Below are 112,825 nucleotides of genomic sequence, written 5' to 3'. Positions count from 1 at the left end.
GGCCGGGGAACACGCACCTGATCCAGGGCCTGTACGACGCCCACCGCTCGCGGGTGCCGGTGCTGGGCCTCGCCTCGCACATCCCGTCCACGCAGATCGGCACGGACTTCTTCCAGGAGACCCACCCGGAGCGGGTCTTCGTGGACTGCTCGGGCTACTGCGAGATGGTCAGCACGCCAGGCCAGATGCCGCGCGTGCTGCGCACGGCGGTGCAGCACGCGCTCGGGGCCGGCGGGGTGTCGGTCGTGGCCTTCCCGGGCGACGTGGCCGCGCTGCCCGCGGCCCGACCGACGGGCGTGAGCGCGTTCCTGCAGCCGGACCAGCGGGCCACGCCCGTTCCGGCCCAGGCCCAGGTGGAGGCGTTGGCCGAGGCGGTCAACGCGGCGCGGAAGCCGGTGCTGTTCGCGGGCGCGGGCGTGCGCGGGGCGCACGCGGAGGTGATGCGCCTGGCGCAGACGATCCGGGCGCCGATCGGCCACTCCCTGCGCGGCAAGGAGTGGATCCAGTTCGACAACCCCTACGACGTGGGCATGAGCGGCCTGCTCGGCTACGGCGCCTGCCACGACGCGCTGCACGAGGCGGATCTGGTGCTGCTGCTCGGCACCGACTTCCCCTATGACTCGTTCCTGCCGGGCCGCCACACCGTCCAGATCGACCACGACCCGACCCGCTTCGGGCGGCGCACGCCGCTGGACCTGGCCGTCCACGGCGACGTGGCGGCCACGCTGCGCGCCGTGCAGCCGCTGTTGAAGCCGCGCCAGGACCGGTCGTTCCTGGACGACATGCTCCGCCGCCACGGCGCGGCGCTGGAGCGGGTGGTCGGCGCGTACACGAAGAACATCGAGCACCACACCCCGATCCACCCTGAGTACGTCGCCGCCGTCCTCGACGACGTGGCCTCGGACGACGCGATCTTCACCGTCGACACGGGCATGAACAACGTCTGGGCCGCGCGCTACCTCACCCCGAACGGCCGACGCCGCGTCATCGGGTCCTTCCTGCACGGCTCGATGGCGAACGCGCTGCCGCACGCGATCGGCGCACAGCTGGCCCACCCGGACCGCCAGGTGGTGGCGCTCGCGGGCGACGGCGGGCTCGGCATGCTGATGGGCGAGCTGCTGACGCTGAGGAAGTACGCGAAGCGGGCGCCGGTGAAGGTCGTGGTCTTCAACAACGGCGCTCTCGGGATGATCAAGCTGGAGATGATGGTCAGCGGGTACCCGGAGTACGAGATCGACAACGGCGACGTCGACTACGCCGCCATCGCCCGCGCCTGCGGCGTCCACGGCGTGCGTGTCACCAAGCCGACGGACGTCGGCGCGGGCCTGGCCGAGGCCCTGGCCGCCCCCGGCCCGGCCGTCGTCGACGTCGTCACCGACCCGAACGCCCTCTCCCTCCCGCCGACCATCACCGCCGCCCAGCTCAAGGGCTTCGCCCTCGCCGCCGGGCGCACCGTGCTGGACGGCGGCGTCGGCAAGATGATCGACCTGGCCCGCAGCAACCTGCGCAACATCCCGCGGCCGTGACGGGGTTCACGTGACGGTGTTCACGTGAGGGGGTTCAGCAGTAGGTGAGCGGGCAGTTGCGGCGGATCGAGTGCTGTGCGGCGCGCAGGTGGAGGGCGACATGGAAGGCCGTGTCGAGATCCGCCGCCCACCGGCCCGGCCGCCGGGCGGCCGCCTCCGGCGCCGGCCCGTCGCTCCGGAACCACAGCGTCAGCTCGAGATTGTCCGACGTCGCGGGTATCTCGTCGAGCGGCAGTTCCAGCAGCGCCGCGAGGCGTTCGGCCAGGGCCAGCGCCTGCGGCGCGCCGACCACGACGGTCTCGTCGAAGTAGGCGGACGGCACCGGAAGTCGCAGCTCACCGTCCAGGGAGAACGGCACCAGCACCGTCCATCCGCACAGCGTCTCCGCCTCGGCCTCGGCGAGGTGCTCCTCGCACAGCGCGGCGAAGCCCTCCATCGGCGCGGACAGCTTCTCCTCGAAGCTCAGCCCGGAGCCGCGCACGAACTCCGCCTCCCCGGGAAGCGAGTCGAACGGCGGCAGCCCGCGCTGGACCAGCGCGGCGTCGAGCGCGGCAGCGAGCTCCCCGAAGCCGTCCTCCTCGGCACCGAACCACTCGTCCGCGTCGACGCTCACCAGATAGACACCCATGACCGGAAGCTATCCCCCGGCACTGACAGCGCGAGGCCGTGCCCCGGCACGTCTCAGAACACCGACCACCCCGAGAGCGTCGTGAGGGCGTCGAGCGCGGCGACCGCCGCGACGGAGTTGCCGGCGGGGTCGAGGGCGGGGCCCCAGGCGCAGACGGCGGCGCGGCCGGGGAGGACGGCGAGGATGCCGCCGCCGACGCCGGACTTGCCGGGGAGGCCGACGCGGTAGGCGAAGTCGCCGGCCGCGTCGTAGGTGCCGCAGGTGAGGAGGATGGCGTTGATGCGCTTGGCCTCGCTGCGGGTGAGCAGCCGTGTGCCGTCGGCGCGCAGGCCGTGGCGGGCCAGCACGAGACCGGCGCGGGCGAGGTCGTCGCAGGAGGCGGCGATCGCGCAGTGCGCGTAGTACTCGGCCAGGACCGTGTCGACGTCGTTGACCAGGTTGCCGTGGCTGGCGATGAAGTGGGCGAGCGCCGCGTTGCGGTGACCGTGCTCGGCCTCGGACGCGGCGACCTCCGGGTCGGTCCGCAGCGAGTGGTTGCCGGACTCCGCACGCAGGAAGTCGAGGACCATGTCCGCCGCGTGGCCGTCCGTCAGGCTGTGCAGGCGGTCGGTGACGACGATCGCGCCCGCGTTGATGAACGGGTTGCGCGGGATGCCGTGTTCGGTCTCCAGCTGGATCAGCGAGTTGAACGGGTTGCCCGAGGGCTCGCGGCCGACGCGGGGCCACAGCTCCGCCTCGCCGCCCTCGGCGAGGGCGAGTATCAGCGTGAGCAGCTTGGAGATGCTCTGGATGGAGAACGGCCGCCCCCAGTCGCCGACGCCGAACACCTCGCCCTCGACGGTGGCCAGGGCCATGCCGAACGCGTGCCCGTCCTCGCGTGCGAGCGCGGGGATGTAGTCGGCGACCCGGCCGGTCCCGGCGGTGCGCAGGGCCGCGGTCATCGAGGCGGCGAGCAGTTCCTGGTAGTCCACGGCGTTGTCCACGCGGACATTCTCGCTGCCGCGGACGGCTGCCGGCCGACACCCTCCGATCGAACGGAAGTCCGGGACACGACCGCGGTCCGTCGGTACGATGGACGCAGAAGTTACTCGCCGGTAGCAAATGCTGGGCCACCACCGCGACGGACCCCGAGGAGCCCCCTGATGACCGCACCGCAGCACGCCCCCACCCTCGACCGTGACGGCGAGGTCTTCGTCCTCGACATCGGAGACGGCGAGAACCGCTTCCACCCGGACTGGCTGACTGCCGTCGCCGCGCTGCTCGACGAGGTCGAGCAGACGGAGGGGCCGAAGGCGCTGGTCACCGCCGCGACGGGGAAGTTCTTCTCGAACGGCCTCGACCTCGACTGGCTCTTCGCCCACGCCGACCAGGCCGGCTCCTATGTGGAGACGGTGCAGGCGCTGTTCGCCCGCGTGCTGACGCTCCCCTTCGTCACCGTCGCCGCGCTCCAGGGGCACACCTTCGCCGCCGGGGCGATGCTCTCCCTCACCCACGACCTGCGGATCATGCGCGCGGACCGCGGCTTCTGGTGCCTGCCGGAGGCCGAGATCAACATCCCCTTCACCCACGGCATGTCCGCGCTGATCCAGTCCCGGCTCGCCCCGCGGACCGCGCACACGGCCATGGTCACCGCCCACCGCTTCGGCGGCGTCGACGCGCTGAGCGCCGGGATCGTGGACGCGACCGCCGACGAGGCGGGCCTGCGCACCGCCGCGATCGAGCTGGCCCGCCCGCACGCGGCGAAGGCGGGCCCGACCGTCGGCACCATCAAGGAGCGCATGTACGGCCCGGTCCTGGAGGCGCTCCGCGAGAAGGACGTCCCGCTGGGTTGACCGGGCCGGCCGACCGCCCGGTCGGCCTCCGCGAGCGGCCCCCTGGACGTGGAGACATACCGCCCCGGCATCGCTCCACGCCGCCAGCCCCGGCACCGCGACGAGGTGCGGCGCTGGGCGAGGGCCTTCCCGATGGGTATGACGGCGGGGGCTACGCTCTCGGCCGGCACGGCCACGACGGTCCTCTGGCTGCGGACGCCGGGTCGGATCCTGCTGTGGATCGCCGTGGCCGCCTGGGTGCTGACCCTGACCGGCCTGCTCAGGAACGCCGCGCCGAGCCGTCGGGAGGGCCCCCCGCCCCGACGGACTCCGGCGGGGCGGGCACAGGGGTGACGTCGGCGCGGTCCACCCTCGGGGCGGCGGCCGTCGTGGCGAGGCGGCGGGCGCAGGCACGGTTCTGGACGACGGCGTTCGCGGCGACCGCGCCGCCCATGACCAGCCAGCCGACCGGGCCCGCGGCCATGACCGCGCCCGTGAGCAGCGGCGGGCCCGCCGACTTCTGGATCGCCTGCGACATGCCCGCGACGCCGAGGTAGGCGGCCCGCGAGCGCTCGGGCGCGAGCAGCACGGACAGCTCCCAGGAACTGACCGAGCGGAGCAGTTCCGCGATCGTCACCAGGACCGCCGCCGCGAGCAGCGCGAGCGACGCGCCGAGCGCCCCGCCGCCCGTCGTGGCGGCGAGGAGCACGCAGGTCAGCAGCAGGGCCGCGCCGTAGAGGAGCACCGAGCGCACCGCTCCGCGCGGGCCCTCCGCGGCGGCGGAGAAGCGCAGTTGCAGGAGCACCACGAGCACGGTGTTGATCGCGAGGAACGCGGGCACGAGCGCGTGCGGCGCGGTGGTGTGACCGACCAGCCAGAGCGGCAGCCCGACGTTGAGCAGCGAGTCGTCGAGGCAGAGCGGGATGTCGCGGAGCACGAAGAGCAGGTAGCCCCGGTCCCGCCAGGGGCTGCGCGGCGCGTCGGCCCCCGGGACCGGAACGGGCGCGGGCACGGCGGAGGGCACGGCTGAGGGCACGGCTGCGCTCGCGCCCTCGGTGGCCGAGCACGCGACCGGCGCCGTCGGCGTGCGCGCCGGGCCCGGCGCGGCGGTGCGCCAGACCAGCGCCGCAGCCAGCAGGTAGGAGAGGCCGTTGCCCAGGGCGAGAGCCCGGTACGCGGAGTCGGTGCCGACGGCGAGGCCGAGGGCGGCGATGCCCGCGCCGACGGCGCAGCCCGCGTTCGCCGTGGTCCTGGCGAGAGCCTGGTAGCCGGACCGGCGCTCGCCGGCGACCCGGGTGGCGAAGAGCATCTCCAGCATCTTCGCCCCGCGCTCGCCGAGGGCGGTGACGGCCACGACGGGGAGCAGCACGGCGATCCCGTGGCCCAGGACCAGGCCGACGACCGCCGCCAGACGCAGCAGGTGACTGCCGATCAGCAGCGCGCGGGCCGGGAAGCGCCCGGCCAGCCAGCCCGCGAGCGGCGAACCGGCGATGCCCGCGATCCCGGCGACGCCCAGGAGCAGGCCGATCTGACGGGCGTCCAGGCGGGAGACGAAGGTGAAGTAGAGGACCGCGGACGCCGCCCAGACGCCGGTGCCGGTCCGGTCCACGAACTGCGCCAGCAGCATGGTGCGCGCGTCGCGCCCGCCCGGCGGCCGGCGCAGCTGCGCCCAGAGCCCGTCCTGCCGCTTCTCCCGCATCACCCTCGATCCCCCGTTTATCTCGATATCAAGAAGCTTGATGTCGAGACTCTAGCCGCCGAACCGAAGGGTGGTCAACGTCACTCGAACGCCCGCAACTGACGGCCTTTCAGCCGACTGGAGTCGGGGACCCGCCAGAATGCGGGTATCTGACGACGTCACAGATACTCCCGAGGCATACCGCGAACCCGAAAGCCATCGGGACGCACCCGAACCAAAAATTCGAACGTATGGGAACCGATTAGCCTGGTTTGGCCGTCATAAGGGCCGTATCAGATCACCCTGTGATCGCTTCCTTTCCTGTGCCCTCACGCTCTGACCGACCAGGGCCGATCCAGCCGGAGCAGCGCCATGACCCAGCCCTCCCCCCACCCCGAGGAGACCGTCCCGGCCCGGCGGCCGCGACGGCGGCCGCGGCGGCGGCGCGCATTGATCTGGACGGCGGTCGTGGCCTGCCTGGCCGCGGTCGTGGGCGTGGCGATCCCGGTGATGAAGCACTACGAGATCCCGCCGTTCAGCCAGAAGGGCCAGCCGCTGTCCTTCGACACCCCGGCCCCGCACGGCGGAGGCGGCGGTCGCGACGGCGGCGGGGACGGAAAGGTCGTCGGGGCCGACGCGCTGACCGAGCTGCCGACGGGCCCGGAGGCCCCGTGGCGGGTCGAGCACACCCTCGACGACGGCACCCATATCGGCGTGATCACCTACCACGGCCCGAAGTCCGGCTACACCGGGAAGGTCTGGGTCTGGGCGCCGAAGCAGTACAGCGACCCGAAGTACGCGCACAGCGGCTTCCCGGTGATGATCGCCCTGCCCGGCGGGCCGGGATACAACGACAACTACTGGAAGGACCCCGGCCTCAAGCTGGAGCAGAGCATCACCGAGTGGTCCCAGCAGGGCAAGAGCCTGCCGTTCCTGGTCGTCATGCCCGTCCTCAACCCCGGCCCCGACGTCCACGACCACTACTGGGACGGCAGCGACATCCCCGGCCAGCCCAAGATGGGCACCTGGCTGACGGACGACATCCCGGACCTGATGCGGCAGAACTTCCGGACCTTCAAGTCCCGCGACGGCTGGGGCTTCATGGGCTCCTCCAGCGGCGGCTTCGTGGGCCTCAAGGCGGTGCTCCAGTACCCGGACCGGTTCAAGGCCGCGCTGGTGTCCGGCCCGGACATCGTGCCGGACTCCCCGTTCTGGAAGGGCCACCCCAAGGAGCAGGCGGCGAACAACCCGGTGCTGCTGTCCAAGCAGCTGATCGCGCACGGCGGCCCCGACGTCTACATCGCCTTCCAGTACGGCACCCGGGAGGGCTCGGGCGAGATCGGCGCGGTCACTGGCTACCTCAAGCAGTTCGGCAACAAGGGTCCGATCCACACCATCGTCAACGTCATCCAGGGCGGACGGCACAACGCCTACACGTACGTCCCCGCCATGGGCACCGGCCCGATCAGCTGGTTCAGCCAGCACCTGATGGGGCCGACGCCCTCGCCGTGACCGCGGCCAACAGGTCTGTGACGGCGCTCACACGAGCGCCCGTCACAACCGGGCCGCCTGCCTCGTCGGGAGGGTGAACGCGCCCGCCGGGCGCGTCACCCGCGAGGAGGACCCGACATGACCGCCACGACCGAGCACGCCGACCAGCCGCGCCTCTCCTGGGCACGCGTCTCCCCCGAGGCGTACCGGGCCATGCTGGCGCTGGAGGAGACCGGCGGCGGCGCGCTCGACCCGACGCTGCGCGAGCTGGTCCGGATGCGCGCCTCCGGACTCAACGGCTGCGCCTTCTGCCTCGACATGCACGCCCACGACGCCCTCGCGCACGGCGAGTCGGTGCAGCGGCTGGTCACCGTCTCCGCCTGGGAGGAGGCACGGCACCTGTTCACCGAGCGGGAGCAGGCCGCGCTCGCGCTGACCGACGCGGTCACCCAGCTCGGCGAGCACGGCGTCCCGGACGCCGTGTGGAACGAGGCGGCGGCGCGCTTCGACGAGAAGGAACTCGTCCAGCTGCTGGTCGCGATCGTTACGATCAACGCGTGGAACCGGCTCGGAGTCGCGACGCGGCCGCACGTGAAGGAGCGCGCCTGACCGGCGCCTGCGCGAACCCGGCGGCCGCCTCGGCCGAGGAGCTGTTCCTCGGCCACCGGCGCATGCTGCTCGCGCTCGCCTACCGCCTGCTCGGCCAGGTGACCGAGGCCGAGGACGTGGTACAGGACGCGTGGCTGCGCTGGAGCGCCGCCGACCGCGACGGGATCGCCAACCCGGCCGCCTTCCTCACCACGGTCACCACCCGGCTGGCCCTCGACCGGCTGCGGTCGGCGGCCGTCCGCCGCGAGGTCTACGTCGGCCCGTGGCTCCCGGAGCCGCTGCCCACGGAGGGCACGGCGGGGGCGGCCGAGTTCGCCGACCCCGCCGAGAGCCTGGCGCTGCGCGAGACCGCCTCCCTCGGCGTGCTGCTGCTCCTGGAGCGGCTCAGCCCGGCGGAGCGGGCGGTCTTCGTGCTGCGCGAGGCGTTCGGCCTGCCGTACGAGGAGATCGCCGGGGCTCTCGAACGGACCGAGGGATCCTGCCGTCAACTGCTCAGCCGCGCCCGCCGACGCGTGGCCGCGGACGGACGCGCGCCGTGGGCCGCGGCGCGGGCCGACGGCCGGACTGCCGGGCAGGCCGAGGGGCAGGCCGACGCCCGTCCCCTCGTCGACGCCTTCCTCGCCGCCGCCCGCGGCGGCGACATGGACCGGCTCCAGGCCCTGTTGCGCGAGGACGTCGTGGTCACCACCGACGGCGGCGGCGCGGCCCGCGCCGGACGCCACCCGATCCACGGCGCGGCGAAGGCGTCCCGGCTGTTCGCGGCGGTCTTCGAGCGCTTCTACGCCGGCACCGAGATCACCCACGCCCGCTACAACCACGCGCCGGCGATCGTCATCCGAACGCCGGCGCGCGAGGTGGTGTACGTCTTCGACTGGGACTCAGCCGGCCGGATCTCCCGGGTCTACGCCCTGATGAACCCCGACAAGCTGCGGCACCTGGGGCTCAGGCGCGGCGGACCGTCAGCCCGAGGAACGGGTCGGACGGGGTGACGACGCCGTCCCAGTTGATCAGCGTCAGCTGCGTGAAGACGACCGGCGTCTTCGCGGTGTAGGCGACCACGCGGACACGCAGCTTGAAGGTCGCGGAGGCCGAGGCGCGCAGACCGTTCACGACCAGGTCGCGGCCGCCCGTGCTCTGCCAGTGGCCCTGGGCGGCGGAGCCGACCCAGACGTCGAGGGCGAGCTCGGCGCCCTGCGGTCGCCCGAGGTCCGGGAGGATCGACCAGGTCTGCCGAAGGTCCGCGCCGGTGCGGTTGGTGAGCGTCACCGTCGCGTAGGCGGGACGGCTCGGGGACAGGCTCGCGTCGCCCCGCAGGCTCTCGACCATCGGGCCGTCGGCCCGCTGCGCGAGGATGAAGTCGACCTGCTTGTCCTGGACGGGGTAGCGGGAGCCCTCGTTGACGCCGACGATGAAGCGGAGCCCCCCGTCGTTCAGCGGCCAGGCCTTGGTCGCCGCGACGGACACCTTCCAGGTGAAGGTCGCGTGGGCCGGCACCGTGAAGACTCCCGTCTTCGACCCCTTGGGAACGAAGAGGCCGACGTAGCCGGGCGTCTGCGCCTTGAAGCTGCTGATCGTCGTGGGGGTCCGGCCGAGCGCGGTCACCGAGGCCGTGAGCTCGCCCGACCGCAGGTTGACCGCCCCCTGGGTGATCCCCGCCAGCTCGGTCGTGAACGGCTGGGACGTCCCCGTGGTGTTGGTGACGGTGACGATCTCGGTCCGGACGGCGCCGCCCGGGTTCAGGGCCGTGCCCGGCGCGGTCGGGGTGACCGAGAGCTGGAGCGGCGGCTTGGCGGGCGTCGCCGCGGCGGCCACCCCTGGGAAGGCCAGTGCGGCGGACCCGAGCAGCGCGGAGGCTGCGACGGCCGCGGCGGCGGAGCGGGCGGCGGAGCGGACCTTGCGAGCGGACATCAGGAGCCCCCCTGGGCTGATGCGCGGACGAATGCGTCCGACGATACGTCGGCGAACAGAGAGCCAGGGCTCGTTCGATCTTGGAGCGGTGTGCGACGCGTCACAGCCGCGCGGCGGGCGGCGCGTCGTGCCGCACGGATAAGGGGAAGGGTCCGGGCCCGGTGGCGGATAGGCTTGGCCCATGTCTGCAGCCACCCCGGTCCGTGTCCGCTTCGCCCCCTCGCCCACCGGCATGTTCCACGTCGGCGGTGCCCGCTCCGCGCTGTACAACTGGGCCGTGGCGCGACAGTCCGGCGGTGTCTTCGTGCTGCGCGTCGAGGACACCGACGCCGCGCGGAACAAGCCCGAGTGGACCGACGGCATCATCAACGCGCTCGCGGCGATCGGCATCCACCAGGACGACCCGACCTTCGAGGGCCCGTACTTCCAGTCGCACAACGCCGAGCGCCACCGCGAGGCCGCCGCGCAGCTGAAGGCCGCCGGCCACGCCTACTACTGCGACTGCACCCGCGAGCAGCTGACCGCCCGCACCGGCTCCGAGCACCTCGGCTACGACGGCTTCTGCCGCGACCGGGGCCTTGAGTACGCCGAGGGCCGCGCGCTGCGCTTCCGCACGCCCGACGAGGGCGAGACCCTCGTCAAGGACGTGGTCCGCGGCGACACCGTCTTCCCGAACAAGGCCATCGAGGACTTCGTCATCGCCCGCGGCGACGGCTCCGCCGTCTTCCTGCTGGCCAATGTCGTCGACGACCTCGACGAGAGCATCACCGAGGTGATCCGCGGCGAGGAGCACCTGTCGAACACCCCCAAGCAGCAGCTGCTCTGGGAGGCGCTGGGGGCGACCCCGCCGGTCTGGGCGCACCTCTCGGTGATCGTCAACGAGAAGCGCCAGAAGCTCTCCAAGCGCCGCGACAAGGTCGCGCTCGAGGACTACCTGACCGAGGGCTTCCTGCCGGAGGCGATGGTCAACTACCTGATGCTGCTGGGCTGGTCGCCGGGCGAGGACGAGGAGATCCTTCCCTTCGACGAGCTGGTCCGCCGCTTCCGGATCGAGGACGTCAACACCTCGCCGGCCTTCTTCGACATCAAGAAGCTGACGGCCTTCAACGGCGAGTACATCCGCGCGCTGTCGCCCGAGCGGTTCCTCGCGGCCTGCGCGCCGTACCTGACGGCCCCCTACGCCAACTGGGCCCCGGAGCAGTTCGACCAGGCACTGTTCGAGACGGTCGCGCCGTTGGCGCAGACCCGTCTCGCGGTCCTGTCGGAGATCACGGCCAACGTCGACTTCCTCTTCCTCGACCAGCCGGTGGAGGACGAGGCGTCCTGGTCCAAGGCGATGAAGCCGGGCGCGGACGCGATCCTGCGCGACGCGCGCGCCGCGTTCGAGACCGCTCCGTGGGCGGCCGAGCCGCTGAAGGAGACGCTGCTGGCGGTCGGCGAGCAGCACGGCCTCAAGCTGGGCAAGGCGCAGGCCCCGGTCCGCGTCGCGATCACCGGCCGCACGGTGGGCCTCCCGCTGTTCGAGTCCCTGGAGGCGCTGGGCCGCGAGCGCGTCCTGGCCCGTCTGGACGCCGCCATCGCCAAGCTGTAGTCGCGACAGGCTCTCAGGGGCGCGGGGCTCTGCTCCGCACCCCTCGCATGTCCAGGGCCCGTCAGAGCACCAGTGCCCTGGCGGGATTGGCCACCGTGACCGCCGTCTCGCCCTCCCGGCCGAACTCCCGCGCCAGGCGCGGCCAGAGGACCCGGGGGAGGTAGGGAAGCCCCGGGCCCTCGCCCGTCGTGGCGCGGGCCGAGGCGACGACCGTGTCGCCACCGAGGAGGAGCCGGTCCGCATGCCCCGCGTCGATCAGCGCCGCCAGCGCGTCGAACAGCCGCCAGTCCGTGGCGTGATGGGCGCGCGACGGCCCCTCGAAGCCCAGAAAGCAGCCCGTCGCCGCCAGTTCGCGCAGGGCACGGTCGTCGGGGAACCGGTTCAGGTGGCCGAGGATCACCGACTCCGGCGCGACGCCCAGCTCCCCGCAGAGCAACTGGGCCACCTCGAGCCCTGAGCTGCCGTGCTCCAGGTGGACGCCGACGGTCGCCCCGGTCGCGCGGTGGGCCTCCGCCGCCGCGGTCATGGTCCAGCGGGCGTGGGGGTCGAGGCCGTGGTAGCCGCCCGCCACCTTGACGAGCCCCGCACGGACGCCGGGGGCGCCGGTGATCCCCTGCGTCAGCTCGCGGACGAACACCTCCGCGAGGCGGGGTCCGGCGACCGCCGCGAGCACGTCGTCGGCGTAGTGGCGGGCCTGGTGCAGCCCCGTCGCGGCGATCAGGTGGACGCCCGTCTCCCGTGCCAGAAACGGCAGTTCAGCCGCCCGGCGCCCCAGGCCGTAGGGGGTCCACTGGACCACCGTCGCGCCGCCGAGGCGGGCGAACTCCGCCAGCTCCGTCCGCGCCGCCGAGGCGTCGTCCAACTCCTGGCCGGGCAGCTGCCGCGAGCGGAGGAACAGGTGGTCGTGCGCGTCGACCCGGCCCAGCACGTCCGGATCCACGTCCCCCAGCACGGTCCGGACGACGGACTTCACACGCCCTCCCCGTCCACCGACGCGAACGCGGCGCCCACCGCGCGCAGGCCCGCCAGAGCCTTCGGGACGCCGACGTACGGCGCCAGGTGCACCATGCTCTCGACGATCTCCTCCCGGCTGACGCCGATCCGCAGGCTGCTCCGCACGTGCCCGGTCAGCTGGGGTTCGACGCCGCCCAATGCGGTCAGCGCGGCGAGGTTGAGCAGCTGACGGTCCCGCAGCGAGAGCCCCTCGCGCTGGTAGGTGCCGCCGAAGAGGGCGGTGACCACCCAGTCGGCGAAGCCCGGCGCCAGCCCCTCCAGCGCCGGCAGCGCGGCCTGTTGTGTCGCGGCGTCCTGCACCTCGTCAAGCAGCGCGTATCCCGCGTCCCGGTCGAGCGTCGCACGGGTGAACCGGTCCTGCATCCGTCTGCCTCCCCGAGTTCTGCCGTAACGGCTGAGCCGTTACCGATGGCAGGACCGTAGCACGCGTAACGCCTCACCCGTTACGATTCGCGCATGTCCGACGACGACCTCGCCTTCCGCCTCGACTGCGGGGCGACGTGGCTCAACCTGCTGGCGACCCAGGGCCGCCTCCCGACCGCCACGCCGGTCGAGCGGATCGCGACAGCCGAGCGGCTGGCCCGCTGGCTCGCCCTGCACGAGCTCACCCCGGTGAAGCCCGTGACCGAGGACGACGTCCGGCTGGCCCAGGGGCTGCGCAAGCCGATCCGGGCCATCGCCTGGGCGCAGGTCACCCACCAGTACGTGCCGGGCGCGGCGATGCGGGAGCTGGCGCGGTTCCTGCGGGAGCACGACGACCCGATCCGGCTGCTCCACGGGGACGACGAGGAGAGCGGCGAGGACGGCGGGCGGATGCTGCGCGCCGCGCCGCCCACCACCGCCGCCGCGCTGGCGCGGGTCGCGCGGCAGGCCGTCGACCACCTGACCGGCCCCGAGCGGCTGACCCTGCGGACCTGCCCGGAACAGGACTGCCTCGGCCTCTTCAGCGACCCCACGGGGCGGCGTCGTTGGTGCCCGTCCCCGGCGTGTGCGAGTCGCGGACGGGTGCGGGCGCTGCGGGCGCGCCGCGCGGCGGACTCCGTGAAGTAGGACGATATGACTACTTCCGACCCTGGATGACCGTTTTTCCGGCGGGGTAGGCCCCACGGGTGACCTCAGCCACGCCTGCCGCGTCCACCGCGACGCCCCAACAGCCCTTCCGGCTGCCCGAGTTCTACGTCGTCCACCCGGCCAGAATGAATCCGCACCTGGAACGGGCCCGCGCGCACACCAAGGCGTGGGCGCGCTCCCTGGGCATGCTGGAGGGCTCGGGCGTCTGGGAGGAGCGCGACCTCGACGCCCACGACTACGCGCTGCTCTGCTCGTACACCCACCCCGACGCCACCGCCGAGGACCTGGACACCGTCACCGACTGGTACACCTGGGTCTTCTTCTTCGACGACCACTTCCTGGAGCTGTTCAAGCGCACCCAGGACCGCGAGGGCGCCAAGGCGTACCTCGACCGGCTGCCGGCGTTCATGCCGCTGGACCCGACCACGCCCATGCCCGATCCGACCAACCCCGTCGAGGCCGGGCTGGCGAACCTGTGGCTGCGGACCGTCCCGCACCTCTCCCCCGCCTGGCGGGCCCGCTTCGCCGAGAGCACCCGGAACCTGCTCAACGAGTCGCTCTGGGAGCTCTCCAACATCCACGCGGGACGCGTCGCCAACCCCGTCGAGTACATCGAGATGCGCCGCAAGGTCGGCGGCGCGCCGTGGTCCGCCGGGCTGATCGAGTTCGCCAACCGCGCCGAGGTGCCGGCGCGCGTCGCAGCGAGCCGACCGCTGCGGGTGCTGCGCGACACCTTCGCCGACGCGGTCCACCTGCGCAACGACCTCTTCTCCTACCAGCGCGAGGTCGAGGACGAGGGCGAACTCAGCAACGGCGTCCTGGTGCTGGAGCACTTCCTGGGCTGCTCCACCCAGGAGGCGGCCGACGCCGTGGGCGACCTGCTCACCTCCCGGATGCAGCAGTTCGAGCACACCGTGGTCACCGAACTCCCGGTCCTCTTCGCCGAGGAGACGCTGGACCCGGTCGGGTGCGCGGCCGTCCTCGCCTACGCCAAGGGCCTCCAGGACTGGCAGTCGGGCGGCCACGAGTGGCACCTGCGGTCCTCCCGTTATATGAACGAAGGCGCGCTGGAGGGTGGTTGGAGCGGCGGGTGGAACGGCGGATGGCGGCCCGGCCCGACCGGCCTCGGCCTTTCCGCCGCCGGCATCACGTCACTGACGAACCGTCTGGGGCTGAAGCGGGTACGCAACTTCACCCACGTCCCGCACCAGAAGGTGGGGCCCTCGCAGGTCCCGGTGGCCGCGTCGCCGTTCCCGCTGACCCTGAACCCGCGTCTGGACGGCGCCCGCAGGCACTCGAAGGCCTGGGCGGCCGCCATGGGCCTGCTTGACGAGGGCGTCTGGGACGAACGGCTGCTCACCGGTTTCGACTTCCCGCTCTGCGCTGCCGGGATCCTCCCCGAGGGCGACGAGGAGGCCCTCACCCTCGCCGCCGACTGGCTCGCCTGGGGCACCTACGCCGACGACTACTACCCGCTCGCCTACGGCCACGCCGGCCCCGCCGCCGCCCGGCTCGCCAACTCCCGCCTGCGCGGCCTGATGCCCGTCGAGGCGGGCGAAACCGCGGACGAGCCGGTCACGCCGGTCGAACGCGCCCTCGCGGACCTGTGGCAGCGCACCAGCGTCGCGCTGCCGCCCGAAGGGCTGCGCGGCCTGCGCGACGCGGTGGACGCCATGCTCGCCGGCTGGCTCTGGGAGCTGGACAACCACGCTCTCCACCGCATCCCCGACCCCGTCGACTACGTCGAGATGCGCCGCGACACGTTCGGCTCGCAGCTGACGATCTCGCTCGGGCGCTTCGCCCGCCACGGCGAGGTCCCGGGCGCGTTCTTCGAGACGGGCGCGGCCCGTGCGATCGAGACGGCGGCGAGCGACTACTGCTGCCTGCTGAACGACCTGTGGTCGTACCAGAAGGAGATCGAGTTCGAGGGCGAGCTGCACAACGCCGTCCTGGTGGTGCAGTCCTTCTTCGACTGCGACCGTCCGACGGCGGTCGGCATCGTCACGGACCTCATGGAATCCCGCCTGCGCGAGCTCCACCACGTCGTGACGGAGCAACTCCCCGTCGTCCTCGACGATCTGCACCTCGACGCCGAGGCGCGGGCGGGCGTCGCCGGCTGGCTGCGGGACCTGGAGCGGTGGATCGCGGGCGTCTTCCACTGGCACGAGCAGACCAGGCGCTACCCGGAGCGCGAGCTGCTCGCGCGCTACGGTCACGGGACGGGCGTCGCGTGGTTCCCGCCGGGACCGACGGGCCTGGGGACGTCCTCCTTGATCCCGTCGAGCTAGGCCCCGTCCGGCGGAACCTTCCGGGCCCGGCACGCCCGGCACGCACACCCCCGGCCTGGAGCCGGGGGTGGCCCCGGGCTGCGCCGGCGAACCACCCGCGTACGGCCCCGGCACGAGGGCGGTCGCCGCCTCGTGATCGCGCGCGCCGACCGCCCGGGCTGGTGCGGAAGGTCCGCCCGACGGGGCCTCGCGCCCCGCCTGACGGGGACCGTCAGATCCGTTCCAGCACGGTCGCGTTGGCGAGGCCGCCCGCCTCGCACATCGTCTGCAGGGCGTAGCGCGCTCCGCGCTCCCGCATCGCGTGGACGAGCGTCGTCATCAGGCGGGCGCCGCTCGCGCCGAGCGGGTGGCCGAGGGCGATCGCGCCGCCGTGGACGTTGAGGCGGGCCGGGTCCGCGCCCGTCTCGGCGAGCCAGGCGAGCGGGACGCTGGCGAACGCCTCGTTGACCTCGAAGAGGTCGATGTCGTCGAGGCCGAGCCCGGCCCGGCGCAGCACCCGCTCGGTGGCCGGGATGACGCCGGTCAGCATCATGATCGGGTCGGAGCCGGTGACGGCGAAGCTGTGGAGGCGGGCGAGCGGCCGCAGGCCCAGCCGTGCGGCGGTCTCGCTGCTGGTGATCAGGACGGCCGCCGCGCCGTCGTTGGTCGGACTGCTGTTGCCCGCGGTGACGGACCAGTCGATCTGCGGGAAACGGGCCGCGAAGCCCTCGTCCGCGAAGGCGGGCCGCAAGCCGGCCAGGATCTCGGGCGTGGTCGTCGGGCGCACGCTCTCGTCCCGGGTGACGAGCGCGCCCGACGGCGTCGTGACCGGCGCCGTCTCGGCGTCGAAGAGGCCTGCCTCCCAGGCGCGCGCGGCCTTGGCGTGCGAGTCGGCGGCGAACGCGTCCATCGCCTCGCGGTCCAGCTTCCAGTGGGCGGCGATCAGTTCGGCGCTGATGCCCTGCGGCACGAGGCCCTCGGGGTAACGCGCGGCGACGCCGGGCCCGAAGGGGTCCGCGCCCGGCGGCACGTTGGACCACATCGGGACGCGGCTCATCGACTCGACGCCGCAGGCGATCACGAGGTCGTAGGCGCCCGCGATGACTCCCTGCGCGGCGAAGTGCACGGCCTGCTGCGACGACCCGCACTGCCGGTCGACCGTCGTCGCCGGGACGGACTCGGGGAAGCCTGCGGAGAGCCAGGCGTAGCGCGTGGTGTTCATCGCCTGCTCGCCGACCTGGTCGACGGTGCCGCCGACGACGTCGTCCACCAGGGCCGGATCGATGCCGGTGCGCTCGACCAGCGTGCGCAGGGTGTGCGCGAGCAGTTCGACGGGGTGGACGGACGACAGGGCGCCGCCCTGCTTGCCCTTGCCGATCGGCGTGCGCACGGCCTCGACGATCACTGCATCCCTCATGGCGGCCTCCAGGCCCGTGGATTACCAGTCAGTAGGAAATCTGGATTCACTATAGGTCGGTGAGTAGGAAAATCAAACCCTGTCGGGCGTAGGCTTCCCCCATGACCGCGTCGAAGCCGCAGCCGCGCCCCTGCTCCATCGCCGACGCCCTCGGCGTCGTCGGCGACAAGTACGCGCTGCTGGTGCTCCGCGAGACGCTCTTCGGGGTGCGGCGCTTCGACGCCATCGCCCGCAACACCGGCGCCCCGCGCGACATCCTGACCGCCCGGCTGCGCAAGCTGGTCGAGGCGGGCGTGCTGGAGAAGGTCCCCTACCAGGACCGTCCCGTCCGCTACGAGTACCTCCCGACCAAGGCCGGACGGGAGTTGCAGCCCGTGCTGCTGCTGCTCAAGGAGTGGGGCGACCGGCACCTGGCGCAGACCCCGCCGCTGGTCTGGGAGCACGACTGCGGCGCGGACGTCTCGGCGCGGATCTGCTGCCGCGCCTGCGGCGAGGAACTCCGCCGGGGCTCGGTGACCCCCCACTACCAGGTGCCCGGCTGGTCCCTCGCCGGGCCCGTCGAGGAGTAGCGGCCACCCCGGAGCCGACTACCCCAGCGCGACGCGGATGATCGCCACCACGCCCACCGCGACGATCACGCCGCGCAGCACCGGTGCGGGCAGGCGCCGGCCGACCAGCGCGCCGACCTGACCGCCGACGACCGACCCCGCCGCGATCAGCAGCGCCGCACGCCAGTCGATCGGACCGTCGACGAGGAAGAGGACCGCCGCGATCCCGTTGACCGCGAGCGCCAGCACGTTCTTCACGGCGTTGATCCGCTGCAGTTCCAGATCGAGCAGCACGCCCATCAGCCCGAGCAGCAGGACGCCCTGGGCCGCGCCGAAGTAACCGCCGTAGATGCCGCACAGGTAGACGCCCACCAGCAGCGCCCGCCCGCCGTACTCCGGCCGCGGGCGGGTCTCGGCGCGCGCGGCGAGGCGCTTGGCCAGCAGCGGCTGCGCCAGGACCAGCGCCAGTGCGGCGGCGATCAGCACCGGCACCGCCGCCTCGAACGCCTTGGCGGGCAGCGCCAGCAGCAGCACCGCACCCGTCAGGCCGCCCGCGAGCGCGGCGACGCCGAGCCTGCGCAGCAGCGGCGCGAGGCCCGTCAGCTCCCGCCGGTAGCCGAGCACGCCGCTCACCGAGCCCGGCACCAGGCCCAGCGTGTTGGACACGTTGGCCGTCACCGGCGGCAGACCCGCCGCGAGCAGCACCGGGAACGTGATCAGCGTCCCCGAGCCGACCACGGTGTTGATCAGCCCGGCTCCGACGCCTGCCAGCGCGACCCCCGCCTGGGTCCAACCGGACGCTCCGGCCAGCCCGGCGGCGGCCGTCATGACAGCTCCGCTCATTCCACACCCCATTGTTTCGGCGATCCGGTCCGAACAGGTGTCGGTACCGGTCGCGGTTCGTGAACCGAGCTTCTCATCCAGCTCCCATAAAGCTCCCACCGCCGTCTCAGGCCGACGGGGAAGTCTCGATATGCGAAACGGGAGGAAGGGGATGGCGATGGACAGGGCCGCACGAAAGTTCGCCGCGCTGGCCGCCGCGGGCCTGATCGTCACCGGCACCGGCGCGGGCGTCGCCACGGCCTGGGCGTCCACCCCTCACGGCAAGAGCCGCGCGTCCGCGGGCTCCAGCGCGTCCCCGCCCGCCGCGGCCAAGGCCGCAGCCGCCTCCCCGAGCGCGACCGCCACGGTCAAGGCGTCCGCGTCCGCGTCGGCGAGCCCGAGCAGGACGGCGACGACCGCCGCCACCGCCTCACCCTCCCCCACGCCCTCGGCGGCCTCCGGCGGCAACGTGCCGCGGACGACGACCGGGCAGTCACAGGTCCTGACGGCGTCGCAGCAGAGCGCGAAGGTCGGGGCGATCTTCTCCTCGTCCTCGATCACGCCCGGCAACCACCACTGCACCGCGAGCGTCGTGGACAGCCCCGCCGGCGATCTCATCGTGACCGCCGGACACTGCCTGAGCGCGGGCGGGACCAGTGCGGTCTTCGTCCCCGGCTATCGCGACGGCAGCGCCCCGGACGGCGTCTGGCACATCACCCAGGTCATCGAGAACTCCGCGTGGACCGGCGACGGCGACCAGGACGACGACGTGGCCTTCGCCGTCGTCGCCCCCCAGAACGGGCGGAGCCTGGAGTCCTCGGTCGGCGGCGGCTACACCCTCTCGACCTCCGGCACGACCGACGCCACCGTCCAGTTGACCGGCTACCCCTCCGCGACGGACGAGCCCATCACCTGCACCGGCGACGCGGCGGCCTTCTCGCAGACGCAGCTCGTCATCGACTGCACGGCCTTCACCGGCGGCACCAGCGGCACCGCGTGGCTCGCGGGTTACGACTCCGACGCGGACGCCGGCAGCATCATCGGCGTCATCGGCGGCTACCAGCAGGGCGGCGACACCGCGGACGTCTCCTACAGCATCGTCTTCGGCGCGGACACCCAGGCGCTGTACGAAGAGGCGCTCTCCCAGTAGCGGCGCCGGGGTAGATTCCCCCCGTGCGATTCGACGCCGTGCCGAAGCCCCGGGCCGTGGCCGCCAGGCCGCGGGACCCGAGGGGCTATCCCGTGCCCGCCATCACGCCGTTCGAGGACGGGGAGCCGCGCTTCGCGCTGACCGACTACGAGAAGAGCGCGGCCTGCGCGCGGGAGCGCCTCTGCTCGGTGTGCGGGACCGCGATGCCGACCGACGCGCCCGTGTTCCGGGTCGTCGGGGCTGCCGAGGCGGAGGCCATCGGCGCCGCTCTCGCCACCGGGGCGCCGTACCGGAACCTCGCCCCGACCTGGGAGGGGCCGGGGCACCGGGCCTGCATGCTCTACGCGTCGATGGTCTGCCCGTACCTCGCGCGGCCGCAGGCGCGCCGCAGGGTGCTGGACCGGGGCGCCGCGCGCGGCGCGACCGGCGCCGTGGTCGGGTTCGCCGACTACGAGTACGCGGTGACGGACACCCAGGTCCTGTTCCGCTTCCTCGGCGTCGTCGAGTTCCTCCCCCACGACGACGCCGCGACGGCGCATCTGGCCACGCTGGAGCGGGAGATCGCTCAGCGGTAGGCGGGCAGGCCCGGAACCGAGGAGATCAGCCTCGGCGCGGCGGAGCCGTCGATCGGGACGACCGCGACACCGCTCGGCGTGCGCACCGCGACGGTGCGGCCGTCCGGGGAGACCGCGGGCTCGGTGTAGTCGGTGGTGGCGTGCGGGGTGAGGTCGGTGAAGGTCGAGTCCGCGGTGGACGAGCCGAAGCGCTCCACGAAGACGTGGTCGTGCCCGCCCACGGAGCGGACGAAGACGATGCCGGACTCGACCTGGCCGGGGATCAGGGCCGGCTCGGAGCCGTTGGTGACCTCGGAGCCCTGCTGGCGGATGTAGTCGTCGCGGATGTAGACGTCGCCGGTGCCGGGGTTGGCGTAGACGCTCGCGCCGTTGTAGCTGCCGCTGCCGTTGATCCAGGTGTTGCCGGTCTGCGGCAGCGTGGGCACGTTGTCGCCCGCCTCGTGCTCGAGCGGCAGCACGGCCGGCGTGCCGCCCGCCGTCGGAACCTCCATCAGTCGGCTGCCCGCGCCGCCGCCGGAAACGAAGAAGAGGTTGTTCCGGGGGATGTTGCCGTACTGCGGGTCCGCCTTGACGACCTGCCAGGCGGGGTGGGACCAGGTCTGACCGCCGGGGTTGCGGGCGACCACGACGCGGCCGCTGCCGTCGGCGTTGGCGGTGTCGAGGTTGCCGTTCCCGTCGATGAAGGCGGCCTTGCGGCCGTCCGGGGACCAGGCCAGGTCGCGCACGACGACGCCGAAGTCGACGACGGCGCCGTTCATGACGACCTTGCTGGTGCCGTTGCTGATGGTCAGCATGGTCCCGCCGGTGCCGTTGACGGAGACCGGCACGCCCGTCCCGCCGCCGGACGTGCCCCCGGTGGAACCGCCGGTGGAGCCCCCGGACGTGCCGCCCGAGGCCGAACCGCCGGACGTGCCGCCGGTGCCCCCGGCGCCGCCGGAGGCGGCGCCGCTCGGGCTAGCGGAGGCGGCGGGGCCGGTCTTCGGGTCGCAGGCCGTGAGCAGGCCGCTCGCCGTGACGGCGGAGACAAGAGCGATCGCGACGGCGATGCGACGGGTGCGCATGGTGGGTCCCCCTGGGTCGGGCAGTCCGGTGACTCTGAGCTGACGCTCTGAGAAGAGACTGCCCGGCGCGCATCGTAGAACCGTGCGCCCCCTGTCACAGCCGCGCTACAGCCGGTGCGCGGGCTCCGACAGGGGCCGGGATGGAGCCATAGACCGTCAGTCGACCTCGATCTGACCGCCGTTCAGCTGCTTGCGCACGGGCGGGCGCGACTCCTCGTCGCTGTTGCCCGCCGGGGCGCCGAGGTTGCGGCGCACCGAGTCGAGGATGGTCAGGCCCTGGCCGACCAGCCCGGCGGCGATCTCGCCGAGACCGTCCGCGCCGTTGAGCACGTTGACGTTGGCGCCGGCCAGACCGCCCGCCGCCTCCTTGACGATCAGCGGCAGCTGGTCGATCAGCATCCGGTCCAGGGCGACGCGGTCGTGCGAGGCGGCCGCCTCCGCCTGGATCTTCATCCGCTCGGCCTCGGCCAGCGCCAGCACCCGGATGCGCTCGGCCTCGGCCTCGGCGGGCTTGACGATCTCCGCGACCAGTTGCTGCTGCCGCAGCTCGGCCGCGCGCTGGGCCAGCTCCGTCTGCGCCGAGAGCACCTCCTGCTGGGCGTGCGCGGCGGCCAGCGGACCGGCCTGCGCGGCCTGCGCCTGGGCCCGGTCGACCTCGGCGCTGTACTGGGCCTTCACGACCGCGGTCTGCCGGGCGTACTCGGCCTGGTTCCGCGTGGCGGCCTGCTCCGCCTCGGCCGCCGCCTGGGTCGCCTGGGCCTGCGCGACCTGCGCCGCCCGCTGGATCGCGGCCTTGTGCGGCGCGGCCATGGCCTTGATGTAGCCCGCGTCGCCGTCGTCGATCGACTGGATCTGCAGCGAGTCGACGATCAGGCCGATCTTGGCCATCTCGGCCTTGGAGGTCTCCAGCACCTCGGTGGCCAGCTTCTGCCGCTCGGTGACGATCTCCTCGACCGTCATCGAGCCGATGATCGACCGCAGGTGGCCGGCGAAGATCCTCCCCGTCAGCACCGCCATCTGGTCCTGGTCGGAAAGGAACCGCTGACCGGCGTTGACGATGCTCTCGTGGTCGTTGCCGACCTTGAACGCGATCACGGCGCGGACCGTGAGCGCGATCCCCTGGCGGGTCACGCAGGTCTCGGCGACCTCCGCCTCGCACATCGCCAGCGTGAGGAAGCGGGTCTTCCGAAAGACCGGCAGCACGAACTTGCCGTGGCCGGTGACGACACGGAACGGAGCCCCCTCCAGCCCACGCCTGCCGCCGGAGATCAGCATCGCCTCATCCGGGGCGGGAACGCGGTAACCGAACATCCTTCTCGTCTCCTCGTCCAAGAGATCCTGGACCCTCGCGGTATCCCCCGTGAGGGAACATCTCGCGGGTATGTCTACACCCGGGGGGTGGACCCGGGTCTACACCCCGCCGTCGAGTGAATCTGTCCACTCGATCACATCGACCTGCCGCGCCCCGCGCGACTCGATCACCAGCACCGTGGTACCCACCGCGAGCGGCTCCTCGGACCAGGCCAGAAAGGCCTCGGAGCCGCCACGGACACGCACCAGCACCTCACCCGGGCCCTCGCTGCCGCGGGTGCTGATGAGCAAGCGTCCGGTGCAGCCGATCACCGCCTCGTCCGCCGGCATGCCCACCGTGCTCCTTCCGGTCCACCCGCGGGTCTCCCCGCGTACCCCCACTCGTCCGGGAATCACGACCCTAGCGCGAATCCGGGCAGCCCAGCAGATGCGGACGACGGTTGCTCTCCTATGCTGGATTTGTCATTTACATATTGCTTACGCGTTGCCGTCGCCAGGCTCCGATTGCGGGGAGCTGTGCGCCCACCGCGCTCAGGCTCGCCGAGATCGCCGACTGACCCCGTCGGATTGAGGTGATCCCTTTGGCAACCGCGACCGCGCCTCCCACCAAGGGAGGCCAGCACGCGCTGAAACGCGACATCGGGCTGATCGGTCTGACCTGGACATCGGTAGGGTCGATCATCGGCTCGGGCTGGCTTTTCGGCGCACTGTTCGCCGCTCAGGCCGCCGGAACGGCGGCGCTCGTCTCCTGGGGCATCGGCGCCGCGGCCATCATCATCCTGGCCTTCGTGCACGCCGAGCTCGGCGCGGCCTATCCGGTGTCGGGCGGCACCGGCCGGTTCCCGCACTACGCCTTCGGCACCGCGGCAGGCGCCTCCTTCGGCTGGTTCTCCTGGCTGCAGGCCGTCACCGTGGCCCCGATCGAGGTCCTTGCGGCTCTGAACTACCTCTCGGTCCACGCGAGCTGGATCCAGACCGGCAAGAACCACCTGACCGGCGGCGGCTACGCGCTCGCGGTCGCGTTCATGGCGTTCTTCGTGGTCGTCAACTGGCTCGGCATCAAGTTCCTGGCGCACACCAACAGCGCCGCGACGTGGTGGAAGATCGCGATCCCGTGCCTGACCATCCTGGTCTTCGCGGCCACCGCCTGGCACAGCAACAACTTCGGCTACCAGGGCTTCTCGCCCTTCGGCTCGGAGGGCATGCTCTCCGCGATCAGCACCAGCGGCATCATCTTCGCCCTGCTGGGCTTCGAACAGGCCGACCAGCTCGCCGGGGAGAGCCGCAACCCGAAACGCGACATCCCGGTCGCCGTCATCGGCTCGATCCTGCTCGGCGCGCTGATCTACATCATGCTGCAGGTGGTCTTCATCGCCGCCCTGCCGCACAGCGCGTTCGCCAACGGCTGGGCCAACCTGTCCTTCACCGGCAAGGCCGGCCCGTTCGCCGGTCTGGCCACGACCATCGGGGTGGGCTGGCTGGCCACCATCCTCTACATCGACGCGGTGGTCTCCCCCGCCGGCACCGGCCTGATCTACACGACGGCGACGTCCCGCGTCTCGTACGGCCTGTCCCGCAACGGCTACGTGCCGGAGGTCTTCGAGAAGACCACCAAGCGCGGCGTGCCGTGGTTCGGCCTGCTCTTCGCCTTCGTCATGGGCCTGGTCGTCTTCCTGCCGTTCCCGACCTGGCAGAAGCTGGTCGGCTTCATCACCTCCGCGTCGGTGCTGATGTACGCGGGCGCACCGCTCTCCTTCGGCGTGCTGCGCAGGTCCGATCCCGACCGCTACCGGCCCTACCGGCTGCCGGCCGGCAACTTCTGGTCACCGGTCGCCTTCATCGTGGCCAACCTGATCATGTACTGGTCCGGCTTCGACACGCTGTGGCGCCTCGGCATCGGCATCCTGCTCGGCTACCTGCTGCTCGGCACGTCGGTGACGTTCAAGCTCAACTCCAAGTCGCCGCACATGGACTGGCGGTCCGCACAGTGGCTGCCGGTCTACCTGCTGGGCATGGGCATCATCTCCTGGCGAGGCCGGTACTGCAGTTCCGGGCCGGCCACGACCACCTCCTGCGGGGCGTCGAACAGCCTGCCGCTCTGGTGGGACATGGTCATCATCGCCGGGTTCAGTCTGGCCATCTACTACTGGGCCCAGGCCGTGGCGCTGAGCCCGGAGGAGACCCAGGAGTACATCGGCGACGTGGAGGTCGAGGAGGAGCCCAAGGGCTACTCGACGCCTCCGCCCGAAGCCCCCACCACCACCTGACCGCCTTCGTCCCGGACCGCCTCGTCGCCCGCACCGCGGCGAGGCGGCCCGTCGTGCGTCAACACGGGTACGTTCGCGTACTCCAGGCGGGTGATGGGCGGTTCCGAAACGTAGTCGGCTGGCTACGATCGGCGGTGGGGAGCGGGCCCGCGTCGAGGCCCACGCGCCTGCCGACGAGGAGCCGTCCGATGTCCCAACTCCCGGCCGACACCGTGAGGAACGCGGGAGTGCCGCTGCCCGCAGCGCAGTTGCCGATGCAGGCGGCGCGCTGCCAGTACGAGGGGCTGCCGATCCACGCACGCCCGCCGTTCGGCGTGCTCCGCCCCACCCGCCGCATCCGCGAACACGCCCGGATGCGGCTCGCGGGCGTGCCCGCGCGCGGGCGGCCTTCGGCGTACGAGGTGGGCAGCTGGGTCACGGTCCGCAGCGTCGAGGAGGTCCGCGCCACGCTGGACGCGGGCGACCGGCTGGGCGGGCTCTGGTTCACCGGGTCCCAGTGGTCCTTCTGCGGCGGCACGTACCAGGTCGAGCACACCGTCCGCCGCATGCTGGACGACCACTACCGGATGCGCCGCATCTCCCGCACGGTCACGCTCCGCGGCGCGACCTGCGCCGGCGCGGGTCCGGAGGACGAGGGCTGCGGCCTCGGCTGCGCCCTGCTCTTCCGCGACGACTGGGTCCGCCCCGCGGACGCCCCGGTCGCCCCCGCCGCGCCCCAGCGGTACGCCACGGTCCGCAGCCTCCAGGAGATCCAGCAGACCCTCGGCCCCGACGGCACCCTCCTCGGCGTCCCCTTCCACGCCGCCATGGCCCGCCACGTCGGCCGCCGCCTGCCCGTCCTGCGCCAGGTCGTCCCCCGCGCCCTGCCGCGCTGGCAGTACCCCGTCGGCGAGTGGTACCAGCTGGACGGTCTCCGCTGCCTGGGCGAACCCCTCGGCGGGCTGGGCTGCGACCGGCAGTGCGCCCTGCTGTGGCACCGGAGCTGGCTCGACCTCGACTGACCGGACGGCCGTGCCCGGGCGTCAGACCGCGTCGTCGCCCCGGGACGAGCGGAGCAGCGCCTGCTCGGAGAGGTGGCCCAGGGCGGCGCGCACCGCGTCGCAGCTCCACCCCAGGCCGTCCGCGATCTGCTCGACCGACCAGTCCGGCTGAGCCAGCATCAGCCGGTAGACGACCTCACCCTCCCCGCTGAGTCCAAACGATCCGATCATGTTCCGGCGTCCTCCTCCGGGCGTAGGGCGGCTCAGGCCTGCCGTCCGCCCGCCCGCCCGCCATCGCGATCTCCTATGCGGACATTCAAGTTCGCGGGCGGAACGGTCACCAGGCAGATGACCGGCAGCTTGGGCGGCAGAAGGCGGCTCGCGCCCGCAGACCGGTCGGCCGGGGCCCGGGGAGTGCTACCGGTGGTACGCCGCCGACCTCGGCTCCGCGACGCTCCCGAGGTACTCCTCGAAGCCGATCCGCCCGTAGGGCTCCCCGGGGACCAGGTTCCCGCCCGCGCGGAAGGCGCCGAAGACCCGGCCCGGGACCGCGACCGGGAGCAGCGGCCGCCGGCCGCGCCCCGTCGCCAGCAGGTACACGCGGGCCAGCTCCCGCGCGTCGCGGACCCGGGGCCCGCCGATGTCGGGGGCGCGACCGTCCACGGGCGCGGCGAGCGCCAGCTCGCCGAGGCGGGCCGCCACGTCCCGCACGTCGATCGGCTGGAACCGCAGCGCGGGCACCGGCGCCAACGGGGCCTTCGCCGAGAACGCGAAGAGCGCCCGCAGCAGGTCGTGGAACTGCGTGGCCCGCTGCACGGTGTACGGGAGCCCGGACGCCGCGAAGACCTGCTCCGCGGCGAGCTTCGCCTGGTAGTAGCCGAACGGGATCCGGTCCACGCCCACGATCGAGACGTAGACCAGGTGCGGCGGCGTCTCCGCCTCCCGAGCCGCCGCGACGACCGTCCGCGCGAGCGCCTCCTCCTCGCCGCGACGGAAGCCGCTCGCGCAGTGGACGACGGCCCGCGCCCCGCGCAGCGCCTCCACCGCGCCGACGCCCGACCGCAGGTCGGCCGTGGCCCACTCGTACGCCTCCGCCCCACTCCCGGGACGGGGCCGGCGGCTGACCACCCGCACCGCCCGGCCCTCCGTCGACAGCCGCGCCACGACCGCCCGCCCGAGCACGCCCGTCCCCCCGGTCACCACGATCCGGTCCTGGTCCATCCCCGCGCCTCGCTTCCGCTGTGAGCTGCCTTTCCAGTGTGGACAGGACGGCCCGCCAAAACGTGACACCGCTCCCGCGCGGAACGGATCTTGAGGCTGGTAGTCTCCCCTGCCCTGCGGGCCGGTCGCCCGCGCGCAGGACAGAGGGGGACATACATGAACCGACCGACGCGTCGTCAGACCTGGGCGGTCGCCGCCCTGGCCGGACTGCTGCTCGCCGGAGCGTCCGTGACGGAGGCTTCGGCGCAGAGTCCGATCGATCCGACCATCCCGACGCCGACGCTTCCGGCCCAGGCCGTGCAGACCACGCCGACCGGCGCGGACGGCTGCGGCGGCGACCCGGTGGGGTGGCTCTCCGGCAACGGCTTCCAGATCGACGTACCGCACTCGACCCAGAACGGCATCAACTTCCAGGCTTCGGTGCATGTCTGGGACCTCGACGGCTCCCAGCAGGGCGACTCGGTCGCCCCCTTCTCTCCGTTGGCGACCGTCGAGGTCGGCACCCCCGCGACCGTCACCTACCAGTCCGGCCACACGTACGGCTGGTACGCCCAGACCTACGACGGCACCGGGTACTCACAGCCGACGGCGGCCTGCTACTTCAAGGTCGACTCGACCCCGCCCAGCTCACCGGTGATCACGAACCCGGACTTCCCGCCGGTCGGGGCGCCCGGCGAGCCGACCAAGGAGAGCGGCCAGCCGACCACCTTCACCATCACCGGCGGCCACGACAACCTGCCGCCCGGCTGCACCGACGCGTCGGCAACGGACTGCGCCGCCAGCGGACTCGGCTCCTACGAGTACGCCCTGAACGACCAGAGCAGTTGGACGAAGCTGCCGGTGGACGCGAACGGCGACGCCACCCTGACCCTTGCCCCGGACTGGGGCGTCCAGAACCTCTACGTGCGGTCCGTCGACGCGGCGGGCTTCCCCAGCCAGGCGCCCTCGTCCTACACGTTCTACGTGCCCTGGCAGCTCCCCGGCACGACCACGGCGAGCCTGACCGGCCCGGCCACCGCCCCCCGTGCCGTGCCGCTGCACCTGACCGGGCAACTGAGCGGCGGCTACCACAACCCCGGCCAGGTCCTCCACGTCACCCGCACCGACCTCCTGCACCCGCACGGCCTCGCCCTGCCGGACATCGCCCTGGGCACCGACGGCACGTACACGGTCACCGACACCCCACCGGCGGGCGGCGCGAACACGTACACGGTCAGCTACCCGGGCGACGCCGCCTACGCGCCGGCCTCCGCCTCCGCCACGGTCCAGGTGAGCCGCGCGGCGACCGCCCTGTCGGTGGGCACGAACGCGTCCACGTACCCCTACGGCGCCACCGCGACCGTCACGGCGCACCTCGGTACGACGTTCGACGGACGCACCGTCTCCGTCTACGCCCAGCCGCACGGCGCGGCCAAGGTCCTGCTGAGGACAGGTGCGGTCGATCAGCACGGCAACCTGGCCGTCCCCTACCGGCTGACCCGCGACACCGTGTTCACCGCCGCCTTCGCCGGGGACTCCCGCTACGCTCCCACCACCGCCTCGCACACTGTGTCGACCGGCGCCGCGCTCTCCGAGCGGGTGACCGGCTCCTACGGCACACAACTGCGCGGCACGACGCGGTATCTGCTGATGCACCACACCGCGACGGCGTCCCTGTCCGCGGCACTCACGCCGGCGGCGCCGGGCTCCTGCGTCCGGTTCGAGTTCCAGCGTTGGACCGCCGGCAGCTGGAAGACCACGTACACGACCGCCTGTCACACCATCAGCAGCGCGGGCGTCGCCACGCTCCCACTCGACCTGCGCGGACTGACCGGAGCCACGCTGCGCATCCGCGCGGAGTACGTCCCGGCTGCAGGCGCGGCCAACGCCGCTGCCTGGGGTGGATGGGAGTACCTGGCCGTCCGCCCGTGACACGGGGGCCGGTCGCGCGGTCGGATCGTAAGGTGGGGCTGGGACAACCGGTCCCGCCCCACGGATCCACCTCGCGGGTCCACCACCGCACCCAGAAGGAGCGCTCCCCATGTCGCAGACGCCCACGCCCCCGCCCGGACAGGCCGAGCTGGCCGCGGCCGTCGCCGGGCTGATGCCGCGGGCGAAGGCCGAGCTGGCCGAGCTGGTCTCGTTCCGGTCCGTCGCCGACCCGCGGCAGTTCCCCGTGGAGGAGTGCGAGAAGGCCGCACGCTGGGTCGCGGACGCGCTGAGCGCGGAGGGCTTCACCGACGTCGCCGTGCTGGACACCCCTGACGGGACCCAGTCCGTCTACGGCGTGCTGCCCGGCCCCGAGGGCGCGCCGACGGTGCTGCTGTACGCGCACTACGACGTGCAGCCGCCGCTGGACGAGGACGCCTGGGTCTCCCCGCCGTTCGAGCTGACCGAGCGCGACGGGCGCTGGTACGGACGCGGCGCGGCCGACTGCAAGGGCGGCCTGCTGATGCACCTGACCGCGCTGCGCGCGCTCAAGGCGGACGGCGGCGTGCCGGTCACCGTCAAGGTGATCGCCGAGGGCTCCGAGGAGCAGGGCACCGGCGGCCTGGAGCGCTACGCCGAGGCCCACCCGGAGCTGCTGACGGCCGACGCGATCGTCATCGGCGACACCGGCAACTTCCGTGTCGGCCTGCCGACCGTCACCGCGACGCTGCGCGGCATGACCATGGTCGAGGTCGCCGTCCGCACGCTCGGCGGCAACCTGCACTCGGGCCAGTTCGGCGGCGCCGCGCCGGACGCGCTGGCGGCCCTGATCCGCATGCTGGACTCGCTGCGTGACGAGACCGGGGCGACGGCGGTGCGCGGCCTGGAGGCGGAGGCGGCGCAGAGCTGGGAGGGCCTGCAGTACGGGGAGTCGGACTTCCGCTCCGACGCCAAGGTCCTCGACGGCGTCAGTCTGATCGGCACCGGCACCGTCGCCGACCGCGTCTGGGCGCGCCCGGCGGTCACCGTCCTCGGCATCGACTGCCCGCCCGTCGTCGGCGCCACCCCGTCGGTGCAGGCCGCCGCCACCGCGCTGGTCTCGCTGCGCGTCCCGCCGGGCCTCGACGCCGCCCGCGCGGAGGAGGCCCTCACCGCCCACCTCACCGCCGCCGCCCCCTGGGGCGCGCACGTGACGATCACCTCCCGCGGCCAGGGCCAGGCCTTCCGCGCCGACACCGCCAGCCCGGCCTACGCCGCCATGGCGGCCGCGATGTCCGCCGCCTACCCGGGCGAGCAGATGCAGATCGCCGGCCAGGGCGGCAGCATCCCGCTCTGCAACACCCTCGCCACGCTCTACCCGGAGGCAGAGATCCTCCTCATCGGCCTGAGCGAGCCGGAGGCGCAGATCCACGCGGTCAACGAGTCCGTCTCCCCGGAGGAGCTGGAGCGCCTCTCGCTCGCCGAGGCGCTCTTCCTGCGCTCGTACGCGAAGCGGTAGGCACCGGGCATTCCGGGCGTGGGGCTCCGTCGGCGGTCGACAGAGCCCCACGCGCTGTGGCGCGTCCGACAGGGCTCCGCCCGTCAATCCGCTGTGTCGCCTGCGAACTGACGCGCTACGCTCCCGCTGCCCTTGGGGCTTCGCCGGGGAGGCGAAGCGGGCGGGAGTGGAAGCGGGGGGCGCATGAGCCTGTCGAGAACATCCGTACGGTGGAGACCCGGGGCAGGGGGGCGGGCGAAGCCGTCCAGCCTGCTCGCCCTGCTGGCGACGGTGCTGGCGGTGGTCGCCGCGCTGGTCGGGCCGACCGGCACGGCCGCCGCCGCGGCGCGGCCCGCGCCCAAGGCGCACCCGGCGGCGCAGCCCGCCGCGAAGGCACCGGCGAAGGCCCGGTCAAAGGCTCCGGCGAAGACCGTCACCAAGCCGGTCGCACCGGTCAAGGCGCACGCCGTGGCCGCCGCGCACCCGGACCAGCAGCTGCGTCACCGCAGCGCGGCCGCCGCGCTCGCGCACGCGCAGGCCGGCACCGGCACGACGAGCACCTGCTCCGGTCCGGTCGACGCCGGCACGGTCTACGACTGCGCGAGCCCCTCGGCCACCGGCGCCGACAGCTACACGCTGACCCTGCCGAACGCCTCCGACCTGGTCCTGGTCCGGCTCACGGGCACGAACGGCTCGCCTTCCTTCACACTCACCGCACCGGGCGGCGCGACCGTCACCTGCTCGCAGCCGCAGTGGTTCCAGCTGCCGAGCTGCGCCACGACCGGGTCCGGCACCTACACCCTCCAGGTGCAGAGCGGCGGCGCGTCCGCGTACACGCTCTCCTACCTGCCGCTGCTGTCGGACAGCTCCTGCAAGGTCGCCGACCCGTCGTTCGCCACCCCCACCCTCCAGGGCGCGCTGGCCGCCGGCGCGGCCGGGGACTGCTACACGCTGGCGGCCCCCTCCGGGCACGTCCTGCACGGCGAATCGTCCGCGACGGGCCAGCAGTTGGTCACCGTCTACGACGCGACCGGCGCCCAGGTCTGCTTCGACGACCAGGGCGACTGCCCCCTCACCGGCACCGGCCCCTACCGGGTCCTGGTGGACGACCAGTACGGCAACGCCGACAGCTACGACCTCCAGCTGAACGACGTCACCCAGCCCTCCGGCTGTGTCGCGGCGCCGCAGGGCGTCTACGGAACCGCGCCGGACGTCTCCTCCGCCGACCGCTGCCGGACCCTTCAGGTCACCGCCGACGGCCAGTACCAGGTCTACGCGGCGAGCACCGACTACTCCGGCCTCTCCGGCACCCTGTACCTCCCGGACGGCACCGCGACCTGCACCAACGGCGGTCCCACCTGCCAGCTCACGGCGGGGTCCTACGACTTCGTCGCGAACCCGGCCCCTTCGTACACCGCCCACTTCGGCGTGGTCTTCCTCGCCGCGAACGAGAGCCGCGGCTGCGTCGCGACCGGTGACACGGACTTCGTCACCGGAGCGGCCAAGGGCACCTTCACGGGCACGGGCGACGTGCTCTGCCTCGCCCTGCCGACGGCCGCCGGGCACGGCGACTACCTGCTCAACCAGCCGACCGCGGACGGGTCCTCGCCCCAGCAGCTGCAGGTGCTCGACGCCACCGGGGCGCAGATGTGCTCCAACTACCAGTCCAATGTCGTCACCTGCGCGCTGACCGGGACCGCCCCGTTCCACGCGGTGCTCTCGGGCCAGCCCGACAAGGCCGGCTACCAGCTGGTCGTCCAGCGGACCGACTCCCAGGCCGGTTGCAAGGTCTGGCCGCAGTCCGGCTTCGGCGGCTCCTTCGGCGCGTCGGTCTCCCTGACCTCGTCGTCGAACGCGGGCTGCCTCAGCATCCCGGCGAACCAGCACTCCACCGGCGAGATGATCGACTACGCCAACAACGCCAACGCGGTGGACGGCAGCCTCTACGTCAACGACCCGACCGGCAAGAACATCTGCATCGGCGCCAGCACCGCGGGCTGCACCTACACGGCCGGCGTCGCCTACACCGCGCTGGTCTTCGAGACCAGCGGCGCCTCGGACACCTACCGGCTGGTCCGCCGCGACATCTCCAGCAGCGCCACCTGCCCGGCGGCGGCCTCCACGACGGTGGGCGGCCCGTCCACCACCTACGTGCTCGGCTCGGCCCTCGACACCCGCTGCGTCCGGGTCACCGGCGCGACGGCGGACAAGTTCTCCCTGGGCGTGCGCGCGAGCGGCGCGGACCAGTCGGGAGCGGTGCTCCAGGTCGCGAACGCGAGCGGCGCCGTCGTCTGCCGTCAGTGGGGCACCGCGTGCGACGTGACCGGCTCGGGCACCTACCAGGTCCTGATCACCGCCTCCGGCTACCAGGGCGTCGGGATCACCGCGCATGTCGACACCTGGCGGATCGGCACCGCCTCCGGCTGGGCGCCGGAGTGCCAGGCCCACGCGCTCTCCGGCGCGGCGGGCTGGGCCCCGATCACGACACGGCTCTCCGAGTCGCTGACGGGCTACTGCGCGGTCGTCTCGGTCCAGGACAACCAGATGTTCAAGATCTACAGCGTGCCCGGCGCCGGGCAGCAGGGCTCACCCTGGTTCAACCTGTACAACGACGCGAACTGGACCCAGTTCGGCCTGTGCGGTGAGGGCAGCGGGTCCCTGCTCTGCGGCGGGTCGCCGAACCAGGCGGACCAGTACCTCCTGCTGGTCCAGCCGTACCAGACCGCGCTGCCCGCGAACTTCACCATGCAGGCCGTGTGCACCACCGGCTGCACGACCCAGCCCGTGGCACCGGTCGTCACCTCGATCTCGCCGTCGAGCGGTCCGGCCGGCAGCGCCGACCAGGTCGTCGTGCACGGCACCCACCTCAACCTGGGCACCGGTATCGCGCTGGCGCAGAACGGCCTCGCTTCGAGCAGCCAGTCCTACCCCGAGTCCATCAGCGCCGACGGCACCGCGCTCACGATGCAGTTGGACACCTACGGCGTCGCGCCCGGCACCTACGACGTCGTGCAGAGCGGAATCGGCTACAGCGCCGGAACTCCCTCCCCGGGCTACCTGCCCGGGGCCTTCAAGGTGACCGCCGCGCCCGCCGCGCCGCCGACCGGCACGTTCGTGACGGACGGTCCGGTGCGTGTCCTCGACACCCGCAGCGGTCTGGGCGCCGCCAAGGCGCACGTCGCCGCGGGCGGGACCGTGCGACTCCAGGTCACCGGCAAGGCGAAGGTCCCCACCAGCGGCGTCACCGCCGTGGTGCTGAACGTGTCGGCGCTCGCGCCGACCCGCGCCGGCTCTCTCGTCGTCTACCCGGACGGCAAGACCCGGCCGGGCGTGACCGACCTGACCTTCGTGACCGGCCAGGCCCAGTCCGACCAGGTCACGGTCCCGGTCGTCGACGGGCGCGTGGACCTGTACAACGGCTCGAGCGGCACGGTCGACCTCACGGCCGATCTCGCCGGCTACTTCACCAGCAGCGGCAGCCACGCCCGGCTGACCACCGTCGGCCCCGCGCGGCTGCTGGACACCCGCACCGGTCTCGGCGCACCGAAGGCCCACGTCGCCGCGGGCGGGACCGTGCACCTGAAGGTCGCCGGACACGGCGGGGTGCCGAAGACGGGCGTGAGCGCCGTCGCGCTGAGCGTGACCACCTACGCGCCCGCCAAGGGCGGCTATCTGACGCTCTATCCGGACGGCACCGGGCGCCCGGGGGTCAGCCAGGTCAGCTTCGCTCCGGGTCAGTCGGTCGCGGACCTGGTGGTGGTGCCGGTCGTGAACGGCACCGTCGACCTGTACAACGCCTCGGGCGGGAACGTCGATCTGACGGCCGACGTCACCGGCTTCTACTCGGCCGAGGGCTCCTGGTTCCAGGCCGCCGGTCCGGCACGGGTGCTCGACACCCGGTCCGGGCTCGGCGGAGCCGGCGTGACGGTCCAGCCGCACAGCTCCGCGCAGCTCAACGTCACCAGCCTGCCGGGCTGGCCCACGGCCGGCGCTTCGGCGGTCGTGCTCGGCGTCAGCGCCACCGGCGCGCAGAGCGCGGGCTCGTTGACGGTGTTCGCGGACGGACAGCCGGTGCCGGCCTCGGCCGCGCTCCAGTTCCCCGCCCACGCCCAGATCACCGGGGAGGTCGTCGTACCGGTGGCGAACGGCGTCGTCGACTTCGTCAACAACTCGGGCGGGACGGTGCAGGTCTTCGCCGACCTCCAGGGCTGGTTCGGTCCCAGCTCCTGACGCCTTGCGGTGAACGACGGGGCCCGGCTGCTTCTCGGCGGCCGGGCCCCGTCGCGGTTCAGGCCGGTTTCGGGGCCGACCGCAGGTCGCGCATGCAGAGGACCTTGTCGTAGCGGCGGTCGCCGACCGCGACGAAGTCGGGCAGGCGGCCGTACTCGGTGAAACCGAGAGTGCGGTACAGGTGGAGGGCGTTCGCGTTGTCGCCGCGCGCGTCGAGGGTCAGCACCTCGATCCGCGCGGCCCGGGCGTCCTCCACCAGGGCCGAGACCAACGCGCGCCCGATCCCGCGTCCCTGGGCGGAGGGGTCGACGGCGATCTTCTGCAGGTCGGCGTGCGGCCGGTGGGTGGGGCGGGCGTACCGGGTCCAGTAGCCGAGGCCGACGAGGCGGTCACCGAGGAACGCGACCCGCAGGGAGGCGTCCCCCGCCCGGACGGCGGCGGCCACGTCCGTGAGGAGCCGTCGGACCTCCTCCTGCGACGGCGGCTCCACCCACCCCAGCGCCGCGCCGCCGCGCACCAGCTCAGCGAGGAGCTGGTGCGCGGCGGCGACAAGGGCTTCGGGCAGGTCGTCGAGCGTGCAGACAAGGAGGCCGGGGTCCACGTCAACGGAAACGTCCATGGCCCGCGAGCCTACCCACGGACGATCAGGCGCGGCCGGTCAGACCACCCGCCGGTCAGGCCACCGCCGGGGTGTAGTGCTCGGCCTCGTCGCCCTCGACGACGTAGCTGGTCCGACCGTCCACACCGACCGGGACGTCGCCCGCGACCGTGACGCGGTGCAGCAGGCGCGGCAGGTCGCCGTAGTCGTCCGGGGCGTAGTGCTGGGTGGCGCGGTTGTCGAAGAGGACGACGTCGCCCGGGTTCCAGGCGATGCGGACGATGTTCTCCGGGCGGGTGACGTAGGACTGCAGGACACGCAGCAGTTCCTGCGACTGCTCGCTGTCGAAGCCGAGCAGGGTGCGGGCGAAGCCGCCGACGAAGAGGCCGCGGGCCCCGGTCTCGGGGTGGACCCGGACGACGGGGTGCGCCGTGCGGTACTTGCGTGAGACGAACTGCGCGCGGCGCTCCGCGGACCGCTGGTCGCGCGGGACCGCGTAGTCGTAGTCGTTGGTGTGGATCGCCCAGGCCCGGTCGGCGAACTCCCGCAGCGGCTCGGGCAAATCCTCGTAGGCGGCCTGGGAGTTGGCGATGAGGGTGTTGCCGCCGTAGGGCGGGACGACGATGCTGCGCAGCGTCGACGCCTTGGGCGGGGTGCGCACGAAGGTCACGTCGGTGTGCCAGCGGTTGGCGCGCTGGCCCGCCTCGCCGTCGACGGACAGGACGTTGGGCTGCCCCTCGGCCGAGGGGACGGTCGGGTGCGCCGTGGTCAGCTCGCCGAAGAGCGAGGCGAAGCGCTGCTGCTGGTCGTCGTCGAGGTGCTGGTCCCGGAAGACCAGGGCCTTGTGTTCGAGCAGGGCCGCGTTGATCTCCGTGACGAGGGCGGGGTCGAGCTCCTGGGTGAGGTCGACGCCGAGGATCTCGGCGCCGATCCGGCCGCCGATGCGGCGGACGTCGAATCCGGTGCTGGACATGCTGGTTCCCTTCTGCGGACGGTGCTGTGGGCGGTTCGGTAGGCGGTTCGGTAGGCGGGTCTGAGGACGGTTCACGGGAGTCGCCAGGCGCCGAGGCGGCGCTCGACGGCGACGAGCAGCTGGTTGAAGAGCACGCCGAGCACGGCGATGGTGACGATGCCCGCGTACATGTCGGGGATGGCGAAGTTGAATTGCGCGGAGTTGATGAGATAGCCGAGCCCGGCCTTGGCGCCGACCATCTCCGCAGCGACCAGGACCAGGATCGAGACGGCCCCCGCCAGTCGGATGCCGGTGAAGATGGTCGGCACGGCCGCCGGGAGGATCACCTTCTGGAAGATCCGCGGCGCGGACAGGTCCATCGAGCGCGCCAGCCGCAGCAGCGTCGGGTCCACCTCGCGCACCGCGCTGATGGTGTTGAGCAGGATCGGCCAGGTGCAGGCGTAGAGGACGATGGCGATCTTCGAGGTCTCACCGATGCCCAGCAGCAGGATGAAGACCGGCAGCAGGGCGAGCGCGGCGGTGTTGCGGAACAGCTCCAGCAGCGGACCCAGCAGCGCGGCGACGGGCCGGTACCAGCCGATCAGCAGCCCGAGCGGCACCCCGACCAGCACGGCCAGGCCGAAGCCGCTCAGCGAACGGACCAGGCTGGCCTCGGTGTTGGCCCAGAGCTGGCCGTTCGTCGCGAGGGTCCACCAGTCCCCGGCGACGACGGAGAAGGGCGGCAGGAAGGTGGAGTCCACCAGACCCGCCCGTGGCGCGATCTCCCACAGCGCGAGCAGCGCGACGATCGCGACGGACTTGGTGACGCCGCGCAGCAGCAGCCCGGCGAGGCGACGCCCGAGCGGGCGCGCGGGCGCACGACGGGCGAGCGGGGGCGCATTCCGGTCCTCCGCCCCGGCCGCCCGCGCCGAGGACGGTGCCGACGGCGGTGCCGCGGGACGTGCCGAGGACGGTGCCGAGGGAGGCGCCTCGGTGTCCTCCGCCACCTGCGTGCCGGTGCTGCTCATACGACCGCCCTCTCCTTCTCCAGGCGCTGCGCGAGGGCGACCTCGTCCCGCAGCAGACTCCAGATCTCGTGCCGGTGCCGGGCGAACTCCGGGCTGGAGCGCGGGTCGTCCGCCTCGTGGCGGCGCGCGCCCAGCTCGATCGGCACGACGTGCTTGACCCGGCCCGGCCGGGAGGTGAGCACGGCGACGCGCTGCCCGAGGTGGACGGCCTCGTCGATGCTGTGGGTGATGAAGACGACGGTCTTGCCGGTCCGCTCCCAGATCCGCAGCAGCTCGTCCTGGAGCGTCTCGCGGGTCTGGGCGTCGAGCGCGGCGAACGGCTCGTCCATCAGCAGCACGTCGGGGTCGTAGGCGAGGCTCCGGGCGATCGCGACGCGTTGCCGCATGCCGCCGGAGAGCTCGTGCGGGTGCCGGTCCTCGAATCCGGCCAGGCCGACCAGTTCCAGATGCTCCCGGGCGCGCGCCGCGCGTTCGCGGCGCGGCACGCCCGTCGCCTCCAGGCCGAACTCGACGTTGCCCCGGGCGGTGCGCCAGGGCAACAGGGCGTACTGCTGGAAGACGATGCCCCGGTCCAGGCCGGGCCCGGTCACCGGCTCGCCGTCCAGCAGGACGCGTCCGCTGCTCGGGCGGGTCAGGCCGCCGAGGAGGTCCAGCAGGGTCGACTTGCCGCAGCCGCTGGGCCCGACCACGACCAGGAACTCCCCGGCCGCGATCTCCAGGTCGACCCCGTCGAGGGCGACCAGGTCGGCGGCCCCGCCCCGCCCGGGGAAGACCTTGCCGACGTTCTCGAATGCGATCCTCGTCGTCGTCACCGTCTCAACTCCCGGGCCGGTAGCCGTTGTAGGCGTTGGTGTAGAGCGAGGACGCGGTGACCGACCCCTTCGGGACGGTGCCGCGGTCCGCGAGCCAGTCGAGCCAGAGCTGGAACTCGGCGTCGGTGATCCGGCCGCCGGTCTCGGCGACGCCGTAGGACTCGAAGTACTTCAGCGGCGCCGTGTTCTCGTTGCGTCCGCGCTTGCGGACGATCTCGGTCATCCGCGCCACCACCTCGTCGCGCGGCGTCCGTCGGGCCCACTCGATGGCCTTGGCGGTGCCGGTGACGAAGGTCCGTGCGGTGTCCGGGTTCTGGCGCAGGAAACGCTTGGTCATGACGTACGTGCCGGCGCTGAACGCGCCGAGCAGCTGGTAGTCGGTGAACAGCGGCCGGATGCCGCCCTTGGCCAGCGCGGAGTCGCGCAGCACGCCGCCGAGCACGGCCACCTGGATCTGCTTCTGCCGCAGCGCCTGCTCGGTGCTGACGGGCGGCAGCACGACCGGCTCGACCTGTGCGATCTCGGCGGGGCTCAGGCCCTGGCGCTTGAGGTAGATGTCGAGCATCGCCTCGTCGTGCGCGCCCAGGGTGTTCACCCCGACCTTGGCCCCGATCAGGTCGCGCCCGGAGCGGATCGGGCTGCCGTCCAGCACGTAGAAGCCGTTGTAGGAGTAGCGGTCGACGCCGTAGTAGCTGATCACGGCCTGCACCGGCGCGTGCGAGGCGGCCAGCTTTACCACCGCCCCGTTGAACGCCCCGCCGAAGTCCACCTGCCCGGTGGCGGCGGACTGGATGTCCTGCGGACCGCTGATGGTGTCGCCCACCCAGTCGAGCTTCACGTCGCCGAAGTAGCCGAGATCCTCGGCCAGTTCGGGGAGCAGCACCTGCCCGGCCCAGCCCTGGTAGCGCAGTTTCCTGGTCTGCCCGCCCCCGCTCGGCTCCCCTGCGGCGGCGGCCCCGCACCCGGCCAGCGTGACAGCGGCGGCGGAGCCGCCGAGAAGGGCGAGAAACCGGCGTCTGGAGGCGGAGGAGTGCATGGCGAAGAACCCTCTCTCGGGGAACGGAATTCGGGCAGGAGGAATTCGAGGCAGGCGGAATTCACGGCAGGACGGACGGGGAGATCCGGCGCAACGGCGGGCAACGTTCTCGCAATGCCGGCGCCATGCGTGGGGAAATGAAAACGCCGCGCACGGGACACACGTGCGCGGCGAACAGGAAGGCCAGGTCAGCCGGGAGCGGCTACCGACCGGTCAGTTCACCGACCGGCGGCACAGAGGGCGCTCGCGTCACGTCGCAGATCGACGTGGCGGCGCAGTGCGAAATTCGCGGACTGGCTCATGGGCGAAAGCGTCGCAGCAATTCCCGCCTTTCGTCAATACGTTCCGGGGCGGCGTCTCGCTTTTCGAGAATTACTCGGACTCCGATGTTTCCTCGTCACCCTGGTGGGCCCGGCCCTGGGCGGTGAGGGCGGAGAGGGCGCAGAGGTGGCGTTCGAACGCGCCGCGGCCCTTGGCCGTCAGCGAGAGCCAGGTGCGGGGGCGTCGGCCGACGTGGCCCTTGCGCACGCGGACGTACCCCAGCTCCTCCAGGGCGACAGCGGCTTTGGAGAGGGTCGGCGCGGCGATCTGGCAGGTGTCGGCGACGGTGGCGAAGTCCGCCTCGCCGCAGCCGGCCAGGAAGGCGGCCAGCTTGAGCTTGGGCAGGGTGCCGAACGCCTCGTCGGGCAGCGGGGATCGGGAGGCGCCGGGCACTACGGTCGCGTCCATCCGGTGAGCCGGTACCAGGTCTCCAGGCCGATGACCAGGCCGAAGGAGATGTCGCCCCAGCCCGGGGCAACCGCCCAGTAGAGCCCGCCGCCGACGGCCACCCCGACCAGCAGGAACCAGCCGGACTTGCGGCTTCGCGCCCGGGTCGCACAGGTGTTGGTCAACGGGACCGTCCCGCCGCGGCGCCAACGACGCACCAGCTCCACGTACATGCCGAGGTGGGCGACGAACACGACGATCGCGGCGATGCCGAGGGACGAGGCGGCGGCCTGGTTCCGGCCGGCCAGGTCGGAGAGCCCGGCCAGGACCATGGCCAGCGCGAACGTGCCCCCGGCGTAGAAGGGGAACCACGCGGGGACGCGCGGCGGCGCGGCGGCGCGACGGGTGTCGACGGCGATCCTCAGAGCCTCTTCCGGGCTCAACTCAGCAGCCATGCTCGAAGGCTAGCACTTTGTTTCCAAATGGAAAGTAGTTTCCTGACGCCTCGACTGTCAGTGACCGCTGCTACGGTCCCCGTATGACCGCAGCCGCCTACGACGCCGTCGCCTCCCGCTACGCGGAACAGTTCAGGGACACGCTCAGCGACCGCCCCCTGGAGCGCGCACTCCTGCGCGCCTTCGCCGAGTTGGTCCGGACGAACGGGATCGGGGAGGTCGCCGACCTGGGCTGCGGGCCCGGTCAGATCACCGCCCACCTGGGCGGGTTGGGGCTCAAGGCGTTCGGCGTCGACGCCTCACCGGCGATGGTCCGGCTGGCCCGGGAGGCCCATCCGGGTCTGCGGTTCGAGCACGGCTCGATGGCCGCGCTGGACATCGCGGACGGCTCCCTGGGCGGCGTGCTCGCCCGCTGGTCCGTCATCCACACCCCGCCGGAGGGGCTTCCCGCCGTCCTCGCGGAGATCGGTCGCGTCCTCGCTCCCGGTGGACACCTGCTGATCAGCCTGTTCGCCACCGACGACCCCTCGATCCCGTGTCAGTCCTACGACCACTCGGTGGTCACGGCCTACCGGTGGTCGCCCGACCACCTCGCCGGGATGCTGCGCGAGGTCGGAATGGGCGAAGTGGCCCGCATCCTCTGCGAGCCACGACCCACCGACCGGCGCCAGTTCCAGGAGCTGCAACTCCTCGCCCGCAAGGGCTGACAGTGCTGTGTCAGCTCGGCTTCGGCTCCCGCTCGTACAGCCGCCGCGACCAGACGCAGGAGACCGCCGCGACGCCGACGCACCAGGCGAGGGTGACGACCAGGTTGTCGCCGATCTTCGTCCCGGTCAGCAGTCCACGCAGCGTCTCGGTGACCGGCGTGAACGGTTGGTACTCCGCGAACCAGCGCATGCCCGTCGGCAGCGAGGCGGTCGGGACGAACCCGCTGCCGAGGAAGGGCAGCAGGGTCAGGAACATCGGGGAGTTGCTCGCGGTCTCCACGCTCTTGGCCGACAGCCCCAACCCGACGCAGAGCCAGGTCACGGCGAAGGTCAGCAGCAGGATCACGCCGAAGGCGGCGAGCCAGTCGGCCGCGTTCGCGTGCGGCCGGAAGCCGACGGCGATCGCGACGCCGGTGACGACGGCGACGCCGATCACCGTCTGGACGGTCGCGCCGACGACGTGCCCGGTGAGGACCGACGACCGGGCCACCGCCATGGTGCGGAACCGGGCGATGATGCCCTCGGTCATGTCCTGGGCGACCGCGATCGCGGTGCCCTGCGCCGCTGCGGCCACGGCCATCAGGATGATGCCGGGGGTGACGTAGGCCACGTAGGCGGACCGGCCGCCGTGCATGCCGACCGGCGTCCCGCTGCCGAGCCCGGAACCGAGCGTCCCGCCGAAGACGTAGACGAACAGGAGCAGGAAGACCACCGGCATCATCGTGACCATGACGGTCAGCGACGGATAGCGCAGCAGGTGGCGCAGGTTGCGGCGCAGCATGATCCGGGCGTGCACCAGGGCGTGTGAGCGTCGGTCGTCGATCTCGGCCGTGGGGCGGGTGGCGGTGAGGGTGCTCATGGTCAGGCTCCTTTCCTTCCGGTGAGGGCGAAGAAGACGTCGTCGAGATCGGGGGTGTGCACGGTGAGCGCCTCGACCTCGATCGAGGCGTCGTTCAGCCGCCGGAGCAGCGGCCACAGCGTGCTGACGCGGGCGTCGCCGGGCAGTTGGAGCGTCAGCCCGTCGTCGTCACGGCCGGTCGGGTCGAGCAGACTGGCGGCAGCCTCCAGGCGGGCGCGGTCGGCGAAGGACAGCTCGATGTGCCCGCCGGGGATCCGCGCCTTGAGCTCGGCCGGCGTCCCCTCGGCGACGATCCGGCCGCCGTCCAGCACGGCGACGCGGTCCGCGAGCTGGTCGGCCTCCTCCAGGTACTGGGTGGTCAGCAGGAGCGTCGTCCCGGAGGCGACGAGTCCGCGGATGATGTCCCACATGGTGCGGCGGCTGCGCGGGTCCAGACCGGTGGTCGGCTCGTCGAGGAAGATCACCTTCGGGTCGCCGACCAGCGTCATGGCCAGGTCGAGCTTGCGCTTCATGCCACCCGAGTAGGTCGACGCGGGCTTGTCCCCGGCCTCGCCGAGCTCGAACCGTTCCAGCAGCTCCGCGGCCTTGGCCCGGCCGACCCGCTTCGGCAGCAGGTGCAGGTCGGCCATCAGCATGAGGTTCTCGCGGCCGGTGAGGTAACCGTCCACGGCGGAGAACTGACCGGTGACGCCGATCGCGCGCCGGACCGCCTGCGGGTGCTTCGCGGCGTCCCAGCCGGCGACGCGGACCTCGCCGGCGTCGGGACGCAGGTAGGTGGTCAACAGGTGGACCGCGGTGGTCTTTCCGGCCCCGTTGGGCCCCAGCAGGGCCAGGATCGTGCCCTGCTGGACCGTCAGGTCGATGCCGTCGAGCACGGTCTTCTCGCCGAAGGCCTTGTAGAGGCCGCGGGCCGAGATCGCGGCGGCGTCGTCGCGCGTCGAGGTGTTCACACCTGCTCCTTCAGGGCCGGGGTGCGGTGGATGGTGACGTCGCCGAGCTTGGTCTCGGCGTGGATGTCGAGCCGGTCGGCGGTGGCGGCAGCGGTACCGGCGGCTGCGGCGTCCGGGGCTGCGGCGGCGGCGAGGGCGTTGTGCACGCGGCCGACGGTGGTGTGGAGGTCGAGGAGGGCGGCGCTGCCGTGGCGGACGCCGACGTGGACGCTGCCGTTCTTGGTGGTGGCGGAGACCTTGCCGCGGACGACCTCGCCGATCCGGACCTCGCCGTTGGCGCTGGCGGCGGTGATGTCGGCGAACGCGCGCTCGACGTGGACCGAGCCGTTGGAGCCGCGGACGCCGGCGGGGCCGGCGAGCAGGCCGATCTGGATCCGACCGTTGCCGTTGGTGACGTCGGCGGTGCCGTCGACGGACCCGACGCTGATGTCGCTGGAGCCGGTGTGGATCTGGGCGTTGCCGTTGACCTGGTCGACGACGACCCGGCCGACGCCGTTGCGGAGGTTGACCGAGCCGGTGGCGGCGAGGTGGACGGCGCCGACGTCGTTCTTGAGCTGGACGGTGCCGAGCGCGCCCTCGGCGTCGAAGTCACCGAGGTCGGCCTCACCGCGGACGTCGGAGCCGGCCGGAAGCTGGATCAGCACGTCGACCGACTCGGGGCGCCGGCTGCTGAAGTTCACGAACCGGTTCAGCGGCTTCCGGGTGACGACGCCGAGGGTGCGGGTGGTCTCGTCGTACTCGACGCGGGTGTTCTCGGCGGCCCTGACGTCGGCGGGCTTGTCCGGATCGCTCGGGCGGACCTCGACGACCGTGTCGGTGCGATCCGAGGCGGCGAAGCGGACCTGGGCGACGTAGAGGTCCAGGACGACGGCGATCGGGGCGGGGGTCTCGAACGTGGAGCGGGACATCTCGGGTTCCTTCGCGGAGGGCGGTGGGATGCGGTACGTGCGATCCGGTACGTGCGGTGGGCGGTGCCCGTTGTTGATGACCCAAGAGTGGCACCACTTTGGCACCAGTGCAAGCCTTTCTGGCTCCGATTGGCGTCGTGGCAGCTCAGAACTGGTGCCATCTGGACGAGTGGATGGCATCACGTGGTGCCACTGGGCTCGTCCGCGCCGGACCGGGGCGCGCCGCGCGAAGCTACTCGCAAGTAAATGCCATGTGCAGAACAAGGCTTGGCCACTTCATGGCCGCCCCGCGTTCCCCCGCGACGAGGAGGGTCGACGGCGGGCGCTCAGCTCGCCCATCCCGTCGACCCCTTTCCGGCCAGGAGTTCGCATGCGAGGTATCCGCCGTCTCGTCGTCGCCGCCGCGACCGTCACCGCCACCGCCGCACTGGGCGCGGGCGTCGCCACCCCGGCGGGCGCCGCGACGCCGTCCCCGGCCGCCGCGACGGCCACGGCGACGGCCGCCGCGGTGAGCTACGCCCAGTGGCTGTCCGACGCGACCGCCGCCACCGCGCCCGCGCTGAGCTACCTTCAGCAGCGCATCGCCGCAGGCACGTTCAGCGGCACCCCGGCGATCGTGCTCGACATCGACAACACCTCGCTCGCGTCGTACTTCTACCCGACCGCCTACCCGACCCCGGCCACCCCGCCGGTGCTCCAGCTGGCGAAGTACGCGACCGCACACGGCGTGAAGGTCCTGTTCGTCACCGCCCGCCCCGACCTGATCGACCTGGCCACCGAGTTCGACCTCACCTCGGTCGGCTACACCGTCGACGGCCTCTACAGCCGCAACCCGCTCCAGCTGCTGGAGTCGATCCAGACCTTCAAGACCGACACCCGCAGGAAGCTGGTGGCCGAGGGCTACGACATCGTCGCGAACGTCGGCAACAACACCACCGACCTGGACGGCGGCTACGCCGACGCCGCGTTCAAGCTCCCGGACTACAACGGCCTGCTGTCCTGAGCCGTCGCCCGGAGTCGTCGCCCTGACCCGCTGTGCTGACCCGTTGCGCTGAGGCGCTGTCCTGAGCCGCTGCGCTGACCCGCCGCGTGACGCTCGCCACCCGCCGTCCCGGCGCCCGCGTACTAGGGTGCCGGGGTGCGCGGATCCGGGACCTGGGCCCGGGGTGAGGAGAGCGAGCCGGTGCCGGGTGGGCTGCTGAACGGACGGTACGAGCTGCACGAGACGCTCGGCGCGGGCGGAATGGCGACCGTCTGGCGCGGCGTCGACCGGGTGCTGGAACGCCCCGTCGCCGTGAAGGTGCTGAACGAGGGCCTCGCCGAGGACTCCCGCTTCGCCGAGCGCTTCGCCCGTGAGGCGCGTCACGCGGCGAGCCTGGTGCACCCGGCCATCGTGACCGTCTACGACTCGGGCGTGGACGAAGGCGGCACGCCGTACCTGGTGATGGAGCTCGTCGACGGCGGCACCCTGGCCGAGCTGCTGGAACGGACGCCACGGCTGCCCGTGGAGCAGGCGGTGGCGATCGCGTCCACGGTCTGCGAGGCGCTCCAGGTCGCGCACGCGGCCGGGCTGGTCCACCGGGACATCAAGCCGGGCAACATCATGGTCGCCGACGGCGGCCAGGTGAAGGTCGTCGACTTCGGCATCGCCAAGGCCGGCAACGACGAGGCCCAGCTCACCGGCACCGGATCGGTGCTGGGCACCGCCGCCTATCTCGCGCCCGAGCAGGCCACGGCCTCCGACGTGGACGGCCGGGCCGACCTCTACGCCCTCGGCTGCGTGCTGGTGGAGATGCTCACCGGTCGTCCGCCATTCGTCGGCGCGACCCCCGTCGAGGTCGCCTGGAAGAACGTGAGCGAGCGGCCCGCGCCGCCCTCGTCGCTGCGGCCGGACATCCCGCCCGCGCTGGACGCGGCGGTGCTGCGGCTGCTGGAGAAGGAGCCGGGCCGCCGCCCGGCCGACGCGGCCACCGCCCGCGCGGAGCTTCAGGCGGCCGTGACCGGCCGAGGCATGACCACCTCCTGGATGCCGTCCGTCGCCGATCCCGCGCCGCTGAACCGGACCATGGCGATGCCCCCGCTGGACCCGGCCACCGGTCCGGAGCCGTTCGGCTCGGCGTCCTTCGGCTCGGCGTCCCTCGGGTCAGCGTCCCTCGGGTCAGCGTCCATCGGGTCGGCGCCGATGCCGTCCGAACCCGGCTTCCAGGCCCGGCCGCCGCGGCGGCGCCGACGCACCGCGCTGATCGCGACCGCCGTCGTCGCGTTGCTGGCCTGCGTCGGAGCAGCGGTGGCGTCGCAGTCCTCCGGCTCCGGCACGCCGACGTCCGGTGCGGCCTCGGGCGCGCCGATCACCGCGCCGCCGCCGTCCACCCCCGTCCCCACCTCGGCGGCCCCCTCGCCCCGTGCCACCGGCCCCGCGAGCATGATCGCGTCGCTCCGCGACGCGGTGGCGGCTGCCGACCTGACCGAGGCGCAGCAGCACCCGCTGCTCGCCGCCCTCGACAAGGCGTCCCAGGACCTGACCGAGCACAAGCCCGGTGACGCCGGGCTGGCGATCCGCACGGCCCAGCGCGACCTGCGCCGGCTGACCAAGGAGCACACCGTCGACCAGTCCACCGGACACGCCTGGTCGACCAGGCTCGCCTCCATCAGCTCGGCCCTGCGGCGGCTCGCCTCCACCGACACGCAACAGGGCGCCGGCGGGGGCGGGGGCGACTGACCTTCAGCCGATGTACGGCTCGGTCAGTCCCTCGCTCAGGCCGTGGGCGATCCGCAGCCGCATGGACGGGTGGATGTCCAGCGCGTCGAGGTCGGCCGGGGCGACCCAGCGGACCTCCTTGGACTCGCTGCTGGTCCGCACCCGACCGCCGACCGGACGCGCCCGGAAGCAGATCGAGAACTGCTGCCGGACCTCCCCGTCGTCGTAGGCCATCACGTGCTCCGGATCGGTGTAGAGACCGACCACCGACTCGACCGCCACGAGGATGCCCGTCTCCTCCTCCACCTCACGCACCACCGTCTCGGCGATCCGCTCCCCGATGTCGTGCCCGCCGCCGGGCAGCGCCCAGCGGTCGTTGTCGGTGCGGTGGATCAGCAACAGCTGCCCCTCCGCATTGCGCACCACCGCGACCACGGACGGCACGACGGAGTTGGCACGCGGCGCGGCGGGGTCGCGGTAGTAGTCGGTCCTGGCCATACGAGACGCCTCTCCCTGACAGCTGATGCGACCGGTCCGGCCGCACGGGCCCGCTGCCATGGTCGGCCCCCGCAGCCCGCGCGCCAAGCCGCCCCTCCGACCACCCGACGGCTCCGACTGCCCGACGGCTCCGACTAGCGGACGGCGTAGGCCCGGTAGCGGACCGCGTCCGGCATGCGGCCGCCGGTGGCGACGGCGAGGGTGCGGTTGAGCCAGGAGTAGCGGGCGTCGCCGGTCTCGAAGCGGCAGAAGAGGCGGAAATAGTAGTCGTCGGGGTCCACCGGCTCGCCCGCGGCGAGCCGGCGCAGGACCTCGGGTGGACCGTGGCGCACGCCGCTGGTGGTGAGGTAGAGGTGCGCGCCGTCGTGGGTGCGCAGCGTCGAGCGGGTGTCGATGCTGGCCATCCCGTCAGGGTGCAGCACCTGCCAGTCCGCGCCGCCGGGGAGGATCTCGCCGGAGAGTCGCGGTCCCTCGAAGCTCCCGCCGATGATGTTGATCACCCGGCGGCGGCCCCACTGGGAGTCGCCCAGGTCGAGCAGCGGGTCCAGGCTGACCTCGAAGTCGGCCAGGTGGTCCAGGTTCACCGCACGCTCCACGACGCGCGCTCGTTGAGCAGGGCCGGGTCGAAACCCGCTGTGCGCTTGTAGGAGGCGGCGATCCCGGCGCGCTCCTCCAGCGGGACGACCCGCTCGATGTCCTCGAACCCGCCCGGGGCCCGCTCGTGGGCGAGACGCATGACGATCTCAGGCCCCTGGCGCCGGTTGGCGAGTTGGAGCGCCGCGGTCGCCGGGCGGCGCAGCTCCTCGTAGGCGGCGGTCCCGCCGGTGGTGGCGAGCGAGTGGGCGAGCACCCGGGCGTCGATGATCGCCTGGGACGCCCCGTTCGAGCCGACCGGGTACATGGCATGGGCGGCGTCGCCCAGCAGCACCACGTCGTCCCTGGTCCAGAACGGCAGCGGCTCGCGGTCCACCATCGGGTACTCGTAGGCGGCCTCGGCCGCGGTGATCAGCCCCGGGACGTCGAGCCAGTCGAAGGTCCAGTCGGCGAAGTGCGCCACCACGGCGGCGAGGTCGGCGGGCCGGTTCCAGTCGCCGCGCTCGGGCGGTTCGCCGTCGATTGGTCGCTCGGCGATCCAGTTGACCAGCCGTCCGTCCCCGATGGGGTAGGCGACGAACTTCTGCGTGCCGTCCCCGGCCATGATCATCGAACGGCCGGTCAGGAACGGCCGGTCCGCCCGGGTCGTCCCGCGCCACAGCACGAGCCCGTTCCACGGCGGCGCACCCTCCCCGGGGAAGAGGGCGGCCCTGACGGCGGAGTGGATCCCGTCGGCGCCGACGAGCAGGTCGGAGTCGTGCCGCAGCCCCTCGACGCGGGTGCCGGTCCGCACCGCGTGCGGGCCGAGTCGCTCGCGGACGGCGTCGAGCAGCATCATCTGCAGCTCACCCCGGTGCACCGAGTACTGCGGCCACCGGTATCCGGCGGCGAGCCCGCGGGGCTCGGACCAGATCGCCTGCCCGTACCGGTTGAAGTAGGCGAGCTCGGCGGTGGCGACCCCGATCGCGGCCAGCCGCCCGGCGAGCCCGAGCTCGGTCAACTCCCGTACCGCGTGAGGGAGGAGGTTGATTCCGACGCCGAGCGGACGGATCTCCCCGGCCGCCTCGCAGACGACGACGTCCTCGAACCCTGCCGCGTGCAGGCTGAGCGCGGCCGCGAGCCCGCCGATGCCGCCTCCCGCGATGGTGATCCGCACAGTGCCCTCCCGAGAGCCCCCGAGGTGATTGTTACGGCCGTAACAATCTCGTACGGAGTGGCCATGCGCAAGACTTCTGCCGTGGACCGCCCAGATCTCAAGTACGCCGCCTACGCCCGTGAGCGCCTGGCGGAGATGCCGCCTCCCGCCGACCCCGAGGGCTTCGCCCTCGCCTACCACCTGCTGCACCTTTCCTATCTGGTGGTCGCGGACCTGGAGAGCCAGATCCACCGCCCGCGCGGCTGGACGCTCCCGGGCTTCCGGCTGATGTTCAAGCTCTGGCTGCTCGGCCCCACCCAGCCGGCCCGGCTCGCCGAGATCTCGGCGATGTCCCGCGCCGCGGTCACCAACGCCGTCAACACCCTCGAACGCGACGGCCTCGTCGAGCGCCGCCCGGTCCCCGACGACCGCCGCGCCGTCGCCGCCGCGCTCACCCCCAAGGGGGAGCAGGCCGTCCAGGAGGCGTTCGCGGACCAGACGCGCCGCGAACAGCAGTGGTTCGCCGCCCTCAGCCCCGACGAGCGCTCCACCCTCACCGAGCTGCTCGTCCGCGTCCTCGCCAGCCGACCCGGCGACACGGAGGGCTGAGCCGCCGCCCCGCGGCCCCTGCCCCCTGCGCTCTCCCCTCTGCCCCTCGCACCGGGCTGCGGCCCCCACCCACCTCCTGCCGCCGGCCGCCTGCCGCCTGCCGTCCAAGACGTCAGGCCAGACGTCAGGGAACGACGTGGCGCCGGCCCCCGGCGCACGGGATGGTCGAGGGGTAACAGGTGCCTCGCACGGCGTCGCCGCCGTGCGGAGAACAGGGGAGCACTCGCATGACTGAAGCCGCTCAGGCCGCCAGCTCGCAGGTCCGGCAGGAGATGGTCGACAACTGCCTCTGGGGGGTCCAGAACCAGGCGCAGATCCACTACGCCGAGACCCGCCCGATGCCCATCAACATCCCGAAGGGCACGCTGCCCTTCACCACCGACTGCTCGGGCTTCGCCACCCTGATGGCGAAGTGGAGCGGGGCCGGCGACCCGAACGGATCCGGGTTCAACGGCCAGGGCTACACCGGCACGATGCTGCAGCACTGCCAGCACATCACCGCCGCCGACACCCTGCCCGGCGACCTGGTGGTCTTCGGCGCCGACACCGGCACGCACGTGGTCGTCCTGATCGAGAGCGCCGCCAACGGGCTGGGCGCCATGTGCGTGTCCCACGGCCAGGAGGCCGACCCGATCAAGGTCTCGCTGGAGGTGGAGTCGAAGTCGCACGCCGGCCAGCCGCTCACCTACCTGCGACTGCCGGACGCCGGCAGCACGCCTCCCCCGCCGCCGCCCGGCTCCCACGGCAACCCGTTCTGCCCGCTCGCGGTGGACGGCAGCTTCGGGCCGCAGAGCACCAAGGCGCTCCAGTGGGTGCTCGGGGTCGCGACCGACGGCGACTTCGGCCCGCAGAGCAAGAGGGCCCTTCAGGCCCACCTCCACGTCGCCGTCGACGGCGACGTCGGCCCGATCACCGTCCGGGCCCTCCAGGCGCACGTCGGCGTCCCGCAGGACGGGCAGTGGGGCCCGCAGACCACCAAGGGTCTGCAGACGGCCCTCAACGCGGGCCGCTTCTGACGCCTGGCACGCCTGCCAGGCCCGCCGAGCCCGCCGGTCCCGTCCCGGATCGCAGCCGCGGAGCGGCGACGCAGACGCGGCTCGTCACCGGCGGTGAGGAGGGGGACCTGACCGCCGGTCGGGCGGAGGGGTGGCCCGGGCTGTCGTCTACGACGGCCCGGCCACCCCGATCGCGTTCACCGCTCGGACGGTAGAGGGGCCACTCGGGTGCGAGCGCCCGCCTCGTCGCAGGCGCCCGCCTCTGCTCCCCGGAACGCCCGACTCCTCCCTCGCCCTCGCCCCCGCCCTCCCCGTGGAGAGCGGCCAACTCCGTGGCGTACTCGCGCAGCAGGTCGTTCAGGAGCAGAGACCCCCGATCGTCCTGCTCCACCAGATGCGCCTGCGACAGCCGGGCCACCACGGCCTCGAGCCCGTGGGGCGTGAGACCGGTCAGCGCCACGGCCGTCGGTCGGTCGACAGACGGCCCCGGGGCGATGCCGAGCAGTCGGAACACCCGTGCCGCCGCCGGGTCCAACCGCCGGTAGGACCAGGAGAACACCGCCCGGACGTCGGCGGCCGCGTCCCCGACACTCAACGCCGCCAACCGACGTCCGTCCGCCCGCAGTTCCTCCGCCGCCCGGGCCAGGCTGCGCGCCGGACAGGTCTGGACGACGGCCGCGACCACGGCCAGCGCCAGGGGCAGACGGGCGCACTGCTCGACCAACTCGCCCACCGCGTCCGGCTCGGCGGCCGCCCGCTCGCGGCCGATCCGGTCGGTCAGCAGGGCACGGGCGTCGCCGATGTCCAGCACATCGAGGCCGATCGGCCGCGCGCCCTCGACGGCGAGCAGACTGGCCAGCCGGTCCCGGCTGGTCACGACGACCATGGTGCGCGACCCTCCGGGAAGCAGCGGTCGGACCTGCTGCGCGTCCGACGCGTTGTCCAGCACGATCAGCATCCGCCGGTTCGCCACCGCGCTGCGGTAGACGGCCGCCCGGGCCGCGACGTCCTCCGGCAGCCGGTCCGCGCTGACACCGAGCGCCGCCAACAACCCGTCGATCGCCTCACCCGGCGCCATCGGCGCGGAGTCGTGACTGAAGCCGCGCAGGTCGAGGTAGAGCTGCCCGTCCGGGAACCGCCCGGCCACGCGGTGCGCCCAGTGGAGAACCAACGCCGTCTTCCCCACACCCGGCATGCCGCTGATGACGCCGATGGCCGCCGTTCCCACGGACCGTGCAGCGTCCGCGACATCGTCGACGCCGACCGCGGGACCACCGTCCCCGAGGTCTGAGGCCAGCCGATCCAGCACCGCGAGTTCGCGGGCGCGCCCGGCGAATCCCCTTACCGCTGTCGTCAGTTGGCGCGGCACCACACGGTCGTCCCACCCGGCCGCCGGCCTGGCCGCTCTCGCCGTCGCCGACCGCCGCCGCTCGTCGCCGACCGGCCGACCCCGTGCCGCATCGACCAGCTCTGTCCGCCGCCGCCCGACCAGGCCCAGGCCGTCGGCCAGGAGGCACGCCGTACGCGGATACGGGCGTCGCCGACCGTGCTCCAGGTGGTTGATGCTGCGAACGCTCACCCCCGACACCTCGGCCAACTGCTGCTGCGTCAGCCCGGCGTCCGCTCGTAAGCGCCACAGTGCGTCCCCGAACCCGTCCGGTCTTCCCGCCGCCGGACGTGCGTCACCGCTCGTCTCATACCGTCCTCCGCCCCCGTAGCAGCATGACTCGTCAGTAGTATCACTCCGGACGAGCCGCGGAGCGGACGCCCGTCCGTAAAGGTTCTCTGGGAATCGTGTGTGGGCGGAGCCTCGGAGTGCCGACCCCGGCCACCCCATGGATGAATTGTTCGAGAAACAGACCCGGTCCCACCCGGAGGCCCGGGTGACTCACATCGCCTCGTCCCCTTCCCGACCGGCCGCCTCGGCGTCCAAGGTCGTCAACTGCGCGTAGTACTCCGGCACGATGACAGCCTCGCAGCGGCCGAGCCGCAGGCCTTCGAACGCGGATGAGCCGGTCAGGAGACGGCGGCATGCCCGCTGAGCGGCGGCTTCCGCAGTGGCGAGGGAGTCCGAGCTCACGAATATCCCCAGGACGTGGCGACCGTCCACGAAGGGGTGCAAATGGACATGTTCAATGGACGCAGATGCGCCACTCGCCCCCACGAGATCACGTGCCATTCGCTCGGCCGAAGCCAGGTCGGCTGATGCAGAATGAAGTTCAGCATGGATAAGGAACACGACTCATCAACCATCCGGATGCATTCTTGCACCAAGGGCGCAAAGCGGGCAATTGCCATGCTCGCCCAGCCTCTGCCAGGTGCGCTAGAGTATATTGCGGTCTAGTTGCCCAGTTGCCAGGACGACCGACACCGGGGGATCGGCTTGCTCGAACTATTGGGACTCGACGCGACGTCGGAACGCGTCTATCGGGAAATGCTGGTGCACCCGAAAGAGACGCTGCCCGAGCTCGCGGCCAGAATCGGCCTCGGGGAGCCCGGTCTTAAGGACGTTCTGGGCCATCTCAGCACTCTCGCACTGGTGCGGAACTCGGCTACTCCGTCGGGCTTCCGAGCCGTACGCGCCAGCGTCGGCCTCGATGCTCTCATAGCCAAGCAGCAGGCCGAGTTGGCAGCCCAGCAACAGCGTCTTGAAGCATCCCGTGCCGCAGCGGCGCTTCTCGCGGCCCAGTGCGCCGAACTCGACCTCGAGGACGGCGCCCTTGCCGCCGAGGAGGTCGTCGGAATCTCCGAGATTCGTGCACGCCTGGCCGAAATCGGCACGGAGGCACGCGAGCAGGTCATGACCTTCGCTCCCGGTGGCGCACACACCCCCGAGGATCTGCACGCGAGTCGGCAGCCCAACGCCGACCTCTTCGAGCGAGGCGTCACCGTCCGCACGGTGTATCTGGACAGCATCCGCAACGACCCGCCGACCGTGGACCACGTCCACTGGCTCTGCGAGCAGGGTGCGGAGGTGCGCACCGTGCCCGTGCTCCCGCTGCGGATGATCATCGTGGACGGTCGGCTCGCCGTCCTTCCCGCGAACCCCGCCGCTGCCGCGGACGGGGCGCTCATCGTCCGCGGCAGGGGAACCATAGCGGCGCTCACCGCCCTGTTCGAGCTCGTCTGGGACACCGGTTCCACCCTGCTCGACCAGGGCAAGCGTGATGAACATGGCCTGTCGACACAGGAGTTGGGGACCCTACGGCTCATGCGCGCCGGCCTGACCGACGAAGCCATCGCCAACAGGCTCGGGGTGTCACCGCGCACGACCCGCAGGACCGTGGCCAAGCTGATGGAAGCTCTCGATGCGAAGAGCCGGTTCGAGGCCGGTTGCAACGCGACGGAAAGAGGCTGGTTCACGCGCGCGTCCGTCTCCTAGGCGACCGGAATCGGGCTGCGGTCGAATCCCGCCGTGACCGAAACCTCGTACAGGAGGCGACCCGTCCTGGCTCGCAGCACCACGGAGTCAGCGCTCACGTCGGGTCCGGGCAGGACGATGGTGCGTTCCTGCGTCCATCCCGCGAATCGGAATTCCCGGTCGGCGACGTGAATCAGGCCGAACTTTCGTTGGTCGGGCAGGACCAGCTGCACCGATTCACGCCGCTCGACCACGCTCACGAGCGTCTGGGGCCGGGCTGTGTCGATTGACATCTCGGCCGGCTCACGCCAGTCCAGGAACCGGGTCGGCACGTGAAAGCGGTGCCGTACCTGTTCGCCGCCGCCCGGCCGGAGCCTCGGCTGTTCGGGCCGGCTGTTCAGTACGTCCTCGGAACCGAGGTAGGCCTGCCATGCGGGCGGGAAGTAGCGGGTCAGTTCGGGCGCCACGACGCAGTCCACCACCATGTGAACCCTGGTCTCCGGTCCACTGTTCCGGATGTGGTGCGGCCGACTGAAATCCCCGAACCAGATTTCACCAGGTTGCCAACAGTACTCGTTTCCCTGGATGTCCAGAAGGGCGCCAGGATTGGTGACGACGGGAATATGGATGCGGGCCAGCCCCCATCGGGGACCGTACTTGAGGTCGCTGTGCGTCGGACTGGCCGCGGCCGGGCCCAACGCCATCAGTCGCACCGCCCGGACGGGCACAGGAATCGCCCGGACCAGAGAGCGCATATACGGGACCCGGGCCATCCAGGTGGTGTCGGCGAAGTCATCGGTCCCGGGCCCGCCGGGATCCGTCCGCTCCAGACTGCCATCGGGGCTGCGGAGAGGGAGGATCCGCCAGTCCGCGTCCGTCGGACTGCTGCTGAGAGACGCTCCGAACACGCGCTGCTGGCGCCAGCGTTCGGCAGTGAGCAGCTGAAGCTCTTCGACGAGCCGGGCCGCGTCCGTCGTGGCCGGCAACCTCACGGCGGCGGCCGGACACCCCGGGGTCCCGCTATCGGTCAACACGTACGTTCTCCTTCCGGCTCAGGCCGACATCTCCGTGCGGGCACGGGCCCAGTCCAGGTGGTCCCAGGAGTAGGTGAGGTTGATCCGGCTGTCGCTGACGGCTTCGCCCGGGAACGAGACCGGTTCGCTGCGGTGCATCACGCGGGCGTCGAAGAGCACCGCCCGGTTGCACCGGTAGGGGATGCGATGCGCGACGATCCCGTTCTGTTCACGGACGAATTCCTCGCACGCGTCGTGGGAGGAGAACCTCGAATAGGGCATCCGCTCGGGCCGGAGCACGTCGTAGAAGAGCATCCCGTCGGTGGCTGCAGTCGGGCGCGGGGGGCCTGGGCTCAGCCAGATGTTCATGCTGTAGGTGGAGTTGTCGGCATGCATCCGAATTCCTGTGCCTCGGCCGGCGGCGATCACCCAGTGGCTGATGATCTTCATCGCGCCGAGCATGGGGTGGAGAGCCTCGCTCAGCTCGGCACCGGCCCTGATCAGGCCAGGGCTCTGCGGCCTGTTCCGCCGACGAGAGGTGGCGAACTCCTCCCACGGTGTGTCGTCGGACAACTCGTCGTGCAGAAGCTTCAGGCCGGCCACCGAGAACAGGTCGTCGATGACCAGCACGGGCCGTGGTCCGGCGGCCTCGAAGTCGGCCATGACGCGAGCCCAGTCCCTGGGCCTGAGCATGGTGGGCGTTTCACTCATGCGTGCGATCCTTTCCGGGCTTGTGGAAGTCAGAGATCCTGGAGCCCTGGGGCGTGGAGAAGCACCCCAGGACGAACGCCGACAGTGCGGCGACCTCGGCGATCTGATCCGACTTGGTGACCGCGCCGAAGTGTCCACCGGGTGACTCGATGAGTTGATGGCGACCGTAGGCCGGCGGTGCCGCCCGGTCGTGCAGGGCCTCGACGAAGCGTCGGGACTGGTCGGGCGACACCCGCATGTCACGCGAGTTCACCGCTGCCAGGACAGGCGGATACGCGAGACCCGGCCTGATCCGGTGGATGGGCGAGTGGGATTCGAGCCATGGGAGTTCACCCGGGTTGTCCGGCTGCCCGTAGAGGGCCGAGCGGGCCTTGCCGACCGGGCCTGGATCCGTGACGGTGAGATCCAACAGCGCGTTGCGCAGAACCACCCCCGCGAAGAGCTCGGGGCTGCGGCTCATGGCCATGGCGACGTAGAGACCCCCCTCGCTCCAGCCGTCGGCGACCATGCCTTCCGGGCCGACCCAGCCCCTGTCCACCAGCTCCCGGCAGGCCAGCTCCAAATCCTCGATCGGTCTGCGGGCGGACCTCGTCCGGGGCGACAGCGGGCCGGCGATCACGGGGAGCACGACGCGCACTCCACGGGCGCAGAGCACCGGAATCAGCCACCGGTACAGCGGGCTCGTCGCAAGTGTGGGCAGACCGGGAAAGGCGGTGACGAAGACCGGTCCAGCACGGTCCGGATCCCTTCCCTGCTCCTCCACGACGAACAAGCGCCGTGCGCCGCCGTCCGCGCTGACGTAGCTGTCCGTCCTGAGCCGGACCGTGTGCGGCAGGCGGTTGTGCACCAGGACGCGCCTGGCGCCGCTGGGCTGTGACGAGGCGACGGCGTAGCTGCCTCCGTCGGCGAAGTCGGCGGTGAACTCGGAGTACGCCAGGAGATTCGCGTCGGGGACGGCCACCAGGTCCGCGACCACTCCGTCGGGGGAGTCCAACGGTGAAACGCGTCCGTTGTCCAGGTCCACCTCGGCCAGCAGATCTCCCTGCCGTGTATCGCGGTAGTGAACGAAGAGGGACCTCGGTCCGGCAGCCATGGCCACCAGACGGGCACTCGCGCTGTCCGGCCGGAAGACCGTCTCCCAAGCGGGTGCGCGCGAGTCGTCGAGCCGCAGGCGCAGAAGCTCCCCGGCGGGATGCGCGCGATTGCTGGTGGCCCAGACGTACCCGCCGGCGAGATGCGCACGAAGTTGCCCACGTCCGCCGACCAGTGAGCTGACGACCGCGTGGGTCGCGGTGTCGACGACGTAGAGATCGGTCCCCCGTGGCATGACCGTGACGTGGATCGCGAGATGGCGCTGGTCGTCCGAGAGGCTCACCTGCGAGACGACGCCTTCCCCGGCCTGGATGCGGAAGACCTCCTCGACGGCTCCGGCCTCTCCTCCTCCCTCGCCGCCGGCGAGCCGGTACCGCACCACCTGATCAGGCACCCCGTGAGGAGACGCGCTCCGCGTGCACCAGAGGCTTCGCTCGTCGCCCGCCCAGACCACCGCGGGATGGCGGACTTCGGGCAGCGCGCCGTCCAGCAGCCTCTCGGTGGAAAGGTCCAGCACACGCAGTTCCCCGGTCTCGTTGCCGTCGAGGGTCACCGGGAAAGCGACATAGCGACCCTGAGGTGACAGAGTCGGCTTACCGAGTCTGGCACCGGCAGGCAGGTGCGCACCCGGCGGCCAGCGTCGGCTCTCGCCGTCGGAAAGGCTCTGCAGCATCAGATCGGGAAGCTGCGCCCCGGCCGCCCGCTCCAGATAGGCCAGTCGGTCGCACGAGACCGAGATGCCGTCACCGGGCAGCTCCCGGTTCGCCGCCAGCGCTTCCAGCAGCTCCTGAACCCCCGCGGGCGCAGCTGAGAGTGCGGACATCAGGACACCCTTTCCGGGAGCGGCGCGGCTGCGGCGATCAACCCCCCGACGAGGCCCTCCAGGACCGGTCGGGCCGAGCGCCGCTGAACCGACCAGAAGGCGTATCCGGCGTCCACCAGCTCCGAGCAGAGCTGCTGCGCCGCACTCGTGGAGCAGGAGACCAGCGCGGTGATCTCCTCGACGGTCAGAGCACCGTTGGCCATCGTGCGAATGACAGCGCTCGCGTGCTCGTTCAGCAGGTCGATCTGCTCGTGTCCCGGGCGACGGCGGTCCGAGATCTCGACCAGGCCGCTCTCCGTCAGCCTCCCGAGCAAGCGTGATCCGGCGTCGTAGTCCGCCTGCCAGGCGTCGATCTCGCGCTGGATCAGCTTCAGCCTCGATACGCGTTCCGGATCCGCCGGCTGGTCGGAGGACTCCACCGGCACGAAGTCGGCGCACTCCGGCCGAAGCGGAAGCAACAGCGCGTAGGCCGGGCAGGGATACACGGGAGCCGAGAGGATCTCGTCACGCTGCTGGTCCAGGGCGCTTCCGACGCGCAGCTCGCAGAAGCTCGCGTACTTCGGTGGGGGAAGATGGCGCCAGGCGCGCATCCGCTCAAGGGTCGCGTCGAGCTCCTCGACGGTCTCGTTCGGATGGTTGATCAGCAGTCCCCAGGTCGGCGCGATGTCCAACTGCTGGCAGATGAGCAGCGCGCGGACGTTGTCGCCGACCGTGGAGTTCTTGTTCATCCTGTCCAGGTGGCTCTCGACGATGGACTCGATGCCGATCTGGACGCGGATCGTCCCCAGTCGTTGCAGCGCCTCGTACTCGTAGTAGTCGAAGTCCGGGCGGATCTCGAGGAAGACGTCCCAATCCCGACGGAGGTCCTGCTGGATGAGATGCCGGGTGAGGGTACGTGGGATCGCGGTGTCGGTGAACTGGAACTTGCGTTGCCCGAACTCCCGCTCCAGACGGTCCATCTCCGCGAGGGTGCGCTCGGCGGCATGCGCCTTGAAGACCGCGTCGTAGGCCGCGTTGAAGTTGCAGAAGTCGCACTTGTCCCAGTAGCAGCCGCGGCTGATCTCCAGGGTCGCGGCGAAGCGCCCCTTCAGCCACGGCACGCGAGCCACCTGACGCAGGAGGTCGTCGTGCTTGGGGAAGAAGTTCCTGAACGACGCTGCGGAACCCCGCACCACCTTCCGTCGGCCCTGCTCCAGCGCCCGCATGACCCGCGGCCAGACGTCCTCGCCCTCCCCGTAGACGATGACGTCGACGTCCTGGTGTTGTTCCAGAAGAAGTCGCGCGTTCTCGATCGACGCCAGGTACCCGCCCAGCACGACCTTCGGGCCGGTCGATCCGTAGCGTGACTTGAGCCGCTCGGCCAGCAGAAGGGACGGGACGAGCTGAAAGTGGGTCGCCGTCAACGCGATGACGTCGTATCCGTGCAGTCGCTCCACGAGCGCGTCCAGATACGAGTCGAAGGCCGCGCCGAGACGGTCCCTGAACTCCCGGTCCGGCGCGGAGATCCGGTCGGCGTAGGCGTCCAGACCGGCACGCATGTCCGTCTCGTCCCACCCGCGGAGCAGGGGCAGCAGACAGAGGTCGGCGAAGGACGCCTCGTGCGTCAGGTCCTTGTAGACGTCGTGATCACGCTGGCTGCGGATGAACTCGAGCGCGAACTCGATGTGGCCCGCGAACAGGTCGGCCTCGGCGCCGTGAGCCTTGGTGATCTCCCGCAGCAGCATGGCCGGCAGACAGGCCGTGTACTGCGTGTAGAACGGCAAGGAGACGACCGCGACCCGGTGGAAGGCGAGCTGTAGAGGGCTTGTCCGGCCTTTTCCGGAGCGCCGGACCGGAGTCAGTTCGAATATCTGCTTGGACATGGTTGAGGCTCCTGGGGCTGGCTCTGCGGTGTCTTCAGTCGATCGCCGGCGCCGGCACGGGCAGGTCGGACACCCCGTGCGTCTTCGGCGTCGTCGTCGAGGATTCGCGGACGAGCGGCAGACACCACAGACCCGAGAGCATCGCCACGCCCGCCCCGGTGATCAGGGTGGTGGTGAGTCCCGCGCCCTGCGCGAGCAACCCACCGAGGAGGAATCCGACCGGCACGGTGCACAGGCTGATGAAGCCGACCCCCGCGGCTGCCGCTCCCTGCCGCTCCGCCGGCGTGACCGCCTGTCGCAGGGTGGCCTGCACGACGCCGAAGAGCGGCATGCAGAAGCTGATCAGAGTCGCTGCCAGGCCGACCACCACGACGTGAGGGACGCCCGGAACGAACAGCAGCAACCACGATCCGCCGCCCGACACCGTCGCGAGCATGAGCGCCCAACCGTTGCCCAGTCGCCGGGCGAGCGGACCAGCTGAGCGCGCTCCGAAGATCCCGGCCACCCCGCCGACGCCGAACCCCAGACCCACCAGCTCCGGGGACAGTCCGTAGGACCGGTAGAGGAACAGCAGGTAGACGCCCTGCACCATCTGGTGGCCGAGGTTGCCCGTGGCCGACGCCAGGGCGACGCTCCGCAGCGCCTTCGTCCCCCACACCATGCGGGCGGCCGAAGCCCGGGACGAGCCCGCGGGCGCGGAGTTGCTCCGTCCCTCGCCCCCGGTCACCGCACGGCTGAGTCGGCTGGCGAAGAAGGCGGAAACGACGTAGCTGCCCGCGTCGATGGCGACCGCACGGCCTCCCCCGAACAGACCGACCAACAGGCCGGCGAGGGGCGGCCCCAGGGAGAAGGCCACGTACTGGCTCTGGGCATAGAGCGTGTTGCCGTAGATGCGCAGGTCCGCGACGAGTGCCCGAGGGACCACAACAGCCACCGCGGTGTCGTTGAACGCACTGGCGGCGCCGATGACCGCAGCCACCAGCAGGACCGCCCAGCCCTGGGGCCGGGCGAGCGTGCTCATCACGAGGATGGCCACCAGGGCAGTGGCTCGGACCGAGTCACAGCCGACCATGATGGTCCTCGGGTCCAACCGGTCCGCCACACGGCCCGCCCAGCCGAGCCCCAGCAGCATGGCGGCGTACTGGATCGCATTGACCAGCGAGACCTCCAACGGTCCGCCATGGATGGACAACACGAACACGGTGGGCAGGGCGAGCACAGTCACCTGCGTGCCCAGCAGACTGACCGAAGCACCGGCCCACAGTCGTCGGAAGTCCCTTACCCTCAGCGCCCGGCGCTGACCTGCCTCGAGAATCTGCACTGTCGTCTCTCTCATCTGTCCTACATCGGGCCGGCTCTCGGGCGATCGCACGGAGCCGGGGCATCGTCAGAGCAGCTGCGTGATCCTGTCCGCCGAGTCCCGGACCTTCATCTGGTCGACCCCGCCCAGACGGTGGCGACGCGCCAGATTGACCGTCTCCATCACGCGAGGTCCCGCAGCTTCCGGATAGACACGCAACACCTGCGAGGGCGCCTCGTCCGCGTCCTCCGCGGTCAGGGACACCATCAGATCGAGCGGAACCCGGTCTGCGGTCTTCAGGTCCGGCAGGACGTCGTGCGCGTGCGCGAGGACGACCTCGCCGGTCACTTCCGAGATCTGGCTTCGCCGCTCCACCCCTGCCAGTTGCTGCTTCCACCGCCGCAAGGTGTTGCGTCGGAATCCGAAGGGCGTCTCGTAACGACGTAGTCGCGGCCCCACCGGGCTCCCGTAGTCGATGACGACGCAGCTGTCGCTGACGAGGTGGAAGCCGCGCTTGAGCAACTCCAACGTCAGTGCGGTCTTGCCGATGTAGTTGCGCCCCACCAGCACCAGGCCACGGCCCTCAGGCGTTGCCAGAGCGGCACCGTGCATGATCGCGTAGCGGTCCAGGAACTCGTGGCTGGCGAAGGGCGGCATGAAGCTCGGAGCGTGCGACCACGAGGTGAACGTGAGTTCGCGGGTGCCCTGACTGTCTGTCAGCCTCATCGACTTCTCGTCGGTGGAGTGCGCGAGCAGCGACTCGAAGAACCCGCGGCCGCACGCCACCCGCACCTTCGGCATCTTGTGGGCGGGGAGGGGTTGCGCCAGCAGGTGTCGGCGAAAGAACCAGGAGGCTGTGGCGACGTCCTCCTCATCGAGCTCCAGCACGGTGGAGATGCCAAAGAAATCGAAGTCCAGGCGCTGTGTGCTCATGCGGCGACCGCTGCCTTCGCGCTGATCCCGTCAGGCGCGAATCGGAACGGCTTCGCCGATCGAACGTACTGTCCCACCGCGCTCATCGCCTCGGCCCGATGGCGCGGGGCGTCCCACCCGATCGCGAGACGACCGTCCGCCTGGACCTCCGCCGAGAACGCGTCGGCGGCCGTCAGATGGACCCGATGCACCTCCGTCACGACCTCCGCAGCGGCCGAGGGGTAACCGAGATCGGCGGGCTGGACCAGATAGGTCACCCCCGAAGGCGTCTCCATCGGTCGGCCGTGCTCTCGGATCCTCTCCTGAAGGCCGGCGGGCAGGCTGCGCAATGTAGCGGTGCGGATATTCATGGTCCGGAGATAGGGTCGGATCCCGGAGCGCGATACCGGCACCAGGTCGTCTCCTCCGTAAAGGTGTCCGGATTCGAGCAGGTAGAGCAGGATCGAGCTCTTTCCCGCTCCGCTCTCACCCGTCACCACGATCCCCGGACCACCGTCGGCGGGAAGAGCGCACGCGGCGTGCACCGCCCGGAATTCTCCGGCCAGCGGAGGAAAACCGAGCGGGGGGAGGGGAGAGGGTCGCGAGGAGCCCCTCAGCCATGAATCATAGAGCTGGGCCTCTCCGCCGCCCGTCTTGATCCAGATATCCTTTCGAATCCCCGGATCGAGCACCGCTCGACACCAAGGGACGTCCCCGTCCGATCGGAAGACGACGGTCAGATCCTGAGCGCTCTGCTGATCTGGCCCTTCAGCGGGTTCCTCGACGAGGTGGTTTCTGAACTGGAAGCTGAAATGCTCCTGATCCACCGCTGTGGGGAGATCGACCCGAACGCCGACGCCCCAGAAATCGAGTCGGACGATGTGCCTGGACATAGTTCTGCCCTTCGGATACGAACGGAGGCGACCCGCGGCCGACCGGGTACATCCCTGTGGCCGCGGGTCGCGCTCCGAAGGAACGGCGACGGGCGAAGCCCGTCAGTCGTTGGTTACCAGCCGCCCTGGATGTGCAGGCCGCTGGCGAGGATGCTCTCCTCGACGGTCGGCTCGAAGCTGTCGCCGACCGTGAACGGCTCGGAGACGGTCTCCTCGACGGCCTCGACGTCGCCGTTCACGTTGGTCAGGTTCTCGCCCATCATTTCCTCCTGTGGTTTTTCGTGAGTCCCCCGGTCGGTTCGCCGGGGGAAGACTTGATGCGGATTCCGGAGTCCCGTCAGATCCCGGCGATGTGGTGGCCGCTCGCGAGGATGCTCTCCTCGATCGTCGGCTCGAACACCTCCCACATCGCGAACGAGATTTCGGCGCCGCCGGCGTCTCCCACTGAGTTCTCGACAGCAGGGCCGATCTCGGGAAGGCTGTTCTTCTCCATTTAGCTGACCCCTTCGCGACTTATCGTCGCCTCAGTTTCCCCAGGTGAGGTCGGAAGGCGTGACCGGCTGGCTGGCCGACACGGCGAAGGCTCGGTTTCCGACGGCCCCTTGGCCGCCGGTCCAAGCTTGCGCAAGAATGACACCGAGGAAAGTCGCGCAGATCGCCAGCATCAAGACGACCGAAGTGCTCTTGCTCACGTACTGCCGATTCATGGCTCTCCTCGATGACCCTCGTTGGCATCGCCGCTTTCCGAGTTCTTTCGTTCCTCGCGGCTCCGACAACATGAATACTTCCGCAGGCCGCGGGGAGAGAAAAGATCTGCAGGCTGGACAAGACCGGCCATGACATAAAGCGTCCAGCTCGGCCCGGATCGCCAACCGTCGACCGGCGCGGCGGTCGACCGGCATCAGCCCAGGATCGTGATGCGGCCGGAGGACATCTCAACCCCCTGGACCAGGTGCGCCCGGCAACCAGAGCGGAGCCCCGGTCCGCTCCTGGGCGCGAAGGAACCCTCGAGCCGGCTCCGGCCGCGGGCAATCGCCTGGACGACCTCCAACTCCCGCAGCGAGAGCGGCTGCGCGGGCCCCGACAGGGTCGCGGCGCGCGTCGGGGCCAGGCCCGCCGTAGCCGCAGTGTGATGGTGAAGACGAAGCCGACAGCCCCTGCGCGCGGCCGTCGTAGACGTACTCGTCGAGGTCGAAGGTGGTGACGATGACCACGCGCAACGGGTCAAGAACGCCTGGCCCGGCCAGGGCGCGGGTCACCTCGATGCCGTCCGGGCGGGGCAACCGGATGTGGACGAGGCAGACGTCCGGCCGCAGCCGGCGGTCCAACTCCACGGCTTCGGCGCCTTCCGCGGCCTCCCCGGCAACCATGATGTCGTCCTGGTCCTCCAGGATGAGCCGCAGCCCGCTGCGGCTCATCGCCTGGTCGTCCGCCAGCCGGACCCTGATCGTCCCCCGGCCTCCCCGGCGGAGAAGGGAATGCGGGCCGACACGTGCCAGCCGCCGCGCGGCTCCGGTCCCCGCACCCAGTGAGCCGCCGAGTGCCTCCACCCGTTCGCACATACCGACGAGCCCAACCTCGATGCTCGCGGTACGCGCATGCGAGGCGTGCCGGGCGATGTTGGTCAACGACGCCACGACTCACCGGCCAGGTGGCCCCTGGCCGTCTCTACCGACGGCCGGGCGGCGCTTCAGACCTTCTTGACGACGATGTGACTCGGTACCAGCTTCTCCAAGTCATCAGTGTCAGAGGTGAACGCCGTCACTTGCCCCCTCTGCTGCAGCGCCACGACCGCCGGCATGGCGTCGATCGCGTACTCGTGCCCGTGCAGTCCCGCATGCGCGAGGATCCGACGTGCCTGCCGTGCCTGCTCCTTGCCCAACTCCGCCACGTTGACCCGGGACAGCCACAGACGAGACCAGTGAGCCGAAGGCCCGCACAGGTTCCCAGTCCGTTCGTCCGGGGGTCCAGGCGGATTCGCTACCTCCCTGACCTGCGGCGCGACACATGAGCCGGGGCTCGGCCGGCGCCGCCAGAGGTCTCGGCATCCTCTCTCGATCTTGCCGGTCGACGCGCCGTACCTCGCTCAGCGGTCCGCCGCGAGCCGCCGTGAGGCATCGGGCCAGGGCATGGGTTCCTGCGCGTCCTCGGCCATCATGACCTCCTCCTCCCACCAGCCGGTCCCTTCCAGCCAGGCGGTCAGCCACGCTGCCAGGGACGGCGAGTCAAGAAACCATGCGTCGGCCCAGTCGTCCGAGCCGGCGTTCGGCTCGAACAGCAAGACGGGCGCGGCAGGATCGAGGCAGTCCACAGCGGCATACATGCCGCAGCCCCAGTCCAGGATGGGCAGCACTCCCTGCGGCCAGTAGTCGGAGGCGGCCCCGCGGAGGGGTCCGTACTCCGACACGGCCGTCCGTCCCTGTCCGATGAGGGGCAGCAGGGTGTACTCCGGGCCGAAGCCCCCGTTGGCCACCTGCCGGTACAAAAGACCCAGAATCATCGGCAGAGCGAATCCGAGCTCACCCTCGGCGGCCGCGATGTCCAGGTCCGTGACGCAGTCCGGCAAGGACTCCGCCTGCTCGACTGCGCATTCGCGGACTCGCCGCACCAGGTCCGAAAAGTCGCTCATGCTTCCGCCGCCTGATCGGTGAGGTGTCGGGCGAGGATGTCCGCCGAGTCCGGAGCGAGCCGGTAGATGCCCTGCAGGCTCAGAGCCCGCAGGAGCCGTCCGTCCTCGACGTACTTGAGCTTCCGTTCGCCGCGCCGCGACCTGAAAGTGAGCTGCTCCAGGCAGTCGCCTGGCAACGGCGCGTCGAACCGGATCGGAGTGCCGGGCGCGCCGATCACGACTTCCGAGATGCACCCGCTCTTCAATGGCCGCCAGTGGGTCAGCCTGGGGTAGTCCTCGTCTGCCAGCTCGGCGCCGGCTCGGTCGTAGTCGACGATCTGCCGGACCTCCATCGCGCAGACCGGGTAGAGCGCGGCCCGCCACGCACGCACGGCGAACACCCGATCACCAGCTGCCACGCCAGCACGCCGAAAGCTCGGGCGGGACTGGTGGGGACCACCGAACAGCACGGTCGGACGTTGCCCGGCGAAGCCGCCGCGTATCAGCTCGCGGCACAGATCGTTGGTCCACAACACGGTGTAGGAGTTCGACACGGCACGAAACGTAGCGGCGGGCACCGACAGCTCCCGGCCTGAAGCCACGCAGCAGCATGGTCACCATCCCCGTGCGCCGCCTGGCTCAAGCCGAGGCGGCGACCGCCGGTTTACTGTCCTGCGGCGTGCAACCCTTCCGCCCCGTCGTGGATTAGGGAAGCGGAAAGGAGGCCGAGTGGCAGGACATGACCGGGACGAGGAGTTCACCGCGTACGTCGGCGCCAGGCTCGCATGGCTCCGGCAGGTCGCCTTCGCGCTGTGCGGCGACTGGCATCACGCGGACGACCTCACCCAGACGACGATCACGAGGCTCTACACCCATTGGCCTCGGGTGAGCAGAATGCACAATCCGGACGGCTATCTCCGGACCATGCTGGTCAACGCCTTCCTCAAGGAGCAACGCTCATCCAGGCGGTGGCGGTTGATGCACAAGGACGAGGACTGGGCGGTACCCCGGGTCGACGTCGAGGCCCGCCTGGACCTGCGGCAGGCGCTGGCCGCGGTGCCGCCGCGCCAGCGGGCGACCGTGGTGCTGCGGTTCTACGAGGACCTCACCGTGGAGCAGACCGCAGAGGCACTCAACTGTTCCGTCGGCACCGTCAAGAGCCAGACCGCGCGCGGCCTGGAGGCGCTGCGCCGCCTGCTCGGACCCCGCACGCCGGCCCTGAACACGGGAGGTGCCGACCAATGACCGCCGACCAGATCCACGACGACGAGCGGCTGGCCTGGGAACTCGCGCAACTGCCTGACGTCCCAGCCCCCTTGAGCGCAATCGACATCACCCGCGCCATCCGCGACGGCCGGAGGCGCCTTCGTCGTCGCCGCGTGACCGCGGGGGCCACGGTGAGCGGACTGGTGGCGGCGGCCGCAGCCGTCGCCCTACTGGCAGGCGGCCTGACGGGAACCACCGCAGCCCCGAACGTCGCTCCGCCCCACACGCCGCATGCTCCGCTCACCGCTCCGGCCGGATTCGGCTGGCTGCCCCCGGGCTTCAACGAGACCTCCTGGCAGCGCAACCAGTCCAACGGGCAGGTGACCGAGGAGTCCGGGGCCTACATCACCGACCCCCACAGCGGGCGGCGCACCACCTGGCTCACGGTCACCCCCGAACCCAGCCTGGCTCTCGGAAAGAACGCCTACGCGGTCACGACCGTGAACGGACGTCGGGCCTACTGGCTGGCGAGCGGTCCGCGGCTGAACGGATGGGACGTCATGCTGTGGTGGCAGTCTGCCGACGGGCACTGGATGTACCTGAACGGCAGCTCGCTGCCGGGAACCGACCTGAAGCAGAACATGCTGCACACGGCCGCCGCCTACGACGCCCGGCAGGAACCCCTCCCGCTGCCCTTCTACCTGTCGGACACCGGGCCCGGGTTCAGCGTGACCTCCATGACGACGAACACGACGGACGGCGGTGCCACGTGGTGGATGAACGCCGAGTTCAGGAAGGGGGACTACGCCGCCGACCTGGTCATCGGCACGGAGAAGTTCGTCGACACCGTCAACAGCGTCAAGCACCTGAACTGCAGGACCCAGGGAGGACTCAAGGCCTGCAGCTCCCTCGGCTTCCTCCGGTACGGGACCAAGCCGAACGCCGATGACGCGGCGTGGCTGAAGCAGTTCATGGCCCTCCACAGCATCACCCTGCTCGACGCCAACCGCCGGGACTGGACCACCGACGTGCTGCGCTGACCACACACGGCACGCCCGGTCCCTCCTCGGGCCGGGCGTGCCGCTTCGCGCACACACCCGCTCGGACGAGGTGGACGTCGTGGCGGTACCCGCTTTGATGCGACCGCCGGGCGGAGCACGGCTCTCCGGCCCGGCGGCTCGGCGGCTCGGCGCGGAGGGGGATCACACCCGCCATCTGTGGACCGACGAAGGTTGAGCGAAACGAAGAAGGGCTCCACCGGGCAGCGATGGAGCCCTTCTTCTGCCTGTTCAGGCGAGGCGGTTCAGTGCCGCGGTGGCGATGCCCTTGACGTAGGCCGGGTCGTCGGTGGGCCGGCCGGTGAGCTCGACGATGGCGACCCTGGTGCCGCTGCGCAGGACCGCGACGCCGCCGGTGGCGCTGCCGTCGCCGTTGTAGGACGGGTACCAGCGCCCGGTGCCGCCGGTGAGGGTCAGTGTGTGGGCCGCGCCGTAGTGCCAGTGGCCGACAGGCTCGTCCTGGCACTCCTGGACGAGCGCGACAAGCTGCTTCTCCCAGGTGGCCGCCGCGCTGCCGGCAGGAGCGCTCGCGGCCGACTCGATCAGAAGACCGTCCGTGTCGAAGGTCCAGGTCACTGATGCGTAAGCAGTGGCCTTGCCCTTGGTCAGGTCGTGCATCGTCTCCTCGCCCGAGCATGCGGACAACCCCTGACGTCCAGTCAGTGCGACGGTCGCACCGGACGGGGTCAGGCCCCGCTGGAAGTCCTCGCTCTGAACGAGGGCGGCGGAGCCGACACCTCACCACCCGGATGCCGACCGACGCCGCCACCAAGATCCGCGAATGCGCGGCCTCCGGGAGGCAATCGGTGCAGCCCAGGATCGGCGGAGCGGGATGGTCATCGGCGGCACTCCGTGTCGCGAAACCATCACTCCGTAGCGCAATGCATTACAGCGCTATACGCTGGTTCCATGAAGACCATCACCCAGCGGGAGCTCGCCGCACGCTCCAAGGCTGTGCTCGATGATGTCGAAGCCGGTGAGACCTACCACATCACCCGAAACGGCACTGAAATCGCCGAAGTTCGCCCACTTGGAAACAGGCGACGTTTCGTCCCGGTCGACGAACTGCAGCGGAAGTGGCGACACGCACCTCAGATCGACGCCGCTCAGATGCAAGCCGAGGGAGACGCGTTCTTCGGTTCCGAGGACCGCGTCGACGACGGCAACCCGTGGGATCGCGCATGACCGGGAGGCGGCCACGCGGACTGCTGGACACGTGCGTCGTCATCGATCTGCCGCTGATCGATTCGGGGCTTCTCCCCGTGGAAGCGGCCGTCTCCTCGATCGTCCTGGCGGAGCTGACTCAGGGCGTGGCGATGACCAGGGACCCGGCGGAGATGATGGCGCGCGCGCAACGCCTGGCCGACGTCGAGGCGGAATTCGCGGCCATCCCTTTCGACCGGGAAGCCGCCCGCCGGTTCGGAACGCTGGTCGCACTCACCGTCAAGGCGAATCGAAACCCCCGCCCCCGTCGCATGGATCTGTTGATCGCTGCCACCGCCTCCGCGCACGGGCTCCCGCTCTTCACCCGCAACGCCGGGGACTTCAAGGGCTTGGAGCAGGGCGTCGAGATCATCTCTGTCTGACCTGTGCACTCGCCGAAGACGCGCCCGTCGGCCCGCACCGGACCGGGGAACGCAGAAGGCCCGCACCGGTTTCCCAGTGCGGGCCTTCTACCTGCGGAGGATACGAGATTCGAACTCGTGAGGGGTTGCCCCCAACACGCTTTCCAACTGTCCGCCGGACCGTGCAAGGCCGTCCGTGGGGGTTCACGTTCATGTAGGACGCGGTGGGCGTACTCCGTTGAACGCCAGCGCTCGTCAGCGCACTGGACAAAGAGCAGGACAACGCATCACTCAGGCTTGGCCCTGCTGGCTGGGCACGACGGCCGCTGTACCTGGGTGAGGCCATCCGAGTACGGCAGCACGCACCCGAGGCGTCCAGCGAACCTGTCTGGATCGTGCAGCCGACCCGAGGATCCAGCAACTCCGTACGGCGCCCAGCGCCGCTGCCATCCCTGCACGGCCAGGCGGCAGCCGTCCTGGACGCCCGCCGGGACGGGATACCACCTCGGGGATCGTTCGACATGAGGTCTCGTTCGGGCTACTCCCAGTGGTGATCCCTTTACGAGTCCTAGCCATGCATCTACGCTGGGCCAGAAGCCAGTTCATGCAGTTCACTTGTTCACAAGGACGTGAAGCTGAGCGAGATGGGGAACAATGCTACTCAGTGTCACGATTTCGAATTTTCGATCCCTTCAGGGTGATCAGACCCTAGATCTGCGCCCGGTTTACCAGTCTGAGGCTGACGCCCAGTCTGTCGCCGCTCTTTATGGAGCCAATGCTTCGGGAAAGTCGAATGTGCTTCGCGGCATTCGCTTCATCCATGACGCGATTACCGGTCAGGCTGATCGTGACCAGGCCGGAAACATGTACTGGGCCCCCTTCCTGTTGGACCATGAATCGCGAACAAAGCCATCACGATTCTCGGTTGACCTGCTAATCGGTGGCACACCCTACTCATATGGCTTCTCCATTGACATGGACGGGATCGCCGAAGAGTGGCTATTCTCCTTCCCCAAGAAGAAGAAGCGAATCCTTTTCGAGCGCTCAAAGGATGGGTACTACTTCGGCCCAACCTTCGGCTCGGCCAAGGCTGGCCTGCTTTCGGAAATCACAGGCGCAAAAGAGCTTTTTATCACCAATGCATCCAGGGCTGATGCGCCAGACGCTAAAATCATCACTGAATGGTTCAGAGACTCAGTCTGGTTTGCCGATGACGACGATAAAAGCCGCCAGTCGCGTCGCGCAATGACCCGCGAACTCTTGGTTGATCCAGAGACTCGGAATTCAATCGAAACCCTCCTCAAGGCTGCCGACTTCGGAATCAACCGGGCCACGGTTAGCAACCTAAAATGGCAGTTTGAAGAGGTCTCGGACGACAGTCTTGCTCCTGGATCCTTTGCAGTCGAGGAGCGGGACGGGATTGCCAGGATTAAGTTCAATGGCAAGTTGGCATCAAATCTGGAGCAGGCGGTTCTCGAAAATCTGCACCAGCGAACCACGATTCGATTCCAGCACCTTGGAGATCGAGCCAGGGACTTTACGATAGACGATGAGTCACGCGGAACCCAAACCTGGTTCGATATTGCTGGAGTGGTGACCCAAGCCCTGAGCAAGGGATGGACGCTTGTCGTTGATGAGCTGGACACCAGCCTGCATCCTTTGCTCCTGGCACAGATGATCCGGCTATTCCAGCACAGCGAAACCAACGGGCACGGGGCACAGCTCATTTTCACGACCCATGATGCGTCCCTCATGGGTCGTCCGGGGGGTGAAGAGCTCCTGAAGCGTGATGAGATTTGGTTCACCGAGAAGAACAGCGAAACCGGAGCAACTGAGCTCTTTCCCCTCACCGACTTCCGACCGCGGGCCGGACTGAATTGGGAAAAGCGCTACCTGGGTGGGGCAGTAGGGGCCATTCCATTCATCGCCGATAACTTTGACGGAGTCGCCGATGATCCTGCGTCAGGGTCAGACGTCCGCACAGATGTTGGAGCGTAGAATTGACGCGTAGTGGGGATCGCGGCGGTAGTCATCGGCGTCGCCGCGAAGTGCGCGAAAGAAGCCTTAATAAGCGGCTGCTGATTGTCTGCGGGGGAGCGCGGACAGAAAAAGACTATCTCAACGCCCTCCGCACGGATCGCCGGCGCTCGAATATTTCGATCAAGATTTGCATCGACGAGCGCTCCCCACTCCACGTCGTAAAGAAGGCCGCGGATATACGCAGTGCCGATCCAGACGCCTTCGATGAATACTGGGCAGTATTTGACGTCGACGAGTTTGACGTGAAGTCGGCCATTGCACTCGCGAGGGAAAAAGGCATCCAACTCGCCATTTCAAACCCGTGCTTTGAGTATTGGCTGCTTCTCCATTTTTGCGAGATTAACTCCCACCTAGAAAACTACAAGGCCACCGTCGGCAAGCTGAAGAAGCATCTGCAGGGCTACGATAAGGACAGTCTCCGCTTTTCCGACTACTCGAGCAACGTGGAATTGGCGATCCAACGGGCCAAGAAGCGGGATGGACAGCAAGAGCCACCGGGGGTAAATCCGAACACCGGAGTTTGGCGAGTGGTTCAGTACTTCGTGACGTAATGCGTGATTCCAGCAGCCTCGGGCTCACGCACCAAGAGGAGCAGCCCGAAGATTCAGGCTGCAAGCAGGTCCGGAATCTAGGTGACGGCGTCCGCGATCGTCCGCATGGAGTACACGACGGCAGCCGCACCCGAGTCGGCCAGTCGAACGTCCTTCCCTGGCTTGTTGGCGTAGCCGATCGTTGCCACCCCGGCCGCCTCGCCTGCCTCCACGTCGCGCGCCGCATCACCGATGAAGATGCACTGCTCCGGTTTGGTGGCCTCGGCCTCCATCGCTTCAAGGAGTAGCCGCGGACTCGGCTTCATGGACGATGGGTCGCCGGGCACCCGCCCAAAGACACCAGCCACATAGCCGTTGAGGCCCTGAGCTGCAAGAAACGCCGTGATTGCCGCCCCGGAGTTGTTGCTAACCATAGAAACGGAACGCCCGGAATCGGCACAGGCGAGCAGCAGCTCACGACTGCCCGGGGTGGGCTGACTTAGGCCCACCGCTTCAATCTCAAGCGCAGTCAGGGCCGCATCTACACCCGGCACGAGGTCGGACCGCGTATCGGCGACGTACCGGAGCAGCGCAAGGGGATCTTTCTCGGTGGACCACTGCGTGGGCAGCTGCTCGCCCTGGGCGAGCAGCTGCCCACGCACACGTTCAGCGATCTCGGCGGCCGGCAGCCCGGCGAACACCGAGCACACCGGGCCGTCGAAGTCGAGCAGGATATGACGCGCACGCCGAAGCAGGTCCGAGAGAGACGGGGAAGCTCCTGTCACGGCTGGCGCTCATACGCGATGGTGGACCACACGCTGTTGAACCACGCCTGAGACTGCTGGACGTACTGCGACCCCAGCGAGGCGTCGTCCGGACCTGCGGAGTGGTGGAACAACGTCGTGTCCTTCCCCGTCACGTCGTAGAAGGTGTGGGCGTCGCCCCCGACGGACAAGGTGCGCTCTCGCAGCGGATAGAAGCCGAAGAACGCTTCGGAGCTGTTCAGGATGTAGAGCTTGAAGAGGCTTGCCCCCCGATGCACCTTGACCTGCACTGTTGCGGACTGAACCAAACCGAGTTCAGCCAGCACCTCGACCGAATGGGCAATCCCTCCGGCGTTAGTCGATGCGATCTGGCGGACCCGGTCGCGTAGCGCCGGTTCATCCTTGAGGCCGTCCACCAGCACCGGGACTGCCATGGGCTGCGAGGTGTCCGGCAGCAGAAGTCGGACAGCGATGGACTCAGGCGCGAGTCGACCGGACCGGATCTTGTCCAAGGGCTCCTGCATGGCACCGTGCAGGGTCTCGCTCGAGAAGCCTGCGAAGTCGATCGTCACCTGCGGCTGCGAAAAAGCGGCCTCCAGGTGCGGACGGAGCCCGACGGGCCGCTCAGTGCGTTCCCGCACGAACGAGCCGCTTCCCTGCCGCGTGACGATGAGGCCCTCGCTCCGGAGCAGCTCCAGGGCCCGGTCGATGGTGCCGCGCGCCACGCCATAGTGCTTGGCCAACTGCGGACCGGAAGGCAGCTTCTCGCCAGCCTCGAAACCGGGCTTCTTGGTGAGGATCGCTGCGCGAATCAGCGTGCTGACCTGCTGATACGGCGGACGCGGGTCATCCAGGTCGAGAGTCATGCCTACATGCTAGGGGACATGCCCAACAGGCGCGAGTAACCCAAGTCTCTTGACCTGCTTAGGCAGGTTGTCTATGTTGAGTGTGTCGCCGCCGAGAGAAGCGGGAGCGACACAGAGGGGCCTTCTTTGGGCTGCTCTGAGCTGCACCGATGCGCCCGGAAGTCCTGTTCGCAGGGCCAGGGATGCGCTCGCACCTTGACAACTACATGGGGGATCGCGCCGCCTCTCCTCGACCAAGTAGGCGGCAATGCGGATCTCCGCATGAGGAACAGCGCAACTCAACTTCCGTCGCGTTGGCGACGGCCGGTTGCCTCCTCCGCCCGTCTCGCACGGGCGGGGCTGAGGGGAGCCGGAAGATCCGACTTCAACAAGCGCGCCCCCGGAGCGGCTACTCCGGGGGCGCTGTTCGGGCCGTTCCACGTGAAAGGAACACGACCCAATGGACTACATCGTCACTGTTCAGGACGCTGTTACCGCGTTCGCCGACTTCATGGAGCCGACGAACGCCGAGCTCGACGCGATCGAGCGGGAGATGCCCGCGATCCTCGCGGACGTCGACCTGCTGGACGTGCAGATCATCACGCTCGACCGCACTCCCACGGAGTTGGACAACCGGCGCATCCGCCGGGCCCGCCGCCGCCTGTTCACCGCGCTGGTGAGCCAGGCGGCGAACGGTCAGCGGGGCGGTGTGGCGTGAGCGGGCAGAAGACCGCGCGGATCCGGGCCTGCTTCCTATCGGGGGTGGGCGCGTGAACGCCGTTCAGGTCCGTTCGGCCGAGCGTGCGTTGTCGGCCGGCACGTGGCTCATCGTGGCGGGCGCGATGTTGTATTCGATCCTCACCGTCACGCCGCTCGCTGCCGCTCACACCCCGGGCCGGTGGGCGTGGACGGCACCGATTCTTCCCCTCGTGGTCGATGCGGCCGTGGTCATCGTGGTCCGTTTGGACGCGGTGGTCGCCCGGCTCGGGGGGAACGGCGGACGGTGGCCCATCGCGCTTCGGTGGATGACCGGCTGCATGACGCTTGCCCTCAACGTCGCTGACTCCGCGCTGAGGAACGACCTGGTGGGCGTGGCTGTGCACGCGGTCGCGCCGCTGCTGCTGATCGTCACGGCGGAGACTGGGCTCGCCTACCGCCGGGCCATCACCGCCGCCGTGCTGGCGCTGGAGGTGAAGCAGCAAGCCGAGCGGGAAGCCCGCGAGCGGGCCGCGATCGAGCGGCGGGACGACGCTGCACGACGGGCCCGCGAGGAACGTGAGCACGCCGCTGCACTGGCGCGTGAACAGCGCGAGCACGAAGCCCGCATGGCCCGTGAACAGGCTGAGCGAGAGGCCGCCAGGCAGCGTGAGGAACGCGAGCGCGAGGAAGCCCGGGAGCAAAGCGAGAGGGCCGAGCGGGAGCGCCGCGAGCAGGAGCGTGAACGGCGCGAGAAGGAGCGTGAACGCCGTGATCGCGAGGCCGCAGAACGCGCCGAGCGGGAGCAGCGCGAGCGTGCCGAACGTGAGCGCCGGGCGGAGGCGGAGCGGGAGGAGCGGGCCGCTCGTGAACGCGCCGCGCTGCTGTCCGCCGGGCCTGCCACGGAGAAGCTGCCCGAGGACGACGCCCGCGCCATCGTGGCCGCTGCCCGTGCCGAGGGCCTGTCGGTCCGGACGGCAGCCGAGCTGTGTGGCTGGTCGGTGGGCTGGGTCTCGGCCCGGTATGCCGAACTCCGCGAGCCTGCCCGCACCGTGCCGGTTGACCTCGTCAGCTTGGGCCACTGATGAGCACCGCGCTGGCAGGCGGCACCTTGCCTGTCTACCGGTGGCGACTCGCTCCTGACGGACTGGCCACCCGCCGACAACTCCGTGCGATGGGACTGCGTCCGGGTGGTCAGGACGTGGCAGCCGAACTCCAGCGTCCCCGCCGTCGGCGAGGCCCGCTGGTTGCCTACCTCTACCGCATCGACGCAGCCATGCCCGTACGGCCGATGACGCCGGGGCGTCGGGCCGCGCTCGCCAGGGCCAATCGTGCCCGGCGGGTCTGCCCTTCCTGCCGACTCGATGCCGGTTATGTCATCCCGGCCGCGCTCGGTGCGTGCGTGCCCTGCGCCGACTCCGACTGATCTGGGAGGTCCCCGGTGGACTCCGACAATCTGCCCGTGCCCGGCGTCGTCCGCCTCCCGGACGGCCGGTACGTCTACGACGACAACCCTGCCCCTGTCCGGTCGGTGGCACCGCAGCCGACGGTGATTCAGCACATCCACCACGCCCCGCCGGACCGCACCGTGCAGCGCATCGCGCTCGGTTCCGGCGTCGGAGCTGGCGCGGTGGCCGCCGGGGTCTACTTCGGCCCGTTGCTGGTCGGCGTGCTGACTGCGATGGCCGCCGACCTCGCGGTGCTCGCCTTCCTGGCCGCCGTCATGGCCTGGGGCGTCGTCACGATCGTCCGCTCGGTGGGCGGTAGTGACGGCAAGGCCGCCGCCAAGAGGCTTGGACGCAAGGGCCGTTGACCCCTTCGGCCGCCTCCCCAGGAAGCCGAAGGCGTAGGCGGCCCGCTGAGCGTCCGACACCCCTTCCGTGTGGGTCGAGACCCCCAGGGTCGCGAACGGCCGCTCCTGCCCTCACAGAGACCCGGGTGAGGGCATTTTCCGGCGTCCTATGCGCGCGTGCGCGTAGGGCCCCTCTCCCTGGAACGGCGCAACTCTGCAACTCCGCAGGTCGCAGGCGGGTTGCGGGGCTCAACCGGCGTTGTCGACGCAACCGGCACCGCCAACCACGCAAAACGGGCGGGCCGGTGACGCCACGCAACGGCGCACCGGCCCCTATCCACGGTCTTGGAGGACCTTTCGTGGACTGGAAACAAGCATGGTCGACCACGGCCACGACGACCAACACGGCACTGGACGCAGTCGCGCCGATGTGCGCGCCGTTCGCCGCCCGCTGGGACAGGGAGGCTGAGCGCCGGACACAGTTGCGCACCCCGGACAACCTCAAGGCGCTGATGAGGGCGCAGCGGGAGCACAACTCCGCCCGCTCCACCGCAGCCATGGCACGCAATCAGCGCCGCGCGGCCCGCCAGGCGTCCAACAATCCACTGTCCGCAACCCGTCGAGCCGCCCGCACAGCGGACAAAGCCGCACGGCAGTACCACAGTCAGGCACGGTCCGTGCTGAAGGCGGCACGGAGGAGCTACCCCGCCACTCTCGCGGCGCGCGCGTTGCAGACGCACGCCGCGCATGCGGTGCCGAGCGGGCTCGCTTCATGGCTGACGTCAGAGGCCACACACACGCTCGTGCTGTGGCCGGCGTCCGTATCCGCCGGGCTGATCGGCCTGAACATCGCAGGGCTGTGGCTCGGGCGACGCCAGCCGTCGGTGCGGCTCGATGACGGACTGTCGGCGGAAGAGCGCCGCCTGGCCTCACGGCTGGACCCGTCGTTCTGGGTTCAGAACGCCGATGCCCGCGGCTTGTCCGGCACCGTGCCCACGCCCGCAAAGCTCACCCCTGCAGGCCTGGTCTCGCACGTGCGGCTGGACGGTCGCTGGACACCGAAGACGTTCCGAGCGAAGGAGGACGAGATCCGGGCGCTACTCGGTGCCCGGACCGACCTGCGCATAGAGATCAAGACCGGGAGCCATGGCGACCGCGCCGCGATCACGCTGCGGACCCGCAGCGCGGCGGACGGCATCGACCTGTCCGGCTGGACCCCGGGAGCCCCGTGGGGCGTGGACACGATCACGGGCGAGCCGGTCATGGTCCCGCTGGGCCGCCGCATGCTGATCGCCGGTACCTCCGGCGCGGGCAAATCCTGGTCCACGCGGGCCCTGCTCGCGGAGGCATCGGAGACCGAGGACCACCGCCTGGTCGTCATCGACCCGAAGCGGGTGGAGGCGATCAACTGGCAGCATCGCGCCCGCACCGCGATCGAGCTGGGCGACGTGCTCGATGTCTCGGACGAGCTGGTTGCCGAGATGCACGAGCGCCTGGCGCTGGTCCCGCGCGGCCGGGACACGATCGAGATCAGCGCGGAGCGGCCCCGGATCACGGTGTTCGTGGACGAGGGCGCGGAGGTCAAGGCCATGGCCAAGACACCTCGCCAGAAGGGCTCCAAAGACGATCCGGGCGACCCGGACTGGTCCCGCATCATGCGGAACTTCCGGACCCTGGCCCGGATGGGGCGCGCCGCCGAGATCATCCTGCTGTGGGCAACGCAGAAGCCGACGATGGACGAGGCCAACGGCGGTATCGACGCACAGATCAGCGCACAGATCACCTACCGGGCCGCGCTCGCGCTGGCGACGTCGGCCGAGGCCCGGAACGTGTTCGGCGAGGACGCCACGGAGAAGGGCTGGCACGCCCACGAGCTGCCTATGCCGGGCGTCGCGATGCTCCGCTGGGGCCCCAAGGCCAAGCCGCACCCGATCAACACCCGCGCGTTCTCGCCTGCCGACGTCATCGCCCTCCCCGACCGGCCCGTCTGGCACCGCGAGACCGCCAGCCCGACCGTGACCACGCTGCGCCTGGTCAAGGACTCGATCCCCCCGGCGGACGCCGTCCCGTCCGCGCCCGCAACGCCTGGTGCGGAGTCGAATCGTGACCGGGTGCTGCGGGCCGTGCATGACGGCGCTCGCACCCTGCGGGACATCACCGACCGGACCGGAATCAACAAGGGCACCGTTTCGCGCGAGATCAAGGCCTTGACGTCCGCCGGCGCTCTCCGCAGGGGCGACGACGGCCTGCTCCTGCCCGGCCGTGAGGCGGCGTGAGCTCTCCCGCCTAACCGACCCCACGAAACGACAACGGCGGCCCCCTTCCGCCAAGAACCGGGGCCGCCGCCAATCCAGCACGCCTACACCGAACTGGAGAGATCCAGCATGACGCAACCCACCGACATCAGGCGAGAGCGCGCCACGCGGCCCCGTGCACTGGACCTGTATTCCTGCGCCGGGGGCGCTGGTACCGGTCTCGCTCGGGCGGGATTCGCCGTGGACGGCTGCGACATCGCCGACCGTCCCCGCTACCCCTTCCCTTACCACCGGGGGGACGCTCTCGAATACCTCGCCAGCCTGATCACCACCGGGGAGATCTACGAGTACGCGTTTGTGCACGCCTCCCCGCCTTGCCAGGGCAAATGCACGCTGACCGTGGGCACGAACGCCTCGCAGGGCTGGGGCGGCACCCATGTGGACCTGGTCGCCCCCACCCGGGATCTCCTCGAACTCACGGGCCTGCCGTACGTGATCGAGCAGCCCAACGGCCGGGCGGACATCCGCAAAGACCTCACCCTGTGCGGCGAGATGTTCGGTCTTGGAGTCATCCGTCACCGCAACTTCGAGCTGGGCGGCTGGGCGATCGAACGGCCGGCGCACGTCCCGCACCGGGGCCGTGTCCGTGGCTACCGCCATGGACGCTTTTACGACGGGCCGTATGTGGCCGCCTACGGGAACGGCGGAGGGAAGCCCTCCGTCGCGGAGCTGCAAGCGGCGATGGGCATCACGTGGACGGCGATGCGCGAGGAACTGACCGAGGCCATCCCACCTGCGTATACCGAGTTCATCGGCCGTGCCTTCCTCGCACGGACGGCGCAGGAGGTGGCGGCGTGAGTGAGCACCTGCGCCTGGCCCTCCGACTCGCTTCGTCCGGTCTGCCCGTGTTGCCGCTGCGCGAAGGGAAGTTGCCTTTCGGGAACTGCCCGGCATGCACCGAAAACGCCTGCGGGGGCCGCCCGAACATGAAGACCCCCGGCGTCTGCACCTGCCTCCTGCCCTGTCACGGATGGGCCGCCGCCACTACCAGCCCCCAGACCATCAACGCAGCCACGTGGACGATGGCGTGGCGCCAGGCGGCAGCGGTGGCCTACCACCCGGGCGGCGGGGGGCTGACCGTGGTGGACCTCGACAACGCCGACGCGGTCGCGTGGGCCAGGGACACCCTGCCGGCCACCCGGACCGTGGCCACGACGCGTGGCGAGCACTGGCTGTACCGGGGCGTGATGCGCTCCCGCAACGGCGTGCGGGACGGCGTGGACATCAAGTCGCTGATGTCCTACGCACGGTGGCTCGGTCCGGGAACCGGTGCCATGACCCCACTGCCGGCGGCGGTGCTGAGTCTGGCCGTGAAGGAGCCCGCCACGGCCCCCCGGGGCTCGCAGGCCATCGCCGTGTCGGTGGGTGCTGGCGGCGGGGAGTGCCCCCACCGCACGCCCACCTACCTCGAGCGTGGCATTGCCATGGCCGAGCAGCGCATCACCGAGGCGTCCAGTGCGGTGCACGCCACCGTGTACCGGACGTTCCTCGCGGTGCTGTCCACGCACGGCCGGTGCGGCTGCCTCACCGAAGCGCACACCGCGCGGCTGTTCACCGCCGCGGCTGCCAAGGGCGAAACCGCCCGGCACTGCACCGACGCCTGGACCAACGCCCGCACCACGTTGGGACTGTAACCATGTCCGAAGACGACAAGACTCCCGCGCGCGAGGTCATCGCCGACTACGCCCAAGAGCACTTCCGGTACTTCCGCACCGCCGACGGCACGGTGTACGCCCAACGGAAGGGCCACCCCGTGGCCCGCCCGATCCGCTCCCAGGGCACCACCGGCAGCCACCGCCAGGAACTCATGGTCGGCCTGTTCAAGGACGGACGCGGCGTGTTCAACGGAACCGCCCTCAAAGAGGCGCTGGACCTGATCGAAGCACTCGCGCTGTCCGAGGCGGTGCAGCCCGTCCACATCCGCGTCGCCCCCGGATTCGACGGGGCCACCTGGCTCGACCTCGGGCGCACCGACGGCCAGTCCGTCCGCATCCACCCGACCGGCTGGGACATCCGCACCCCCGACCCCAAGGAGGTGTGCTGGCGGCGCACCCAGCTCACCGGCGAACTGCCCCTGCCCACCCGGGACACCGACGGGAAGGGCATCGACCTGCTGTTCCGGCTGTGCAACTTCGCGAACGCCGCGACCGAAAGCCTGGCCCTGGCCTGGCTCATCGGCTGCCTCGGACCGTCCGTGCCCGTCCCCGCCCCCTTCCTCACCGGCCCCCAGGGCGCGGGCAAATCCACCGCCGGCCGGATGCTCCTGCGGATCATCGAGGGCATGAGCGGTGACCTGCGCCGCGCACCGAAGGACGAGGAAAACCTGCTGGCCGCCGTGGCGGCCGGATGGATCACAGCCCTGGACAACCTCTCCCACATGACCCCCGACCTGTCCGACGCCATGTGCTGCATCGTCACCGGAGCCGAAAACGTCAAACGCGCCCTGTTCACCGACGGGGACGTCTTCCGCGTCGGCTACCGCCGCCCCATGCTCCTGACGGGCATCGACGTCGGTGTGATCCGGCCCGACCTCGCCGAACGCCTCCTGCCGCTACGCCTGGAGCGGCCCGCCGTCCGGCGCACCGAGGCCGAGCTGTGGGCGGAGTACGCGGAGGCGCTGCCCGTCGTTCTCGGGTCGCTGCTCGACCTCACGGTGCAGGTCCGGGCGATGGAGGCGGAGACCCCGACCGATCTGCGGATGGCGGACTTCGCGCACCTGTGCGCGCAGCTCGACGCGGCGACCGGCCTCGGTTCGCTCGCCGCGTATCGGGCCAGCCTGGACGACCTGAACGACGACGTGATCGAGGGCGATCTGCTCGCGCAGACCGTCCTCACGCATGCCGAGACCATCGCCCCGGGCACCGCGCAGCGCATGACCTCGACCGAGTGGCTGGCCTGCCTGGGCCGCGTCTACAGCGGAGACGAGCTGCGGGCGCTGCCGAAGGGCTGGCCGACCACCGGCAAAGTCCTCTCCGACCGCCTCAAGCGCCTCCAACCCACCCTGGCGGCCCGTCAGGTACTCATCGAGGCGGGCCGGACAAAAGAGGGGCGCTACCTCGAAATGACCCGCCCGGGCCCCACACCCCCACCCGAACAACAGCGAATCCTCTGACCCGCGCTCGCGCTCACCCCTGAACAGCAAGAGGAGCACCACCGCCCCGCCCGGGTGCTCCTCTTGCTGTTCGGCGGAACGCCGCCCGAAGGACGCGCCGCGCAGCGGCTCCCTCCTTTCGCTCTGAGGCGCACCTAACTACCTACAAACACCCTCTCTTTTTTCCTAAGAGGGAAGACGCTGCGTCACCTGCGTCACCCGGGCCGAAAAACGGCCCCTGACCTGCGGCAAAGGGGGTGACGCAGACGGCTGGCTCTGCGTCATCCTGCGTCACCTGCGTCACCCGGCCGCGTCACGGTGACGCAGCCGGTGACGCACCGATGACGCAGGCCCGAACCGCTGCGACACCCAAAGCCCCAGGTCAGAGGCGCGGATGACGCTGATGACGCAATGACGCAGAAATCCGCACCTAGGACACACACCCAACTCGCTCGCGCCCCCGCCATCAAGGAGAAGTCGCAGTGACCGCCGCTATGCCCGCACCCGCTGTCGAGGACTCAACACTGGTTCTCCTGACCGTCGAAGAGGCCGCCCGCCGCCTCCGAATCGGCCGGACCACCTGCTACGCGCTCATTCGCTCCGGGGAGCTGGAGTCCGTTCCCGTCGGCCGCCTCCGCCGCGTTCCCTCCGACGCGCCGGCTGCGTACGTCGCCCGCCTCCGCACCGCCAGCCGCGCCGCTTGACGTCGCCGGGGCGGCGGTCCCGCGCAGACCGATCCGCCGCCCCCGCTTCGTATCCGACACCAAGAATCAGGAGCCTGCCTGTGGCAGAGGAGAAGAAGCGCACACGCCGCGCCAACGGCGAATCCGCCATCTACCTGGGGCAGGACGGCCGTTGGCACGCCCGAGTGCCCATGGGGTACAAGGACGACGGGACGCCTTACCGCCGGCACCTGACCCGCCCGACGCGGAAAGAGCTGGTCGAAGAGGTCCGGCGGCTGGAGAAGCAGCGGGACGAGGGTTCGGCCCGCCAACCGGGCAAGCCGTGGACGGTCGAGAAGTGGCTCCTGCACTGGGTTGAGGACATCGCCAAACCGGTTGTAAGCGAGAACACCTACGACGGCTACGAAGTCGCGGTTCGCGTCCACCTCGTGCCCAGCGTCGGCAAGCACCGCATCGACCGCCTGGAGCCCGAGCACCTGGAAAGCCTGTACCGCCGCATGCAGAGCAGCGGCAGTAAGGCCGCCACAGCGCACCAGGCTCACCGCACCATCCGCACCGCACTCGGGGAAGCGGTGCGACGCGGCCACGCGGGCAAGAACGCCGCCGCCCTGGCGAAGCCTCCGCGGATGGAAGAGGAGGAGACGGAAGTCGAGCCCTACTCCGTGGAAGAGGTCCAACGCCTGCTGCTCCAAGTCAACAAGCGGCGGAACAGTGCACGTTGGATGCTGGCACTGGCGCTGGGGCTGCGGCAGGGCGAGACGTTGGGACTCCGCTGGTCTGACGTCGACCTGGACAACGAGTACTTGAAGCTGCGCCGGAACCGCTTGCGCCCGAGGTACGAGCACGGCTGCGGAGAAGCCTCGCCGTGCGAGCGGAAGGCTGGCTACTGCCCGGAGCGCGTGCAGGTTCGGCGGGAGACCAAGAACACCAAGTCCCGAGCCGGGCGGCGCGCGGTCCCCCTTCCGGGCCCACTCGTTGCGATGCTCCGCTCTCACGCGGAGGAGCAAGCGCGCGAGCGGGGCGCGGCTGGCGACCTGTGGACGGAGTCGGACTATGTGTTCACCAAGCCGCTCGGCGGTCCGCTGAGTCCGAACACGGACTACCACGACTGGAAGCGTCTGCTCGAAGACGCGAAGGTCCGGGACGGCCGGCTGCACGATGCCCGGCACACGGCCGCCACGGTGCTGATGCTGCTCGGCATCCCTGATCGCGTCATCGACCAGATCATGGGATGGGAAGCCGGAACTTCCGCGCGGATGCGGGCGAGGTACCTCCACGTGCCGGACGCGATGCTCAAGGACGTGGCCCGGAAGATCGCCGAAGCCATCTGGGGTCCGCCCGAAACGGCCTCTGTGGACAAAGACCAGAACAACGAGGGTTGAGTAGAACCAAGAAGGACCCCACCGCAGAGCGGTGGGGTCCTTCTTTTGCCTGTTCAGGCGGTGCGGAGGATACGAGATTCGAACTCGTGAGGGGTTGCCCCCAACACGCTTTCCAAGCGTGCGCCCTAGGCCTCTAGGCGAATCCTCCGTGGGAGAGCTTACTAGATGTTTGGGGGTGCTCGTGCACACGGTCGACGCAGGTGGGAGGGGAGAGGGTGGGGCGGTGATGACAGGGGCCGGGATCCGGTACTGTTGGGCCTAGCCCCTCGTGTGGCGCTATCTCGCTGAACCCCCCAGGGCCGGAAGGCAGCAAGGGTAGGTGAGCTCTGGCGGGTGCACGGGGGGTCCTTGCGTTGTAGGGCACCGATTTGTCGGTGGAGACCGTTAGGGTCGAAGACGTGTCGCTCGCTCTCTATCGCCGGTACCGACCCGAGACCTTCGCCGAGGTCATCGGGCAGGAGCACGTGACCGGACCGCTGCAGCAGGCCCTGCGGAACAACCGGGTCAACCACGCGTACCTGTTCAGTGGGCCGCGCGGGTGCGGCAAGACGACGAGCGCGCGCATCCTCGCCCGGTGTCTGAACTGTGAGCAAGGTCCCACTCCGACGCCCTGCGGCGAGTGCCGTTCGTGTCAGGACCTGGCCCGTGGCGGCCCCGGGTCGATCGACGTGATCGAGATCGACGCCGCTTCGCACGGTGGTGTCGACGACACGCGTGACCTGCGGGAGAAGGCGTTCTTCGCGCCCGCCTCCAGCCGGTACAAGATCTACATCATCGACGAGGCCCACATGGTCTCGACGGCCGGCTTCAACGCCCTGCTGAAGGTCGTCGAGGAGCCGCCGGAGCATCTGAAGTTCATCTTCGCCACGACGGAGCCCGAGAAGGTCATCGGGACGATCCGCTCCCGCACGCACCACTACCCCTTCCGGCTCGTGCCGCCGGGCGTGCTGCGCGACTATCTGACCGACGTCTGCGGCCGGGAGAGCATCCAGGTCGAGGACTCCGTCTTTCCCCTGGTCGTCCGCGCCGGCGCCGGGTCCGTGCGTGACTCGATGTCCGTGATGGACCAGCTGCTCGCCGGGGCGGACGCGGGCGGCGTGACGTACGCCATGGCCACCGCGCTGCTCGGGTACACCGACGCCGCGCTGCTGGACGAGATCGTCGACGCCTTCGCCGCGCACGACGGGGCGACGGTCTTCGGGATCGTCGACCGAGTGATCGAGGGCGGTCACGATCCGCGTCGTTTCGTCGCCGACCTGCTGGAGCGGCTGCGGGATCTGGTGATCCTCGCCGCCGTGCCGGACGCGGGCGAGAAGGGGCTGATCGACGCGCCGGCCGACCGGGTCGCCGTGATGGAGGAGCAGGCGCGGCGCTTCGGCTCCGCCGAGCTCAGCCGTGCCGCGGATATCGTCAACACCGGGCTGACCGAGATGCGCGGGGCCACCTCGCCCCGGCTGCAGCTCGAGTTGATCTGCGCCCGCGTGATGCTTCCGGCCGCGTTCGCGGACGAGACCTCGTGGCAGGCCCGTCTGGAGAAGCTGGAGCGGCGTCCGGCCGTCGGCGGGCCGATGGCCGCCACGGGCGCGGCGGCCGTGGGTCCCATGGCGTCCGCCGCGAGCGTCCCGCATGTCCAGGCTGACGCGCCCGTCGTCCAGGTGTCGACCGCGGCTGCGGCTCCTGCCGCTCCGCAGCCGGTCAGCGCGCAGCCCGTGGTCTCGCCGCCGCCTGTCGGCGCTGGTGGGCGGGCTCCCGGCGCTTGGCCGGTGTCGCCCAGCTTCGGGGCTCCGAGCCCCGCGTCCGCCCCGGACTCCGCACCCGCACCCGCACCCGCATCGGCCCCCGCCCCCGCACCGCAGGCCGCCGCCCCGACCGCGGCCCCCGCGTCCGGGGATGCCGGAGGCATCAGCGCGGCACAGGTGCGCCAGTTCTGGCCGCAGGTGCTGGACGCGGTGAAGGGCCGCCGACGGGTCACCTGGATGCTGCTGCAGCAGGCACAGGTCGCCGGCTTCGACGGCGGCGCGCTCCAGGTCTCGTTCGAGCACGCCGGGACCCGTGACGGGTTCGTCAACGGCGGGCACGACGAGATCCTGCGGCAGGCGCTGCAGGACGCCGTCGGCGTCTCGTGGAAGGTCGAGTGTCTGATCGGGCCCACCGGTTCCGCGCCGCAGCGGTCCGGGGCCGGGTCAGGTGGCGGCTTCGGCGGTGCCTCCGGCGGGAGCGGCTACGGCGGTGGCGGCGCGTCCGCGATGCCACCGCGTCAGCAGGCACCCGCGCCTGCGCCGTTCCAGCCCCCGGCGCAGAACGCGCCCAGCGCGCCGCCCGCGCCCACGCCGGTCCCGAGCCCTGCCGCGCCCGCGCGCCACTCCGGCGGGCCGAGTGGTCCGAGCGGCTCGAGCGCGCTCGGGACACCCAGTGCCTCCAGCGCCTCCAACTCCGCCAGTTCCCTCGGTGCTCCCGGCGGCTATCCGGACGACCCGGACGACGACGACATGCCGCCGCCCCCCTTCGACCCGGAGGAGGACATCCCTGAGCAGGACACCACCTCCGTCTCCGGCCACGACCTGATCATCCGCGAGCTCGGCGCCACCGTGATCGAGGAGACCCAGCACGATCGCTGAGCCGTCGCTCAGCCGTCACCGTGCCGTCGCCGAGGTTCAGAAGGCTGTACCCGCATGTGAACTGACGGCGATCCGACACGCCCAACCCGTAGGCTCAACCCTGGAGCGGTCCCGCTCCGGCACGTCATGACGACAGTCACCACGACACGCAGGACAGGAGCGCCCATGTTCCCCGGCGGCCAGCCCGATATGCAGGCCCTGCTCCAGCAGGCACAGCAGATGCAGCAGCAGCTCGCCCAGGCGCAGGCGGAGCTCGCCGCCGCCGAGGTCGAGGGCAGCTCCGGCGGCGGCCTGGTCAAGGCCACCGTCACCGGCGCAGGTGAGCTGCGCGCGCTCGTGATCGACCCCAAGGTGGTCGACCCGGAGGACACCGAGACCCTGGCCGACCTGGTCCTCGCCGCGGTCCGGGACGCCACGGCGGGCGCGCAGCGGATGGCGGCCGAGCGCCTCGGCCCACTGGCCCAGGGGCTGGGTGGCGGGGGCGGCATCCCCGGCCTGCCGTTCTGATCCAGCTGTTCCGGCTGTTCCGGACGTTCCAGCTGTTCCGGACGTTCCAGCTGATCCCGCTGTTCCCGCTGATCCGGCTGTTCCGCGTCCCGTGCGGATCGGCCTTCCGCGGAACCCAGACGGCTCCCCGCGCGTAAGTGGGTGTGTCGGGGAGCTGTGACAGCGCGCCCGTCCGGAGGATGATGGGCGCGAAAAGGTAGAAACCGACCGACGAGCACCAGAGAGACAGGTAACGCAGCGTGTACGAGGGCGTGGTCCAGGACCTCATCGACGAGTTGGGCAGGCTGCCCGGCGTCGGGCCCAAGAGCGCGCAGCGGATCGCCTTCCACATCCTTCAGGCCGATCCGACGGACGTGCGCCGGCTCGCGCACGCCCTGACGGAGGTCAAGGAGAAGGTGCGGTTCTGCACCGTCTGCGGCAACGTCTCCGAGGCGGACCTGTGCCGGGTCTGCCAGGATCCGCGCCGCGACCCGAGCCTGATCTGCGTCGTCGAGGAGCCGAAGGACGTGGTCGCGGTCGAGCGCACCCGCGAGTTCCGCGGCCGCTACCACGTGCTCGGCGGGGCGATCAGCCCGATCGAGGGCGTCGGCCCGGACGACCTGCGGATCCGCGAGCTGATGCAGCGGCTGGCGGACGGCACGGTCACCGAGCTGATCCTCGCCACCGACCCGAACCTCGAGGGCGAGGCCACCGCCACCTACCTGGCCCGGCTGCTCAAGCCGATGGGCCTGAAGGTCACCCGCCTGGCCAGCGGCCTGCCCGTCGGGGGAGACCTGGAGTACGCCGACGAGGTCACCCTCGGCCGGGCCTTCGAAGGGAGACGACTTCTCGATGTCTGACACGTCCGACACGCGCACACGCACCGTAGACATCCCGGTGAGCGGGCAGCCTCAGATCGGTGTGCACGGCGACGGCACGCCGGACGAGTTCGCCGTGCAGATCGCGGACTCGGTGCAGAGCTTCCTGCTCTCCCTGCCGGAGATCGCCAAGGGCGACGAGCCGGGCAGCGCGGTCAGCCTGCTGCTGCTGGAGGTCTCCCAGCTGCTGCTGACCGGCGGCCGCCTGGGCGCCATCGAGGACGTCGTGCCCGACGACCGCTACGAGGCCGACACCGGCCCCGACGCGGACGAGGACGAGCTGCGCCGCCAGCTGGCCGAGCTGCTGGCGCCGATCGACGTCTACCACGAGGTCTTCGACCCGTACGGGCCGCCGGACAAGCCGCTGCCCTGCCGGATCTCGGACGACCTGGCCGAGGTGGTCACCGAGCTGCGCCACGGCATGGCCCACTACCGCGAGGGCCGGATCTCCGAGGCGCTGTGGTGGTGGCAGTACTCCTACCTCGCCACCTGGGGCTCCACGGCGACGAGCGTGCTGCGCGCGCTGCAGTCGCTGGTGGCGCACGTCCGGATGGACAGCCCGATCTCCGCGCCCGTCGACGGCACCGACACCGACCACGACGGGCTGACCGACGAGCAGCTGGAGCAGCAGGCCGGCGACCTGATGGCCGCCGAGCTCGCCTCCGAGCTGGGGATCTGAGCAGGGATCCGGGCAGGGATCCGGGCAAGGGTCTGGGCAGGGGTCCGAGTTCGGGCCGGGTCGGGTCCGGGCCGAGCTGGGTCCGGGCCGCGCCCACCGCTGTGACCTCACAGCTGTGACCTCACACGGCATCGACCCCGGTCGGCACCGAGCAGCCCCACGGGCCGCCCGCTCCCGGCCGGGGTCGGGTCGACTGCGCCGTGTCCGCGGCTGCGCCGTGCGGCAGCGCCGAGGCTCGAAGCCCAGAAGCCGGAATGTGGTGAAGGCCACAGCAGAGACGCGTCTGCCCGCGCTGCCGGGAAATCCGGACGCGAGTCCACCCCCGCCCGGCAAATCTTCCGTCCACCTCCCATCCGGGCCCGGACGGCCGATGATCGAATACTGATACTCCCGTCTCGGCCTTCGGACGCCACCCGCCGGGACAAGGCCGATCGCTAGACTGGCCAGCGACCACAGGCCTGCCGGACACCCACCTCCGAAGGCCAGGACCACCAGAGTCGAGGAGCGCACGTGGGCCTTGTCGTGCAGAAGTACGGCGGCTCATCCGTAGCGGATGCCGAAGGCATCAAGCGGGTCGCCCGACGGATCGTCGACACCAAGAAGGCCGGCCATGAGGTCGTCGTCGTGGTGTCCGCCATGGGTGACACGACGGACGAGCTCATCGATCTCGCGGAGCAGGTGTCGCCCTTCCCGGCGGGCCGCGAGCTCGACATGCTGCTGACCGCCGGAGAGCGGATCTCCATGGCCCTGCTGGCGATGGCGATCAAAAACCTGGGCCACGAGGCACAGTCCTTCACGGGCAGCCAGGCGGGTGTGATCACTGACGCCGTCCACAACAAGGCCCGCATCATCGATGTGACGCCGGGTCGCATCCGTGCCGCGCTCGACAAGGGCAACATCGGCATCGTCGCCGGGTTCCAGGGCGTCTCGCAGGACACCAAGGACATCACCACCCTCGGTCGCGGCGGCTCGGACACCACCGCCGTCGCGCTCGCGGCGGCGCTGAAGGCCGAGGTCTGCGAGATCTACACCGACGTGGACGGCGTCTTCACCGCCGACCCGCGCGTGGTGAAGAAGGCAAAGAAGATCGACTGGATCGCCTTCGACGACATGCTGGAGCTGGCGTCCTCCGGTTCCAAGGTGCTGCTGGCCCGCTGTGTCGAGTACGCGCGGCGGTACGACATCCCGATCCACGTCCGTTCGTCCTTCTCCGGGCTGACCGGTACCTGGGTCTCCAACAAGCCGCTGACCAAGCCCGAAGGGGGCGAGATCGACATGGAGCAGGCCATCATCTCCGGTGTGGCCCACGACACCTCCGAGGCGAAGGTCACGGTCGTCGGCGTCCCCGACAAGCCGGGCGAGGCCGCGCGCATCTTCCGTGCCGTGGCGGACGCCGAGATCAACATCGACATGGTGGTCCAGAACGTCTCCGCCGCGACCACCGGTCGCACCGACATCTCCTTCACCGCACCCAAGACCGAGGGCCGCAAGGCCATCGACGCGCTGGAGAAGGTCCAGGAGTCGATCGGCTTCGAGGCGCTGCGCTACGACGACGCGATCGGCAAGATCTCGCTGGTCGGCGCGGGCATGCGTTCGCACCCGGGCGTCACCGCCACGTTCTTCGAGGCGCTGTCGGCCGCGGGCGTCAACATCGAGCTGATCTCCACCTCCGAGATCCGCATCTCCGTCGTGACCCGCTCCGAGGACGTCAACGCCGCGGTGCAGGCCGTGCACACCGCGTTCGGCCTGGACAGCGAGACTGACGAGGCCATCGTCTACGGCGGCACCGGCCGATGACCGTTCCGGGGGGCGAGCACCCCGCCAGGACCGTCGGAACCACCGGCACCAACGGCGCCACGGGCGCCACCGGGACGGCCGGAGCCGCCAAGTCGGCGCGACGGCCGACCCTGGCCGTCATCGGCGCCACCGGAGCGGTGGGACGGGTGCTGGTGGAGCTGCTCGCCACCCGCGCGGACATGTGGGGCGAGGTCCGGCTCTTCGCCGGGCCCGAGGGCATCGGCACCGAGGTGCCGGTCCTGGGCCGGGCCGAGCCCGTCCGCGCCCTGGAGCCGGGGTGCTTCGAGGGCGTCGACATCGCGCTCTTCGAGGCCCCCGAGGACGTGGTGGAGCACTGGGCGCCGCTCGCCGTCGCGGCGGGCGCGGTCGCGGTGGACGGGTCCGCCGCGTTCCGGCTCCATCCGGACGTGCCGCTGGTGGTCCCGGAGATCAATCCCTCGGCCGCGCGGATGCGCCGGATCGGGATCGTCGCCGCGCCGCGCTGCGCGACGCTGGTCCTGACGGTCGCGCTGGCCGCGCTGCACGCCGAGTTCGGGCTGAGCCGACTGGTGGTCACGGCCGCGCTGGCCGCCTCCGGCCGCGGCCGGATCGGCGTCGACACGCTGCGCCGGCAGACCGCCGAGGTCGCGGGCGACCCGACGGTCGGCACCCGCACCGGAGACCTGCGCCGGGCCGTGTCGGAGCAGGACGACGACCCGTTCGAGGCGCCGCTCGCCTACAACCTGCTGCCCTGGGCCGGTGACGCCGCCGAGGAGGGCTGGTCGAGCGAGGAGCTGGGCCTGCGCAACGAGACCCGCAAGATCCTGGGCCTGCCCGAGCTGCCGATCTCGGCGACCTGCCTGCGCGTGCCGGTCGTCAGCGGACACTCGCTGACCGTCCACGCGGTCTTCGAGCGTGAGCCGGACGTGCACCGGGTCCGCGAGATCCTCGACTCCTCGGCCGGCGTCGTCGTCTACGACGACCCGGACAAGGGCGAGTACCCGACGCCCGCGGACGTGGTGGGCTCCGATCCGACCTGGGTCGGCCGGGTGCGGCGCTCGCTCGACGAGCCGAACGGTCTGGAGCTGTTCCTGTGCGGGGACAACCTGCGCAAGGGAGCGGCGCTGAACTGCGTGCAGATCGCCGAACTGGTCGCCGCCGAGGACCCCGCGCACGCCTGAAGCCCCCGCCGGCCCGGTGGCAAGGCACGGGCCGGCACACGGACGGTTAAGCTCTCCGGAACGGATCAGGAAGAGGTTTAGGGGGAGTTGGTGCAGACGCCGGATTCGGCTTCCGTGCCGCTGGGCGGGCCCGTACCGTAGTGCCCCTCGATACGGTGTCACGGAGGGGTCAGGTGACGTACAACCCTCGCGGCGGGTCATGCGTCCAACTGGCGTGCCACCAAGCTCGGTGCTTGTCATGACAGCGCCCTTCACCGCGGCGGACGCCTCACGTCCCCACGCGTCGACCCATGCGAGCGCGGGCCAGACCGCCGCCCAGGCCCCTCACGCGGGCCATGCGGGCCATGCCGGTCACGCCGGCCACACCGCGCCGACGATCGCCGTGGGCGCGAGCGTCGACCAGCTCACCGAGACCTACCAGGCCCACTACTCCTCCCTGCTGCGCCTGGCCGCGCTGCTGCTGGACGACACCGCCTCCTGCGAGGACGTGGTGCAGGAGGCGTTCATCCGCGTCCACTCCGCGCGCCGACGGCTGCGCGACCCCGACAAGACGCTGGCCTATCTGCGCCAGACGGTGGTGAACCTCTCCCGCTCGACGCTGCGCCGCCGGATCATCGGCCTGCGGCTGCTGCAGAAGCCGATGCCGGACGCGGCCAGCGCCGAGGAGGGCGCGTACGACGCGCTGGAGCGCGACGAGCTGATCGTGGCCCTGCGCGGCCTGCAGCGCCGCCAGCGCGAGGTGCTGGTGCTGCGCTACTTCTCCGATATGACGGAGGCTCAAGTCGCGGATGCCCTGGGCATTTCCGTAGGCTCGGTCAAGGCGTACGGCTCGCGCGGCCTGGCGGCGCTACGACTCACGATGGACGGCGGCGACACGTTGCCGTCCGGATCCTCCGGTGCCTCGGGTTCCTCGACAGCGGGCTCCGGGACGTCGGGTGGAACGGTCGCGGGGGCCGCCGCGTCGGAGCCACGCAGGAACGCACGAGCCGGTGAGCCGCGGATCAGCAGGCCACGGATCGGCGGGCCACGGTTCGGCGAAGCACGGAGACCAGCGCGGACGGACTCGCGAGGCGAGTCGCAGGCAGAGGGGAGGCAGCGGTGAGCGCGGAGCGGCGCTCGCGCTACCTGCGCGTGGTGCGGCCGGGATCGGGTACCGGTTCCGAGGCTGCCGCGACGCCGCCGCTTCCCGTCGAACCGCCGCTCACGCCGCCGCTCTGGCTGGACCCACCGAGGGCCGCCGCGCCGACGCCCACGCCCACGCCCACGCCCACGCCCACGCCCACGCCCACGCCGGGCATGATCCCCGTCCAGGGGTCCACGCACGTCGGCGGCCTCGTGGGAGCGACCTTCACCTCCCACACCGCCGCCGACGACGAGGACGCGGACCCGCTCGGCGCCGCGCTGCGCGAACGCCTCCACCAGGCGGTCGGCGAGGTGCGCCCCGCGCCCGACTCGCTGAACCGGTTGCGGCGCGCCGTGCCGCAACGCCGCACCTTGCGCCGTCGCGCCTACGGCGGCGCGGCCGTCGCCGCCTCGCTGGCGCTGTTCGGCCTGACCGCCCTGCACTCGCTCGGCCCGGACGGGTCGACCAGCGCCGACACGGGCCCGGCGGGGCAACTGCTGCCGGGCGCCCACCCGTCCGCCACCGGCGACGGTTTCGGCGGGACGGCGCCCGGCCCCGCCTTCCCCGGCGGAGCGGCGGACGGCGCCGCCAACGCCACGCACAGCCACCGGCCGGGGACGGTCCTGGTTCCGCTGCCGTCCGGCGGCGTGACCAGCATCGCCAGCGAGACCCGTGCCACGGCCTCGGCCTCGCTCGCCGAGTGCAGCCGCGGCCAACTCGGCAAGGGCGCGGCGGGTGTCGCCCCGGCGGACGCCTCGGGCATCGTCTACGGCTCGTTCGCGATCAGCAACGTCTCGTCCCACCCCTGCAAGATCAGCAGCTCGGGCGCGATCGACGTGCTGTCCCCGGTCGGCACGCAGACGTCCCGGTTCGCCGTGGCCCCGCACACCTCGGGAGACCCGGCCGTCGCCCTGCCCGCCCCCGACCCGTCGCATCCGCCGGTCGAGCTCGGTCCGGGGCAGACCTACGTCGTCGACTTCGCCTTCGTGCCCGCCGCCTGCGCGAGCGGCAGCTCGGTCGGCCCGACGGGCGACGCCAGCCCGACCACGGCCACGCCGGGCGCCTCCTCCTCGGGCACCGGTGGCAGCACGAGCGGCGGCGGCGCCCCCGCAGCCGCGGACGGCTCCTCGGGCGGAGCGGCCGGCAGTCCGACGTCGTCTCCCGGCACGCCCGGGAGCGGGGGCGGATCCGGTGGCACGGGCGGATCCGCGTCCCCGAACGCCCCGAGCGTGCAAGTGGCCAGCGTGCCGGCCTCCGGAGGCAACGCCGCCGCGACCACGACCTTGCAGGGCGCCTGCGCCGGCACCATCTACCGGACGGACCCGCTGCCCGCGCCGCACTAGTCCTTGGTTACCGTGGTGGGGTGTACCGGACCCTTCTGACCCCGCGCTGGCTGGCTCTGCACCTGCTGGCGCTGGTCGCCGTACCGGTCTGCATCATGCTGGGGATGTGGCAGCTGAGCCGCTTCGAGCTGCACAGCCACGCCCAGAAGCAGCAGGCCGCGACCGCCTCCACGGACGCGGCGCCGACGGCGCTGTCCCGGCTGATCACCGGCGCGGACAAGGACGGCATCAACAACGACGACGGCCGCCGCGTCTCCTTCTCCGGTACCTACGACGCGGCGCACCAGTTGCTGGTGCCGCAGCGCCCGCTGGACGGCCAGAGCGGCAAGGACGGCTCGCTGATCGTCACCCCGATGCGGCTCGACGGCAGCGGCGCCTACCTCGCGGTCGTGCGCGGGTGGCTGCCGGGTACACCGTCCGCGGCGCCCGCTCCGCCGTCCGGCGAGGTCTCGGTGACCGGCCGCCTGCGCGCGGCGGAGACGCCCGACACTCCGAACGCGATCTCCTCCGGCACCCTCCCGGCCGGGCAGCTGGGCATGATCTCCCCGGTCACCATGGTCAACGCCCTCCCCTACACCGTCTGGAACGGCTACGCCTCGCTCGACCCCGGCGCCGCCGGCACGGCCGGGCTCACCGCAGTGCCCTACTCCGCCGCGTCGGCCGCGGACTCCTCGGGCGGAGGCTTCAGCCTGCAGGCGATCCAGAACCTCGGCTACGTCGGGCAGTGGTTCGTCTTCGCGGGCTTCGTGGTCTTCATGTGGTTCCGGTTCGTCCGCAGGGAGATCGAGACCCAGCGCGACAAGGCGCTGGGTCTCGAGACCGCCTGACGCCGGGCGGGTCCCCGGCGCGGGTCAGCCCAGGTCAGCCCGGGTCAGCGCAGGTCAGCGCAGGTTCCGGGCGACGAAGTCCAGTTCGAGGCGCAGCTGCTTGATCCGCTCCTCGACCACCAGCGAGCCGTGTCCGGCGTCGTACCGGTACACCTCGTGCGCCTTGCCCAGTCCTTCCAGCCGGCCGACGTAGTTCTCGATCTGCCGGATCGGGCAGCGCGGGTCGTTCACGCCCGCGCTGATGTAGACGGGCGCGTTGAGCGACTCCACGTACGTCAGCGGTGAGGACGCCGCGTAGCGGTCCGGGACCTCCTCCGGGGTGCCGCCGACGAGGGTGCGGTCCATCGCCTTCAGGGCCTCCATCTCGTCGTGGTAGGCCGTCACGTAGTCCGCGACCGGGACGGCGGCCAGGCCCAGCGCCCACGCGTCCGGCTGGGTGCCGAGCCCCAGCAGGGTCAGGTAGCCGCCCCAGGATCCGCCGGCCAGCACGATGCGCTTGGGATCGGCGAGGCCGCTCGCGACCGCCCACTCCCGGACCGCGGCGATGTCCTCGAGCTCGATCAGGCCGACGCGGTGCCGCAGCGCGTCCGTCCAGGCGCGCCCGTAGCCGGTCGAGCCGCGGTAGTTGACCCGGACGACGGCGAAGCCGTGGTCGACCCAGGCCGCGGGGCCGGCCGCGAAGGAGTCGGAGTCGTGCCAGGTCGGCCCGCCGTGGATCTCGAAGACGCAGGGCAGCGGTCCGTCGCCCGCGTCGGCGGGTCGCTGCACCAGGGCGTGCACGACGCCGCCGGGGCCCTCGACCCACACGTCCTCGACGGGGACGGACGGCGGCGCCTGCGGACCCGGCGCCGCCAGCACCACGGCCCCGGACGTGGACCGCACGACCGGCGGCTGCTCGGCCGACGACCACAGGAACTCGACCGTGCCGTCGGGGCGCGCGGTCGCGCCGGAGACGGTGCCGGTCGGAGTGTCGAGCCGGGTCAGCGCGCCGCCCACGAGCTCGTAGCGGTAGAGCTCGCTGCGCGCGCGGAAGCTGTGCTCGATGAGCAGCGCGGTGGCGTCCGGATACCACTCGGCGGTCACGTCACCGGGCAGGTCCAGGACGATCTCGTGCTCGTCCCCCGTCGTGGTGTCCCAGATCAGCGGTTCCCAGCGGCCGCGCCGCTGGTGCGCGACGAGCATCCGGGCGTCGCCGGGCAGCGGCGCGAAGCCGAGGCAGGAGAGGCCCAGCGGCTCCTCGCGTCCGGTCGCGTCGTCGAGTTCGGCGACGGTGGACACGACATGGCCGTCGACCCGCAGCACGCGCAGGGCGCTGTGCATGGCGTCGCCGTGCTCGGTGTGGTCGACGGCGATCAGGGAGCCGTCGTGGGAGAGGTCGCCGACGCCGGCGGACTCGCGGTGGCGGTAGATCTCCAACGGCTCGCCGGAGCCGGGGCGGATCAGGTGCAGCGTGGAGCCGTCCTCGTCGGTGGACCGGCCGACGACGGCCTCGCCGTGGCGTCCGAGCGCGAGCCCCGCGGGGTAGGAGGGCGCGAGGCCGGGGACGGCCTCCGGGTCGGGCGAGCCCGCGGACGGGACTGCGGCCGGCCCGACGAAGGGCTGGCGGCGCCAGACGCCGAACTCGTCGCCGTCGGTGTCGTCGAACCACCAGATCCACTCGCCGTCGGGGGTGAGCGTCCCCTCCGTGGTGCCGTTGGGCCGGTCGGTGACCCGTCGCTGCGTGCCGTCCGCGCGGTTCCAGGCGTAGATCTCGTAGGTGCCGGTCGCGTTGGAGACGAACAGGGAGCGGTCCGGCGCGTCGTCGGCCCACTCGGGGAGGCTCACCCGGGCCGCACGGAAGCGCCGCTCCCAGGCCGGGAGGGCGTCGAAGACGGCGCTCATGGTCTCCGTCTGCTGCTGCGTCGTCTCGCTTGGCTGGCTGGTCATGGGGACCATCATCCGCCACACCACGGACACCACGGCAGACGGGGACGCAAGGAGACGGGAAGAGCCGGGACGAGAGGGGAGGAGAGGGAAACAGCGAACCGCCCCGCCGCCCGGAGGTTCCGGGCGGCGGGGCGGTTCGTGGTGCGCTCAGTCCTTACGACTCCGCTCGCGCGTCAGCAGGCTTACTTGAAGTAGCCGTTGACGTCGAGGCTGACGGTCGCCGCGGTGCTGAGGTAGAGGTCGATCTTGCCGTCGGCGCCGACCGGGACGATGACCTGGTTGGACATCTGCTGACCGCCCTGCCACAGGGTGGCGGAGGTGTCGACGCGGGTGCCCTGGTCGTCCCAGGCCTCGATGTAGCCGCCGCCGGGGTTGCCGCTGGCGCTGATGGTCAGCGCGACGGCCTTGACGCCGCTCGGGATGCCGTTGACGCCGGCGACCTGGTAGACCTTCAGCGTCTTGGCCGCGAGCGCGCCACTGGCCAGACGGGTCTGGCCCAGCGGGGAGAACTGCTTGCCGGTGCCGTAGTAGTAGCCGAAGACGTCCGCGAGGACGTGCGTCTGGCCGGAGACCGCGATGTTGACGGTCCCGTCCGTGCCGACCGGGACGACCAGCAGGTTGGTGCGGATCGGCACGGAGGAGTCCCAGTACATCTGGGACAGACCCGGCTTGGCGGTGCCGCCCGCGTACGCGGTGAGGCTGCCGCCGCCGACGCCGTACAGCGTGGAGACGTTCAGCACCACGGCGGTGGCGTCGGCCGGGATGCCGTCCTTGCCGCCGACCGGGAAGTTGACGGTGCTGTTGACGATCGGGGTCTTGGTCTTGACGCCGACCGCGTAACGGGTGTCCAGCAGACGGGCCGGCGAGACCGGGTTGTAGCCCAGGCCCGTCGCGTCCTTGGTGTAGTACCCGAGGATGTCGATGGAGAAGGTGCCCGACTGGCTCGAGTAGTAGCTGAACTTGCCGTTCGGCGAAACCGGGATGGTCGCGGTGGTCTTGCGGGCCACAGAGCCGCCGGTCCACTGCGCGGTCACCACGCCCGGACGGGCGGTGCCGGCCGGGTAGCCGGTGGTCCAGCCGGTGCCACCGGTGCCGGTGACGGTGATGTTCGCGACCACGGCGGAGACGCCGCTGGTCGGGATCGAGCCGACGCCGTCGACGTTGGCCGTGATGGTCTGACCGGCGGTCATCTTCTGGACCGACACGACACGGGTCGGGCTGGCCAGCTGGTGGAAGGTGCTGCTGTTCTGGCCCTGGCACAGGGCCCCGCCCAGCGCGCCGACCTTCGGCGAGCCGAGGCCGGAGGCCTCGTCGTAGCCGGTGGTGGCGGAGTAGGTGTGGGTCGCGTCGGCGATGTCGTTGTCACCGCTGACGATGTCACGGAACGCGGAGCTGTAGCCGGTGCTCGCGGCCTTGTACAGCAGCGGGTTCAGGTAGCCGGCCCGGCCGACCAGGCAGGGGCTGGCCGCGTTCGCCTGCGCGATCGCCGCCGCCCAGGTGGGCGCCGCACCGGAGGTGCCGCCCGCGGGAGCGGCGATCTCCTGGTTGTAGTACTGGTCGCCCGGGGTGCGGTCGGTGAACAGCAGCAGGTAACCGGTGTTCGGGTCAGCCAGGGCCGAAACGTCCGGAACCGTGCGGCCCCCGGCCGAGGTGAAGCCGGTCTGGAACGGCTGCGCCGGCCAGACCTTGGACAGACCGCCGCCGCCCGCGCCACCGCTGGCGCCGTTGTTCCAGACGGTCTCCTTGGCGGAGGTTCCGGCGCCGGTCATGTGCGTTCCGCCCACGCCGGTGACGTAGGGCTGGGAGGCGGGGTCGTCGACCGAGAGCGAGGTGTCGCTGTTGACGCCAGCGCGGTAGCAGTCGCTCGAACCGGAGTCGCCCGACGCGGCCACCACGCTCTGGCCCTGGGCCGCGGCCTCCTGGAAGATCGTGTTCTCCGCCGCGAACTGCGCCGGGTCGGCGGAGTTCAGCACCGTCTCGCACAGACCCCAGCTGGTCGAGATGACCTGGGCCGAGTTGTCGGTGACGATGCGGCGGTAGGTGTCCAGGACCTGCTGGTCGGTCGCGTTCTGCGCGTCCGGGCCCATGTAGTCGTGGATCGTGGCGCTCGGGACCAGGGAGATCAGGTCCTCGATGTCGAGCAGCGACTCGAAGCCGTAGTGGTCGTTGTCCGGCGTGATCGTCGGGCCGCCGTCCACGGACGTGTAGGCGATCGGCGTGTGCGTGCCGACGCACGACTGGTACTGGTTCAGGCTGGCGTGGTCGACGTTCTCGAGCTCGAAGACGGCGATCGTCTGACCGGAACCGGTCGAGTAACTGTGCGGCATGCCGTACGCCGACGCGAGGGAACCCGGACTGTAGTAGTTCTGGGTGTCCTTCCAGCCCGCGTTGTTCAGCGCGGTCTGCCAGTTGGAGCAGATGGCGGGGCTGCTCGCGTGCGGCGCGACGGCCGTGCGCGACGACACCCCGGCAGAGCCGCCGGCGGCCGAGACCGTGCGACCGCCCGGCTTGACGTGCGAGGTGTACGTACTGACGTCGTTCAGACCGACGACCGACGTCACCTGTCCGGCCACGTCGGCCGGCATGGTCGGGGCGGCGGTGGCGACGAAGCCCCTCTTGCCGTTGGCGAGCGTCAGGTTCTGGAAGCCGGTGTTGAACGCCTTGGCCGCCTGCGCGGCGGTCGCCGTCACCGGGATGGAGAGACCGTCAGAGGTGACCCCGCCCGGGGTGAGGCCCTGCTGGCGGAGCGCGGCCTTGACGGCGTCGATGGTCTGCTGGGTCGGACCGAATACCTTGGCGAACTGTCCAGTCGCCAGGTAGTGGTGGTACTGCGGGTTGCCCGGGGTCGTGGTCGCCTTGATGAAGGCTTCCAGGGCCGCGGGGTCACGCGGCTTCAGGCTGACGCTGAGGTGCAGCTCGGTGGAGGCAGCCGTCGTGCCGGTCTTGTGGGCGCCGACGGGTATGTGAGGTGTGGAGCCGATGCGCTTCGGGGTGGTGTCGGCGCTGACGCCGGACCCTCCCACGAGCGGAGCGGCCGAGGCGATCGGGCTCGTGACACACAGAGCCGCGGCGATGCCTGCGGATATGAGCGCGACCCGTCCGGCCTTCTTGGCCATGCTGGATCTCCTATGACGTGGTGACGTCGCGTCAGCCGAGGAGGGACGGCGACGTCGAAGTCGGACCGCAGAAGCGGTCCGACTACTCCCCCAACAGTGAAATAGGGAGTCTTTCTATCAGGTGTGATCAGTTCGCGTAACAGGGGGGAGCCCACTCATAGAAAAAAAGTTATGACAACGAAGCTTCACGAACCGTCGCGAAGCGGGACCATCAGCAATGCGCAGGCCAGCAGCCCTGCGACAGCTGCACGTTCGCCCGTTATGCCCGATCCGAGCTGAAGAATGAGCGTCACCGCGGCGACGCCGAGCGCAGTACCCAGACCGCGTCCCATATTGACCATCCCGCCCCCGGTTCCGGCGGATTCCGTCGGGAATGCACGCATGACCATCGTGTTGTTGGCCGGGGTGAAAACGCCCAAACCGCAACCCAACAGACCGAGAACGATCGGCAGTGCCGTCGTGTTCAGCGGAACGACCAGCATCAGGCCCAACGCGAGCAGACAGAGCAGCGAGCCGGACCGCGCCCGCGCACGGTCGGAGAGGGAGGGCGGCAGCACCCGGTCGGCCGTCGTCGCGGCGAGCGCGAAGCCGAGCGGGAGGGCCGTCAGCACCAGGCCCGCCGTCACCAGCCCGACGCCCTGGCGGGTCAGGACCACCGGCACCAGCACCAGCGGACCGAACAGCACCAGGTAGCCGCTCATGCCCGCGAGCAGTCCCCGCCCGTGGGAGCGCAGCAGCCTCGGATCGAGCAGCGGCTGTGACACCCTCGCCTGGCGGCGCATCAACGCCCGCCCGGCCGAGAGGGAGGCGACGGCCAGTGCGGCGGCGGTCCACAGCGGCCAGCCGAGGCCCGAGACGACCGAGAGCGCGAGCAGCAGGCCGGTCGTGGTCAGCGCCAGCAGCGCCACGCCGAGCCCGTCCACGCGGGTGCCGGCGCGGCGTCCCCGCGTCCGGGGCAGCAGGTAGTGCCCGGCCACGAGCGAGAGCACGCCGACCGGGACGTTGACCAGGAAGACCCAGCGCCATCCGAGCGTCGCGACGATCGCACCGCCGACGGTCGGTCCGAGCGCGAGGCCGACGGCCTGCCCCGCCGCCTGCATCCCGAGCGCGGTGCGCATCCGCCCCGGCGGGGCGGAGGTCGTCACCAACGCCACGCTGTTCGCCTGCATCAGGGCCGCTCCCAGGGCCTGCACCACGCGGAACACCACCAGGACGGCGAGTCCGGGCGCGAGCCCGCAGGCGGCGGAGGCCACGGTGAAGACGCCGAAGCCGTAGAGGTACATGAGCTTGCGCCCGTGCGCGTCGGAGAACCGGCCGACCGGCACGAGCAGCGCGACCAGCGTCAGCAGGTAGGCGAGCGAGACCCACTCGACGGCGGCCGGGGAGGCATGGAAGCCCCTGCCGAGGGCCTGGTAGGTGAGGGTGACGATGCTGGCGTCGAGCTGACCCATGAACGCCCCGAAGCACACCGTCGCCACGGCGAGCCGCCACGCCCAGCTGCGCCTGCGGATCGCGTCGGGCCGCGGGCGCTCCGTGGTGAGGAGATCCCAGCCGCGGGGTATCGGGGCGTCGCTGAGGGTCACGTGTTCGAGTTTACCTCTGCCACCGACATACTCGGAAGAGGAACATCTCTCACCCCGAGTGGAGCCCGCGGTCGCGCGGTAGCGAAGCTGTGACCGGCCGATCACGGAATCCATAGGTGGGCGGGGGAGTCTGGTTGCATGGAGCCCAGCACCCGGACCCGCGCCCTGACCGCCGCCGCGGTCGTCCTCACCGCCGGCTTCACGTTCGGCACGGCCTTCCTGCCGAGCTCGGCGCATGCGGCGCAGCCGCCCGCCGGAAGGTCTATACCAACGGCGGTCCAGTCGGCGGACCGCGCGCTTCCCTGCGCCGGATCGGCGCGGCGCTCAGCCATACACGGTAGGCTCTCCGTGTGATCTTCAAGCGCATCGGAAACGGGCGGCCGTATCCCGACCACGGCCGGGTCAGCACCCGTGAGTGGGCGGACGTCGCTCCGCGCCCGGTCCGCCTCGATCAGCTCGTGACGACGAAGGGCCAGCTCGATCTGGAGACCCTGCTCGCCGAGGACTCGACCTTCTACGGGGACCTCTTCGCCCACGTGGTGAAGTGGCACGGCGATCTCTACCTCGAGGACGGCCTGCACCGCGCGGTCCGCGCCGCGCTCCAGCAGCGCCAGGTGCTGCACGCGCGGGTGCTCGAACTGGACTGAACGGGTTCACTGATCATCCGTTAGTACGCCTGGGCGGGCGCGCAGCTGGTCGTCGGGGCTACTGTGAGCAACGACACCCGAACCACGGCCGACCTTCGGCGCGGTACGACCCCGTACTGCCTGCGCCCTGGTCACGGCCGCCCAGCGCACAAGGGGGCAACCCGCGGTGAGCATGCTGACTCCCCCCGGCCTCAAGGGAAAGCAGTACCGCATCAGCGGCAAGGCGTATCCCCGCCTCGCCCGCCCGGGCCAGAAACGACGTCGGGTGTTCCAGGTGATCGGGGCCGTCGTCGCACTGGCTCTGATCGGCTGGGGCACGGTCCAGCTGGTGACCGTCTTCGGCTCGAAGAAGAAGCCGACCGCCGCCGCGGACGGCCACTGCGTCCGCCCGGCCACGGCCAAGGCGGCCGGTGACGCGGCGAAGCCCTCCGCGAACCCGGACGCCTCGGCGTCGGCGTCGGCGTCGGGTCCGGCCGCGTCCGGCTCGGCCGCGCCCAGCGCCTCGGCGTCGGCAGCGGCGTCCGCAGCGGCGAGCCTGATGGCGCTCCCGGCCGGCGTGCCGCAGCCGTCCACGTTCACGGTGAACGTCTACAACGCCACCAGCCACGCGGGCCTGGCCGGCGCGACGGCCAAGCTGCTCGCCCAGCGCGGCTTCAAGATCGGCAAGGTCGCCAACGCCCCCGCCCAGCTGGAGGGCAAGGTCACCGGCACCGCCCAGGTCATGGGCGCGAACGCCAGCAAGGCCGCGATGCAGCTCGTCGGCTCCGAGGTGTCCGGCGCCGGCACGACCACCGACACCCGTACCGACGGCAGCGTCGACCTGGTGATCGGCAACGGCTTCACCGCCCTGCAGAGCCCGGCGCAGGCGGCGCAGGCGCTGTCCCTCGCCGTCAACCCCTCCCCCTCGGCCGGCGCCCACTGCTGAGGCGCGCCTTCGAGGCCTGACGCGGACCGCCGGGGACCCCGAGCTCTCACGCTCCGGGTCCCCGGCGGTTTTCGCTTGTGCGCGCCGCCCGCGCGCCGCCTGCTCGCGCCGCTTGCTCGGGCCGCCTGCTCGCGGAGCCGCGCGCGGCTCAGTCCCCGGCGGTGCCGTAGAGGCGGTCGCCCGCGTCGCCGAGGCCCGGGACGATGTAGCCGTGCTCGTTCAGGTGGTCGTCCACCGCCGCGGTGACGATCGTGACCGGCATCCCGGCCAGCTCCTTCTCCAGCACGGCGACGCCCTCCGGCGCGGCCAGCAGGCAGATCGCGGTGACGTCGGCCGCGCCGCGCTCGATCAGCAGGCGGATCGCCGCGACCAGCGTGCCGCCGGTGGCGAGCATCGGGTCGAGCACGTACACCTGACGGCCCGAGAGGTCCTCCGGCATCCGGGTGGCGTAGGTGGACGCCTCCAGGGTCTGCTCGTTGCGGACCATGCCGAGGAAGCCGACCTCGGCGGTCGGCAGCAGCCGGGTCATGCCGTCGAGCATGCCGAGACCGGCGCGCAGGATCGGCACCACCAGCGGGCGCGGGTAGCTGAGCTTGACGCCCGTGGTGACCGCGACCGGGGTGGTGATCTCCACCTGCTCGGTCCGCACGTCCCGGGTGGCCTCGTAGGCCAGGAGCGTCACCAGCTCGTCCGTCAGGCGACGGAAGGTGGGGGAGTCGGTGCGCTCGTCACGCAGGGTGGTCAGCTTGTGGGCGACCAGGGGGTGGTCCAGGACATGAATCCGCATGGGACGACATTAACCGAGCGAAACCGGTCCAACCTCCAACCTCGCAGCACCCGTCCGTGCAGCGCACTGGTGGCCTGGGCAGGAGGGAGAGAGAGTTGGGGGAACGGACACGCGACCCGCAGGGGTGACCGCCGAATGCCGAAGTCGAAGCGGACCGCGAAGCACGCGGTCGACGAACGAGTGGAGCCTCCCGTGGAGGCCCCCGCCGACGGACCCGCCGAGGATCCCGCCGAGCGTCGTCGCCGCCGCGCCGTCTTCCTGCGCGAGCTCGCCGAGGCCCGGGCGCTGCGGGAACGGGTCCAGCCGAGACGCACCAAGGCGTTGCGGCTGCGCCAGGCCGCCCGGATGCGCACGTTCCGTTTCTGATCGGACACGGATCGGTCAAGGATCCGTCGCCCGGCCGTCTCCTCGCGGTGGATCGCACGTGGACCGCACGTGGATCTCGCGTGGATCTCGCCAACTCCTCGACACGACCTGGGAAGACGCGCGCCGGAACACTCCCCGGAGCGCACCGCTTTCTGTCACGATGCCGATGGGGCGTCCGAACGTGGATCCCTGGACCGCACCGACCGGTCCAACGGCCGAAGACCTGGGAGAGTCGCTGGTGGCGTACTTCGCTGCATTGCTCGCTCGCACCGAGGACGGGTGGGACGTGAGCGAGACTGATCTCGACGACGTCGAAACCCTCGCCGACCTGGCCAACCTGGCGCGCGAGGCCGCAGAGGACGAGGAGACCGTCCTCGTCTTCATCGAACAGGAGGACGCCTGGTTCGCCGTCGTCCGCGTCGACGGGGAGGACGACCCCAGGGTCTTCGTCTCCGACGCGGCCGCGGCCTCGCGCAGCTCCTACGGCGAGCTGGTGCTCACCGACGAGCTGCTGGGCCGCGAGGGCGAGGACGAGCTGGGTGACCTTGATCACCTCGTCGCCGAACTGGACGACGAGGACGCCACGGACGCCGCCGAGGCGGACGACGACGAGGACGGCTCGGACGACGCCGGGGCGCAGGGCATCCCGTCCGGCCCGCTGGGCGACGCCGGGGTGCTGATCGAGTTCGGTTTCGGCGCCAAGGAGCTGATGGACCTGGCCGCCGAGGGCTCCGTCCCCGGTGACGCGCTGAGCGAGATCGCGGAGGCGCTGGGCTGCGGCGAGGTCCTGGAGGCTGTTCGGTAAGACTGGTCCCATGACCCGTCTGCCCGCCCCGGTCCGCCTCGACCCCGTCCGCACCCGCTGGGAGCCGGCGATGCGCCTCGCCCTCGCCGAGGCCGCGCTGGCCCCGGCGACGGGCGACGTCCCCGTCGGCGCGCTGGTCCTCGCCCCGGAGGGCACGGTCATCGGCCGGGGCCACAACGAACGCGAGGCCGTCGGCGACCCGACGGCCCACGCGGAGGTCCTCGCCATCCGCGAGGCGGCGCGCCTCGTCGGGGAGTGGCGGTTGTCGGGCTGCACGCTCGTGGTCACCCTGGAGCCCTGCACGATGTGTGCGGGCGCGATCGTCCTCTCCCGCCTCGACCGCGTCGTCTACGGCGCCCTCGACCCGAAGGCCGGCGCCGCCGGCTCCCTCTGGGACACCATCCGCGACCGCCGCCTCAACCACCGCCCGGAGGTCGTCTCCGAGGTCCTCGCGGCCGAGTGCACGGCGCAGCTCCACGCCTTCTTCGACACCCACCGCGAGGAGCCCGGCGAGTGACGGCGCTCACGGCGCCGAAAGGCGTTTAGGAGCACACGCCGACGTCCGGTAGGCTGTCCCACGGTAGCGTGTCCGAGCGGCCAAAGGAGCACGCCTCGAAAGCGTGTGTGGGGGCAACTCCACCGTGGGTTCGAATCCCACCGCTACCGCTCTGAGCAGTAAGAACGCCGAGGGCTCGTCAGTGATCTGACGGGCCCTCGGCGTTTTCCGTCTCATCGGCAGCTCCCCGGTACGGAACATGCCGGAACGGCATGCTTGCCGCGTGCAGTCCACCCAGCCCGCAGCGGCCTCTCTCAACCCGCATCGGAGTAGAGATCGCCGAGTCCGATCAGCTCGACCTCGCCTCGCGTTGCCCGCGCGCGGAGCTCCTCGGTGAATCCGGCACCGGAGAAGCAGGCGAGCCGGGTACCGGACGTGTCGTACTTGCCGTTTGCTCCGAGCAGGTCACGGATACGGTTCAGACGTTCCAGGTGGCCCATCCCCATGACCTCGTTCCACTTGGCCTCGCCGATGGCCAACAGCGGCGGGCGCGCACCGTCGGCGTGGCCGACCACCGCCACATCGACCTGGCACGTGGTCTTGTTGGCCGGATCGTTGAGCGTTCCCGACGTGACCTGGGTAGGCCAGTCGCCGAAGCGGTCACCCGAGTTGTAGAGCGTCCACTCGCGACACACCCTCTCGAAGTGTGGCCCAAGGATGCCTCCGGCGAACCGCCCCTGACTGCGTTCCCAGATCCGCTCGGCCCCGGTTCCCCTCAAGAGTTGAGACCAGTAGGGGCGCATGATCGCGTGGTAGAAGGCAAGCAGTGGCTCGTTGATCCGGAAGTCGGTGCGATTGGCCCGAAAGGCGTCCTGTTCGCGCAGGACGAGTCCGGCGTCCTCCAGCACCGTGAGCGGGTGGGCGAGCTCATTGCTCTTCCGTCCGACATGCCCGGCAATGCCGCCGCGGCCGGTGTTTCCCTCTGCGATCGCGGCGAGCACCGAGTGGTAGAGAGCCCCGTCGCGCAGATCGGGCTCCTCGGCGAGCAGATACCGGGCCTCAAGGAACATCGGACTGCCCGGCGAGAGAATCGCGCGGGACACCCATGCGTCGAAGTCGGCGAGATCACTCGGAGCGTCGTATCGGATCATCTCCGTCCGATAGGCGGGCGTGCCCCCGACCACCGCGTGCACGAGCAGCGCCAGTCGAGGCTCGGTGATGCCCCAGAAGCGCGCCGCTGCACGGTGGTCGAGAGTCTGCACGGTGAGATCCAGCGAAGCTCGGCCGCGAAGGGGCGCGTCACCGGACAGCAGTCCCCCCATGAAGGACATCGCAGAGCCACACAGCAGCAATCTGGTGCGAGATTCCTGCCGCTCCGGGCGTCGCGGAGCGTAGGCCGCCTGGATCATCGAGGGCAGAGCCGGAGAGGTACGCGCCAGATACGGGAACTCGTCGATCACCACCGGCACCGAACGTTCCCGGCCGATTCGCAGCAAGGTGTCGAGCACCGTGGGCCAGTCTCTTGGCTCGATGGGCGCGACCGGGTCCAGGTAACGCGTGAGCGCCGCACCGATCAACGCCAGCGATTCCGCCTCCGTCGCCTCCTGCGCCGAGAAGTAGAACCCCCCTGCCTGCTGGCAGACCGCCTCCAGCAGAAAACTCTTCCCTTGCCTGCGCCGACCTGAGACGACGCCCAGGGTGGCGCCCCGCCGCTCGTCCTCCACGAAACCGACCAGCTGGGCCCATTCCCGATCCCGGTCGAACATGTCTGCTGGCTTGAGCACCAGGGCCACCACTTGAGAGAAGTACAGTTATCAGAACTGTACTCCTCTTCTAGGCACCGCCGACCCCGCGCCTTCAGGCGTGTCGGCGAACGCCCGGACGCGCGGCGCGAGCGACGCCCAGCGGCCCGCTCCTGCTCGGCATCCAGCAGCTGCGCTGTCGAGCGGTGCCCCGGCACCGTCACGTCTCGGGGCTCGCCACACAGCTGCCGGACGAGCTCCGCGCTCGGCTGACGCTCACTGCCGAGTGCCAGCCGACGGAGGAGCTCGTTTTTCTGCGCCCCAGGAAGCCCGCGACCAAGGAAGTCCGCGAGCGCGCGCTGCGGTCCGGTGAGCCGATCGAGGCCGGCAGGCACAGGCGGCTCGATCAGCTGCTCATCCTTAGCGACCAGGGGCTCGCAAACGTCAACGGCGGACAGCCAGGCGAAGTACAGCGCTCGATGACGGGTGGTCTTCCGGTCGACAGTAAGAACGGAGGGCCTCGACCGTCACGGTCGGGGCCCCCGTCGTCGCGGCCTGACAGCACGTCAACTCCTGTGCTCGAAGTTCAAGATCAGTACGCTGCCTGAGGAAGTTCCATACGCTTCTTCAGGGGGGAATCACCCGTGCGCCATCGCACATCCACGGGGCGGAGCCGCGCTGCGGCCCGAGTCCTCGGAGCCGCGGCCGTCGTCGCCGCCCTCTCCGCCGCCGCTCTCTCCGCCGGCGGGGTCGTCCCCGCGTTCGCGGCGACGACCGAGGCCGCTCCGGCAGCGCAAGCCGACACCACGGTCACGCTCCCGATCGCCGGCCTGGCCGGGAAGGTCGTCGACGCGGCCCACGGCCACCTCTTCATCAGTGACGGCGTCTCGCAGATCCTGGTGACCGACCTGGCGGGGCACACGGTCGGGACCATCGGCTCGGAGCCCGGCGCCGGCGGCATGACGCTCTCGCCGGACGGCGACACCCTCTACGTCGCCGACAGCTGGAACGACGCGACGCCGCTCTGGTACGGCGCGATCGCGGCCATCGACACCCGGACCCTGCGGGAGACCGCCCGCTATCCGCTGCCCAGGAACACCCAGCCGAGCAGCCTCGCCTTCACCGGCGGCAAGCTCTGGTTCAGCTACCAGGTGGTCGGCCAGGACGGCGGCATCGGCGCCGTCGACCCCGGCGCGGCGACCCCGACCGCCACCGTCGGGCTCGCGCAGGAGCTGTACGGCGGAGCCCCCGGGCTCGCGGCGAACCCCGGCGCGCCCGACCAGCTCGTCGCCGTCGGCGGCACGGGGCGGGTCGGGGCGCCGACCATCGTCCACGTGTACGACGTGTCGCAGGGCACCGGGGGCGCGCTGCCGCCGAGCCCCGGCGGCTACCCCCTCGACGGCGCCACCGACCTGACGATGAACCCGGACGGCTCCGAGTTCGTGGTCGCCGGCAGCGACGCGGACATCTTCGGCCTCACCGGCACCTTCTTCCGCGGGCAGTACGGCGTCGCGTCCACCGGCTTCGGCTGGACCAGCGCGGCCGTGGCACCCGGCGGTGCCGCGGCGATCGGCGGCGGGACGCACAACGACGTCCGCCAGATCGAAGTGCACCCACAGGACGACCGGCAGCCGGTCAACACGTACACGCTCCCCCTGGACGAGCAGCTCCGGCCGAGCGGGCTGGCCTGGTCCCCTGACGCGGGCACCTTGTACGCCTTCACCGAGTCGGACCACGACACCCATCTGCTCCTGCACCTCATCCAGGGCGATCCGACGCACGCCGCGACCACCGCCCGGCTGGGCGCGCCGGCCTCGGTCCAGGCCGGCCGGTCCTTCACCGTGTCCGGCGCGCTGGACTCGGCGCACAGCTTCACCTCCGGCGCGCCGGTCAGGATCACCCGGACCTCGTCCGTGGACCACAAGACGGTGTCGCTGCCCGCCCAGACCGCTTCGATCCTCGGGCGGTACCAGTTCACCGACACGCTGCCGGCAGCGGGCAGCTACACGTACACCGCCGCCTTCGCCGGCGACGTGGCGCACGAACCCGCCACCGTGAGCGCGACCGTCCAGGCCACCGGCGTGGTTCCGGCGCTCTCCGTGCGGACCGACGCCGTGACGTACGACCAGGGCGCCACCGCCCGCGTCACCGCCCATCTCGGCGCGACCGACGCGAGCCGCAACGTCGCGATCTACGCCCAGCCCGCCGACGGCAGCCCGCGCAAGCTGGTCGCCTCCGGCGACGTCGACGCCCAGGGCAACCTGACCGCGGCGTACAAGGTCAGCGTCGACACCACCTTCACCGCCGCCTACGGCGGCGACGCCGTCGACTCGCCGGCGAGCGCCACGACCGTGGTCGGCGTCCGCATCGGCCTGCGGGAGACGCTGAGCGGCGGCTACGCCACCGCCCGCTACGGCGCCACCGCCTACGCCGTGTTCCACCACACCGCCGCACTGCGCCTGGCCCTCCAGACCACTCCGGTCAAGGAGGGGAACTGCCTGACCGTCCAGGTCCAGCAGTACGTCTCGGGTGCCTGGCGCACGCGGACCACCGTCGCCTGCGTCGCCACCCACCTGGGCAAGGCGGCGTACGTCCTCTCGCTGCGCGGCCTGCCCGTCGGCGGCATGTTCCGGATCGCGGCGTGCTGGACGCCACCGCGCGGCGAGTTCAACGTCGCGACGACCGGTTCCTGGCAGTACTTCACCGTCCGCAGGTGAGCGCCGCACCGCGATGACCGGGCGGGGGCCGCGTCCCGACATGTGAGACTTCACTTTCTTCGGGATCCCGGCCCCCGTTGTCGCGCGCGGCGCGGGCGCGGCCGGGGAATTTGCGGTCGGGGCAGGGGTGCGTCGGAGGATCTGCGCCGGGGGTCGCGGGCACGGAGGGCGGGCGCGCGTGGGTGTCCGTTTTGCGCAGTAGCGTCGGGGATCCGCGCTCCGCGCGAGCGGCCGAGAACCACGCGAAAAGGACCCCGAAGTGACGCGCCTCCCCGCCCAGTTCCCCGGCGCCCTCGACGGAGGCCGGATCGCCGGGCTCGTCGAGACGTACGGGACGCCGCTGTGGGCCTACGACGCGGGCACGATCCGTGCCCAGATCGCGCGGCTGCGCCGGTTCGACACCATCCGGTACGCGCAGAAGGCCTCGTCCAACACCCATCTGCTGCGCCTGATGCGGGCCGAGGGCGTGCTCGTGGACGCCGTGTCGCTCGGCGAGATCGAGCGGGCCCTGGCAGCCGGGTACGACGTCGCGGGCGCGCACGAGCCCGTGGTGTTCACCGCGGACCTGCTGGACCGGGCCACACTGCGCCGGGTCGTCGAGCTGGGCGTGCCCGTCAACGCCGGGTCGCCGCAGATGCTGGAGCAGATCGGGGCGGCCTCGCCCGGTCACAAGGTGTGGATCCGGATCAACCCCGGCTTCGGACACGGCCACAGCCGCAAGACCAACACCGGCGGCGAGCACAGCAAGCACGGCATCTGGCACGAGCACCTCGCCGAGAGCCTCGCGCTCGTCCGGCGCCACGGGCTGGACCTGGTCGGCTTCCACATGCACATCGGCTCCGGGGTGGACTACGGCCACCTGGAGGCCGTCTGCGAGACGATGGTCAAGCAGGTGCGGCTCGCGGGGCAGGACGTCCGGGCGATCTCCGCGGGCGGCGGCCTCTCCGTCCCCTACGCGCAGGGCGAGCCGGAGCTCGACACCGACCGCTACTTCGAGCTGTGGGACGCCGCCCGGCAGGAGCTGGTGGCCGAACTCGGCCACCGGGTCAGACTGGAGATCGAGCCGGGTCGGTTCCTGGTCGCCGCCTCCGGGGTGCTGGTCGGCGAGGTGCGGGCGGCCAAGTCCGTCGGCAGCAACGACTTCGTCCTCGTCGACGCCGGCTTCAACGACCTGATGCGGCCCGCGATGTACGGCAGCAGCCACCGTGCGACGCTGCTCTCCCCCGAGGGCGCGCCCCGCACCGAGGGCGTCCGCGACACGGTCCTGGCGGGGCCGCTGTGCGAGTCCGGCGACGTCTTCACGCAGAGCGCGGGCGGCGAGGTGCACGCGGTGCCGCTGCCGCAGCCGCGCGTCGGCGACCTGCTGGTCTTCCACGACACCGGCGCCTACGGCGCGAGCATGTCCTCGACGTACAACTCCCGTCCGCTCATCCCCGAGGTCCTGGTCGACGGCGAGTCGACCCGCCTGATCCGCCGCCGCCAGACGGTGGCGGAGCTGCTCGCGCTCGAAGAGACGACGGGGTGAGAGAGGCCCTGGTCGGGCCCGCCCCCCGCGCGGGCCCGACCAAGACGTAGGGGGATGGTCAGGGAACGTCGCGCCACTGGGGGTTCTGCGCGATCGTCGCGCACTGGTCGAGCGTCAGCCCCGGCTCCGGCCGGGTCCGGGGCCCGTTCAGCTCCACGCTGTCGAGCGCGACGATCTGCACCCGCAGCACGCCGTGCAGCAGCACCGCCCAGTTCTGCGTGGTTCCGGGTCCGCCCTTGCCCGGCTTCTCCACACGGGCGAGCCAGTCCCCGTCCGGCAGCCTGACCGCGTGCGGGTACTCGCCGCGGAACCGGGTCAGCGCGTCCGACGCCGAGCCGCCGTCCGTCTCGGCGTCGGCGAAGACGCTTCCCCTGCCCTGGGCGTCCGTCAGCACGGTGGTGACGCCCATGACCACGTCGCGGCCCATGACCACGGGCGTCTTCGCGAAGCCCGCCGGGATCGACGCGGCCAGCACCGTGTTCACCCCGGGCGCCGACATAGTGATCTTCTTCTGCTCGGGCACCGCCGCGACGATCGGCTGCCACACCGGAGCGGTCACGGCCGCCTGCAGCTGGGCCATCGTCAGCGGCGGATCGTGCCGGGTCGGCGAACCCTGGAGCGGGGCGGGCTGGTTGGCCTCCCGCACCACGACCACCCCACCCCAGGGAAAGACCAACGTCGCGTCCCATTCCCGGGTGGGGTTGTTCATGTCGAGGTGGTTCAGCTGCGTCTGGGTCAGCAGCGCACCGCCCGGCAGGGTGATGCTGTGGCAGCTCTCGATGTGGGTGTCCGAGTCGCAGCGCTGCGGCATGCCGGTGTTGCCGGGCCCGTCCCAGCGATCCGCCAGGACGCCGATCCAGGACGGCCCGTGGCCGTCGTCGTAGACCAGGCCGGCGCTCGCGGTGTAGGCGCCGGTGCCGGGAACCCCCGGAGTCGAGGCGTTGCTCAGCCCCTTCCCCGTGATCCCGCTGAGCTTCGCCCCGCGCGGCAGCAGGCCCTCGAGCGAGGCGATCATGCGCTTCGCGTCGACGTCCTTGACCGTCAGCTTCTGCTGGTGGCCGTCCGCCGGATCCGGCTTGGCGGCGAGCAGGCGCGGAGCCTCGATGCCGCCCGCGGCCAGGACGGCGAGGGCCAGAGCGCCGACGACGCCGGCCCGGGTCCGGCGCTTGCGGCGGACGCGGCCGACGAGGTGGCCGACGTCGACCGGCGGGGTGAGGGCCCGCTCGGCCGCGTGGTGGAGGGCGGAGGAGAGCTCCGGCTGGTCCGTCTCCGGCGTGTGCGACGCCTGCTGCCCGATCACCGCGCGTTCTCCTCTCGCGTCGAGCGGCCGGCACCGACCCGCAGCCCGTCAGGGTCCTTCTCCGTCTCCCGCCACGGCGGGTCCACGACCGCCGACATGCGGGCCAGGGCCTCGCTGAGGTACCGCTTGACCGCGCCCTGGCTCAGCCCGATGCGCTCGGTCACACCGGCCACCGGCAGGTCCTCGTAGTAGCGCAGCACCACGCAGGCCCGCTGACGGGGCGACAGCGTTGCCAGGGCCTCGACGACGTCCTGGCGGCGCACCACGCCGCCGCTGTGGTCCGGCGCGACCTCCGGCGAGGAGAGGCGCGGCAGCAGGCGGGCGAAGCGCCGGCTGCGGCGGCGCCGGTCGAGGAAGTCGTTGAGCATGGTGCGGCGCACGTAGCCCTCGACGTCGCCGAGCGACCACGAGCGACGCGGGCGCGCGAAGACGCGGACCAGCGCCTCCTGGAACAGGTCCGCGCCCTCCGTCACGTCGCCGCAGAGCAGATAGCCGTACCGGCTCAGCTCCGCGCCGCGTGCTCGCACCAGTTGCGCGAGCTGATCCGACCACTCGGTCACATGCCCCTCCCGAAGCCCCTCACCGACTCACACGAACAGCTGTGCCGCTTCGTTGGGGGCCTGTGACCGGGATCACGGGGGAACGCCGGATCAGAGCCCTCGCAGACGGCTTCGCAGTCGGTCGCGTTCGGCGGGGTTGCGGGTGCGGGCGAGGGCGCGTTCCAGGGCCCGCGCGGCCTCGGCCGGACGGTCGAGGCGGGTGAGCAGGTCCGCGCGGAGCGCGTGGAGGAGGTGGTAGCCGTCCAACTGCGCGGCCAGGCCGTCGACCTCCGCCAGCGCCACGGCGGGGCCCGCCACCTGGGCGAGGGCGACGGCCCGGTGCAGGGCCACCACCGGCGTCGGCGCGACGGCGAGGTGCTGGTCGTACAGGCGCAGGATCTGCCCCCAGTCGGTGGCCCCGGCGGTCGGCGCGTCGCTGTGGACGGCGTTGATCGCGGCCTGGATCTGGTACGGCCCCGGCCGGTCGCGCCGCAGGCAACGGCGCACCAGCGCCTGGCCCTCGGCGATCAGCCCCGGGTCCCACCGGCTCCGGTCCTGCTCGGCGAGCAGCACGAGCTCGCCCTGCGGCCCGAAGCGCGCGGGGCGCCGCGCCTGGATCAGCAGCATCAGCGCCAGCAGGCCCATCGCCTCGGGCTCGTCGGGCATCAACGCGACCAGCAGCCGCCCGAGCCTGATCGCCTCCCCGCACAGCTCCTCCCGCACGGGGTCGCCTCCCCCGCCTCCCGCGCTCGCGGCACGGTCCACGGCCTCCGGCCCCCCGGTGCCGGCCACGCC

At 71.2% G+C, this 112,825-nt stretch carries 106 protein-coding genes, 2 tRNA genes, 1 other RNA gene and 1 pseudogene (1 of these 110 cut by a window edge); 56 read left to right on the top strand and 54 right to left on the bottom strand.

What is annotated here, in order from left to right:
- Positions 1–1,526, top strand: partial view of a pyruvate dehydrogenase gene (locus TR50_RS14695; protein ID WP_042420553.1) — the 3' portion only. 229 nt of this gene lie to the left of the window's left edge; the window shows 1,526 of its 1,755 coding nt (coding positions 230–1,755); its start codon lies beyond the left edge, outside the window; its stop codon occupies positions 1,524–1,526.
- 34 nt (positions 1,527–1,560) lie between these two features.
- Here TR50_RS14695 and TR50_RS14690 read toward each other — a convergent pair whose 3' ends face one another.
- Positions 1,561–2,154, bottom strand: coding sequence for a hypothetical protein (locus TR50_RS14690; protein WP_042420552.1), 594 nt, complete (start codon positions 2,152–2,154; stop codon positions 1,561–1,563).
- Between the two features lie 53 nt (positions 2,155–2,207).
- A complete protein-coding gene (locus TR50_RS14685) occupies positions 2,208–3,137 on the bottom strand; it encodes a glutaminase (protein ID WP_084700278.1) in 930 nt (309 codons plus the stop codon).
- 159 nt (positions 3,138–3,296) lie between these two features.
- Here TR50_RS14685 and TR50_RS14680 point away from each other — a divergent pair, with 159 nt between their 5' ends.
- The gene (locus TR50_RS14680; protein WP_042420550.1) at positions 3,297–3,986 is read left to right on the top strand and encodes an enoyl-CoA hydratase-related protein; all 690 of its coding nucleotides are present in this window, start codon (positions 3,297–3,299) and stop codon (positions 3,984–3,986) included.
- 259 nt (positions 3,987–4,245) lie between these two features.
- On the opposite strand, the gene TR50_RS14675 is transcribed toward TR50_RS14680, so the two are convergent.
- Complete coding sequence (locus TR50_RS14675; protein ID WP_063775064.1) at positions 4,246–5,664, bottom strand: MFS transporter; 1,419 nt, start codon at positions 5,662–5,664, stop codon at positions 4,246–4,248.
- Positions 5,665–6,015: 351 nt separating this feature from the next.
- Here TR50_RS14675 and TR50_RS14670 point away from each other — a divergent pair, with 351 nt between their 5' ends.
- The 3 genes from TR50_RS14670 (at position 6,016) to sigJ (ending at position 8,732) form a co-directional block, all read left to right on the top strand.
- Positions 6,016–7,155 (top strand): alpha/beta hydrolase, encoded by a 1,140-nt coding sequence (locus tag TR50_RS14670; protein ID WP_084700276.1) that lies wholly within the window; start codon positions 6,016–6,018, stop codon positions 7,153–7,155.
- 117 nt (positions 7,156–7,272) lie between these two features.
- Entirely contained in the window at positions 7,273–7,743 is a 471-nt protein-coding gene (locus tag TR50_RS14665) for a carboxymuconolactone decarboxylase family protein (RefSeq protein WP_042420548.1), read from the top strand.
- Positions 7,692–8,732, top strand: a complete 1,041-nt coding sequence (gene sigJ, locus TR50_RS14660) for an RNA polymerase sigma factor SigJ (RefSeq protein WP_052440996.1) — start codon at positions 7,692–7,694, stop codon at positions 8,730–8,732. Before TR50_RS14665 ends, sigJ begins: the two co-directional genes overlap by 52 nt.
- Here sigJ and TR50_RS14655 read toward each other — a convergent pair.
- Positions 8,686–9,651, bottom strand: a complete 966-nt coding sequence (locus tag TR50_RS14655; protein ID WP_042420546.1) for a hypothetical protein — start codon at positions 9,649–9,651, stop codon at positions 8,686–8,688. The genes sigJ and TR50_RS14655 overlap by 47 nt on opposite strands.
- 232 nt (positions 9,652–9,883) lie before the next feature.
- Here TR50_RS14655 and gltX point away from each other — a divergent pair, with 232 nt between their 5' ends.
- The gene (gene gltX / locus TR50_RS14650) at positions 9,884–11,242 is read left to right on the top strand and encodes a glutamate--tRNA ligase (protein WP_236654424.1); all 1,359 of its coding nucleotides are present in this window, start codon (positions 9,884–9,886) and stop codon (positions 11,240–11,242) included.
- A 61-nt stretch (positions 11,243–11,303) separates the two neighbouring features.
- On the opposite strand, the gene TR50_RS14645 is transcribed toward gltX, so the two are convergent.
- Both TR50_RS14645 and TR50_RS14640 read right to left on the bottom strand, forming a co-directional pair.
- Entirely contained in the window at positions 11,304–12,215 is a 912-nt protein-coding gene (locus tag TR50_RS14645) for a phosphotriesterase family protein (RefSeq protein WP_042420544.1), read from the bottom strand.
- Entirely contained in the window at positions 12,212–12,619 is a 408-nt protein-coding gene (locus tag TR50_RS14640; RefSeq protein WP_052440995.1) for a carboxymuconolactone decarboxylase family protein, read from the bottom strand. The genes TR50_RS14645 and TR50_RS14640 overlap by 4 nt, the downstream gene beginning before the upstream one ends.
- Before the next feature lie 93 nt (positions 12,620–12,712).
- Between TR50_RS14640 and TR50_RS14635 the strand changes: the two genes are divergently transcribed.
- Both TR50_RS14635 and TR50_RS14630 read left to right on the top strand, forming a co-directional pair.
- The gene (locus TR50_RS14635) at positions 12,713–13,306 is read left to right on the top strand and encodes a CGNR zinc finger domain-containing protein (RefSeq protein ID WP_042420543.1); all 594 of its coding nucleotides are present in this window, start codon (positions 12,713–12,715) and stop codon (positions 13,304–13,306) included.
- Positions 13,307–13,452: 146 nt separating this feature from the next.
- Positions 13,453–15,615 (top strand): terpene synthase family protein, encoded by a 2,163-nt coding sequence (locus TR50_RS14630; RefSeq protein ID WP_042420676.1) that lies wholly within the window; start codon positions 13,453–13,455, stop codon positions 15,613–15,615.
- A 211-nt stretch (positions 15,616–15,826) separates the two neighbouring features.
- On the opposite strand, the gene TR50_RS14625 is transcribed toward TR50_RS14630, so the two are convergent.
- Positions 15,827–17,011 carry a thiolase family protein gene (locus TR50_RS14625; RefSeq protein ID WP_042420536.1) on the bottom strand — a complete coding sequence of 395 codons (1,185 nt, stop codon included), beginning with the start codon at positions 17,009–17,011 and terminating at the stop codon, positions 15,827–15,829.
- 101 nt (positions 17,012–17,112) lie between these two features.
- Between TR50_RS14625 and TR50_RS14620 the strand changes: the two genes are divergently transcribed.
- Positions 17,113–17,580: a winged helix-turn-helix transcriptional regulator gene (locus TR50_RS14620; protein WP_042420535.1), complete on the top strand. Its 468-nt coding sequence runs from the start codon at positions 17,113–17,115 to the stop codon at positions 17,578–17,580.
- Between the two features lie 18 nt (positions 17,581–17,598).
- On the opposite strand, the gene TR50_RS14615 is transcribed toward TR50_RS14620, so the two are convergent.
- A complete protein-coding gene (locus tag TR50_RS14615; RefSeq protein WP_439654218.1) occupies positions 17,599–18,402 on the bottom strand; it encodes a sulfite exporter TauE/SafE family protein in 804 nt (267 codons plus the stop codon).
- Positions 18,403–18,553: 151 nt separating this feature from the next.
- On the opposite strand from TR50_RS14615, the gene TR50_RS14610 reads away from it, so the two are divergent.
- Together TR50_RS14610 and TR50_RS14605 are read left to right on the top strand one after the other, a co-directional pair.
- Entirely contained in the window at positions 18,554–19,531 is a 978-nt protein-coding gene (locus TR50_RS14610; protein ID WP_052440994.1) for a trypsin-like serine peptidase, read from the top strand.
- Between the two features lie 23 nt (positions 19,532–19,554).
- Positions 19,555–20,106, top strand: a complete 552-nt coding sequence (locus TR50_RS14605; RefSeq protein WP_042420530.1) for a hypothetical protein — start codon at positions 19,555–19,557, stop codon at positions 20,104–20,106.
- On the opposite strand, the gene TR50_RS47905 is transcribed toward TR50_RS14605, so the two are convergent.
- The 3 genes from TR50_RS47905 to TR50_RS14590 all read right to left on the bottom strand — a co-directional run bounded on the left by TR50_RS47905 (position 20,097) and on the right by TR50_RS14590 (position 22,808).
- Positions 20,097–21,167 carry a TolB-like translocation protein gene (locus TR50_RS47905; RefSeq protein ID WP_042420528.1) on the bottom strand — a complete coding sequence of 357 codons (1,071 nt, stop codon included), beginning with the start codon at positions 21,165–21,167 and terminating at the stop codon, positions 20,097–20,099. The genes TR50_RS14605 and TR50_RS47905 overlap by 10 nt on opposite strands.
- A gap of 156 nt (positions 21,168–21,323) precedes the next feature.
- A complete protein-coding gene (locus TR50_RS14595; protein WP_042420525.1) occupies positions 21,324–22,478 on the bottom strand; it encodes an SPFH domain-containing protein in 1,155 nt (384 codons plus the stop codon).
- A 99-nt stretch (positions 22,479–22,577) separates the two neighbouring features.
- A complete protein-coding gene (locus TR50_RS14590) occupies positions 22,578–22,808 on the bottom strand; it encodes an NfeD C-terminal domain-containing protein (RefSeq protein WP_042420523.1) in 231 nt (76 codons plus the stop codon).
- A gap of 245 nt (positions 22,809–23,053) precedes the next feature.
- Here TR50_RS14590 and TR50_RS14585 point away from each other — a divergent pair, with 245 nt between their 5' ends.
- Positions 23,054–24,745, top strand: a complete 1,692-nt coding sequence (locus tag TR50_RS14585) for an APC family permease (RefSeq protein WP_084700304.1) — start codon at positions 23,054–23,056, stop codon at positions 24,743–24,745.
- Between the two features lie 188 nt (positions 24,746–24,933).
- Positions 24,934–25,746, top strand: coding sequence for a hypothetical protein (locus TR50_RS14580; protein WP_042420519.1), 813 nt, complete (start codon positions 24,934–24,936; stop codon positions 25,744–25,746).
- A 21-nt stretch (positions 25,747–25,767) separates the two neighbouring features.
- Here TR50_RS14580 and TR50_RS14575 read toward each other — a convergent pair whose 3' ends face one another.
- On the bottom strand, positions 25,768–25,956 hold the full coding sequence (locus TR50_RS14575; RefSeq protein ID WP_042420517.1) for a hypothetical protein: 189 nt from the start codon (positions 25,954–25,956) through the stop codon (positions 25,768–25,770).
- A gap of 186 nt (positions 25,957–26,142) precedes the next feature.
- Positions 26,143–26,946: an SDR family oxidoreductase gene (locus TR50_RS14570; protein WP_042420515.1), complete on the bottom strand. Its 804-nt coding sequence runs from the start codon at positions 26,944–26,946 to the stop codon at positions 26,143–26,145.
- Positions 26,947–27,102: 156 nt separating this feature from the next.
- Here TR50_RS14570 and TR50_RS42530 point away from each other — a divergent pair, with 156 nt between their 5' ends.
- The 3 genes from TR50_RS42530 (at position 27,103) to TR50_RS14555 (ending at position 34,561) form a co-directional block, all read left to right on the top strand.
- Positions 27,103–28,857 (top strand): hypothetical protein, encoded by a 1,755-nt coding sequence (locus tag TR50_RS42530; protein WP_052440993.1) that lies wholly within the window; start codon positions 27,103–27,105, stop codon positions 28,855–28,857.
- Positions 28,858–28,966: 109 nt separating this feature from the next.
- Complete coding sequence (locus tag TR50_RS14560) at positions 28,967–30,352, top strand: dipeptidase (protein WP_042420513.1); 1,386 nt, start codon at positions 28,967–28,969, stop codon at positions 30,350–30,352.
- A 183-nt stretch (positions 30,353–30,535) separates the two neighbouring features.
- On the top strand, positions 30,536–34,561 hold the full coding sequence (locus TR50_RS14555) for a hypothetical protein (protein ID WP_152648401.1): 4,026 nt from the start codon (positions 30,536–30,538) through the stop codon (positions 34,559–34,561).
- Positions 34,562–34,619: 58 nt separating this feature from the next.
- Here TR50_RS14555 and TR50_RS14550 read toward each other — a convergent pair whose 3' ends face one another.
- From TR50_RS14550 to TR50_RS14520, 7 genes are all read right to left on the bottom strand, one after another.
- Positions 34,620–35,180, bottom strand: a complete 561-nt coding sequence (locus tag TR50_RS14550) for a GNAT family N-acetyltransferase (RefSeq protein WP_084700272.1) — start codon at positions 35,178–35,180, stop codon at positions 34,620–34,622.
- Between the two features lie 55 nt (positions 35,181–35,235).
- Complete coding sequence (locus tag TR50_RS14545) at positions 35,236–36,132, bottom strand: TauD/TfdA dioxygenase family protein (protein ID WP_042420508.1); 897 nt, start codon at positions 36,130–36,132, stop codon at positions 35,236–35,238.
- 71 nt (positions 36,133–36,203) lie between these two features.
- Complete coding sequence (locus TR50_RS14540; RefSeq protein ID WP_042420506.1) at positions 36,204–37,139, bottom strand: ABC transporter permease; 936 nt, start codon at positions 37,137–37,139, stop codon at positions 36,204–36,206.
- Positions 37,136–37,951: an ABC transporter ATP-binding protein gene (locus tag TR50_RS14535; RefSeq protein ID WP_042420504.1), complete on the bottom strand. Its 816-nt coding sequence runs from the start codon at positions 37,949–37,951 to the stop codon at positions 37,136–37,138. The genes TR50_RS14540 and TR50_RS14535 overlap by 4 nt, the downstream gene beginning before the upstream one ends.
- 4 nt (positions 37,952–37,955) lie before the next feature.
- On the bottom strand, positions 37,956–38,987 hold the full coding sequence (locus tag TR50_RS14530; RefSeq protein WP_042420501.1) for an ABC transporter substrate-binding protein: 1,032 nt from the start codon (positions 38,985–38,987) through the stop codon (positions 37,956–37,958).
- Between the two features lie 372 nt (positions 38,988–39,359).
- Complete coding sequence (locus TR50_RS14525) at positions 39,360–39,716, bottom strand: transcriptional regulator (RefSeq protein WP_084700270.1); 357 nt, start codon at positions 39,714–39,716, stop codon at positions 39,360–39,362.
- Entirely contained in the window at positions 39,701–40,150 is a 450-nt protein-coding gene (locus TR50_RS14520; RefSeq protein ID WP_152648400.1) for an MFS transporter, read from the bottom strand. The genes TR50_RS14525 and TR50_RS14520 overlap by 16 nt, the downstream gene beginning before the upstream one ends.
- A gap of 83 nt (positions 40,151–40,233) precedes the next feature.
- Between TR50_RS14520 and TR50_RS14515 the strand changes: the two genes are divergently transcribed.
- Positions 40,234–40,857 carry a class I SAM-dependent methyltransferase gene (locus TR50_RS14515; RefSeq protein WP_042420497.1) on the top strand — a complete coding sequence of 208 codons (624 nt, stop codon included), beginning with the start codon at positions 40,234–40,236 and terminating at the stop codon, positions 40,855–40,857.
- A 10-nt stretch (positions 40,858–40,867) separates the two neighbouring features.
- Here TR50_RS14515 and TR50_RS14510 read toward each other — a convergent pair whose 3' ends face one another.
- The 3 genes from TR50_RS14510 to TR50_RS14500 are packed head-to-tail and all read right to left on the bottom strand — an operon-like array spanning position 40,868 to position 43,574.
- On the bottom strand, positions 40,868–41,716 hold the full coding sequence (locus tag TR50_RS14510) for an ABC transporter permease (RefSeq protein WP_042420495.1): 849 nt from the start codon (positions 41,714–41,716) through the stop codon (positions 40,868–40,870).
- Between the two features lie 2 nt (positions 41,717–41,718).
- Positions 41,719–42,666 (bottom strand): daunorubicin resistance protein DrrA family ABC transporter ATP-binding protein, encoded by a 948-nt coding sequence (locus TR50_RS14505; RefSeq protein ID WP_042420493.1) that lies wholly within the window; start codon positions 42,664–42,666, stop codon positions 41,719–41,721.
- Positions 42,663–43,574, bottom strand: a complete 912-nt coding sequence (locus tag TR50_RS14500; RefSeq protein ID WP_042420492.1) for a DUF4097 family beta strand repeat-containing protein — start codon at positions 43,572–43,574, stop codon at positions 42,663–42,665. The genes TR50_RS14505 and TR50_RS14500 overlap by 4 nt, the downstream gene beginning before the upstream one ends.
- A 370-nt stretch (positions 43,575–43,944) precedes the next feature.
- Between TR50_RS14500 and TR50_RS14495 the strand changes: the two genes are divergently transcribed.
- Together TR50_RS14495 and TR50_RS14490 are read left to right on the top strand one after the other, a co-directional pair.
- Positions 43,945–44,577, top strand: a complete 633-nt coding sequence (locus TR50_RS14495; RefSeq protein WP_042420490.1) for an HAD family acid phosphatase — start codon at positions 43,945–43,947, stop codon at positions 44,575–44,577.
- A gap of 135 nt (positions 44,578–44,712) precedes the next feature.
- The gene (locus TR50_RS14490) at positions 44,713–46,293 is read left to right on the top strand and encodes a protein kinase domain-containing protein (protein ID WP_152648399.1); all 1,581 of its coding nucleotides are present in this window, start codon (positions 44,713–44,715) and stop codon (positions 46,291–46,293) included.
- Between the two features lie 3 nt (positions 46,294–46,296).
- On the opposite strand, the gene TR50_RS14485 is transcribed toward TR50_RS14490, so the two are convergent.
- The 3 genes from TR50_RS14485 to TR50_RS14475 all read right to left on the bottom strand — a co-directional run bounded on the left by TR50_RS14485 (position 46,297) and on the right by TR50_RS14475 (position 48,520).
- Positions 46,297–46,770, bottom strand: a complete 474-nt coding sequence (locus tag TR50_RS14485; RefSeq protein WP_042420488.1) for an NUDIX domain-containing protein — start codon at positions 46,768–46,770, stop codon at positions 46,297–46,299.
- Between the two features lie 134 nt (positions 46,771–46,904).
- Positions 46,905–47,354, bottom strand: coding sequence for a DUF3237 domain-containing protein (locus TR50_RS14480; RefSeq protein WP_236654416.1), 450 nt, complete (start codon positions 47,352–47,354; stop codon positions 46,905–46,907).
- Entirely contained in the window at positions 47,351–48,520 is a 1,170-nt protein-coding gene (locus TR50_RS14475; RefSeq protein ID WP_042420479.1) for a flavin-dependent oxidoreductase, read from the bottom strand. Before TR50_RS14475 ends, TR50_RS14480 begins: the two co-directional genes overlap by 4 nt.
- Before the next feature lie 63 nt (positions 48,521–48,583).
- Between TR50_RS14475 and TR50_RS14470 the strand changes: the two genes are divergently transcribed.
- Entirely contained in the window at positions 48,584–49,108 is a 525-nt protein-coding gene (locus TR50_RS14470) for a MarR family winged helix-turn-helix transcriptional regulator (RefSeq protein WP_236654415.1), read from the top strand.
- Between the two features lie 227 nt (positions 49,109–49,335).
- A complete protein-coding gene (locus TR50_RS42525) occupies positions 49,336–50,124 on the top strand; it encodes a peptidoglycan-binding domain-containing protein (RefSeq protein ID WP_052440991.1) in 789 nt (262 codons plus the stop codon).
- Here the strand turns inward: TR50_RS42525 and TR50_RS14460 are convergent.
- The gene (locus tag TR50_RS14460; protein ID WP_084700266.1) at positions 50,105–51,940 is read right to left on the bottom strand and encodes a helix-turn-helix domain-containing protein; all 1,836 of its coding nucleotides are present in this window, start codon (positions 51,938–51,940) and stop codon (positions 50,105–50,107) included. The two genes, TR50_RS42525 and TR50_RS14460, sit on opposite strands and share 20 nt — an antisense overlap.
- A 51-nt stretch (positions 51,941–51,991) precedes the next feature.
- Positions 51,992–52,183 carry a hypothetical protein gene (locus TR50_RS14455; RefSeq protein ID WP_152648398.1) on the bottom strand — a complete coding sequence of 64 codons (192 nt, stop codon included), beginning with the start codon at positions 52,181–52,183 and terminating at the stop codon, positions 51,992–51,994.
- 303 nt (positions 52,184–52,486) lie between these two features.
- On the opposite strand from TR50_RS14455, the gene TR50_RS14450 reads away from it, so the two are divergent.
- Positions 52,487–53,485 (top strand): helix-turn-helix domain-containing protein, encoded by a 999-nt coding sequence (locus TR50_RS14450; protein WP_042420475.1) that lies wholly within the window; start codon positions 52,487–52,489, stop codon positions 53,483–53,485.
- Here TR50_RS14450 and TR50_RS14445 read toward each other — a convergent pair.
- The 14 genes from TR50_RS14445 to TR50_RS14395 form a co-directional block, all read right to left on the bottom strand.
- The gene (locus TR50_RS14445; RefSeq protein ID WP_042420473.1) at positions 53,482–54,498 is read right to left on the bottom strand and encodes an aspartyl/asparaginyl beta-hydroxylase domain-containing protein; all 1,017 of its coding nucleotides are present in this window, start codon (positions 54,496–54,498) and stop codon (positions 53,482–53,484) included. The genes TR50_RS14450 and TR50_RS14445 overlap by 4 nt on opposite strands.
- An 18-nt stretch (positions 54,499–54,516) precedes the next feature.
- Complete coding sequence (locus tag TR50_RS14440; protein WP_152648397.1) at positions 54,517–55,188, bottom strand: hypothetical protein; 672 nt, start codon at positions 55,186–55,188, stop codon at positions 54,517–54,519.
- A complete protein-coding gene (locus TR50_RS14435; protein WP_042420462.1) occupies positions 55,181–57,103 on the bottom strand; it encodes a prolyl oligopeptidase family serine peptidase in 1,923 nt (640 codons plus the stop codon). Before TR50_RS14435 ends, TR50_RS14440 begins: the two co-directional genes overlap by 8 nt.
- Positions 57,103–58,965 (bottom strand): B12-binding domain-containing radical SAM protein, encoded by a 1,863-nt coding sequence (locus tag TR50_RS14430; protein WP_042420461.1) that lies wholly within the window; start codon positions 58,963–58,965, stop codon positions 57,103–57,105. The genes TR50_RS14435 and TR50_RS14430 overlap by 1 nt, the downstream gene beginning before the upstream one ends.
- 34 nt (positions 58,966–58,999) lie before the next feature.
- Positions 59,000–60,301: an MFS transporter gene (locus TR50_RS14425; protein ID WP_084700264.1), complete on the bottom strand. Its 1,302-nt coding sequence runs from the start codon at positions 60,299–60,301 to the stop codon at positions 59,000–59,002.
- A 51-nt stretch (positions 60,302–60,352) separates the two neighbouring features.
- Positions 60,353–61,198: a phosphoenolpyruvate carboxykinase (ATP) gene (locus TR50_RS14420; protein WP_042420459.1), complete on the bottom strand. Its 846-nt coding sequence runs from the start codon at positions 61,196–61,198 to the stop codon at positions 60,353–60,355.
- On the bottom strand, positions 61,195–62,070 hold the full coding sequence (locus TR50_RS14415) for a phosphoenolpyruvate carboxykinase (ATP) (protein WP_042420458.1): 876 nt from the start codon (positions 62,068–62,070) through the stop codon (positions 61,195–61,197). Before TR50_RS14415 ends, TR50_RS14420 begins: the two co-directional genes overlap by 4 nt.
- 113 nt (positions 62,071–62,183) lie before the next feature.
- On the bottom strand, positions 62,184–62,330 hold the full coding sequence (locus TR50_RS46705) for a hypothetical protein (protein WP_160311113.1): 147 nt from the start codon (positions 62,328–62,330) through the stop codon (positions 62,184–62,186).
- A gap of 77 nt (positions 62,331–62,407) precedes the next feature.
- Positions 62,408–62,563 (bottom strand): hypothetical protein, encoded by a 156-nt coding sequence (locus TR50_RS46700; protein WP_160311112.1) that lies wholly within the window; start codon positions 62,561–62,563, stop codon positions 62,408–62,410.
- A 31-nt stretch (positions 62,564–62,594) separates the two neighbouring features.
- Positions 62,595–62,777 (bottom strand): hypothetical protein, encoded by a 183-nt coding sequence (locus tag TR50_RS43555; RefSeq protein WP_063775063.1) that lies wholly within the window; start codon positions 62,775–62,777, stop codon positions 62,595–62,597.
- Positions 62,778–63,005: 228 nt separating this feature from the next.
- The gene (locus TR50_RS44170; RefSeq protein WP_439654217.1) at positions 63,006–63,698 is read right to left on the bottom strand and encodes a response regulator; all 693 of its coding nucleotides are present in this window, start codon (positions 63,696–63,698) and stop codon (positions 63,006–63,008) included.
- A gap of 62 nt (positions 63,699–63,760) precedes the next feature.
- Positions 63,761–63,952 carry a hypothetical protein gene (locus TR50_RS14405; protein WP_236654414.1) on the bottom strand — a complete coding sequence of 64 codons (192 nt, stop codon included), beginning with the start codon at positions 63,950–63,952 and terminating at the stop codon, positions 63,761–63,763.
- Positions 63,953–64,156: 204 nt separating this feature from the next.
- Positions 64,157–64,699: an SMI1/KNR4 family protein gene (locus TR50_RS14400; RefSeq protein WP_042420453.1), complete on the bottom strand. Its 543-nt coding sequence runs from the start codon at positions 64,697–64,699 to the stop codon at positions 64,157–64,159.
- Positions 64,696–65,232: a hypothetical protein gene (locus TR50_RS14395; RefSeq protein WP_042420451.1), complete on the bottom strand. Its 537-nt coding sequence runs from the start codon at positions 65,230–65,232 to the stop codon at positions 64,696–64,698. Before TR50_RS14395 ends, TR50_RS14400 begins: the two co-directional genes overlap by 4 nt.
- Positions 65,233–65,407: 175 nt before the next feature.
- Between TR50_RS14395 and TR50_RS14390 the strand changes: the two genes are divergently transcribed.
- Entirely contained in the window at positions 65,408–65,923 is a 516-nt protein-coding gene (locus tag TR50_RS14390) for a SigE family RNA polymerase sigma factor (protein ID WP_042420449.1), read from the top strand.
- Positions 65,920–66,924: a hypothetical protein gene (locus tag TR50_RS14385; protein ID WP_042420447.1), complete on the top strand. Its 1,005-nt coding sequence runs from the start codon at positions 65,920–65,922 to the stop codon at positions 66,922–66,924. The genes TR50_RS14390 and TR50_RS14385 overlap by 4 nt, the downstream gene beginning before the upstream one ends.
- A gap of 249 nt (positions 66,925–67,173) precedes the next feature.
- Here the strand turns inward: TR50_RS14385 and TR50_RS14380 are convergent, their stop codons facing one another.
- On the bottom strand, positions 67,174–67,560 hold the full coding sequence (locus TR50_RS14380; RefSeq protein ID WP_042420445.1) for a hypothetical protein: 387 nt from the start codon (positions 67,558–67,560) through the stop codon (positions 67,174–67,176).
- Between the two features lie 291 nt (positions 67,561–67,851).
- Between TR50_RS14380 and TR50_RS14375 the strand changes: the two genes are divergently transcribed.
- The 4 genes from TR50_RS14375 to TR50_RS44160 all read left to right on the top strand — a co-directional run bounded on the left by TR50_RS14375 (position 67,852) and on the right by TR50_RS44160 (position 71,098).
- Positions 67,852–68,127, top strand: coding sequence for a type II toxin-antitoxin system Phd/YefM family antitoxin (locus TR50_RS14375; protein WP_042420442.1), 276 nt, complete (start codon positions 67,852–67,854; stop codon positions 68,125–68,127).
- A complete protein-coding gene (locus tag TR50_RS14370) occupies positions 68,112–68,528 on the top strand; it encodes a type II toxin-antitoxin system VapC family toxin (RefSeq protein WP_236654413.1) in 417 nt (138 codons plus the stop codon). Before TR50_RS14375 ends, TR50_RS14370 begins: the two co-directional genes overlap by 16 nt.
- A gap of 633 nt (positions 68,529–69,161) precedes the next feature.
- Positions 69,162–70,505, top strand: coding sequence for an AAA family ATPase (locus TR50_RS44165; RefSeq protein ID WP_084700260.1), 1,344 nt, complete (start codon positions 69,162–69,164; stop codon positions 70,503–70,505).
- 2 nt (positions 70,506–70,507) lie between these two features.
- Positions 70,508–71,098, top strand: coding sequence for an RloB family protein (locus TR50_RS44160; RefSeq protein WP_084700258.1), 591 nt, complete (start codon positions 70,508–70,510; stop codon positions 71,096–71,098).
- Positions 71,099–71,175: 77 nt separating this feature from the next.
- On the opposite strand, the gene TR50_RS14365 is transcribed toward TR50_RS44160, so the two are convergent.
- Together TR50_RS14365 and TR50_RS14360 are read right to left on the bottom strand one after the other, a co-directional pair.
- Positions 71,176–71,862 (bottom strand): HAD family hydrolase, encoded by a 687-nt coding sequence (locus TR50_RS14365; RefSeq protein ID WP_042420441.1) that lies wholly within the window; start codon positions 71,860–71,862, stop codon positions 71,176–71,178.
- Positions 71,859–72,707, bottom strand: a complete 849-nt coding sequence (locus tag TR50_RS14360; RefSeq protein ID WP_042420438.1) for a GntR family transcriptional regulator — start codon at positions 72,705–72,707, stop codon at positions 71,859–71,861. The genes TR50_RS14365 and TR50_RS14360 overlap by 4 nt, the downstream gene beginning before the upstream one ends.
- A gap of 439 nt (positions 72,708–73,146) precedes the next feature.
- On the opposite strand from TR50_RS14360, the gene TR50_RS14355 reads away from it, so the two are divergent.
- The 10 genes from TR50_RS14355 to TR50_RS14315 all read left to right on the top strand — a co-directional run bounded on the left by TR50_RS14355 (position 73,147) and on the right by TR50_RS14315 (position 82,645).
- Entirely contained in the window at positions 73,147–73,404 is a 258-nt protein-coding gene (locus TR50_RS14355; protein ID WP_042420436.1) for a DUF6284 family protein, read from the top strand.
- A gap of 52 nt (positions 73,405–73,456) precedes the next feature.
- Positions 73,457–74,467 (top strand): hypothetical protein, encoded by a 1,011-nt coding sequence (locus tag TR50_RS14350; protein ID WP_042420434.1) that lies wholly within the window; start codon positions 73,457–73,459, stop codon positions 74,465–74,467.
- Positions 74,467–74,808, top strand: coding sequence for an RRQRL motif-containing zinc-binding protein (locus TR50_RS48725; RefSeq protein WP_084700256.1), 342 nt, complete (start codon positions 74,467–74,469; stop codon positions 74,806–74,808). The genes TR50_RS14350 and TR50_RS48725 overlap by 1 nt, the downstream gene beginning before the upstream one ends.
- Positions 74,809–74,823: 15 nt before the next feature.
- The gene (locus tag TR50_RS14345; protein ID WP_042420432.1) at positions 74,824–75,195 is read left to right on the top strand and encodes a DUF6251 family protein; all 372 of its coding nucleotides are present in this window, start codon (positions 74,824–74,826) and stop codon (positions 75,193–75,195) included.
- 125 nt (positions 75,196–75,320) lie between these two features.
- Positions 75,321–77,450 carry a MarR family transcriptional regulator gene (locus TR50_RS14340; protein ID WP_236654412.1) on the top strand — a complete coding sequence of 710 codons (2,130 nt, stop codon included), beginning with the start codon at positions 75,321–75,323 and terminating at the stop codon, positions 77,448–77,450.
- 108 nt (positions 77,451–77,558) lie between these two features.
- Positions 77,559–78,287: a DNA cytosine methyltransferase gene (locus tag TR50_RS14335; RefSeq protein ID WP_042420428.1), complete on the top strand. Its 729-nt coding sequence runs from the start codon at positions 77,559–77,561 to the stop codon at positions 78,285–78,287.
- The gene (locus TR50_RS14330) at positions 78,284–79,123 is read left to right on the top strand and encodes a bifunctional DNA primase/polymerase (RefSeq protein ID WP_042420426.1); all 840 of its coding nucleotides are present in this window, start codon (positions 78,284–78,286) and stop codon (positions 79,121–79,123) included. The genes TR50_RS14335 and TR50_RS14330 overlap by 4 nt, the downstream gene beginning before the upstream one ends.
- Positions 79,124–79,125: 2 nt before the next feature.
- The gene (locus TR50_RS14325; RefSeq protein WP_042420423.1) at positions 79,126–80,601 is read left to right on the top strand and encodes an AICE element replication initiation protein; all 1,476 of its coding nucleotides are present in this window, start codon (positions 79,126–79,128) and stop codon (positions 80,599–80,601) included.
- A gap of 473 nt (positions 80,602–81,074) precedes the next feature.
- Complete coding sequence (locus TR50_RS14320) at positions 81,075–81,284, top strand: excisionase family DNA-binding protein (RefSeq protein WP_042420658.1); 210 nt, start codon at positions 81,075–81,077, stop codon at positions 81,282–81,284.
- Between the two features lie 80 nt (positions 81,285–81,364).
- Positions 81,365–82,645 carry a tyrosine-type recombinase/integrase gene (locus TR50_RS14315; RefSeq protein ID WP_042420422.1) on the top strand — a complete coding sequence of 427 codons (1,281 nt, stop codon included), beginning with the start codon at positions 81,365–81,367 and terminating at the stop codon, positions 82,643–82,645.
- Between the two features lie 63 nt (positions 82,646–82,708).
- On the opposite strand, the gene TR50_RS14310 is transcribed toward TR50_RS14315, so the two are convergent.
- Positions 82,709–82,793, bottom strand: a tRNA-Ser gene (locus TR50_RS14310).
- A 112-nt stretch (positions 82,794–82,905) separates the two neighbouring features.
- On the opposite strand from TR50_RS14310, the gene ffs reads away from it, so the two are divergent.
- From ffs to TR50_RS14265, 10 genes and pseudogenes are all read left to right on the top strand, one after another.
- Positions 82,906–82,995, top strand: an RNA gene (gene ffs, locus TR50_RS43550) — signal recognition particle sRNA small type.
- Positions 82,996–83,043: 48 nt separating this feature from the next.
- A complete protein-coding gene (locus TR50_RS14305) occupies positions 83,044–85,263 on the top strand; it encodes a DNA polymerase III subunit gamma and tau (protein ID WP_042420419.1) in 2,220 nt (739 codons plus the stop codon).
- Between the two features lie 165 nt (positions 85,264–85,428).
- On the top strand, positions 85,429–85,770 hold the full coding sequence (locus TR50_RS14300) for a YbaB/EbfC family nucleoid-associated protein (protein WP_042420417.1): 342 nt from the start codon (positions 85,429–85,431) through the stop codon (positions 85,768–85,770).
- Between the two features lie 239 nt (positions 85,771–86,009).
- A complete protein-coding gene (gene recR, locus TR50_RS14295) occupies positions 86,010–86,609 on the top strand; it encodes a recombination mediator RecR (protein WP_042383110.1) in 600 nt (199 codons plus the stop codon).
- Entirely contained in the window at positions 86,602–87,306 is a 705-nt protein-coding gene (locus TR50_RS14290; RefSeq protein ID WP_084700254.1) for a DUF5063 domain-containing protein, read from the top strand. Before recR ends, TR50_RS14290 begins: the two co-directional genes overlap by 8 nt.
- A gap of 510 nt (positions 87,307–87,816) precedes the next feature.
- Positions 87,817–89,103 carry an aspartate kinase gene (locus TR50_RS14285; protein ID WP_042420415.1) on the top strand — a complete coding sequence of 429 codons (1,287 nt, stop codon included), beginning with the start codon at positions 87,817–87,819 and terminating at the stop codon, positions 89,101–89,103.
- Entirely contained in the window at positions 89,100–90,263 is a 1,164-nt protein-coding gene (locus TR50_RS14280) for an aspartate-semialdehyde dehydrogenase (RefSeq protein WP_084700252.1), read from the top strand. Before TR50_RS14285 ends, TR50_RS14280 begins: the two co-directional genes overlap by 4 nt.
- Positions 90,264–90,501: 238 nt before the next feature.
- Positions 90,502–91,128, top strand: a pseudogene (locus tag TR50_RS14275) (SigE family RNA polymerase sigma factor); the annotation flags it as partial.
- Positions 91,129–91,361: 233 nt separating this feature from the next.
- Positions 91,362–92,729, top strand: coding sequence for a hypothetical protein (locus tag TR50_RS14270; protein ID WP_042420413.1), 1,368 nt, complete (start codon positions 91,362–91,364; stop codon positions 92,727–92,729).
- Between the two features lie 20 nt (positions 92,730–92,749).
- A complete protein-coding gene (locus tag TR50_RS14265) occupies positions 92,750–93,556 on the top strand; it encodes an SURF1 family protein (RefSeq protein WP_042420411.1) in 807 nt (268 codons plus the stop codon).
- A gap of 54 nt (positions 93,557–93,610) precedes the next feature.
- Here the strand turns inward: TR50_RS14265 and TR50_RS14260 are convergent, their stop codons facing one another.
- From TR50_RS14260 to TR50_RS14250, 3 genes are all read right to left on the bottom strand, one after another.
- On the bottom strand, positions 93,611–95,437 hold the full coding sequence (locus TR50_RS14260; protein ID WP_042420650.1) for a S9 family peptidase: 1,827 nt from the start codon (positions 95,435–95,437) through the stop codon (positions 93,611–93,613).
- 227 nt (positions 95,438–95,664) lie between these two features.
- Positions 95,665–98,598 carry a S53 family peptidase gene (locus TR50_RS14255; RefSeq protein ID WP_042420409.1) on the bottom strand — a complete coding sequence of 978 codons (2,934 nt, stop codon included), beginning with the start codon at positions 98,596–98,598 and terminating at the stop codon, positions 95,665–95,667.
- Positions 98,599–98,783: 185 nt separating this feature from the next.
- Positions 98,784–100,181: an MFS transporter gene (locus TR50_RS14250; RefSeq protein WP_042420407.1), complete on the bottom strand. Its 1,398-nt coding sequence runs from the start codon at positions 100,179–100,181 to the stop codon at positions 98,784–98,786.
- A 350-nt stretch (positions 100,182–100,531) separates the two neighbouring features.
- On the opposite strand from TR50_RS14250, the gene TR50_RS14240 reads away from it, so the two are divergent.
- Together TR50_RS14240 and TR50_RS46695 are read left to right on the top strand one after the other, a co-directional pair.
- A complete protein-coding gene (locus tag TR50_RS14240; protein WP_042420403.1) occupies positions 100,532–100,828 on the top strand; it encodes a type II toxin-antitoxin system VapB family antitoxin in 297 nt (98 codons plus the stop codon).
- A 172-nt stretch (positions 100,829–101,000) separates the two neighbouring features.
- Positions 101,001–101,753, top strand: coding sequence for a LytR C-terminal domain-containing protein (locus TR50_RS46695; protein ID WP_063775062.1), 753 nt, complete (start codon positions 101,001–101,003; stop codon positions 101,751–101,753).
- A gap of 148 nt (positions 101,754–101,901) precedes the next feature.
- Here the strand turns inward: TR50_RS46695 and upp are convergent, their stop codons facing one another.
- Complete coding sequence (gene upp / locus TR50_RS14230) at positions 101,902–102,540, bottom strand: uracil phosphoribosyltransferase (protein WP_042420399.1); 639 nt, start codon at positions 102,538–102,540, stop codon at positions 101,902–101,904.
- 135 nt (positions 102,541–102,675) lie between these two features.
- On the opposite strand from upp, the gene TR50_RS14225 reads away from it, so the two are divergent.
- From TR50_RS14225 to TR50_RS14210, 4 genes are all read left to right on the top strand, one after another.
- The gene (locus TR50_RS14225) at positions 102,676–102,906 is read left to right on the top strand and encodes a hypothetical protein (RefSeq protein ID WP_236654411.1); all 231 of its coding nucleotides are present in this window, start codon (positions 102,676–102,678) and stop codon (positions 102,904–102,906) included.
- A 238-nt stretch (positions 102,907–103,144) separates the two neighbouring features.
- A complete protein-coding gene (locus TR50_RS14220) occupies positions 103,145–103,711 on the top strand; it encodes a tRNA adenosine deaminase-associated protein (protein ID WP_042420646.1) in 567 nt (188 codons plus the stop codon).
- Positions 103,712–103,721: 10 nt separating this feature from the next.
- Positions 103,722–104,228 (top strand): tRNA adenosine(34) deaminase TadA, encoded by a 507-nt coding sequence (gene tadA / locus TR50_RS14215; protein WP_052440987.1) that lies wholly within the window; start codon positions 103,722–103,724, stop codon positions 104,226–104,228.
- Positions 104,229–104,290: 62 nt separating this feature from the next.
- Positions 104,291–104,377: transfer RNA gene (locus TR50_RS14210), tRNA-Ser, on the top strand.
- A 144-nt stretch (positions 104,378–104,521) separates the two neighbouring features.
- On the opposite strand, the gene TR50_RS14205 is transcribed toward TR50_RS14210, so the two are convergent.
- A complete protein-coding gene (locus TR50_RS14205) occupies positions 104,522–106,000 on the bottom strand; it encodes an AAA family ATPase (RefSeq protein ID WP_369405738.1) in 1,479 nt (492 codons plus the stop codon).
- Positions 106,001–106,593: 593 nt separating this feature from the next.
- Between TR50_RS14205 and TR50_RS14200 the strand changes: the two genes are divergently transcribed.
- Positions 106,594–108,666: a YncE family protein gene (locus tag TR50_RS14200; RefSeq protein WP_042420398.1), complete on the top strand. Its 2,073-nt coding sequence runs from the start codon at positions 106,594–106,596 to the stop codon at positions 108,664–108,666.
- 259 nt (positions 108,667–108,925) lie between these two features.
- Positions 108,926–110,191, top strand: coding sequence for a diaminopimelate decarboxylase (gene lysA, locus TR50_RS14195; protein ID WP_084700246.1), 1,266 nt, complete (start codon positions 108,926–108,928; stop codon positions 110,189–110,191).
- Positions 110,192–110,249: 58 nt separating this feature from the next.
- On the opposite strand, the gene TR50_RS14190 is transcribed toward lysA, so the two are convergent.
- The 3 genes from TR50_RS14190 to TR50_RS14180 form a co-directional block, all read right to left on the bottom strand.
- Complete coding sequence (locus TR50_RS14190; RefSeq protein ID WP_042420396.1) at positions 110,250–111,491, bottom strand: hypothetical protein; 1,242 nt, start codon at positions 111,489–111,491, stop codon at positions 110,250–110,252.
- Complete coding sequence (locus TR50_RS14185) at positions 111,488–112,051, bottom strand: sigma-70 family RNA polymerase sigma factor (RefSeq protein ID WP_042420394.1); 564 nt, start codon at positions 112,049–112,051, stop codon at positions 111,488–111,490. Before TR50_RS14185 ends, TR50_RS14190 begins: the two co-directional genes overlap by 4 nt.
- 90 nt (positions 112,052–112,141) lie before the next feature.
- On the bottom strand, positions 112,142–112,825 hold a 684-nt coding region (locus TR50_RS14180; protein ID WP_042420392.1), incomplete at its 5' end, for a DUF6596 domain-containing protein.

Source organism: Streptacidiphilus anmyonensis (assembly GCF_000787855.1).
GTDB classification, from domain to species: domain Bacteria; phylum Actinomycetota; class Actinomycetes; order Streptomycetales; family Streptomycetaceae; genus Streptacidiphilus; species Streptacidiphilus anmyonensis.
The sequence above is the reverse complement of the archived record's forward strand: the minus strand, read 5'-3'. Positions and strand labels throughout refer to the sequence as shown.

What these genes read in the sequence shown, in the direction of transcription:
- TR50_RS46705 (WP_160311113.1), bottom strand. Translation starts at nt 62,330, where the DNA reads ATGGGCGAGAACCTGACCAACGTGAACGGCGACGTCGAGGCCGTCGAG.
- TR50_RS14510 (WP_042420495.1), bottom strand. Translation starts at nt 41,716, where the DNA reads ATGAGCACCCTCACCGCCACCCGCCCCACGGCCGAGATCGACGACCGA.
- TR50_RS14545 (WP_042420508.1), bottom strand. Translation starts at nt 36,132, where the DNA reads ATGTCCAGCACCGGATTCGACGTCCGCCGCATCGGCGGCCGGATCGGC.
- TR50_RS14430 (WP_042420461.1), bottom strand. Translation starts at nt 58,965, where the DNA reads ATGTCCAAGCAGATATTCGAACTGACTCCGGTCCGGCGCTCCGGAAAA.
- TR50_RS14515 (WP_042420497.1), top strand. Translation starts at nt 40,234, where the DNA reads ATGACCGCAGCCGCCTACGACGCCGTCGCCTCCCGCTACGCGGAACAG.
- TR50_RS14630 (WP_042420676.1), top strand. Translation starts at nt 13,453, where the DNA reads ATGAATCCGCACCTGGAACGGGCCCGCGCGCACACCAAGGCGTGGGCG.
- TR50_RS14525 (WP_084700270.1), bottom strand. Translation starts at nt 39,716, where the DNA reads ATGGACGCGACCGTAGTGCCCGGCGCCTCCCGATCCCCGCTGCCCGAC.
- TR50_RS14385 (WP_042420447.1), top strand. Translation starts at nt 65,920, where the DNA reads ATGACCGCCGACCAGATCCACGACGACGAGCGGCTGGCCTGGGAACTC.
- TR50_RS14590 (WP_042420523.1), bottom strand. Translation starts at nt 22,808, where the DNA reads ATGCCGGCGGACGAGGCGGTGATCGGCTGCACCGGACGCTTGCTCATC.
- TR50_RS14225 (WP_236654411.1), top strand. Translation starts at nt 102,676, where the DNA reads ATGCCGAAGTCGAAGCGGACCGCGAAGCACGCGGTCGACGAACGAGTG.
- TR50_RS14425 (WP_084700264.1), bottom strand. Translation starts at nt 60,301, where the DNA reads ATGAGAGAGACGACAGTGCAGATTCTCGAGGCAGGTCAGCGCCGGGCG.
- TR50_RS46695 (WP_063775062.1), top strand. Translation starts at nt 101,001, where the DNA reads ATGCTGACTCCCCCCGGCCTCAAGGGAAAGCAGTACCGCATCAGCGGC.
- TR50_RS14300 (WP_042420417.1), top strand. Translation starts at nt 85,429, where the DNA reads ATGTTCCCCGGCGGCCAGCCCGATATGCAGGCCCTGCTCCAGCAGGCA.
- TR50_RS48725 (WP_084700256.1), top strand. Translation starts at nt 74,467, where the DNA reads ATGAGCACCGCGCTGGCAGGCGGCACCTTGCCTGTCTACCGGTGGCGA.
- TR50_RS14665 (WP_042420548.1), top strand. Translation starts at nt 7,273, where the DNA reads ATGACCGCCACGACCGAGCACGCCGACCAGCCGCGCCTCTCCTGGGCA.
- TR50_RS14575 (WP_042420517.1), bottom strand. Translation starts at nt 25,956, where the DNA reads ATGATCGGATCGTTTGGACTCAGCGGGGAGGGTGAGGTCGTCTACCGG.
- TR50_RS42525 (WP_052440991.1), top strand. Translation starts at nt 49,336, where the DNA reads ATGACTGAAGCCGCTCAGGCCGCCAGCTCGCAGGTCCGGCAGGAGATG.
- TR50_RS14495 (WP_042420490.1), top strand. Translation starts at nt 43,945, where the DNA reads ATGCGAGGTATCCGCCGTCTCGTCGTCGCCGCCGCGACCGTCACCGCC.
- TR50_RS14635 (WP_042420543.1), top strand. Translation starts at nt 12,713, where the DNA reads ATGTCCGACGACGACCTCGCCTTCCGCCTCGACTGCGGGGCGACGTGG.
- TR50_RS14485 (WP_042420488.1), bottom strand. Translation starts at nt 46,770, where the DNA reads ATGGCCAGGACCGACTACTACCGCGACCCCGCCGCGCCGCGTGCCAAC.
- TR50_RS14555 (WP_152648401.1), top strand. Translation starts at nt 30,536, where the DNA reads ATGAGCCTGTCGAGAACATCCGTACGGTGGAGACCCGGGGCAGGGGGG.
- TR50_RS14255 (WP_042420409.1), bottom strand. Translation starts at nt 98,598, where the DNA reads ATGGCCAAGAAGGCCGGACGGGTCGCGCTCATATCCGCAGGCATCGCC.
- TR50_RS14670 (WP_084700276.1), top strand. Translation starts at nt 6,016, where the DNA reads ATGACCCAGCCCTCCCCCCACCCCGAGGAGACCGTCCCGGCCCGGCGG.
- TR50_RS14520 (WP_152648400.1), bottom strand. Translation starts at nt 40,150, where the DNA reads ATGGCTGCTGAGTTGAGCCCGGAAGAGGCTCTGAGGATCGCCGTCGAC.
- TR50_RS14680 (WP_042420550.1), top strand. Translation starts at nt 3,297, where the DNA reads ATGACCGCACCGCAGCACGCCCCCACCCTCGACCGTGACGGCGAGGTC.
- TR50_RS14560 (WP_042420513.1), top strand. Translation starts at nt 28,967, where the DNA reads ATGTCGCAGACGCCCACGCCCCCGCCCGGACAGGCCGAGCTGGCCGCG.
- gltX (WP_236654424.1), top strand. Translation starts at nt 9,884, where the DNA reads ATGTTCCACGTCGGCGGTGCCCGCTCCGCGCTGTACAACTGGGCCGTG.
- TR50_RS14320 (WP_042420658.1), top strand. Translation starts at nt 81,075, where the DNA reads ATGCCCGCACCCGCTGTCGAGGACTCAACACTGGTTCTCCTGACCGTC.
- TR50_RS14620 (WP_042420535.1), top strand. Translation starts at nt 17,113, where the DNA reads ATGACCGCGTCGAAGCCGCAGCCGCGCCCCTGCTCCATCGCCGACGCC.
- TR50_RS14375 (WP_042420442.1), top strand. Translation starts at nt 67,852, where the DNA reads ATGAAGACCATCACCCAGCGGGAGCTCGCCGCACGCTCCAAGGCTGTG.
- TR50_RS42530 (WP_052440993.1), top strand. Translation starts at nt 27,103, where the DNA reads ATGAACCGACCGACGCGTCGTCAGACCTGGGCGGTCGCCGCCCTGGCC.
- TR50_RS14325 (WP_042420423.1), top strand. Translation starts at nt 79,126, where the DNA reads ATGTCCGAAGACGACAAGACTCCCGCGCGCGAGGTCATCGCCGACTAC.
- TR50_RS44165 (WP_084700260.1), top strand. Translation starts at nt 69,162, where the DNA reads ATGCTACTCAGTGTCACGATTTCGAATTTTCGATCCCTTCAGGGTGAT.
- upp (WP_042420399.1), bottom strand. Translation starts at nt 102,540, where the DNA reads ATGCGGATTCATGTCCTGGACCACCCCCTGGTCGCCCACAAGCTGACC.
- TR50_RS14380 (WP_042420445.1), bottom strand. Translation starts at nt 67,560, where the DNA reads ATGCACGACCTGACCAAGGGCAAGGCCACTGCTTACGCATCAGTGACC.
- TR50_RS14610 (WP_052440994.1), top strand. Translation starts at nt 18,554, where the DNA reads ATGGCGATGGACAGGGCCGCACGAAAGTTCGCCGCGCTGGCCGCCGCG.
- TR50_RS14550 (WP_084700272.1), bottom strand. Translation starts at nt 35,180, where the DNA reads ATGGACGTTTCCGTTGACGTGGACCCCGGCCTCCTTGTCTGCACGCTC.
- TR50_RS14400 (WP_042420453.1), bottom strand. Translation starts at nt 64,699, where the DNA reads ATGAGCGACTTTTCGGACCTGGTGCGGCGAGTCCGCGAATGCGCAGTC.
- TR50_RS14290 (WP_084700254.1), top strand. Translation starts at nt 86,602, where the DNA reads ATGTCTGACACGTCCGACACGCGCACACGCACCGTAGACATCCCGGTG.
- TR50_RS14500 (WP_042420492.1), bottom strand. Translation starts at nt 43,574, where the DNA reads ATGTCCCGCTCCACGTTCGAGACCCCCGCCCCGATCGCCGTCGTCCTG.
- TR50_RS43555 (WP_063775063.1), bottom strand. Translation starts at nt 62,777, where the DNA reads ATGAATCGGCAGTACGTGAGCAAGAGCACTTCGGTCGTCTTGATGCTG.
- TR50_RS14280 (WP_084700252.1), top strand. Translation starts at nt 89,100, where the DNA reads ATGACCGTTCCGGGGGGCGAGCACCCCGCCAGGACCGTCGGAACCACC.
- TR50_RS14460 (WP_084700266.1), bottom strand. Translation starts at nt 51,940, where the DNA reads ATGGGGTGGCCGGGGTCGGCACTCCGAGGCTCCGCCCACACACGATTC.
- TR50_RS46700 (WP_160311112.1), bottom strand. Translation starts at nt 62,563, where the DNA reads ATGGAGAAGAACAGCCTTCCCGAGATCGGCCCTGCTGTCGAGAACTCA.
- TR50_RS14415 (WP_042420458.1), bottom strand. Translation starts at nt 62,070, where the DNA reads ATGTCCAGGCACATCGTCCGACTCGATTTCTGGGGCGTCGGCGTTCGG.
- TR50_RS14435 (WP_042420462.1), bottom strand. Translation starts at nt 57,103, where the DNA reads ATGTCCGCACTCTCAGCTGCGCCCGCGGGGGTTCAGGAGCTGCTGGAA.
- TR50_RS14615 (WP_439654218.1), bottom strand. Translation starts at nt 18,402, where the DNA reads ATGAGCGGAGCTGTCATGACGGCCGCCGCCGGGCTGGCCGGAGCGTCC.
- TR50_RS14360 (WP_042420438.1), bottom strand. Translation starts at nt 72,707, where the DNA reads ATGACTCTCGACCTGGATGACCCGCGTCCGCCGTATCAGCAGGTCAGC.
- TR50_RS14540 (WP_042420506.1), bottom strand. Translation starts at nt 37,139, where the DNA reads ATGAGCAGCACCGGCACGCAGGTGGCGGAGGACACCGAGGCGCCTCCC.
- tadA (WP_052440987.1), top strand. Translation starts at nt 103,722, where the DNA reads ATGACCCGTCTGCCCGCCCCGGTCCGCCTCGACCCCGTCCGCACCCGC.
- TR50_RS14690 (WP_042420552.1), bottom strand. Translation starts at nt 2,154, where the DNA reads ATGGGTGTCTATCTGGTGAGCGTCGACGCGGACGAGTGGTTCGGTGCC.
- TR50_RS14675 (WP_063775064.1), bottom strand. Translation starts at nt 5,664, where the DNA reads ATGCGGGAGAAGCGGCAGGACGGGCTCTGGGCGCAGCTGCGCCGGCCG.
- TR50_RS14595 (WP_042420525.1), bottom strand. Translation starts at nt 22,478, where the DNA reads ATGTTCGGTTACCGCGTTCCCGCCCCGGATGAGGCGATGCTGATCTCC.
- TR50_RS47905 (WP_042420528.1), bottom strand. Translation starts at nt 21,167, where the DNA reads ATGCGCACCCGTCGCATCGCCGTCGCGATCGCTCTTGTCTCCGCCGTC.
- TR50_RS14655 (WP_042420546.1), bottom strand. Translation starts at nt 9,651, where the DNA reads ATGTCCGCTCGCAAGGTCCGCTCCGCCGCCCGCTCCGCCGCCGCGGCC.
- TR50_RS14440 (WP_152648397.1), bottom strand. Translation starts at nt 55,188, where the DNA reads ATGAGTGAAACGCCCACCATGCTCAGGCCCAGGGACTGGGCTCGCGTC.
- TR50_RS14260 (WP_042420650.1), bottom strand. Translation starts at nt 95,437, where the DNA reads ATGAGCGCCGTCTTCGACGCCCTCCCGGCCTGGGAGCGGCGCTTCCGT.
- TR50_RS14640 (WP_052440995.1), bottom strand. Translation starts at nt 12,619, where the DNA reads ATGCAGGACCGGTTCACCCGTGCGACGCTCGACCGGGACGCGGGATAC.
- TR50_RS14570 (WP_042420515.1), bottom strand. Translation starts at nt 26,946, where the DNA reads ATGGACCAGGACCGGATCGTGGTGACCGGGGGGACGGGCGTGCTCGGG.
- TR50_RS14335 (WP_042420428.1), top strand. Translation starts at nt 77,559, where the DNA reads ATGACGCAACCCACCGACATCAGGCGAGAGCGCGCCACGCGGCCCCGT.
- TR50_RS14470 (WP_236654415.1), top strand. Translation starts at nt 48,584, where the DNA reads ATGCGCAAGACTTCTGCCGTGGACCGCCCAGATCTCAAGTACGCCGCC.
- TR50_RS14625 (WP_042420536.1), bottom strand. Translation starts at nt 17,011, where the DNA reads ATGAGGGATGCAGTGATCGTCGAGGCCGTGCGCACGCCGATCGGCAAG.
- TR50_RS14355 (WP_042420436.1), top strand. Translation starts at nt 73,147, where the DNA reads ATGGACTACATCGTCACTGTTCAGGACGCTGTTACCGCGTTCGCCGAC.
- TR50_RS14530 (WP_042420501.1), bottom strand. Translation starts at nt 38,987, where the DNA reads ATGCACTCCTCCGCCTCCAGACGCCGGTTTCTCGCCCTTCTCGGCGGC.
- TR50_RS14420 (WP_042420459.1), bottom strand. Translation starts at nt 61,198, where the DNA reads ATGAGCACACAGCGCCTGGACTTCGATTTCTTTGGCATCTCCACCGTG.
- TR50_RS14580 (WP_042420519.1), top strand. Translation starts at nt 24,934, where the DNA reads ATGTCCCAACTCCCGGCCGACACCGTGAGGAACGCGGGAGTGCCGCTG.